The sequence below is a fragment of the Leucogemmata humicola genome (assembly GCF_055379415.1).
In genome coordinates, this window is the sequence record NZ_AP040875.1 from 2185198 (window position 1) to 2300540 (window position 115343).

At 62.7% G+C, this 115343-nt stretch carries 92 protein-coding genes, 9 tRNA genes, 1 rRNA gene, 1 pseudogene and 1 riboswitch (2 of these 104 only partly in view); of the genes and pseudogenes, 61 read left to right on the forward strand and 42 right to left on the reverse strand.

Going from position 1 to position 115343, the window contains the following annotated elements; genetic code table 11:
• From AC6H4Z_RS09025 to AC6H4Z_RS09045, 5 genes are all read left to right on the forward strand, one after another.
• Positions 1 to 255 (forward strand): 16S ribosomal RNA (locus AC6H4Z_RS09025) (it extends 1270 nt beyond the left edge of the window).
• A 254-nt stretch (positions 256 to 509) separates the two neighbouring features.
• Complete coding sequence (locus tag AC6H4Z_RS09030; protein WP_497546426.1) at positions 510 to 1328, forward strand: cupredoxin domain-containing protein; 819 nt, start codon at positions 510 to 512, stop codon at positions 1326 to 1328.
• The gene (locus tag AC6H4Z_RS09035; RefSeq protein WP_497546427.1) at positions 1328 to 3739 is read left to right on the forward strand and encodes a hybrid sensor histidine kinase/response regulator; all 2412 of its coding nucleotides are present in this window, start codon (positions 1328 to 1330) and stop codon (positions 3737 to 3739) included. Before AC6H4Z_RS09030 ends, AC6H4Z_RS09035 begins: the two co-directional genes overlap by 1 nt.
• Positions 3726 to 4853, forward strand: coding sequence for a hypothetical protein (locus tag AC6H4Z_RS09040; protein WP_497546428.1), 1128 nt, complete (start codon positions 3726 to 3728; stop codon positions 4851 to 4853). The genes AC6H4Z_RS09035 and AC6H4Z_RS09040 overlap by 14 nt, the downstream gene beginning before the upstream one ends.
• A 63-nt stretch (positions 4854 to 4916) precedes the next feature.
• Positions 4917 to 4990 (forward strand) — tRNA-Ile (locus AC6H4Z_RS09045).
• Between the two features lie 99 nt (positions 4991 to 5089).
• Here AC6H4Z_RS09045 and AC6H4Z_RS09050 read toward each other — a convergent pair.
• The gene (locus AC6H4Z_RS09050) at positions 5090 to 6355 is read right to left on the reverse strand and encodes a tyrosine-type recombinase/integrase (RefSeq protein ID WP_497546429.1); all 1266 of its coding nucleotides are present in this window, start codon (positions 6353 to 6355) and stop codon (positions 5090 to 5092) included.
• A complete protein-coding gene (locus AC6H4Z_RS09055) occupies positions 6309 to 6539 on the reverse strand; it encodes a hypothetical protein (RefSeq protein ID WP_497546430.1) in 231 nt (76 codons plus the stop codon). The genes AC6H4Z_RS09050 and AC6H4Z_RS09055 overlap by 47 nt, the downstream gene beginning before the upstream one ends.
• A gap of 300 nt (positions 6540 to 6839) precedes the next feature.
• On the opposite strand from AC6H4Z_RS09055, the gene AC6H4Z_RS09060 reads away from it, so the two are divergent.
• Both AC6H4Z_RS09060 and AC6H4Z_RS09065 read left to right on the forward strand, forming a co-directional pair.
• The gene (locus AC6H4Z_RS09060; protein WP_497546431.1) at positions 6840 to 7532 is read left to right on the forward strand and encodes a recombinase family protein; all 693 of its coding nucleotides are present in this window, start codon (positions 6840 to 6842) and stop codon (positions 7530 to 7532) included.
• A 381-nt stretch (positions 7533 to 7913) separates the two neighbouring features.
• The gene (locus AC6H4Z_RS09065; RefSeq protein ID WP_497546432.1) at positions 7914 to 8396 is read left to right on the forward strand and encodes a terminase small subunit-like protein; all 483 of its coding nucleotides are present in this window, start codon (positions 7914 to 7916) and stop codon (positions 8394 to 8396) included.
• 299 nt (positions 8397 to 8695) lie between these two features.
• Here the strand turns inward: AC6H4Z_RS09065 and AC6H4Z_RS09070 are convergent, their stop codons facing one another.
• The 3 genes from AC6H4Z_RS09070 to AC6H4Z_RS09080 form a co-directional block, all read right to left on the reverse strand.
• Positions 8696 to 9442, reverse strand: coding sequence for a hypothetical protein (locus AC6H4Z_RS09070; RefSeq protein ID WP_497546433.1), 747 nt, complete (start codon positions 9440 to 9442; stop codon positions 8696 to 8698).
• A gap of 121 nt (positions 9443 to 9563) precedes the next feature.
• Entirely contained in the window at positions 9564 to 10928 is a 1365-nt protein-coding gene (locus AC6H4Z_RS09075; protein WP_497546434.1) for a hypothetical protein, read from the reverse strand.
• Between the two features lie 128 nt (positions 10929 to 11056).
• The gene (locus AC6H4Z_RS09080; RefSeq protein WP_497546435.1) at positions 11057 to 11707 is read right to left on the reverse strand and encodes a hypothetical protein; all 651 of its coding nucleotides are present in this window, start codon (positions 11705 to 11707) and stop codon (positions 11057 to 11059) included.
• Positions 11708 to 11743: 36 nt separating this feature from the next.
• Positions 11744 to 11863, reverse strand: a riboswitch (SAM riboswitch).
• 182 nt (positions 11864 to 12045) lie between these two features.
• On the opposite strand from AC6H4Z_RS09080, the gene AC6H4Z_RS09085 reads away from it, so the two are divergent.
• Complete coding sequence (locus AC6H4Z_RS09085; protein ID WP_497546436.1) at positions 12046 to 13548, forward strand: serine/threonine-protein kinase; 1503 nt, start codon at positions 12046 to 12048, stop codon at positions 13546 to 13548.
• A gap of 7 nt (positions 13549 to 13555) precedes the next feature.
• On the opposite strand, the gene AC6H4Z_RS09090 is transcribed toward AC6H4Z_RS09085, so the two are convergent.
• Positions 13556 to 14515 (reverse strand): hypothetical protein, encoded by a 960-nt coding sequence (locus AC6H4Z_RS09090; RefSeq protein ID WP_497546437.1) that lies wholly within the window; start codon positions 14513 to 14515, stop codon positions 13556 to 13558.
• Between the two features lie 579 nt (positions 14516 to 15094).
• Between AC6H4Z_RS09090 and AC6H4Z_RS09095 the strand changes: the two genes are divergently transcribed.
• Positions 15095 to 15304, forward strand: coding sequence for a hypothetical protein (locus AC6H4Z_RS09095; protein ID WP_497546438.1), 210 nt, complete (start codon positions 15095 to 15097; stop codon positions 15302 to 15304).
• A gap of 784 nt (positions 15305 to 16088) precedes the next feature.
• On the opposite strand, the gene AC6H4Z_RS09100 is transcribed toward AC6H4Z_RS09095, so the two are convergent.
• Complete coding sequence (locus AC6H4Z_RS09100) at positions 16089 to 16616, reverse strand: hypothetical protein (RefSeq protein ID WP_497546439.1); 528 nt, start codon at positions 16614 to 16616, stop codon at positions 16089 to 16091.
• A 396-nt stretch (positions 16617 to 17012) separates the two neighbouring features.
• Here AC6H4Z_RS09100 and AC6H4Z_RS09105 point away from each other — a divergent pair, with 396 nt between their 5' ends.
• Positions 17013 to 17699, forward strand: coding sequence for a class I SAM-dependent methyltransferase (locus tag AC6H4Z_RS09105; protein WP_497546440.1), 687 nt, complete (start codon positions 17013 to 17015; stop codon positions 17697 to 17699).
• Between the two features lie 24 nt (positions 17700 to 17723).
• On the opposite strand, the gene AC6H4Z_RS09110 is transcribed toward AC6H4Z_RS09105, so the two are convergent.
• Positions 17724 to 17924 carry a hypothetical protein gene (locus tag AC6H4Z_RS09110; protein ID WP_497546441.1) on the reverse strand — a complete coding sequence of 67 codons (201 nt, stop codon included), beginning with the start codon at positions 17922 to 17924 and terminating at the stop codon, positions 17724 to 17726.
• Positions 17925 to 18124: 200 nt separating this feature from the next.
• Here AC6H4Z_RS09110 and AC6H4Z_RS09115 point away from each other — a divergent pair, with 200 nt between their 5' ends.
• The 4 genes from AC6H4Z_RS09115 to AC6H4Z_RS09130 all read left to right on the forward strand — a co-directional run bounded on the left by AC6H4Z_RS09115 (position 18125) and on the right by AC6H4Z_RS09130 (position 21234).
• A complete protein-coding gene (locus AC6H4Z_RS09115) occupies positions 18125 to 18580 on the forward strand; it encodes an SRPBCC family protein (RefSeq protein ID WP_497546442.1) in 456 nt (151 codons plus the stop codon).
• Positions 18581 to 18611: 31 nt separating this feature from the next.
• Complete coding sequence (locus AC6H4Z_RS09120; protein WP_497546443.1) at positions 18612 to 18956, forward strand: ArsR/SmtB family transcription factor; 345 nt, start codon at positions 18612 to 18614, stop codon at positions 18954 to 18956.
• Positions 18934 to 19416, forward strand: coding sequence for an SRPBCC family protein (locus AC6H4Z_RS09125; RefSeq protein ID WP_497546444.1), 483 nt, complete (start codon positions 18934 to 18936; stop codon positions 19414 to 19416). Before AC6H4Z_RS09120 ends, AC6H4Z_RS09125 begins: the two co-directional genes overlap by 23 nt.
• Before the next feature lie 156 nt (positions 19417 to 19572).
• Positions 19573 to 21234: a serine hydrolase domain-containing protein gene (locus AC6H4Z_RS09130; protein WP_497546445.1), complete on the forward strand. Its 1662-nt coding sequence runs from the start codon at positions 19573 to 19575 to the stop codon at positions 21232 to 21234.
• Here the strand turns inward: AC6H4Z_RS09130 and AC6H4Z_RS09135 are convergent, their stop codons facing one another.
• The 5 genes from AC6H4Z_RS09135 to AC6H4Z_RS09155 all read right to left on the reverse strand — a co-directional run bounded on the left by AC6H4Z_RS09135 (position 21235) and on the right by AC6H4Z_RS09155 (position 30029).
• Positions 21235 to 21615, reverse strand: coding sequence for a response regulator (locus tag AC6H4Z_RS09135; RefSeq protein ID WP_497546446.1), 381 nt, complete (start codon positions 21613 to 21615; stop codon positions 21235 to 21237). It lies immediately after the preceding gene.
• 15 nt (positions 21616 to 21630) lie between these two features.
• Positions 21631 to 23025, reverse strand: a complete 1395-nt coding sequence (locus tag AC6H4Z_RS09140) for a sensor histidine kinase (RefSeq protein ID WP_497546447.1) — start codon at positions 23023 to 23025, stop codon at positions 21631 to 21633.
• A gap of 193 nt (positions 23026 to 23218) precedes the next feature.
• Positions 23219 to 24625, reverse strand: coding sequence for a RagB/SusD family nutrient uptake outer membrane protein (locus AC6H4Z_RS09145; protein WP_497546448.1), 1407 nt, complete (start codon positions 24623 to 24625; stop codon positions 23219 to 23221).
• A 6-nt stretch (positions 24626 to 24631) separates the two neighbouring features.
• Positions 24632 to 27742 (reverse strand): SusC/RagA family TonB-linked outer membrane protein, encoded by a 3111-nt coding sequence (locus AC6H4Z_RS09150; protein ID WP_497546449.1) that lies wholly within the window; start codon positions 27740 to 27742, stop codon positions 24632 to 24634.
• A gap of 67 nt (positions 27743 to 27809) precedes the next feature.
• A complete protein-coding gene (locus tag AC6H4Z_RS09155; protein WP_497546450.1) occupies positions 27810 to 30029 on the reverse strand; it encodes a penicillin acylase family protein in 2220 nt (739 codons plus the stop codon).
• A gap of 113 nt (positions 30030 to 30142) precedes the next feature.
• On the opposite strand from AC6H4Z_RS09155, the gene AC6H4Z_RS09160 reads away from it, so the two are divergent.
• The 3 genes from AC6H4Z_RS09160 to AC6H4Z_RS09170 all read left to right on the forward strand — a co-directional run bounded on the left by AC6H4Z_RS09160 (position 30143) and on the right by AC6H4Z_RS09170 (position 32658).
• The gene (locus AC6H4Z_RS09160; protein WP_497546451.1) at positions 30143 to 30895 is read left to right on the forward strand and encodes an IclR family transcriptional regulator; all 753 of its coding nucleotides are present in this window, start codon (positions 30143 to 30145) and stop codon (positions 30893 to 30895) included.
• A gap of 65 nt (positions 30896 to 30960) precedes the next feature.
• Complete coding sequence (locus tag AC6H4Z_RS09165; protein WP_497546452.1) at positions 30961 to 31872, forward strand: hypothetical protein; 912 nt, start codon at positions 30961 to 30963, stop codon at positions 31870 to 31872.
• Between the two features lie 162 nt (positions 31873 to 32034).
• On the forward strand, positions 32035 to 32658 hold the full coding sequence (locus AC6H4Z_RS09170) for a hypothetical protein (protein ID WP_497546453.1): 624 nt from the start codon (positions 32035 to 32037) through the stop codon (positions 32656 to 32658).
• A gap of 105 nt (positions 32659 to 32763) precedes the next feature.
• Here AC6H4Z_RS09170 and AC6H4Z_RS09175 read toward each other — a convergent pair whose 3' ends face one another.
• Complete coding sequence (locus tag AC6H4Z_RS09175) at positions 32764 to 33045, reverse strand: hypothetical protein (RefSeq protein WP_497546454.1); 282 nt, start codon at positions 33043 to 33045, stop codon at positions 32764 to 32766.
• A gap of 242 nt (positions 33046 to 33287) precedes the next feature.
• Here AC6H4Z_RS09175 and AC6H4Z_RS09180 point away from each other — a divergent pair, with 242 nt between their 5' ends.
• The 11 genes from AC6H4Z_RS09180 to AC6H4Z_RS09230 all read left to right on the forward strand — a co-directional run bounded on the left by AC6H4Z_RS09180 (position 33288) and on the right by AC6H4Z_RS09230 (position 50779).
• Entirely contained in the window at positions 33288 to 34820 is a 1533-nt protein-coding gene (locus AC6H4Z_RS09180) for an efflux RND transporter periplasmic adaptor subunit (RefSeq protein WP_497546455.1), read from the forward strand.
• On the forward strand, positions 34817 to 37915 hold the full coding sequence (locus AC6H4Z_RS09185; RefSeq protein ID WP_497546456.1) for an efflux RND transporter permease subunit: 3099 nt from the start codon (positions 34817 to 34819) through the stop codon (positions 37913 to 37915). Before AC6H4Z_RS09180 ends, AC6H4Z_RS09185 begins: the two co-directional genes overlap by 4 nt.
• Before the next feature lie 86 nt (positions 37916 to 38001).
• The gene (locus AC6H4Z_RS09190) at positions 38002 to 41139 is read left to right on the forward strand and encodes an efflux RND transporter permease subunit (RefSeq protein WP_497546457.1); all 3138 of its coding nucleotides are present in this window, start codon (positions 38002 to 38004) and stop codon (positions 41137 to 41139) included.
• Positions 41140 to 41257: 118 nt separating this feature from the next.
• A complete protein-coding gene (locus AC6H4Z_RS09195; RefSeq protein ID WP_497546458.1) occupies positions 41258 to 41638 on the forward strand; it encodes a PepSY domain-containing protein in 381 nt (126 codons plus the stop codon).
• A gap of 68 nt (positions 41639 to 41706) precedes the next feature.
• Complete coding sequence (locus AC6H4Z_RS09200) at positions 41707 to 42375, forward strand: response regulator (RefSeq protein WP_497546459.1); 669 nt, start codon at positions 41707 to 41709, stop codon at positions 42373 to 42375.
• Positions 42372 to 43724, forward strand: a complete 1353-nt coding sequence (locus tag AC6H4Z_RS09205; protein WP_497546460.1) for a sensor histidine kinase — start codon at positions 42372 to 42374, stop codon at positions 43722 to 43724. Before AC6H4Z_RS09200 ends, AC6H4Z_RS09205 begins: the two co-directional genes overlap by 4 nt.
• Positions 43725 to 43770: 46 nt before the next feature.
• Positions 43771 to 44967, forward strand: coding sequence for a TolC family protein (locus tag AC6H4Z_RS09210; protein WP_497546461.1), 1197 nt, complete (start codon positions 43771 to 43773; stop codon positions 44965 to 44967).
• Positions 44964 to 46046, forward strand: coding sequence for an efflux RND transporter periplasmic adaptor subunit (locus AC6H4Z_RS09215; RefSeq protein WP_497546462.1), 1083 nt, complete (start codon positions 44964 to 44966; stop codon positions 46044 to 46046). The genes AC6H4Z_RS09210 and AC6H4Z_RS09215 overlap by 4 nt, the downstream gene beginning before the upstream one ends.
• Positions 46043 to 49138 carry an efflux RND transporter permease subunit gene (locus AC6H4Z_RS09220; RefSeq protein ID WP_497546463.1) on the forward strand — a complete coding sequence of 1032 codons (3096 nt, stop codon included), beginning with the start codon at positions 46043 to 46045 and terminating at the stop codon, positions 49136 to 49138. Before AC6H4Z_RS09215 ends, AC6H4Z_RS09220 begins: the two co-directional genes overlap by 4 nt.
• Positions 49139 to 49164: 26 nt before the next feature.
• The gene (locus AC6H4Z_RS09225) at positions 49165 to 50190 is read left to right on the forward strand and encodes a YncE family protein (RefSeq protein WP_497546464.1); all 1026 of its coding nucleotides are present in this window, start codon (positions 49165 to 49167) and stop codon (positions 50188 to 50190) included.
• 133 nt (positions 50191 to 50323) lie between these two features.
• Positions 50324 to 50779 carry a nuclear transport factor 2 family protein gene (locus tag AC6H4Z_RS09230; protein ID WP_497546465.1) on the forward strand — a complete coding sequence of 152 codons (456 nt, stop codon included), beginning with the start codon at positions 50324 to 50326 and terminating at the stop codon, positions 50777 to 50779.
• A 9-nt stretch (positions 50780 to 50788) separates the two neighbouring features.
• On the opposite strand, the gene AC6H4Z_RS09235 is transcribed toward AC6H4Z_RS09230, so the two are convergent.
• Positions 50789 to 51868, reverse strand: coding sequence for an alpha-hydroxy acid oxidase (locus tag AC6H4Z_RS09235; RefSeq protein WP_497546466.1), 1080 nt, complete (start codon positions 51866 to 51868; stop codon positions 50789 to 50791).
• A 175-nt stretch (positions 51869 to 52043) separates the two neighbouring features.
• Between AC6H4Z_RS09235 and AC6H4Z_RS09240 the strand changes: the two genes are divergently transcribed.
• Complete coding sequence (locus AC6H4Z_RS09240; RefSeq protein ID WP_497546467.1) at positions 52044 to 53405, forward strand: bifunctional DedA family/phosphatase PAP2 family protein; 1362 nt, start codon at positions 52044 to 52046, stop codon at positions 53403 to 53405.
• On the opposite strand, the gene AC6H4Z_RS09245 is transcribed toward AC6H4Z_RS09240, so the two are convergent.
• The 3 genes from AC6H4Z_RS09245 to AC6H4Z_RS09255 all read right to left on the reverse strand — a co-directional run bounded on the left by AC6H4Z_RS09245 (position 53402) and on the right by AC6H4Z_RS09255 (position 57709).
• Positions 53402 to 55279: a chloride channel protein gene (locus AC6H4Z_RS09245; protein ID WP_497546468.1), complete on the reverse strand. Its 1878-nt coding sequence runs from the start codon at positions 55277 to 55279 to the stop codon at positions 53402 to 53404. The genes AC6H4Z_RS09240 and AC6H4Z_RS09245 overlap by 4 nt on opposite strands.
• Positions 55272 to 55733, reverse strand: coding sequence for a MarR family winged helix-turn-helix transcriptional regulator (locus AC6H4Z_RS09250; protein ID WP_497546469.1), 462 nt, complete (start codon positions 55731 to 55733; stop codon positions 55272 to 55274). Before AC6H4Z_RS09250 ends, AC6H4Z_RS09245 begins: the two co-directional genes overlap by 8 nt.
• 257 nt (positions 55734 to 55990) lie before the next feature.
• The gene (locus tag AC6H4Z_RS09255; protein WP_497546470.1) at positions 55991 to 57709 is read right to left on the reverse strand and encodes a hypothetical protein; all 1719 of its coding nucleotides are present in this window, start codon (positions 57707 to 57709) and stop codon (positions 55991 to 55993) included.
• Between the two features lie 122 nt (positions 57710 to 57831).
• Here AC6H4Z_RS09255 and AC6H4Z_RS09260 point away from each other — a divergent pair, with 122 nt between their 5' ends.
• Complete coding sequence (locus AC6H4Z_RS09260; RefSeq protein WP_497546471.1) at positions 57832 to 60156, forward strand: PAS domain-containing hybrid sensor histidine kinase/response regulator family protein; 2325 nt, start codon at positions 57832 to 57834, stop codon at positions 60154 to 60156.
• A gap of 43 nt (positions 60157 to 60199) precedes the next feature.
• Here AC6H4Z_RS09260 and AC6H4Z_RS09265 read toward each other — a convergent pair whose 3' ends face one another.
• The 4 genes from AC6H4Z_RS09265 to AC6H4Z_RS09280 form a co-directional block, all read right to left on the reverse strand.
• On the reverse strand, positions 60200 to 62143 hold the full coding sequence (locus tag AC6H4Z_RS09265; protein WP_497546472.1) for an alpha/beta hydrolase family protein: 1944 nt from the start codon (positions 62141 to 62143) through the stop codon (positions 60200 to 60202).
• On the reverse strand, positions 62144 to 63127 hold the full coding sequence (locus AC6H4Z_RS09270) for a PorV/PorQ family protein (protein WP_497546473.1): 984 nt from the start codon (positions 63125 to 63127) through the stop codon (positions 62144 to 62146).
• A gap of 24 nt (positions 63128 to 63151) precedes the next feature.
• Positions 63152 to 64237: an alpha/beta fold hydrolase gene (locus AC6H4Z_RS09275; RefSeq protein ID WP_497546474.1), complete on the reverse strand. Its 1086-nt coding sequence runs from the start codon at positions 64235 to 64237 to the stop codon at positions 63152 to 63154.
• 291 nt (positions 64238 to 64528) lie between these two features.
• Complete coding sequence (locus AC6H4Z_RS09280; protein WP_497546475.1) at positions 64529 to 65770, reverse strand: EAL and HDOD domain-containing protein; 1242 nt, start codon at positions 65768 to 65770, stop codon at positions 64529 to 64531.
• 227 nt (positions 65771 to 65997) lie between these two features.
• Here AC6H4Z_RS09280 and AC6H4Z_RS09285 point away from each other — a divergent pair, with 227 nt between their 5' ends.
• Both AC6H4Z_RS09285 and AC6H4Z_RS09290 read left to right on the forward strand, forming a co-directional pair.
• Positions 65998 to 67260, forward strand: coding sequence for an RCC1 domain-containing protein (locus AC6H4Z_RS09285; RefSeq protein ID WP_497546476.1), 1263 nt, complete (start codon positions 65998 to 66000; stop codon positions 67258 to 67260).
• Positions 67261 to 67461: 201 nt separating this feature from the next.
• Positions 67462 to 67596, forward strand: a complete 135-nt coding sequence (locus AC6H4Z_RS09290) for a hypothetical protein (protein ID WP_497546477.1) — start codon at positions 67462 to 67464, stop codon at positions 67594 to 67596.
• Here AC6H4Z_RS09290 and AC6H4Z_RS09295 read toward each other — a convergent pair.
• Together AC6H4Z_RS09295 and AC6H4Z_RS09300 are read right to left on the reverse strand one after the other, a co-directional pair.
• On the reverse strand, positions 67593 to 70199 hold the full coding sequence (locus tag AC6H4Z_RS09295; RefSeq protein ID WP_497546478.1) for an ABC transporter permease: 2607 nt from the start codon (positions 70197 to 70199) through the stop codon (positions 67593 to 67595). The two genes, AC6H4Z_RS09290 and AC6H4Z_RS09295, sit on opposite strands and share 4 nt — an antisense overlap.
• On the reverse strand, positions 70199 to 70882 hold the full coding sequence (locus tag AC6H4Z_RS09300; protein WP_497546479.1) for an ABC transporter ATP-binding protein: 684 nt from the start codon (positions 70880 to 70882) through the stop codon (positions 70199 to 70201). Before AC6H4Z_RS09300 ends, AC6H4Z_RS09295 begins: the two co-directional genes overlap by 1 nt.
• Between AC6H4Z_RS09300 and AC6H4Z_RS09305 the strand changes: the two genes are divergently transcribed.
• The 9 genes from AC6H4Z_RS09305 (at position 70881) to AC6H4Z_RS09345 (ending at position 73363) form a co-directional block, all read left to right on the forward strand.
• Positions 70881 to 71645, forward strand: coding sequence for an arylesterase (locus tag AC6H4Z_RS09305; RefSeq protein ID WP_497546480.1), 765 nt, complete (start codon positions 70881 to 70883; stop codon positions 71643 to 71645). The two genes, AC6H4Z_RS09300 and AC6H4Z_RS09305, sit on opposite strands and share 2 nt — an antisense overlap.
• Before the next feature lie 90 nt (positions 71646 to 71735).
• Entirely contained in the window at positions 71736 to 72302 is a 567-nt protein-coding gene (efp, locus tag AC6H4Z_RS09310; RefSeq protein ID WP_497546481.1) for an elongation factor P, read from the forward strand.
• A 108-nt stretch (positions 72303 to 72410) separates the two neighbouring features.
• Positions 72411 to 72484: transfer RNA gene (locus tag AC6H4Z_RS09315), tRNA-His, on the forward strand.
• 18 nt (positions 72485 to 72502) lie between these two features.
• Positions 72503 to 72575, forward strand: a tRNA-Trp gene (locus AC6H4Z_RS09320).
• Positions 72576 to 72727: 152 nt separating this feature from the next.
• Positions 72728 to 72800: transfer RNA gene (locus AC6H4Z_RS09325), tRNA-Glu, on the forward strand.
• A gap of 27 nt (positions 72801 to 72827) precedes the next feature.
• Positions 72828 to 72899: transfer RNA gene (locus tag AC6H4Z_RS09330), tRNA-Glu, on the forward strand.
• A 132-nt stretch (positions 72900 to 73031) separates the two neighbouring features.
• Positions 73032 to 73106 (forward strand) — tRNA-Asp (locus AC6H4Z_RS09335).
• Between the two features lie 87 nt (positions 73107 to 73193).
• Positions 73194 to 73275, forward strand: a tRNA-Leu gene (locus AC6H4Z_RS09340).
• A 16-nt stretch (positions 73276 to 73291) separates the two neighbouring features.
• A tRNA-Thr gene (locus AC6H4Z_RS09345) sits at positions 73292 to 73363 on the forward strand.
• 54 nt (positions 73364 to 73417) lie between these two features.
• On the opposite strand, the gene AC6H4Z_RS09350 is transcribed toward AC6H4Z_RS09345, so the two are convergent.
• From AC6H4Z_RS09350 to AC6H4Z_RS09360, 3 genes are read right to left on the reverse strand one after another with little or no spacing between them, the layout of a single operon-like run.
• Complete coding sequence (locus AC6H4Z_RS09350; RefSeq protein ID WP_497546482.1) at positions 73418 to 73810, reverse strand: VOC family protein; 393 nt, start codon at positions 73808 to 73810, stop codon at positions 73418 to 73420.
• 30 nt (positions 73811 to 73840) lie between these two features.
• Positions 73841 to 76507, reverse strand: a complete 2667-nt coding sequence (locus AC6H4Z_RS09355; protein WP_497546483.1) for an ABC transporter permease — start codon at positions 76505 to 76507, stop codon at positions 73841 to 73843.
• A gap of 5 nt (positions 76508 to 76512) precedes the next feature.
• On the reverse strand, positions 76513 to 76848 hold the full coding sequence (locus tag AC6H4Z_RS09360; protein WP_497546484.1) for a PadR family transcriptional regulator: 336 nt from the start codon (positions 76846 to 76848) through the stop codon (positions 76513 to 76515).
• A gap of 137 nt (positions 76849 to 76985) precedes the next feature.
• On the opposite strand from AC6H4Z_RS09360, the gene AC6H4Z_RS09365 reads away from it, so the two are divergent.
• A tRNA-Gly gene (locus AC6H4Z_RS09365) sits at positions 76986 to 77058 on the forward strand.
• A gap of 183 nt (positions 77059 to 77241) precedes the next feature.
• Positions 77242 to 78105: a hypothetical protein gene (locus AC6H4Z_RS09370; RefSeq protein WP_497546485.1), complete on the forward strand. Its 864-nt coding sequence runs from the start codon at positions 77242 to 77244 to the stop codon at positions 78103 to 78105.
• Positions 78106 to 78432: 327 nt separating this feature from the next.
• Here the strand turns inward: AC6H4Z_RS09370 and AC6H4Z_RS09375 are convergent, their stop codons facing one another.
• From AC6H4Z_RS09375 to AC6H4Z_RS09385, 3 genes are all read right to left on the reverse strand, one after another.
• On the reverse strand, positions 78433 to 80874 hold the full coding sequence (locus tag AC6H4Z_RS09375) for an ABC transporter permease (RefSeq protein WP_497546486.1): 2442 nt from the start codon (positions 80872 to 80874) through the stop codon (positions 78433 to 78435).
• Positions 80875 to 81368: 494 nt separating this feature from the next.
• Positions 81369 to 81866, reverse strand: coding sequence for an SRPBCC family protein (locus tag AC6H4Z_RS09380; RefSeq protein ID WP_497546487.1), 498 nt, complete (start codon positions 81864 to 81866; stop codon positions 81369 to 81371).
• Between the two features lie 4 nt (positions 81867 to 81870).
• Positions 81871 to 82245: an ArsR/SmtB family transcription factor gene (locus AC6H4Z_RS09385; RefSeq protein WP_497546488.1), complete on the reverse strand. Its 375-nt coding sequence runs from the start codon at positions 82243 to 82245 to the stop codon at positions 81871 to 81873.
• A gap of 1588 nt (positions 82246 to 83833) precedes the next feature.
• Here AC6H4Z_RS09385 and AC6H4Z_RS09390 point away from each other — a divergent pair.
• Positions 83834 to 86530, forward strand: a complete 2697-nt coding sequence (locus tag AC6H4Z_RS09390) for a protein kinase domain-containing protein (protein ID WP_497546489.1) — start codon at positions 83834 to 83836, stop codon at positions 86528 to 86530.
• Between the two features lie 25 nt (positions 86531 to 86555).
• On the opposite strand, the gene AC6H4Z_RS09395 is transcribed toward AC6H4Z_RS09390, so the two are convergent.
• The 4 genes from AC6H4Z_RS09395 to AC6H4Z_RS09410 are packed head-to-tail and all read right to left on the reverse strand — an operon-like array spanning position 86556 to position 90434.
• A complete protein-coding gene (locus tag AC6H4Z_RS09395; RefSeq protein ID WP_497546490.1) occupies positions 86556 to 87143 on the reverse strand; it encodes a YdeI/OmpD-associated family protein in 588 nt (195 codons plus the stop codon).
• Positions 87140 to 88081 (reverse strand): 2-hydroxyacid dehydrogenase, encoded by a 942-nt coding sequence (locus AC6H4Z_RS09400; RefSeq protein WP_497546491.1) that lies wholly within the window; start codon positions 88079 to 88081, stop codon positions 87140 to 87142. The genes AC6H4Z_RS09395 and AC6H4Z_RS09400 overlap by 4 nt, the downstream gene beginning before the upstream one ends.
• A complete protein-coding gene (locus AC6H4Z_RS09405) occupies positions 88078 to 89337 on the reverse strand; it encodes an MFS transporter (RefSeq protein ID WP_497546492.1) in 1260 nt (419 codons plus the stop codon). Before AC6H4Z_RS09405 ends, AC6H4Z_RS09400 begins: the two co-directional genes overlap by 4 nt.
• 56 nt (positions 89338 to 89393) lie before the next feature.
• The gene (locus tag AC6H4Z_RS09410) at positions 89394 to 90434 is read right to left on the reverse strand and encodes an alpha/beta hydrolase family protein (RefSeq protein ID WP_497546493.1); all 1041 of its coding nucleotides are present in this window, start codon (positions 90432 to 90434) and stop codon (positions 89394 to 89396) included.
• 158 nt (positions 90435 to 90592) lie between these two features.
• Between AC6H4Z_RS09410 and AC6H4Z_RS09415 the strand changes: the two genes are divergently transcribed.
• A complete protein-coding gene (locus AC6H4Z_RS09415) occupies positions 90593 to 91711 on the forward strand; it encodes a hypothetical protein (protein ID WP_497546494.1) in 1119 nt (372 codons plus the stop codon).
• A gap of 24 nt (positions 91712 to 91735) precedes the next feature.
• Here the strand turns inward: AC6H4Z_RS09415 and AC6H4Z_RS09420 are convergent, their stop codons facing one another.
• Positions 91736 to 92752: an LLM class flavin-dependent oxidoreductase gene (locus AC6H4Z_RS09420; RefSeq protein ID WP_497546495.1), complete on the reverse strand. Its 1017-nt coding sequence runs from the start codon at positions 92750 to 92752 to the stop codon at positions 91736 to 91738.
• Between the two features lie 70 nt (positions 92753 to 92822).
• Entirely contained in the window at positions 92823 to 93773 is a 951-nt protein-coding gene (locus AC6H4Z_RS09425) for a SphA family protein (protein WP_497546496.1), read from the reverse strand.
• 258 nt (positions 93774 to 94031) lie between these two features.
• Here AC6H4Z_RS09425 and AC6H4Z_RS09430 point away from each other — a divergent pair, with 258 nt between their 5' ends.
• A complete protein-coding gene (locus tag AC6H4Z_RS09430) occupies positions 94032 to 95450 on the forward strand; it encodes an amidohydrolase family protein (protein ID WP_497546497.1) in 1419 nt (472 codons plus the stop codon).
• On the opposite strand, the gene AC6H4Z_RS09435 is transcribed toward AC6H4Z_RS09430, so the two are convergent.
• Complete coding sequence (locus tag AC6H4Z_RS09435) at positions 95403 to 95909, reverse strand: Rid family hydrolase (protein ID WP_497546498.1); 507 nt, start codon at positions 95907 to 95909, stop codon at positions 95403 to 95405. The genes AC6H4Z_RS09430 and AC6H4Z_RS09435 overlap by 48 nt on opposite strands.
• Before the next feature lie 134 nt (positions 95910 to 96043).
• On the opposite strand from AC6H4Z_RS09435, the gene AC6H4Z_RS09440 reads away from it, so the two are divergent.
• The gene (locus AC6H4Z_RS09440; protein ID WP_497546499.1) at positions 96044 to 97573 is read left to right on the forward strand and encodes an FAD-dependent monooxygenase; all 1530 of its coding nucleotides are present in this window, start codon (positions 96044 to 96046) and stop codon (positions 97571 to 97573) included.
• A gap of 92 nt (positions 97574 to 97665) precedes the next feature.
• Positions 97666 to 98283 (forward strand): hypothetical protein, encoded by a 618-nt coding sequence (locus AC6H4Z_RS09445; RefSeq protein ID WP_497546500.1) that lies wholly within the window; start codon positions 97666 to 97668, stop codon positions 98281 to 98283.
• Positions 98284 to 98325: 42 nt separating this feature from the next.
• Here the strand turns inward: AC6H4Z_RS09445 and AC6H4Z_RS09450 are convergent, their stop codons facing one another.
• Entirely contained in the window at positions 98326 to 98658 is a 333-nt protein-coding gene (locus tag AC6H4Z_RS09450; RefSeq protein WP_497546501.1) for a PadR family transcriptional regulator, read from the reverse strand.
• A 153-nt stretch (positions 98659 to 98811) separates the two neighbouring features.
• Here AC6H4Z_RS09450 and AC6H4Z_RS09455 point away from each other — a divergent pair, with 153 nt between their 5' ends.
• From AC6H4Z_RS09455 to AC6H4Z_RS09475, 5 genes are all read left to right on the forward strand, one after another.
• The gene (locus AC6H4Z_RS09455; protein ID WP_497546502.1) at positions 98812 to 99822 is read left to right on the forward strand and encodes a class I SAM-dependent methyltransferase; all 1011 of its coding nucleotides are present in this window, start codon (positions 98812 to 98814) and stop codon (positions 99820 to 99822) included.
• Between the two features lie 35 nt (positions 99823 to 99857).
• The gene (locus AC6H4Z_RS09460) at positions 99858 to 101267 is read left to right on the forward strand and encodes a serine hydrolase domain-containing protein (RefSeq protein ID WP_497546503.1); all 1410 of its coding nucleotides are present in this window, start codon (positions 99858 to 99860) and stop codon (positions 101265 to 101267) included.
• A gap of 101 nt (positions 101268 to 101368) precedes the next feature.
• Complete coding sequence (locus tag AC6H4Z_RS09465; protein WP_497546504.1) at positions 101369 to 102319, forward strand: DoxX family protein; 951 nt, start codon at positions 101369 to 101371, stop codon at positions 102317 to 102319.
• A 122-nt stretch (positions 102320 to 102441) separates the two neighbouring features.
• Positions 102442 to 102786: a PadR family transcriptional regulator gene (locus AC6H4Z_RS09470; protein ID WP_497546505.1), complete on the forward strand. Its 345-nt coding sequence runs from the start codon at positions 102442 to 102444 to the stop codon at positions 102784 to 102786.
• Positions 102779 to 105475, forward strand: a complete 2697-nt coding sequence (locus tag AC6H4Z_RS09475; RefSeq protein ID WP_497546506.1) for an ABC transporter permease — start codon at positions 102779 to 102781, stop codon at positions 105473 to 105475. Before AC6H4Z_RS09470 ends, AC6H4Z_RS09475 begins: the two co-directional genes overlap by 8 nt.
• 175 nt (positions 105476 to 105650) lie before the next feature.
• Here AC6H4Z_RS09475 and AC6H4Z_RS09480 read toward each other — a convergent pair whose 3' ends face one another.
• Together AC6H4Z_RS09480 and AC6H4Z_RS09485 are read right to left on the reverse strand one after the other, a co-directional pair.
• Positions 105651 to 107114, reverse strand: coding sequence for a DUF1254 domain-containing protein (locus AC6H4Z_RS09480; RefSeq protein ID WP_497546507.1), 1464 nt, complete (start codon positions 107112 to 107114; stop codon positions 105651 to 105653).
• Between the two features lie 152 nt (positions 107115 to 107266).
• Positions 107267 to 107569, reverse strand: a complete 303-nt coding sequence (locus tag AC6H4Z_RS09485) for a hypothetical protein (RefSeq protein WP_497546508.1) — start codon at positions 107567 to 107569, stop codon at positions 107267 to 107269.
• Between the two features lie 206 nt (positions 107570 to 107775).
• Here AC6H4Z_RS09485 and AC6H4Z_RS09490 point away from each other — a divergent pair, with 206 nt between their 5' ends.
• The 6 genes from AC6H4Z_RS09490 to AC6H4Z_RS09515 all read left to right on the forward strand — a co-directional run bounded on the left by AC6H4Z_RS09490 (position 107776) and on the right by AC6H4Z_RS09515 (position 111814).
• Complete coding sequence (locus AC6H4Z_RS09490) at positions 107776 to 108111, forward strand: ArsR/SmtB family transcription factor (protein WP_497546509.1); 336 nt, start codon at positions 107776 to 107778, stop codon at positions 108109 to 108111.
• Entirely contained in the window at positions 108108 to 108662 is a 555-nt protein-coding gene (locus AC6H4Z_RS09495; protein ID WP_497546510.1) for an SRPBCC family protein, read from the forward strand. The genes AC6H4Z_RS09490 and AC6H4Z_RS09495 overlap by 4 nt, the downstream gene beginning before the upstream one ends.
• Positions 108663 to 108676: 14 nt before the next feature.
• Positions 108677 to 109075 carry a VOC family protein gene (locus tag AC6H4Z_RS09500; protein WP_497546511.1) on the forward strand — a complete coding sequence of 133 codons (399 nt, stop codon included), beginning with the start codon at positions 108677 to 108679 and terminating at the stop codon, positions 109073 to 109075.
• A 1-nt stretch (position 109076) separates the two neighbouring features.
• On the forward strand, positions 109077 to 109508 hold the full coding sequence (locus AC6H4Z_RS09505) for a DUF1801 domain-containing protein (protein WP_497546512.1): 432 nt from the start codon (positions 109077 to 109079) through the stop codon (positions 109506 to 109508).
• A 195-nt stretch (positions 109509 to 109703) separates the two neighbouring features.
• On the forward strand, positions 109704 to 111056 hold the full coding sequence (locus AC6H4Z_RS09510) for an epoxide hydrolase family protein (RefSeq protein ID WP_497546513.1): 1353 nt from the start codon (positions 109704 to 109706) through the stop codon (positions 111054 to 111056).
• Entirely contained in the window at positions 111056 to 111814 is a 759-nt protein-coding gene (locus AC6H4Z_RS09515; protein WP_497546514.1) for an SDR family oxidoreductase, read from the forward strand. The genes AC6H4Z_RS09510 and AC6H4Z_RS09515 overlap by 1 nt, the downstream gene beginning before the upstream one ends.
• Before the next feature lies 1 nt (position 111815).
• Here the strand turns inward: AC6H4Z_RS09515 and AC6H4Z_RS09520 are convergent, their stop codons facing one another.
• Positions 111816 to 113546, reverse strand: a complete 1731-nt coding sequence (locus AC6H4Z_RS09520) for a cytochrome c biogenesis protein DipZ (RefSeq protein WP_497546515.1) — start codon at positions 113544 to 113546, stop codon at positions 111816 to 111818.
• A gap of 125 nt (positions 113547 to 113671) precedes the next feature.
• Between AC6H4Z_RS09520 and AC6H4Z_RS09525 the strand changes: the two genes are divergently transcribed.
• Positions 113672 to 114295 (forward strand): class I SAM-dependent methyltransferase, encoded by a 624-nt coding sequence (locus AC6H4Z_RS09525; protein WP_497546516.1) that lies wholly within the window; start codon positions 113672 to 113674, stop codon positions 114293 to 114295.
• A 9-nt stretch (positions 114296 to 114304) separates the two neighbouring features.
• Here the strand turns inward: AC6H4Z_RS09525 and AC6H4Z_RS09530 are convergent, their stop codons facing one another.
• The gene (locus AC6H4Z_RS09530) at positions 114305 to 114907 is read right to left on the reverse strand and encodes a hypothetical protein (RefSeq protein ID WP_497546517.1); all 603 of its coding nucleotides are present in this window, start codon (positions 114905 to 114907) and stop codon (positions 114305 to 114307) included.
• A gap of 220 nt (positions 114908 to 115127) precedes the next feature.
• Between AC6H4Z_RS09530 and AC6H4Z_RS09535 the strand changes: the two are divergent.
• Positions 115128 to 115343: pseudogene (locus AC6H4Z_RS09535) on the forward strand (cupin domain-containing protein) (its annotated part continues 63 nt past the right edge of the window); the annotation flags it as partial.

Genomic DNA, 115343 nt, shown 5'->3' on the forward strand with positions numbered 1-115343 from the left:
CCGATCTCAGTGCGGATTGGAGGCTGCAACTCGCCTCCATGAAGCTGGAATCGCTAGTAATCGTGGATCAGCTACGCCACGGTGAATACGTTCCCGGGCCTTGTACACACCGCCCGTCACGCCATGGAAGCTGTGAGCGCCCGAAGTCCGTGTCGAAACCCGCAAGGGATCAAGCGGCCGAAGGCGAGCGCAGTGACTGGGGCGAAGTCGTAACAAGGTAGCCGTAGGGGAACCTGCGGCTGGATCACCTCCTTAACGGATCGCGAGTAAGCTCCAAGACTTCGGTCTCCGTGAGCGGAAAGCGTTCGTAAGTCGCAGCCACTACGCGGACACACACTCGATTGCTCTTTTTCGCAGGCCCGGCGCGCTCACGCGTGCCGGGCCTGCGTTGCATTTACCCGGTGCATGCGTCAAAGTCCTTGTAAGGCCAACTCCTCCACCACGACCTCGCCCCGGCCCAGCCCACACTCCCACACCACGACCTCACTCGTGAGTCTGTGAGTCCCGACGTGCCCCGCTTGCCCCGTCTGCGCCGACCGCCCGTCGTCTCCCTCTTCGCCGCCCTCTCCATCGCAGCCGTCGGCTTCGCCGCGACGACTGCCAACGCCGGCGCACGACTCGCCGCCGATCAGCCTCCCGCGCCAGCCGCACCCGCAACCCGCCGGCAGGCCACGGGACGCATCGAAGGCATGGTCGAGATCTCCAGCGCGCTCACCGCACGACGACCGCAATTCCGGCCGTACTCCGACCCAGGCTCAGGAGTCACACCCGGCGCAACTCCACGCGATCCGGTCGCCGAGGAGGCGCGCAACGTCATCCTCTATCTCGAGGGTGATACCACACGCCTCCCAGGTTCGCCCGCTCGCGTCGAGACCCGCCGACACGGTTCGATCACCCAGCGCGACCAACGATTCGTCCCACACGTTCTCGCAGTCATGCAGGGCGCGACGGTCGAATTCCCGAATCAAGACGACATTTTTCACAACGTCTTTTCGCTGTCGGTGGCCGCAGGCTCGGGCGGATTCGACCTTGGACGCTATCCCAAAGGCTCCTCACGCACGTGGACCTTTCCGCGGCCGGGAACCGTTCAGGTGTTCTGCCACATTCATTCTGACATGAGTGCCATCGTGCTCGTGTTGGCGAATCCGTTCTTCGCGTCTCCCGACGAGGGGCACCGCTTCGTCATCGACGACGTGCCCGAAGGCGACTACACGATCGTCGGCTGGCACGAACGCATCAAACCAATTTCCCGCCGTGTGCATGTCGGCGCCGGGCAAACGACCGTCGTCGACTTCAACATCCCGCTGCCTCAGGGCGGCCCGCGCTAATGCCCGCGCTCGCGCCGCTGTCCACGCGGCTGCGTCGTAGCTCGCTCGGCGTAAAGCTCGCCGCGCTCGGCGCCGCGGTTACCGCGGCCGTAGTCGTCGTCACGTTCTGGGGACTCAGCCTGGAGACGCGCCGAAACACCGAACTCGTGTTCGCTCGGCAACTCGAACGCAATCAGCGCACGTTGCACCAGCTCCAGGATAGAAGCGCGCGCGAGATGCTCATCACGGCGCGGCTCATCTCCAAGGCGCCCAATTTTCAGTATTCTCTAAAAACTTTCCAGCTCGAAGCGAATCGCGGACAGGCACCGTCGGCCGCTTACGTGCGCGAGATCCAGGACCAGCTCGGCCAACTCGCACTAGACGTCGATGCCGACCTGTTGGTGGCTACCGATGATTCCGGTCGAGTGGTCGCCACCGTTGGTCCGCGCGCGCCGGCCGTGCCGCGTGGAACACGACTCGGCGCGCTACGCGCCATGCAGCGCGCGCTCGATCCGAATGTGCCGGCCGACTCCGGCGGCCTGGCGGTGCTGCGCATCGCGTCAGGCTACCTGCAGGTCGCGGTGTACCCGCTCGTGCAAGACGGATTCACGATTGGAGCGCTCGTGATGGGCGAGCCGCTCGATTCTGTCGTTGCTCGCGCCCGCGCGTCGTCCGACGCCGATGTATTGCTCGTCGCGGGAAATACTGCAGTGGCGTTCAATGACAGCACGCTCGCGCGTCCGGAGGTCGCGGCGTATCTCGCCCCGCACGCCAAGGATGCTCGTGCGTCGACCGTGCGGTTGGGGAACGAAGACTTCGTCGCCATGGCGCTGCCGCTGGGTGAGACGCAGAACGGCGAGCCCGTCAGGCTCTGGATGCTGCAACCGCTCACGCAACGCGTGGCCGCGCTCGTCGAGCCGCTTCGGCGCGAGTTCGTGATCTTTGGTGCGTTGGCGATGCTGATCGCCGCGCTTGGATCCGCGCTCGTTGCGCGTACGGTGCTGGGGCCATTCACCCGCTTCGTTCGATACATGCGATCGGGCGCCGCTACCGAACAGCGGCAGGATCCATTCAACGCCGAGAATGAAGCGGCTGAAGTGCGAACGCTCAATGCGTCGTTCAACCAGCTCATGGATTCGTTGGCGGTCAAGCGGCGCGCGATCGAAGAGCGCACGGCAGCGTTAGCGGCCGCGAACGTGGTGCTCACCGATGAGATCAGCGAGCGCACGCGCGTCGAGGCGGCGTTGCGCGAGAGCGAAGCGCAACTCCGTCAGTCGCAGAAGCTCGAGGCGATCGGAACGCTCGCCGGAGGCATTGCCCACGATTTCAATAATCTCATCACGGTCATTTCTGGCTACACGCAGTTGGCGTTGATGCGTGCCGACAAGAACAGTCCGGCCGCCGACGACCTTCGTCAGGTGATCGACGCGTCCGATCGTGCGGCGAACCTCACGCATCAACTCCTTGCGTTCAGTCGCAAGCAGGTCCTGCAGCCGACAGTCCTCGACCTTGGCGACGTGGTGAGCGGCATCAGCCCGATGCTGCGCCGCATCATTGGCGAGCACATTCAGCTCGATATCGAAAGCGACGAGGCACTCTCGCGCGTGCGCGCCGACCGCGGGCAGATCGAGCAGGTGCTGCTCAATCTCGCCGTGAATGCGCGCGATGCGATGACCGGCGGTGGATCGTTGACCATCGCCACGGCGAACATCGGTGTGAATGCCGGTGACGCTTCTGACCGCGGTGCGATGCCTGGTGTCTCACTCGTGGTTCGCGACACCGGTACGGGAATGTCGGACGAAGTGAAGGAGCGCATCTTCGAACCGTTCTTCACGACCAAGGAAGTCGGGAAGGGAACAGGACTCGGACTGTCGATGGTGTACGGCATCGTGAACCAGTCGGGCGGTACGATCGCGGTCGATAGCGCGGTCGGACAGGGTACGACATTCACAATCACGCTTCCGGCAGCGGAAACTGCGGCTGGCGTGGCGACAGATTCCATCGGCGACACCGAGCTTCCGAACGGCACAGAAACGATCCTGCTCGTCGAGGATGCTGAAGATGTACGCATTCTCGCGCGTCGCACGCTCGAGGAACGCGGCTACAATGTGCTGGCCGCGCGCAACGCGGCCGAGGCGTTGGAGATTTCCGCAGTCGGCGACATCGACCTGTTGCTCACCGACATCGTCATGCCGCAGATGAGCGGACCAGAACTCGTCGCCGAGTATCTCGCGACGCGTCCATCGACGCTGGTGATATACATGTCGGGATACGCCGACGATGCGCTCGCGCGATACGAGCTCGATCCGTCGAGCGTGTTTCTTCGCAAGCCATTCTCGCCGGCGTTGCTTGCGCGCACCGTGCGCGGCGCGCTCGACGCGTGGCAAGCTGCCTCCACACAAACCACAGGGTCGAGCCATGCGGCTGACTAATCGCGCTGCGAGAGTTCTCGCAACACTTGCTGTGGCTGCCGGCGCGTCGGTCGCCGGTGTGCGGCAAGCCGCCGCTCAGTTCCCCGTTCCCGTGCTCGTGGAAGGGCTGACCGACTGGGAGTTCTGGTCAACGACGGCGAAGTCGAACCTGCTGACGCGAAATGCCGGGAAGTGGGAAGGGATTGCGAGTGCACAGCTCTGGGGCGCGATCGAACCGCTGCCCGGCCTCGTGTTCTACGGACAGGGGGAGTTCGCGGGGGCGGGCATCAATTCGGCGACGCGCTCCTTCGATGCCTATGCCGACCAGTTCGGCGCTCGATACATCTTTGGACAGGCCTTCGTGGTCGACGCGGGAAAACTTCAGCCCATCGTCGGCACGTTCGCGGCGCGTCGCTTTTCCAATCGCAATCCGCTCATCGGCGCGCCCGACGGCTACTCGCTCGAGTACCCACTCGGTGTCGAGCTGTCGGGCGAGTTGCAGCATGTCGACTATCGTGCGGCGCTCGTGAGTCTGCCGTCGTCGCACGAGGGCTACGTTCCCGCGGCGACGCCACGACTTCGTCCGGCAATCGGCCTTGGTGTGACGCCGTTCGTCGGCTTTCGCATTGGCGGTTCGTTCACGGCGGGCTCGTATCTCAACAACAGCTATACGCCGGCACAGCTGCAGAACAAACCGTGGTCGGACTACAACCAACGCGTCATCGCGCTCGATGTGTCGTTCGCGCGCGGGTATCTGGAGACACACGCAGAGGCGGCGCGTGGATCGTACGACGTGCCAGGTCGCGCGCACGAGGTGATGGGCTACACGTACTATGGCGAAGCCAAGTATACGCTGACGCCTCGATTCTTCGTGGCCACGCGAGTGGAGCGGAACAAGTATCCGTTCATTCGCGCGTTCGGCGCGAACTGGGTGGGTCGGTTAACGGACTTCGTAGACGGCGAGTTTGGCGTGGGGTACCGATTGGGGCAGACAACGCTGCTCAAGGCGTCGCTACGGGCGGATCAGTGGTGGATTGCGCCTGGGTCGACGTTCGCGGGGGATGGCGGTCCGGCGTTCGCGATGCAGGTATCGAAGTCGTTCGATGCGCTGAGCTGGTTTACTCGCGCGAAGTGAAGGGCGTCGATTGACCGAGCGGCGGGGTCTGGTTAACTTTTCAGACTCTGAAGGAGCCCGTAAGGGCCTGTAGCTCAGGTGGTTAGAGCGCACGCCTGATAAGCGTGAGGTCGGAGGTTCAACTCCTCCCAGGCCCACTTTCGCAAGTATAAACCCCGCTTGAGGCTACGGCCTTAAGCGGGGTTTTCCTTTGCCAGCTGGCGGGCAGGTGTGTCCGTTCAGTGTGTCCGTTGCGACTAGCCTGCCGCCGTCCGTCCCTCTGTGCGCGCCGCGAGCGCAGATCGCATCGTCGCCTCGTCAGGCCGCATGTAGCACTTCAGGATCGTGTTGTGATCCTTCCACCCGCCGAGACTGCACAAGTCGGCGAGCGGCGTTCGCTTCAGGTCGGTCGCGAATTTTCGTCGCAGGGAATGCCAGCCCCGGCCTGGAATGCGCTGCAGCTTTGCGAGCTTCTCCAACTTCTGCCAGGCGTCTCGTAGTACGTCCCGCCGAACGGGTCGCTCTGCATCCGTCGGTGAAGGGAAAACCCAGCCGTCTCCGATGCGGCCAGCATCTTTCTGTGCTGCTCGGAACTCCTCGCCCGCGTCCTTGAGTGCCTTCGAAGCCGCCTGCGAGAGGGGAACGGTGTGCTCAACGCCGATCTTGTCGAACTCCGCTCGCCACGTCATCAGTCCCTTCTCTACGTCGACATCACTCCATCGGAGCCGACCAACAGCCGAACAACGGTGGCCGGTTTCGTGCGCGAGGAGCAAGTACAGCTCGACGTCCTTCCACGGCTTGTTTTGGTTCTCCTTCCCGTCCTTCGTCGGGGCCTTCGCGACTGCCGCTAACTGCTTCGCTGCGACAGTGAGACGGCCGAACTCGTCGTCAGTGACGACGGGACGCCTCGGATTGGCTTCGACGGGAATCGGGAAGCCCCTGAACGGGTTGCGTTCTAGCATTGGAACGCCCTTCACTCGAACCGTCTCGGCCCAGTTGCAGACGGCGAGGAGAAAGCGAAGGTCGTACTCAATCTGTCGATTCTTTACGCCAGCTTCGCCTTTGTCTTTTGCCTTGGCTGCTCTGCCGTCCGGTCTCACCGCACCACTTCGACGTCGTGAGATGTAACGGTCCCAATCGCGTCGGTCCAAGTCCTTCACGATGGCGCTCGTTCCCCAACATTTCTCGAAGAGCTTTCGTGTTCGCCGATCGTGTGCCTGCGTCGTCATCGCCTTCGTCGGCGTGACCTCACGTTCGTAGTTGTCAAACAGCGCACGCAGCGTGAGTTCCTCTGTGCGTCGCGGACTCTCGTTCTTCAGTAGCGCCGCCGCGAGTTCATTTGCTGCGATTTTGCCCTTCGTCAGGTCGTCGTGCCCCAGCGCAATGCGCTTCTTCGCGCCGACCTCGTCGCGGTACTCGACGTACAGAGTACCGTATTGCGGATGCGGGTAGAGCCGCACTCGATTGCGACCCTTCTCACCAGCGACATACGACTGTCGCTTCCGCTGTTTTGGGCTGTTCATCGTTCGCCTCCTGCTTGGCGGTTGATGACAGCTCGCGCAACCCGAGGATGGCATGTGCGAGCGCCAGCGTCCATTTGAGTAACGACGCCCCGGCGCGCAATTCCCTCACGGTATTCGTCGCCGCCGCCGGGTCGAACTGGATGGTCGGCGTCATAGCGGCTGGTGTTGCGGGTGTTGGCGTCATGGCGGGATTCCGGTGGTCTCGGAGGACGGGCGGTTGTTGATGTTGCAAGGGGACGTCGAGAAGGGCTGCCTACTGTCCGACGAAACGCGCGCGTGCGAGACACGCTCGTTCCAACGCGATGTAGGGCACGGTGGCATCAGATACCTCCGCCAATCGATAATGCAGGCGCCCTATCCTCGCGCCAGAACGTATCTGGAGCAACAGCCTCCGCAAGCGTCACCTGAAGACGCACTGGCGGGCCGCGCACCGATGTTGTAACGTTAAGCCCGACGTTCGATGGGCTTACTGTTACGGAGTCATATGCCGACGGGCTCGTATGTGGCGTACTTTCGCGTCTCGACGGCGCGGCAGGGCAGGAGCGGGCTGGGGCTCGAAGCCCAGCGTGCTTCCGTTCTCGACTACCTGAACGGCGGCAGATGGACCCTCAAAGCCGAGTTCACCGAGGTCGAGAGCGGCGGAAACGATGCGAGGCCGGAGTTGGCGAAGGCGCTCAAGGCGTGCCGCATCTACGGCGCTCGGCTCATCGTCGCGAAGCTCGATCGGTTGTCGCGCGACGCTCGCTTCCTGATGAACCTCAAGGCCGAAGGCGTCCGCTTCGTAATTGCAGAGATGCCGGAGGCGAACGAGCTCACGGTCGATCTGTTCGCCGTGCTCGCCGAACACGAACGCCGCGTGATCTCGGAGCGAACGAGGGCCGCGCTAACTGCGGCCAAGCGCCGCGGCGTCCAGCTTGGTGGCCATCGGGAGCGAATCAGCGCCGCGGCAGCAAAGCGTGGCTCGGCCCAGAGTGCGCGACTGCGCTCCGAGCGCGCGCAGCTCGATGCCGAAGCGTTCGCCGATACGATCCGTGATCTGCGCGACGACATGGTGACGACGCTGCGAGGGATAGCGAGGGCACTGAACGACCGCGGGATGCCTGCGCCGCGGGGAGGGGAATGGACGGCGATGCAGGTCTCGCGACTTCTCGGGCGACTCGACCAAAAGCCGCAATAGATCCCGACGGTTCGAGACCATCCCCAATCCCGTGCCCAGGGAAGAGCCCCCCCTTATTTCTGACGCCCCGCCTCGCAGTGCGACGGTACCGGACGAAGGCGTCGCCGCTCATCGGTCCAACCCGTCTATTGTCCCCGCGATCACGCACCGCGTGTATGGACAAATAAGCGTTCTCTAACTATATTTAATGCATGCTACGAGAAAGTTGCGCTGCGGCGCGCCCGCGGTTCTCACCCCGCGTCGGTTTCTCGTCGGCCATCCACCGGCAGTACTCGGATCTCACAATGCTCAGCGTAATCCGCTTCGTGGGGCGAGCCGCGCGCGTCCCCTTTTTTTTCACCGGCGGTCTTGTCGCTCTGTCGTAGGATGCCGGGCGCACCCATGCGCGCGCGCGTCTTGCGAGCTCTCGCCGCCCGTGCCGAACGCGAACTCGGTCCTACCGCAACGATCGTCGACTACGCCTGCTCGTTCGTCGCTGCAGGTGGACGGATAGGACAACTGGCTCTGCTCATTTCTCAGGACCTCGGAGAGCCGGTCAGCCGCCCGTTCGTGAGCGGCATCCTTAACAACGACAGCGATGACGCGAAGGGTCGGATCGCAACAGCGCGCCGTGAGAGCGCCATTGCTCTCGTCGAAGAGGCCGCGCAGATCGCTGACGATGTCGAACCGAGTACCGCCGCAGTTCAAAAGGCGCGACTCCAAGTGGGCACGCGTCAATGGATGGCCGAGCGGTTCGCCCCCGACCAATTCGGGGCGAAGCCGGGAGTATCCATCGATCTCGGACAACTGATGCTGGAGGCCCTTCGCCAGCCTCCGCCGCCACGCCCGCCAGAACTTGATCGCGAGTCCCCTCTCCATCCCTAGGTTCACTTCGGCTCAGGATTGCGGAGATCGCGGTGGGTTGGTCACGAGACGAGGCTGTGCTGACTTCTAGTCGTTCTAGCTAGCCAGTACGATCACGACGTGATCGCCTGATAGGCAGCCTCGTCGACAGAACTGGACCAACGCTCGACGCTCTCGCTCATGAACACGCTATGCGTGATCGGTTTCCTCGCCGTGGTGGGCGGTTCTCGTTACACATCTAAAACGCACCGCCGAATACTCGGGTGGTGGCGAGCAGGGTCTCGAATTGTTCGGCGCAATCGGCGTCGAGGCGCTTCGACTTATGGAGCGTCCTGGCTGTTCTCGATGACTCCATTCCAGTCGAAGGGGACATGAACCAGTCCACTTCGCTCATCTACAAGGACACCCGGCGAAGGTGGTGGCACCGTTGGATCGAAAAGAAGCCTGACCTCCTCTTCGTCCATGTGTTTTGCATTCACGGTAGCCGCGCTGCGCGCCAGCCGCAGCCCCCGTGACTCAAGTCGGCTGAACACTCCATCAGGTGATTGCATCTCTGCGATGCGTTTCGCACTCACATAGTCAACCTCGAACAACCACGTTCGATGCATATACACCGGATCAGAAGGATTCATCAGGCGATCCAGCAGTTTTCCAACGCTTGTGGTAATCCGGACCGGTTCTCGTCCGTGCGCGAACGTGGACCAATCCTCGGGTTTCGCCCTAGAGCGGCGCGTCCAGCAAAGTGCGTGGAATCCTCGAACCAGGTTACCGAGATCAATTCGCAAACCAGTAACCGGGTCTGTTTCTGAGACGCCGGAGAGGGGATTCTCAAGGGGGTCTTTCCACATACCGGCGCTCGCCAACGGGAACGTCAAAACGTTGTCTGCAATGTCCCTGTCCAGAAACTCACGCTGAAAGATTCTGTGAATCTTCTTCTCAGGTTGTAGGTCGCAGGAGTTCCGCCTCCTGTATTCGCGGACCATGAGCTCCGAAGAGAAAGGGCAATCATTCGAGAAGAGCCGTTCGATTTGCTTTTCTGCACTAGCGAACGCTTCCCAATCGGGCACGTGTTATCTCCAGTTCAATGTTCGCGGCCACCGTCGCGCGGTGATTGGCTGCAGCATCGCATGCAGCTACTTGAGCGTTCTCTCGGGATCGCACGATTTCACGGCAATCCGCTTCCGGCACTCACTTCACAGCTTTCAGAGCTGTGAGCACCGCCGCTTTTGGTAGCCCTTTTAAGGCGTTTGCGACGTCGGGGTCGCTTAACAGGCTTTCAAGCCCCGTAGCGACGGCTTGCGCGTGCTCATCTTCAGCGAAGTACCGATCAGCGATTCGCGTACGAATCTCATGCTGCTCTCCCTCTGGGAGTGGGGCGAGATAGGGACCGAGAGCCGAGAGGTCCATCTCACGCCGCCGGTTCTTCCGAACCGTGTCTCTCGCGATCTTGGCTTGAGCCCCCGTATAACTGGCTAAGAGCGTGGCGATGACGGCGACCATCATTCTCGCACCGCCTATTCCCCAGTTCCATCCGTCCTTCAAGGCGGGAACGAACTCGAAGATCGCGCCGAAGAGCAGGGTGCTCATGACAACTACCGTCATCCCTTGCCAAATCCACATCTCAGATCTCGCTTCGTTCGCCGTCTTCTGGTATGACGACGTGACGCCGCGCTCGCCGATAAGACCTACTAGCTTATCGGCCTCTTTTCGTTGAGCCTCCAAAGCGGCAACTAATGCATTGGCGGTCTGTCGGAACTCCGAGTCAAGCATGAGCACCGTCGTGCGTGCCGCATCCTTGGCGCCGTTGACGGCTACATCCAGTGCCGCGAGCGCGTCGTTACCCTGCGTGGCGTTGCGCTCAAGGAGCGCCGTCGCGCTCTCTTTCAAACTCGCCACTTCGGTTGATAGAGCGGCTCTGGTGGCCGTGAATTCGGCGTCGAACATCTGCTGACGCTGTACCTGCATGGAATCGAACGTCTGCTGACGCTGCGCTTGCGACGTTTCAAACGTCTGCTGGTATTGGCCGATGACCCCATCGATACGCGCATCTGTGCTAGTGGCGCGCTGCTCCAAATTCGCCATTGCCGATGAGAACTGCTCGGCGCGCGTTTGGAACGTCGATAGCTGGTGCTGTGCGCTAACCGCTGACTTCTCGACTATTCGATGATAATCCTTGAATGCTCGACTCAGGGCCTGCGGGTTCGCTGCGAAAGGCTGCGGTATCTTGGCTAGCGTTGAAAGCACCGCATCCGCTTCGACGGCCGCGTTGCTCAGATACCCACCTCCGGCCCCGGCTGCGAAACTCGCTACGTGACTCGCGAGGTTATTCAGCTGCCCATACAGAATGTCGAGCGTCTGGTCCGATATCAACGCGGGGGGCGCGTCAGTAAGGACTTCCAGGGCGTACGCGCGGACAGCCGCAACGTGCGCGAGCTGCGAAACAGACGATGGATCGATGTCCGCTCGCGCGCTGGCTTGATCTAGCGGCGCTTGTAGAGACTCTAAAATCTGCAGAGCGGAGTGCTGTTGTACGCGTAGCGCCTGGTCTGTCATGTGCCGAATGAAGAGAATGGTGCAAGCCTTGGTCTGGGCGGCGTGCCAAACATACGGCCTCCTTGCTAGTCGCACTACTGAAACGCGGATAACGCGAGTTAGCGTCCGCGCCCGCAAGTGGCGTCGTATCAACTAGCCGCGATCAGGTCGTCGAAGTCGACCAACAAATCCGTGGTGTGGTACGCGGGGCACGGAATCCAATGGAGGCCGCGGGGCAGGGCAGCATGTCTGATCACGTAACCGCAGACGTAGTTCGTCAGCGCATCGACCGCTCCGACAGACTTGAGCTGGGCGTTCAGCCCACGCGCTGGATTCCGCCGACGCCACGCGGCACCGATTGCACGGATCTTCGCACCCAAGGGCCCAGCGAGAACGTGCGCATACTGCAGCGATAGTGTGGGCTTCAGGATCTCATCGCGTTCACGCAGGACGCGAAGGCCGCGGTACTCGCCGTGTCGCTGTACGTAGGCTGGCAGCTCGCGCTCAACGATCGCGCGGCCGCGAGGCAGGAGCGTCGCGGTGATGCGGTGCCGCGTTGGCTCTTGTGCTACCCAAGCGGCAGGAACGCGCAGTGCAGCCTGGCGAAGCGCATCGGCGCTGCCCATCACGCGGAACAGATCAGCGTAGGGCGTGGCAGCTCGAACCCAATCGGCAATCGAAACGGCGTGGCCGTTGGGTCGATCATAGAGCCCATGCAGCAGGGCGAGCTGCGAGTGGCCTAGAACGATCTGCCCGAACCGATTGACCGACTCCGGCCAAGCGCGTGCCTTGTGTCGCATAGCGCACCTTTCGCGTGTGAGAATCCCGTCTCATCGCGCACATGGGTCCAACGACATCCATCGCCGTTGGTCGGCTGGGCCACCGTTCTCCGATCTGGAGGTGACGGATTGGCGGGCGGTCGTCGAGCCGGTTCTCTCGCGCCCTCTTCATGTTGGCCGCCGAGACGGAGGCGGCCGACTACAGCGTCAATCTACGGCTTTCGCCCGGTGTCGCTACTCTTCGTCGTGAGGGTCGCAGCTCGTGAGGCGCGGAGACGCGCACAGAAGTCTCATCGGAGTTCTTCGACAGCTGGGCAGTGCAGCTCTATGTTTATGGTGTGCCCCTACCCAGCGAAACCATGGATATACGTCTTGGCAGCACCGTCGACGGCCCGGACGGCGGGAAGATCACCATCGATCGGTGGATCGGTGCTGGTGGATTCGGCGATGTCTTCGTCGGGATTGCATCTGACGGCACGCGCGTCGCGATCAAGACGATCTCCACAGGTGCGCTGAACGCCGATGCGTTGCGTACGTTGCAGAACGAGGCGAAACACGCGGTGGAGGTAGTGCACGGCAACGTCGTTCGTGTCCTCCACGCGAACGACGGTGAGGCCACGCCCGGGCAGCCACCGTATCTGGTGATGGAATTCGTGGACGGCGGGACTCTGAGGGACATGATCGCGAACCAGCGGACGGCCGCAAAGCAGTTCGAGCCGAACGAACTCCGCGCAATCTTCACGCAGGTCGCCGATGGCATGGCTGCGGTCAACGAGAAGCTGGTGCATCGCGATCTCAAGCCAGCCAACGTACTCGTCGCGAGCGGCGGCGCGTTGAAGATCACCGACTTTGGTCTGGCGAAGTTGGCCGATGCGGCAACGCGAACGGATACATTCAAGGGTTGGGGCACACGTGCGTATCAAGCCCCAGAGGCTTTCGAAGGCGGGCCCAATACTCCCGCGATGGATGTGTACGCGGGCGGCGTCATGTTCTTCGAGCTGGCGACGCTGGTGCTCCCAATCGAGCCAAAGGTTACCGACGTCGGGTCGATGGCGTGGCGCAACGCGCATTTGCTTACCGCGCCGAAAGACATTCGACGACTGCGACCCGATCTACCATCGGAAACCGTCCAGCTCATCCTCCAGATGCTGCAAAAGGACCCGGCGAGACGGCCGCGCTCCTTCGCTGAGATCTCCGAACGTCTGAGGAATGATGTTCCTGCCGGTCCCGGCCCAGACGTGCGTGCGCTTGTCAGCAAAGCCACCGCGACGCTCGTCGAGCGAACGGAGGCGGAGGCACGGGCCCGAGAGGAGCGCGAGCGCCGTCAGGAACGACTGGCGCTCTTGGAGATGGCTTTCAAGGAGCCGGTCGACGTGCTCACGTCGGTAGTCGATGCGTTCAACTCTGCGTCGGCGGTTGGCAAGCTCACCGTTCAGAGCTCTGCGCCCATGCGCGTCGAAGTACGGTCGCAACACTCGGCAATGCGACTCATTCTCGCTGGTTCGATTTGCGACGACATTGCGGCGCCACCGTTGGGTACTGCGCGCATCATCGCTGTAGCGGATCTGGTGCCCAACCCCAAGCCAGCGACGCGCGACGACTTCTTCCGACAGGACACGTTCGGAAGCTTCAACATGATCTACCGAGTGCAACGCGCTGAGGAGCGTTTTGGATCGTGGGAGCAGATCCGGTTCGAAATGAATCCATTTGTCCAGGAGACGGCATTCCCGCACTGGTTCGGACTCGAACTTCAAGACCTGCCGCGTCAACTCCAGGTTCTTCAGGCAATGGGACGTTTCCAGCACCGGCATCTGCCGCTCGACGACGGGTGGTTCAAGGCGTTGTTGGAGCAGATACTTTAGGCTCCCGTCACAGGCGCTCGACACGCCGCGCGGCCTGCCTGGGATCGCCGAAACCCAGCCCATTCAGTCCCGTTTCCAGCTTTGCGCGTAGCCAGTGCGCGCGCAGCGAATCCAGCGTTCCGCGGGCCGTGCCAAATGCTGCGATGCATGACGTGCTGTGGATATGAACGTAGCCAGCGTTTTCGCCGGTGCTTTGGAACCGCCATGCAGGGCGGGCGATTACGGCGACAATCAGTACGTGAGAGCAGCCAGGGTGCCAGCCTTGACCCTCGAGAAAGAACTCCCTGCCGATCGTTTCCGCTTGGCGTATGACTTCGGCATCGGCGGCATCCGGATTCGAGTCATGCAGGCAGTCGGTGATGTCAATCACCAAGCCGCCCGTGAGTCCCGCGCCTTTCAACTGGTCGGCTGCGTCCTTCGCTCTCGGCAGGCCGTTTTTGCTCGCAGTTGGCCGTTTGACTTCAAGCGCATGTGTTGTCGCACCATTCTCCAGCAAAATGTCTGGCTTCTTGCCCCCTTTAGAGCCGGAGTGCGTCGGCTGATACGGCTCGACCCCTGCTCGAAATAGTGCCGCTCTGACAACAAGCTGCGTCTGTGCCTGCAGAGGTTGGAAGTCATCTCCCGCCGACGCGATATGTCCGTTGCCGCAGAGTTCCAGGTCGCGTCGCAGGTCCGCGATCCGAGTGGCGGGGAGTGATTCCGCGATGGCGATCGTATCTAGGGCAAGCTCAATCGCCCTCATTGTCTGCAACTCGTCCGCGCCGTCCGGGGCGAACAGTCCCGAGCCGCCGACCAGCTCGAGAATTGAAGCGGCCTGATGGTAACGGGAGTCAGCTGGTAGTGGACGGTTCATCCACGCCACGAGCCCTGTAATCGCACGCCGCAACCGCGCCGCAAGGTCCACCGCGAATCGTCCGATAGGCTCAGGTTGACGAACGATCTTCTCCGTCTCGACTCGTCGCTCCATTGAACGGCCAGAAAAGGTGGAAGGCCAGTCGGCCCAGCACACCTGCGGGCGGCGGGGCGAACCGTCGAAAGAAACGTATCGCTGTGACCGCGACTTCGGCTCGTCGAGTGCGGTAGCGAGCCCATCCTGCGCCCCATATAATTGCGATCGAGACTCGCCGCCCAGGGCGACGCTGTCCGATGGGTTCAGGCGAAGACCTCCCCTGGTGATCCCACAGGGTTAGCTGTGTCCGTTACTGTGTCCGTTGGTTGCGGCAAAGTCCGTCATCCGGGGTAGGGAATCCCGGCAGAGTGCGTGAGCTGCCAGAGGGAAAAATGGCTTTTCTCGGTTTTCCCCGCCCGGTGCGGACTGCCTGATAAGCGTGAGGTCGGAGGTTCAACTCCTCCCAGGCCCACTGATTCATACGAAGGCCCCGCATCGACTTAGTCGATTGCGGGGCCTTTCTCTTGTCACTGTGGCCGGAGGTCAGTGTCCCCGCCAGTGCCAACGATCTGAGCCGGCTAATCGCTGTACTCGTATTCGTCCTCGCGAGCTGGACGGAAGCGACCGTTGCCCGGCTCAAGAACGCGACAGAACCCCATGCGCCGCCTAGACCCGTCTCAGGCGGTGGAGCGTGAGAGCGATACGCTCATGGTGGCGTTCGCCGTGAAGAACTTTTCGGGATCGCCGATCGCGGACAACATCGCGTTCGAGATCCCGTATGCGGCGGTCGACAACTTCGTCGAGCTGTTTCGACGAGTGATCGTGCGAGCGCGAAAGAATGGCCTTCTGCCGGAGCGGGAACGATGAGCAACCACGGGGGCGATGCCTTGGCTAAGACGGTGGTCAGTATAGCTCGTGGCTCAATCAAGTCGAGCTGTGGTTTGCGAAGATCGAACGGGACATGATCGCCCGCGGCATCTTCACCTCCACTGCGGATCTGCGCCGCAAACTGCTGCAGTACATCTGCGCGCACAACAAGGCGTGCCAACCCATTCAGTGGTCGTACTCGAACGTGAAGCATCGCATTCGTGCACCACGAACTTCAGTTACAAGCCCCTTAGGCCAGGGTAACGCTATGGCTCAAGGCTGAATCACGAAGCTGAGCAGATATCCTAGTAGGGTCATCATTGTTGTAAAAATGGCTGCGTTTCCCAGCCGAACATGTGGGGGGCCACCCTGGACCAAGGCATTGGCGGCGAAGTAGACGCCAGCGGATACAAGAACTAGCACTAGACTATGCCCGGCGAAGCCAACAACCTGCAGCAACAAGCAAAGCGCCAGCAAGCTACTGACATAGACTACCCATTCGTCGCTGGCGCGCCGGTCAGACGGTGAACTCAAGCGTAGAGCCTCGCTGAGGGTTGGAGTTCAGGACTCGCACGGGGGGCCGAGGACCTTCAGCCGACAAAAATGTAGCTTGTGCTCGCCTAGCGCGCTCGGTGGCCCGCACGAACGATGCTCCTGTTACTTCGTTAACAGTCCAGTAGGGTCCTATCAATCCAGAAAAAAGAAGACCCGGCCCCGAGACCATCCGGGGCCGTCGACGTTGTGGGACCGGCGATTCTGGTGCAGCGCGCGGTGCTCCTCCAACTCAAGTAGCGTCGTTGTAGCGGTCGAGCATCCGAAACCGAAAGATCCCCTCCGCCGCGATCGGGTCGCCCTCGACCAACAATTCGGCCGCGAACGTTGTCTTGTGTCGCGGCGTCTTGGGCGAGAACACGTCGTCATACTCGAAGCATCCCCAAACGAATGCGCGCATCTTCTTGTCGTGAGCGAGCAGCATTGCTTCGCCAACGTCGAGATAGTACGGCGATCCGGAAACCCTCGTTCGGCGCCCAGGAGGACCGATGCTCGCATGCGTATCGGTCGACACTGGGGCGAAGTCGTAGTCTGCCGGGAGATCGGCAGGCTGCCGAAGGTAGTTGACCGTTAACCGAGTGTTCCGGGCTGGTGTGTTGCCGGTGTTTTCGAACCGAGGCGCGATGAGCCAGCCGACGTTTGCGTTCCCTGGTTGCGGCTCGGGGTGCGGATCCGCTCGGAAGTTGCGAACGGAGACATATGCTCGCAGCTGTCGCCGAGCTGATTCGCGTGCGTCCGTCGCGAGGTCTCTCGTCGCCAAAACAGACCAATCGTAAAGAGCGCGAGAATACCGGTTGCAGCTCCGGTGATTTTGATCCAGAGCAACGTCGATTCGGCGTCGCGGTGCTCCGCGCTAGCCGTCGCGGCGAACGAGCTAAGTCGTTGAAAATCATCATTGGAAGAACCAACTGACGCTATTGAGGTCGTCTGATAAGCGGAGGTCGGAGGTTCAACTCCTCCGAGGCCCACTTTTCAAAGCCATTGCCCTGCGACGGTTAGCCCGTTGTGGGGCTTTTGCTTTTGTGGCTTCCGGGCTCTGCTGTCCGCTCGTGCCGACCACCGTGCGTCCAATCGCTGGGGTGAACTCTCCCTTTCACCGGCACAAAATTTGGTGGATGCGCCCGGCACCTCTTTACTCGGTGCGACGATGCGCTTGGTGACCCGAACTGTTGAACTCGTCCGGACCGAAGGTGTTCGGTCAACGGCGAAACGCGTTGAGACCTACCTCCACCGGCAGTACGTGGTGTATCGCGACCATCTCTCGTTCGACCGGAAGTACGGAACAGAGACAGCTCTCAACGAGATGGCGTACCTCGCGGATGTTCAGTCGTCACATGCGTCGCACTCGCCCGGATACGAGGCAAGCACGTGGCGCGATTTCTCGCGCATCATGAAGGCGATTCCCGTCGATCCGCGCGAGTACGCGTTCATCGATGTCGGGTGCGGGAAGGGCCGGGCATTGTTCTTCGCTGATCTCGTCGGCTACCAACGGATTGTCGGAATCGAGTTTTCGGAACGGCTCGCAGGCATCGCGCATCAGAACATCGAGCGATTTCGCGAGCGACGGCGATCGACGTCTGCAATCCAGCTGCTCTGCCAGGACGCGCTGACGTATGAGTTCCCTGATGCACCGACGGTGCTTTACCTCTACAACCCGTTTGGTCCCGACGTGATGCGGCCGTTCATCGAGAATGTTCGGCGATCGTTCGACTACGGCCATCACGATTTGTATATCGCGTATCGCGCAACGGCCTGCGGCCGGCTATTTGAGGAGCAGTCGTTTCTCGACGTTGTCGAGAAAACGCGCGCGCATGCGATCTATCACGCGCGTCGTAGCGGTTGAGCAGGGGCAATTTGGGCGGCAGGCTTACTGTCGAGGCCCTTTCGTGTTCGCGCGCCGGCTTGCCCAGAAGATCGCGGCACCCGCTGCGATCGCGATCGCGCCGTAGATCGCCCAGATCCTTTGACCTGTCATGAAGCTGCCGGGCAGTACGCCGATGCCCTGAAGTAGCCAGACACAACCGGCCAGAGCCACCAGAATTCCGAACACAGTGCCGACGGTCTTCATCGTTTGCTCGCTTCGCAGGTGAGCTGAAGATCGCGTGCGTGTGCCGATCTGTCTATTGACATGCAGGTAAATACTTGCCTATTATCCATGCACGATCTGGAGACAACGGCAAAGGTCCCAAATCGCTGGCTGGCCAGCCGAGTTGCTTTTGCCAAACACAACCGCACGCGCTCGTCGAACCACCAGAAGGAGGATCGCACATGCCGGACATTCTGCATCAAGTCGGAATCAAGGGCTCCATGAACACGGTCTACAACGCGCTGGCGACGCTCGAGGGCGTCTCCGGGTGGTGGAGCAGAGAAACGAAGGGCAGCGACAAAGTCGGAGGAGTGATCAGCTTCCGTTTCACGAACGGCGGCGTCGAAGTTGGCATCATCGACGTGAAGGTTCTCGAACTCCATCCCGGCAAGAGTGTGCTGTGGGAGGTCGTTGCAGGACCGGCCGAGTGGATCGGCACGACGATCGGGTTTGACCTGCGACAGGAGGACGACTACTCCATCCTCCTCTTCAAGCACCAGGGTTGGAAGGAACCCGTGGAGTTCATGCACCACTGCACTACCAAGTGGGGGACCTTCCTGATGAGTTTGAAATCGCTCGTCGAAACCGGGAAGGGTGCTCCGAGTCCCGACGACGTGAAGGTCACCAACTGGAACTGATGCGCTGCTGATTTCGCGCTGGTAAACACCATTGTCCACCGGTCTTTCGCACATCGACAAAGTCTTCAAAGCGCTGGCTGACCCAACGCGCAGGCGCCTCCTCGACCTGCTGCATCGGGACAACGGCCAAACGCTCACGGCACTGTGCGGGCACATGGACATGACACGCCAAGCCGTGACGCAGCACCTACAACAACTCGAGGAAGCAAACCTCGTCGCCATCGTCTGGCACGGGCGCGAGAAGCTTCACTACCTGAACCCTGTGCCGCTGCACGAGATCTACGAGCGCTGGATCGAGAAATTCGAGCGCACGCGTCTCGATGCGTTGGGCGACCTCAAGAGGAAACTCGAAAGTGACGACGACGACAAAACCTAGTTTCGTGTACGTGACGTACATCGCCACGACGCCAGAGAAGGTGTTTCGCGCGTTGGTCGATACAGACGTGACACAGCAGTATTGGGTCGGCGTGAGCGAGAAGAGTCCGGCTCACGTGAACGTGTCGGATTGGAACGCTGGCTCTCGATGGGAACACCAACGCGTTGACGACGCGCGCACGGTCGACGTCGCCGGCACGGTCGTCGAGAACGTGCCTCCCCGTCGCCTGGTTCTCACCTGGGCGCGACCGACAGAATTCGAGGATCAGTCGAAGCACTCACGCGTGTCGTTCGACGTCGAGCCGCTCGCCGCGGGGCTCGTTCGCCTGACGGTCACGCATGAAGATCTCGAGAAGGATCCCAAGATGCTTGCAGGTATCTCGGGCGGCTGGCCGATGGTTCTCGCCAACCTCAAGACGCTGCTCGAGACCGGAACTGTGCTACCGCGCACACCGGCCTGACGGACAATCAATGCCAACGCCCCGCTCCAGTCGCTTCGACCGGACGGGGCGTTGTGCAAGGGCGCTATCGATTGGCGCCCGTCGTTCCATAGACGTGGCCATTGGACGCCGAGCGATGCGCGAGATAGAATCCGCCATCTTCGTCGAGAGGCCTCTGTGCATCAGCGTGCATCGATTGTCGCGCTCACCATGATGTTGGGCGTCGCCGCCTCCTCCGGCGCGCAAATGCGAACGCCGCAGGATTCCGTGGCGCGGGCCGTCGATCGTGTCTTCGACGCCTGGCGCGGCACACAGGGGCCGGGCTGCGCGGTTGGCGTCGGACGCAATGGCAAATCCGTCTTCGAGCGCGGCTACGGTATGGCGAACCTCGAGACAGACACGCCGATCGGGCCGTTGTCGATTTTCCACGTCGCGTCAGTCTCGAAGCAGTTCACCGCGATGTCGATCATGCTTCTCGAACGCGACGGTAAACTCTCGGTCGATGACAACATCCGAAAATACCTGCCCGAGATTCCGGACTACGGCACGCCGATCACGGTTCGCAACCTGTTGAACCACACCAGCGGGCTTCGCGATCAGTGGAGCCTGATCGGTCTGGCGCGCGGGCGTTTCGAAGAGGACCGCATCACCGAAGCCGACGTGATGGACATCGTCCCTCGGCAGAAGGCGCTGAATTTCACGCCGGGCGCGGAATACATCTATAGCAATACTGGCTTTACGCTGCTTGCGGTCATCGTGAAGCGGGTCAGCGGCAAGTCTCTGCGCGATTTCGCCGATGAGAGAATCTTCAAGCCTCTCGGTATGACGAACACGCACTTCCACGACGACTACACGATGCTCGTCCGCGGGCGGACGTCGGCGTATTCGCCGCGCGGCAACACGTGGTCGGTGAGCATTCCGAACTTCGATACCTACGGGGCGACGAGCCTGTTCACGACCGTTGGCGATCTGCTCAAGTGGGAAGCGAACTTCGACGCTCCAACGGTGGGCGACCGCGCGCTGTTCACGCGCATGGAGACGCCAACGATCCTGACGAACGGCGACACGTCGACGTACGGTTTCGGTCTGGTCAGCGGGCGGTATCGCGGCGCGAAGATCGTCGAACACAACGGCGCCGACGCTGGCTACCGAAGCTACGTGGGACGTTTTCCCGATCAGGGGCTTTCCATCGCCGTGTTGTGCAACGCCGCGACGAGCAACACCACGGCGTTGGCGCGGGGTGTCGCCGACGCGTTCCTCGGCTCGTCGCTCGCACGCGTCGAGCCGCCGGTCGTGCCGCAGGGAATCGCGCTGGGTGCCGATGCAGTCCAGCGGCGAGCCGGCGTGTACATCCAGCCGACGACGCTCCAAGTGATTGAGCTCACCGCCCGCGATGGAAAGCTCGTCGTCGGTCGCGACCTGGGTCCAGCCCTCATTCCCGTGGCCGATGGACGCTTCCGATTGCCGAACGCGCCGGCGGAATTCGTGTTTGCTAATGGCGACCACGCTGGCTTTGAACGCCGCGCACTTGCCGGCGGACGCCCGGTGCCGTTCGAGTGGCGCCAACCGTTGGTCGCGACGCGTGCGTTGCTCGCCGAGTACGCTGGCCGATACGTGAGCGACGAACTCGGTGGGTCGATCTATACGGTCAGTTCCGCGGATACCACGATCGCACTACGAACCGGCACCGAGGATCCGACCAACGGAAGGCTGATCTTTGCCGACACGTTCCTTGCCGATGGATACACGATTCAGTTCATCCGAACCCGAGGCAAGGTGACTGGCTTCGATGTGACGGACGGTCGAATGCGCCACGTTCGCTTCGAGCGACGGCAGTAACTACTCTGCGCGTGGTTGGATGATCGGGAACAGCGCGCGTGCGACGTCGTCCGGCCCAAACGGTTTCTGAAGCAGGCCAACGCTTCGGTACTTCTCGGGTATCGTTGGGTCGCTGTAGCCGGTCGCAAACACGACCGGCACCCCGCGCGCGAGTAGCTCGTCAGCGACGAGGTACGCATGGACGCCGCGCAGGTTGATGTCCAAGAGCGCGCCATCGATCCGTGGCGTCGACCGGCAAATCGTCAGCGCCGCTTCGATCGTTGCGGCCGGACCAACGACCGTTGCACCCCACACGCGGAGCATCCGGCTCATCGCTTCCGCCACGATGTGCTCGTCTTCGATGATCAGTATGTGCCGTCCAGCCAGATCTGGCTCGATCATCGGACCCCCGCCTGTTTAGTCGATCGCCATCGTGACGATGCAGCGCACGTCGTTCGGACCGATGTCGAGCCGAGTGTGCGCGTCGAGTTGAAAGGGCAGGGACTGTTCGATCAACGTGCGACCCAACCCAACGCGATTCGGCGTTGCCGGTGTACGACTCCAGTCGATCCCGCGCTCGAGCCAATCGAGCGTGAGTTCATCGCAACCGTTCGTTTGCGTCAGCTTCCAGGTCACCGTGAGTTGTCCGTCTCGAGAGCCGAGGGCACCGTGCTTTCGCGCATTCGTCGCAAGCTCGTGGAGTCCAAGAGCGAGTATCTGCACCGAGCGGTTGGGCAAAGCAACTTCGGGTCCGTTCACGATGACACGTCGACCATCCGGCTCCGCGCCGAGCGCACGCAACTCGAGATCGACCAATTCTCCGAGCATGACTGGACTCGACTCACCGCGCGAGAGGAGTCCCTGCACGCGTGATAGCGTCGCGAGACGTTCGCGAAACGGTTCCACGAAGTCCTGCAGCGATTCGCACGACGCGAGCGTCTGCTCCGCCAGCGCGCTGACGACAGCGAGCAAATTCCGCGTGCGATGCTCCAGCTCGGCAATCAACACAAGGTTCGTTTGCTCGGCTCGCTTTCGTTCGGAGATATCGAGCACCACGCCGTGAAAACTCGCTGGCTGCCCATTCTCGAAGAGCGTCTTGCCGCGCGTCGTTACCCAACGCAATGAGCCGCCATGCACGCCGATGACGCGATACTCGATGTCGCAGATGCCGTCGCCTTCGGGGTCCACGCTCGCGCCGAGCGCAGCTTGGACGCGCTCGCGGTCCTCGGGATGAATGCCGCTAACGAACACACCGAGGTCGACAGGCGCCGATGCCGGCAGTCCCCAAATGGCCTTGAGACGCGGATCCCACTCGATCGCCTGATTGCGACGGTCGGAGTGATACCGTCCCAAGCCGATGAGATCCACCGCGGCACGCAGTCCAGTCTCCGACTCACGCAGCTGCTCGAGCTCACGCGCGCGCGTTTCCGCGAAGGTGCAGAACACGCCTACGACGGTCCGGTCGTCGTCCCCGAAAATCGGCGTACACGAAACGTCAGCAGTCACCTCGCCGGCCGGTGCCTTCGGGCTGGAAAGCACGACGTGCGGACTGAACGTGGCGCGACCGCCGAGCGCGTCGGTTGCCATCGGGCTGATCGAATCCCAGAGCTTGCCGAGTGACGACGGCAAAGCGCCGTGCTGGACCGCGGGCGAGCCCTCGTGGACGAGCCGTGCGAAGGCGTCGTTGTACAGAACGCGGCAGTCCGCGCCGACGGCCAGCAGGACCGGACTCGGCGAGTGAAGGCAAAGCCGAATGACCGCCCGCAGGCTCGGCGACTCCGTGGCGCCGTTCAGATCGAACCCAACAGTCATGCGTGGTAAGATAGCGCCTATGCGCGGCAATTCTATTGCTTGCGCGACAGAGACTCATGGCAACCAACAGAGGGGCGATGGTGGCGGCCTGGTGGCGTATCCCGGCGATATTTGAGAACAGGCATTATGAAACAATAAAAACGGGGCTCGGCACTCACCGAGCCCCGCCTTCACGCGTTCGTGTTACGGATGGCTACGCACTACGGTCGGTACACGACTGCGTCGCCGACACATTCGGGTTGTTTGCCTCGGCTTGCGGAACTGGGAAATTGATGTCCGCGTTGTAGTTGCCGCCTTTGTGCCACGCGCCCGTGGGGAAAACCGTTTCAGCCGGACGTTGATACTGGCGGATCAGACGACGCATGTCGCCCAAGCGTGAGCCGCGACCGAACAGCCAGAACGCGCGCTCGCGGAAGAGCAGGTTTTCACGCGCGGTGTTCGTGCCGGGATCCGTGAGGTTCGCCGCCAATCCCGCGACGCCGCCTTCGGTGCGCGCCTGGTTCAACTTCTGGACGTATAGCGAGTAGTTACCAGCTTTGTACGCTGCCTCGGCTTCGATCATGCGCGCCTCGACGCCACCAGCGATTGTGACCGATGCGTCGCGCGTCGGCCAGATGAGCTGCGTATAGACCGGCGTGCCGAGATCATCGCGCGTCTTGAGCGCAAACCCTGCGGCGGTGCAGGCCGCGTCCCCGCCTTGGCAGACCGGAATGCGAGGATCGGCGGCTGTGGCGAAGTTGATGCCGTTCGTCCCTTCGCCGATGCTCACGCTGTAGCGACGCTGGATGTTGTTGTAGTTCCAGATCGCGTTGTCGCTCACGGTCTGCGCGTGAAGGTTCTGATACTTGTAGCTCGTGGGCACAGCTGCAACCGCCGCCGCTGCGTCTGCCTGGCGATTGAGGTTCGTGAGGATACGCCCGCGAATCACTGCCAATGCGTTCTTGACCTTGACGTCGGCCGTTGACGATCCGGTGACCAGTGCGAGGCCGGAATCTGCGTGCGCGAGCGCAAGCTGGTACGCTGTCGTCGTCGTGACCGGTGCGCCGTACTTCTCCGCGCCATTCACGACGTCGCTGAACACGAGACCGTTGCAGTAATCCTCGGCCATGACGTTTTCGATGTACGCCTCGACGAAGTACATCTCGGCAACGTCGGCCGCCGGGCCAGTGGGTATGTACTGCTTGAGCAGCTGCGTCGCCTGTTCGGCCGAGATGCGTGCGCGATGCAGCATTCGGTCGACATCTGTGAGGAAGCTGTTCGCCGTCGTGATAACGCGCTGATCCACTTCCTGACGCGCGATGAACGAATCGCCATTGATCCATTCGTCGGCGAGTAGTCCGCTGAGCAGGAAGAGCCCTTCCGAGTTGCTGCTACCGCCGGTCGTAGCGGCGGTCAGTCGCGCAATGGCGCCGATACGAACGGCGCTCGCTCCGGCAGCAGACTGCACATCAGTCGGATTGATGATGTCCGGGTCAGTGACGGTGAGGACGTCAGACGGCGTGCACGCGATTGCCACGCCGGCGAGCCCGAACGCCACGGTCGTCGCAGCGCGACGCAGGCGTGATTTCCCTGGAGCTCCGATGTATGAAGTCATTCTCATGATATCCTAGAAGCCGAGGGAGAGACGAAGGACGTAGTACGTCGTCGGCGCGAACGCCTGAAATTCGGACGGAGCGTCGCCCGTGGTGCCGAACGCTTCGGGGTCCACACCGTCGTACTTGGTCCAGAGAATTCCGAGGTTGCGCGCTGCGAGCGTCGCCGAGAGTGTGCGACCGCGGAGCAGCGTGTTCACGAAGTGCTGCGGCGCCGTGTAAGTGACATTCAGTTCGCGGAAGCGAATGAAGTCGCCGTCGCCGATGAAGCCAGCAACCGTCTTTGCGGGGTGATCGCGAACAGCGGCGGTCCGCGCCTGCTCGAACGCGGAGGCTTTCGGATTCAAGAGCCCCGAGCAGTTGTTGCGGCTGGCGCAACGAATACGCTCGGTGTTGTTGTACATCTTGAAGTCGCCCTTGTAGTCGACCATGCCGCTCACGCGCAGGGCGTGATGGAACAGCTCGATGCCGTTGGTGATGTTGAGCTCATACTTCGGCAGTGGGTTGCCGAGGTACACGGCGGTATCCGAGACGACGATCTCGCTCACGTTCGGATCGGTCGCGTACGCGATCAAACCGTCGCCGTTCTTGTCGCCATAGCTCGTGAGGCCGCGCGACCACCAGCCATTGAGCGGATAGCCCTCGCGCTGCTGCTGCGTGCTGCTCGAGACGATCGTCGGAACGCCGCCGAGCGTGACGAGCTTGTTGGCGTTCGTCGAGCCATTGAAGCTGACGTCCCAGCCGAACGCGTTGCGGTCGATCACCCTGGCGGTGATCAGCGCTTCGACACCCTTGTTCGTGACCTCGCCGAGGTTTTCGAGACGCGCGGTGGCGCCGATGCCGAGCGACGGCGGCAGCACACGGCTGATGAGTGCATCCTTCGATGTCTTGTTGTAGTACGTGATCTCGGTGGTGATACGGTTGCTGAAGAACGTTCCGTCAACGCCGAGTTCGAGTTCGGTGGAGCGCTCGGGCTTGAGATTGCGGTTGCCGAGCGTGGTGAAGACGACCGCCGGAGCGTCGCCGCTCTCCAAGCGTGCGGTGGAAGACGAGAAGTACTGCACGGCGTCGATCGTGCCAGGCTGGACGCCGGATGCGCCGTACGCCGTGCGAAGACGGAACTGATTCAACCAGCTGTAATGCGGAAAGAAGCTTTCGTCGGAGGCAACCCACGACGCGGCAATCTTCGGGTAGAACACCGTCTTGAAGTTGGCGCCGAACGCGCTGTTGCGATCGGAGCGTAGGCCGCCCGTGAGATAGAAGCGATCTCTAAACGCGACATTCTCCTCGACAAAGCCGCCGAGCGTTCGGGTGTCGCTCGTGGATTCGTCCGCGGCCTTCACCGCGCCGGATGTGACAGTAGTGGCTCCGGGCGGAAGAATTGTTCCAGAGGCGCCATTGCGATCGAAAAAGCTGCGGTTGAACTGTACGCCCGCCGACGTCTTCGACTGGATCGTCGCGGTCAGCTGTCGAGACGCCGTGGCACTCGCATCAGCCGCGTACGTGAAGAAGTTCGAACGATTGTCGATCTTGTAGCCCTTGCGGCTGTCGCCGCCGAGGTCCGGGCAAGCGCCGAAGCGACAAAGCTGCGTATCGAGACGGCCTGCGTAATCGAGTCCGGCGTTTGCGCGCGCCGACAGCCATTCCGTCGGGCGCCAGTTGCCATTCGTCGACGTGATGAGGCGATTGATGTTCTGGTTCGTGTACTGCTGGTAGATGTCGCGTGGCGTGATCTGGCGCCAACCAAACAGCGTGTCGCCAGTCGCCGAGAGATTGTATTTGAAGCCAGGACCGCCGTAGGTGTTGGCCGCGACACCGAGCACACCGGAATCGTCGCTCATCGGAAGCCGCGTGTCCTGAGCAGTGTACCCCGCGTTGATTGCGAGGTCGATCTTTGGATTCACCGCGACGTTGAAGTTTGCGCGCGTCGTGATGCGGCCCATGTGGTTCGGGCTGAGCTCTTCCGGGCGGAGCGTTGCGCCGTGCGAAGAGAGATACCGCTTGTCGAAATCGGGCACCTTGAGCACGCCGTTTTCGCCTTCCCATTCGCCGTGTAGGAAGTAGCGGAGCGCATCGGTGCCGCCGCCAACCTGTAGGCTGTGCTGTTGACGATAGCCAATACCGTTGGGCGTCGCTTCTGGATCGTTGTACAGGTTGTAGCTCGTGACGCTATCCACCGCGCAGGCCTTCGCGACCACCTGCGAGATGAAGCATTGGACTGTGTTGGCCGCCGTCGAGTTGGTGGCAGCAGTCGAGCCCGAACGCCACGCGCGATACGCAGTCGGGTACGTGTTGTTGTCGACGTGCGCGCCTTGCTCGGTCGTGTAAGTCAGCTGCGGGCGACCGGCGACGCCGCGTTTCGTCGTGATGACGATGACGCCATTCGCGGCGTCGGTTCCGTATAGCGTTGCCGCGGATGGGCCGCGCACGACTTCGATCGATTCGATCTCTTCGGGATTGAGATCGTTGATGCGTGCGGGCGTCGTTCCGCCGACGCTCAGCGTCGACGAACCCGTAGTTCCTTCCACGCGTGTACCGTCGACGATGTAGATCGGATTGTTCGCGAGTGAAAGAGAGCTCGTGCCGCGAATGCGAACGCGTGTGCCAGCGCCCGTTTGCGTTCCAGGAATGACGAGTACACCGGGCGCGCGCGCGGTGAGCATGTCGGCGACGTTTGCTACCGCGGTGCCAGCGACGGCCTTCGCTGCATCGATCTGCGCAATGGAGTTGCCAACTTCCACTCGGCGCTGATCGCCAGTCGCCGTCGTGACGACGGGATTCAACGTGAGACCGACAGGAGCCATCTTGATGTCGAGCGACGCCGTCTGTCCCGCGGCGATTGTGACCGCCAACCGTTGCTCGGCGTAGCCCACGCGGAGCACTCGCACTTCGACTGAACCAGTGTGCACGCCGCGCAGCGTGTATTGACCCTGATCGTTCGTTTGCGTCACGCTCGTTGTGCCAATGACGCTCACTGCCACCGACGGTACGGCGAGTCCAGTCGTCGCGTCAGTAACGCGACCGCTGACGGAGCCTTGCTGTCCTTGTGCACTCAGCCGACCTGACAGGCTCGTACAGACGAGCGCAGCCAGCATGAGTGTGTGGCGTACTCTTCGAAATTGCATGAGACCTCAGTTGCGAACGGGTGGGGAACTGAGAGGAACTGAAAAGCGAAGTTGGGCAGGTGGTTGGCTACTTTTTCTCTCCTGGTCGATAGCGTACGACGGTTTGCTTCACGATGTCGGCTTCGCTCCACGCGACTGGCTTGAGCTCACCGCGCGCGAACATCGCCGCTTGGTCGCTGAAGAAGGGCGACTGCGGATCCGGACTCTCGCCATACGCGAGCACCGAGTACGCTTTAGGCTGATCGCCGAACTCCACGGCGAGGACCCAACCATCGCCGCCGACGGCTTGGCGCTTACCATCTGGATCGTCGCGATACTGCAGCACGCGAAAGCAGCCGATGTCGCCGCTGCATCCGCCGACGGGAACGTCGACATCGCCGCGGCGCACGCGATGCACATCGCCCCAGGCGACGTCCACGCGTCCGTATCGTCGCGCGGTTTCCGTCGTTGCCCACGCAAAGGCGTCGACGGCGCGCGCGGGCGACTTGATGCCGCGCGGCGTTTTGACTGGAGACTTCGGATCCCACTGTACCGCGTACATCGTGTCGGCACGCGTTCCGGCGATGTACCGGCGCCACCAGAGCTCGAACAGCACGCCGCCACGGCTCGTCGGCGCCACCGTCTTGTCCCATTTGGCGATTACGTCGATGGCTTTCGTCACGTCTGCCGACGGATGCGACGCCCGCACCGCGGTGACGAGATCGTCGCGCACGCGATCGCCCAGCAACATTCGATATGAATGCTTGAGCGCAATGACGTCGGTGAGTGAGAGCTTGTTCGGCGTGTCGATCAGCGTAATGGCGAGCTGACTGCGCAGGCCGAGCTTCGCTTCGGGGAAATAGGCGGGGAAGGATGCGGGGTCGAGCTGCGCGTGCAGATTCGTGTAATACGGCGGATCGTTCTCGTTGTGGACATATCCGCCCTTGGGGTTGAGCACCTGCGGCAGCGAGTCGAACGGGACGTAGTGCGTCCAGATGTCGGCGACGCCGCGAGCCGGAACCGCGACCGTGTCCGAGCTCGGGCGGTTTGGCAGCGACGGCGTCGCCGCGTTCCATACATATAGAATGTTTCCGGCGCGATCGGCGTACGTGAAGCTCGAGTTCAATCGCGCCTGCATACGCATCGCATCCTTCCACTCGGCGAGCGAGTGCGCGCGCATCATCCGAAGGAATTGTTCGCCGGCGCGGAAATCTCCGTCCATCGCGGTGCGCAGCACGTACACGGTGTTGCTATCGCGATAGATCACCGGACCAAAGGGCGTGCGCGGCACTTCGCGTGACTCGCTCGACAGTCCGCTGCCGTCGCGATACTCGACGCGCACGGTCTGCTTCTGTATCGGATACGATACGCCGTCGAGCAGATAGTGTTCGGCGTGCGCGCGATCCGCGTCGAGCGCGTAAATCTGCGTGAGAAGTGGATCGTTGTTGGTTGTCGACCAACCGAGATCGCGATTGAACCCGCCAATGACGCTGAACGGTCCGCCAATGCGGAAGTCGCCGTAGTAGTCGACGACGCCGGGAACCGTCATGTGAGCTTCGTAATAGCCCGCGTTCCACTGGAGGTGCGGATTGCGCAGCAGAATAGCGCGCTTGGATTTCGTTCGACTCGGCGAGAATGCCCACGCGTTCGAACCTTCGTCCGGCGGATCTATCCATTCGCCCGGCGGAACTTCACCCTCGGCGGGACTTGGCGTAGCTGTCGCGCCGCGTCCACGACCGCGATAACTCGGATCGTTTCGCGCGAGAAAGCGCGCCGCTTGTGCGGCGGTGGCCATGCTCACGTCGTGCGCGAGCACGTCGTAGCCAGTAAAGTGCGGCGCGAACCCAGCGGGGAACTCGTCCGCATGCAGTTCGACGTAGCGATTGGCGCCGGCGGCAAAACCCTCGTACACCTCGCGCGTGTCGCCAGCGAGGAATGGGTACGTCTCGACCGCGCGGTTGTATGCGAGCTTCGCGGCGAAGTCGCGTTCCATACTGTCGCGGCCGAACCATCGGCCCATCTCACCTCGTGCGCGCAACAGGTCGAGCGGTACGCGAGCGCCGTAGTCTTCCGACTGTACGTACGCGAGCGCGAACTCCGCGGCGCCGAGGTTGTCTGCTTTGATGTGCGGGACGCCATGCGTCGTACGGCGCACCTCGACGTGCGCGATGTATTCGGACGCGGGCTTGGTCGTTCGCCTGACCCCGCTGTCGTACGCCATGAGCGGAGTGAACAGCAGCGCGCCCATGACGATGCGAGCGCGGCGTGGCGAGCGATGGTGTGATGCCCTAGCCGAAGATTGCTGCATGAACGCTCCGTAAAGCCGCGAAGGGTCTGGCGGCGGGCCTGGGCCGGCCTCTAGCCGGTTCCATATAATGGAACTAGGTTCCGTAATCGCGCCAAAGTATGTGAGGAGGCCGTATGCTGCGCAAGGCAATGGATGTACTCGCTCTGTTCACGATCGAGCGGCGAGAGCTCGGCGTACTCGAAGTTGCCGACGTGCTCGGTCGTCCCAAGAGCACCGTGTCGCGGTGGCTTTCGGCGATGGAGGACGCGGATTTTCTGGATCGCGATCCAGAGACATCGCGGTACAGACTTTCGCTGCGGCTCACCGCACTCGGCGACGTCGCCCGACATTCCACTACGCTGCAGCGCTCGGCGCGTTCGTCGCTGAATTGGCTCGCGCAGCGAACTGGCGAAACAGCGAACCTCACACTGCTCGTCGGTCTCGAAGCGGTGAACGTGGAAGTTGCCGACAGTCCGCGGCCGGTGATGCACGTTGGCTGGGTGGGTCGTCGGCTCCCCGTGCATGCGACTGCATCGGGCAAGGTGCTGATCGCGCATGCCGATGATTCGACCGTTGCCGCAGTACTCGGTGCACCATTGCAGCGGTACACGCACGAGACCATTACCACCGCTGCCGCGTTCGATCAGGAATTGGAATCAGTTCGCAAGCGCGGCTATGCGACCGTGTGGGCAGAGCTCGAGTCGGATCTCGCTGCCGTCGCGGCACCAGTGCGAGATTTTTCTGGCGCCGTTGTGGCTGCCATCGCGATTGGCGGGCCCGTGTCACGCTGCGCGCGATCAAAGCTGCACGCGTTGGCGATCGATGTCGTGAGTGCTGCGACCGCTGTGTCGGAACGGATGGGGTATCGGGCGGCTGGCGACGCCTGAGCGCGAGCCGGTTGCGGAGTGCGATGCGACTGGTCAGATCTCAACAGCCGCCGTGGAGCGTTGAGATGCGATTCAAGATGATTTCGTTGAGCGTTGTTGCCTGCGCCGCAATCGCCTGCTCGCGCGACCAGACGGCGACCGAGGCGGGTAATATCGCCGGCAGCGTTACGGAAATCGTCGCGACTGGTGAGTGCGCGACGCCGCGCGCTGGCTGGATCTTCTGCGACGACTTCGAGAGCGATCGTACATCGAAGTACTTCGAGTACGACAACGCTGGCGGGAAGTTCGTACGCGCGACCGGAACTGGTGTTGGCGGTTCGGTCGGCATGCGCGCGACATACACAAAGGGCAGCGCGGCTGCGGGCAGTCTGAAGCTCGCGTTTGGGAAGACGCCGAGTGCGTCGTTCCGGCCGGTGGATGCGGGGACGGCGAACTATCGTGAGATCTACTGGCGCTTCTATGTGAAGCGCGAAGCTGGTTGGGTGGGGGACGGACCCGGCAAGCTGACGCGCGCGACCGTGTTCACGAAGTCTGATTGGAGTCAGGCGATGATCGCGCACGGTTGGTCGGACGAGACCGATATGCGGTATCTGCTGCTCGATCCTGCGTCGGGCGTCGACGCGGCGGGCGCGACGGTGACTGTCGGCTACAACGACTTCAACAATCTCAAATGGCTCGGCGGCGTCCGCTCTGCCGCGATGGAGAATGACCAGGCGCACGTGGGGCAGTGGTCCTGCTATGAGTTCCACGTCAAGCTGAACGACGCCGGGCAGTCGAATGGCGTATTCGAGCTACTGGTGAACGGTCAGCCCTCGGCCAAGAAGACGGGGCTCAACTGGGTGGGCTCATACAATGCGTACGGGCTGAATTCCGTGCTCCTCGAGCAATATCAGAATGAGGGAGCGCCTGCAGCGAATGTTCGTACACTCGACAACTTCGTGGTGAGCACGCAACCGATCGGGTGCGGCGCGAAGTAGATCGCAAATAGCACATTCTCATTGGAAGGAATCCCCGTCTCGGCGAGTACTGCGACGGGGATTTTGCTGTCGAGCCTGCGTACTCACCGGGTCGTCACAGGGCCCGGCGTGGTCGGGCGTGCGACTTGCTTTTTTAGGCACTGCCTCAAGCAGGGAGCTGCAATGATCCGAAAACTTACAATGATCGCGACCGCGGTTGCCGCGCTCGGCGGATGCGCACGTACGAACGTGCAATCAGCGAGCGGCGAACTCGGAAGCGCGGTACCGCCGAACGCTCGGCGGCTTACGGTTGGTACGATGATCGAAGTGAAAACGAACTCGAAGATGGGTTCGAAGCAGAACAAGGTCGGTGATACCTTCACGGCGACGGTATCCGACGCGGTAAAGGCACAGAACGGTCAGACCGTCGTGCCGGAAGGCTCGATGGTGTACGGCCATATCACCGGGCTTCAGAATGCGCCGCATACTGGCGACCCGTCCGTGATTCGCGTGGACTTCGATCGCATTGCGATCAATGGCCACACCTATCCGTACAACGCCAGCGTGTCAGAGGTTCGTCCGCCTAGCGCCAGCAACGAGACGCTGAAGAAGGCGGGCATTGGTGCGGCGGTTGGTGGGGCGCTCGGTGCAATCGTCAGCGGTGGAGATCTCGACAAGCTGCTCGTTGGTGGCGCGCTTGGCGCGGCCGCTGGAACCGTGATTTCGTTGGGCACGGATCGCGAGCCAGAACTGCCGTCGGGTACGAAGCTCATGCTCCGCACTTCGCAGAACATCGCGCTGAAGTAGCACAGGCGACTGAGTTTTAAGGAAAGAGGCGGCGCCGGACCTTGGTCCGGCGCCGCCTCTCGTTTGTACGGATTTGGTATTGGTTGCGCCCGCTGTTGCGCGTTTCTAGGGCTTCGATTCAGTCCGATCTGCGCTGGACGCTGGCTCGGGCCGCTGATTACGGATGCGGCCGGCCCACCACTCGGTGATCTGGTGTTGGACCGCTTCGACCGAATGATCGGGCATGACCGGCGGTCCGAGGAACTGTTGAGCGTGTTCGTCCATGAGCGCCCAATGCGGCTGACTCTCGTTTCCTGTCGAGACGATGGAGCAGCGGAAGGTCTTTCCGTCGTCCGTTCTGACGATGATGGTTTCGGCGGTCTGATCGGACTTTCTACGACGTCGCATTGGCGGCCTCCGGACTAAGAAAAGGCAAGGACCGGACCGGACCGTCAGGGGCGATCTTAACGATTGAAGTGCCCCGCGTTAGCTTTGGCGGGGCGCTGAAGACTTCGGTCGATCTCAGCCGAACACATTGCCCCATCTGCACGTACTACCAATGATCGCTCGCCCGGCCTAGTCAGGTTGCGGACGAGCCCGCCGTACTGCGCCCCCGTCGCGCCCTCGCACTCAACCACTGATTTGCTCTGATGACCGGATTGCGACTCGACCATCGTCGCGCATCGTTGCTGTCTTTCGCTGCTGCGCTGCTCGTCCCCGTTGCATTCACCGCCTGCAAAAAGGCGCCGCCGCCTCAACAGCGACAGGCCGCCAGTGTGTCCGTTGCGGCGGCTCGACGTGCGACGGTGCCATACGTTATTGAAGCGAACGGCGTCGTGACGCCAATGCAGAGCGTTTCCGTCACGCCGCAGGTCGACGGAATCATTCTGTCGGTGGACTTTCAGGAGGGCGACGAGGTCCGCACGGGCCAGCCGCTCTTCCATATTGATTCGCGTCCATACCAGAACGCGTACGATCAGGCGCTTGCCGTCCTCGCGCGTGACAGCGCGAACTTCACACAGGCGGCGGGTGAAGCGGACCGGTATAAGAAGCTGCTCGCGCAGCGCGTGATCACGCCTCAGGAAGCGGGCGTCCAGTTCAATACTGCGGCGACCACGCAGGCAACGATGAACGCCGATCGCGCCGCGGTTGCCAACGCCAAGTTCAATCTCGACAACGCGATCATTCGCGCGCCGATCTCGGGAAAGACCGGTGGCCTATTGGTGAAGCGCGGTAACCTGGTTCGATCGGGCGGAGCGTCGCCGTTGGTCGTGATCAATCAGGTGCGTCCGATTTACGTGCGCTTCGCGGTTCCGTCGTCGCAGCTTCCGCTCGTGCTCCAATACGGCGCCAAGGGCGGTCTTCCGGTGGCGGCGGTGCCGGGCGGGATCGCTCCGCCGACTCCGTCGATCGATTCGCTCGCAGCGGAAGCGATGGCGCAGCCGGCCGACCCGACGGGCCAGCAGGGCAACGGCGGCAACGGCGGCAACGGTGCTGGTCGTCGCGGACGCCGCGATGCCAATGCCGCCGGTGGGGCCGGTGGCCCATCTGACGCGGCGAGCAACGGCGGAGCAGGCGGACGTCGCGGCGGTCGTGGTCCGGGCGCTGCGGGCAACGGTGGCGGCAATGGCGGCGGTGGTCAGCGCGCGGCCGCGCAGAGTGGCGCCGCCCCGGTGCAGCAGGCCGCACCGGTCAACGAGTCGATGGCGGGCAAGCTGTCGTTCATCGACAACGCGGTTGATACCGCGACTGGCACCGTGCAGCTCAAGGCGACGTTCGACAACTCGACTGGCCGCCTCTGGGCTGGACAGTTCGCTACGACGTCGCTGCATCTCTACGATCAGGAAAACGCGCTCGTCGTACCGCAGCAGGCGATCGTCACAGGCCAGCGCGGCTCGTATGTATACGTCGTCGATCAGGCGGACACGGCGCGTCAGCGCGCCGTGGTCGTTGAGCGCACGGCGGGTGGTCTTGCCATCATCTCCAGCGGCATTCACGAGGGCGATCGTGTCGTGACGGAAGGCCAGTCGCGCCTCACGCCCGACGCGCCCGTGCGCCTTCGCGGCGCGGGCGATGCGAATGGCCGTGGCGGCAATGGTAATGGTGGTGGACGCAAGGGTGGCGGCCGCGGTGGCAAGCGCGGTGGCGGCAACGGCGGCGGCGGTAGCGGCGGCGGGGAATGAGCCTCACTGGGCCGTTCGTGCGGCGCCCGGTCATGACGACGTTGCTCATGATCGGCATCCTGGTGTTTGGCATCGCGTCGTACCGGAAGCTGCCGGTCAGCGATCTGCCGGCCATCGACTATCCAACGTTGAACGTGAACGCCAATCTCCCGGGCGCGAGCCCGGAGACGATGGCGGCCACGGTCGCGACGCCGCTCGAGAAGGCATTCTCGGCGATCGCCGGCATCGATGAGATCACGTCGAGCAGCAACACCGGCGGCACGAACATCACGCTGCAGTTCGGGCTTGATCGCGATATCGAGGTAGCGGCGCAGGACGTGAACGCGGCGATCGGCAAAACACTGCCGTTCCTTCCGTCGACGATTCTCCCGCCGAACTACCGTAAGAACAATCCGAACGCGTCGCCGGTCATGACGATCGCGCTGACGTCGAACGTCCTCCCGATGACTCAGGTGGACGAGTACGCGCAGACGATGATCGCGCAGCGCCTGTCGATGATCGAAGGTGTTGCGTCGGTCAACGTGTTCGGCTCGGCGAAGTACGCGGTGCGCGTGCAGCTCGATCCCAAACAGCTCTCGGCGCGCAATATCGGCGTGTCGCAGGTCGCGAACGCAATCCGTCTGAACAACGTCATGCTTCCGACGGGCGTGCTATATGGAAAGGACCAGACGCTGACGATCAACGCGACTGGTCAGATGAACAACGCGTCGGAGTTCCGCCAGCTGATCATCTCGTATCGCAATGGCGCGGCAGTCCGGCTCGGCGATGTCGCCAACGTGCTCGACGACATCCAGAACAACAAGTCGGTCAGCTATTTCAATCGCGAGCGTTCCATCAACCTGTTCGTGCAGCGGCAGCCCGGCACGAATACGATGGAAATTGCGCAGCGGGTGAAGGAGAAGCTCGACGAGATCAAGCTGGGCCTCCCGCCGACCCTGAACGTCTACGTTCAGTACGACAAATCGATCATGATCGGCCACTCTGTGGCGGACGTGAAGGAGTCCCTGGTCATCGCGCTCGTGCTCGTCGTGGTCGTCATCTTCCTGTTTCTGCGAAGCGCGATCGCCACGCTGATCCCGAGTCTAACGCTGCCGCTAGCTGTCATAGGCACGTTCTCGGCGATGTACGCGCTCGACTTCAGTATCGACAACCTGTCGCTCATGGCGCTCACGCTCGCCGTGGGCTTCATCGTCGACGACGCGATCGTGATGCTCGAGAACATCGTGCGCCACATCGAGATGGGAAAAACCCCGATGCAGGCGGCGCTCGAGGGCTCCGAGGAAGTCGGGTTTACAGTTCTCTCGATGTGTCTCTCGCTCTCAGCGGTGTTCATTCCGCTGATGTTCATGGGCGGCATCATCGGGCGTCTGTTCCGCGAGTTTGCCGTAACGATCAGCGTGTCTGTGCTGATCTCGGGCTTCATCGCGTTGACGCTCACGCCGATGCTCTGCAGCCGCTTGCTGAAGACGCACTCGAAGGACGAGAAGCACGGCACCCTCTACAACATCACCGAGCGCGGTTTCCAGACGATTCTCGGCTGGTATGAGCGCAGTCTCAACTGGGTGATGGAGCGCCGGCCTTTCACGCTTCTCTTCTCGGCGGCGGTGCTGGTCGCGACGTACTTCGTGTGGACGAACATTCCGAAGGGATTGTTCCCGCCCGACGATACCGGCACGCTGAACGCGAACGCCGAGGCGCCGCAGGGAACGCCGTTCACCGAGATGATGCGCCTGGGCCAGCTAGTGAGCACCAAGCTGGCGACGGATACGAACGTCGCGTCGTATACGATGAACATCGGCAGCATGGGGCCGTCGAATCAGATCCAGTTCAACGTCACGCTCAAGCCGGCGGGCACGCGTCCGCCTGCGGATGCCATGGTGTTCGAACTGCGACGTCTGATGTCAACGCCAGGTGTGGACGTGTCGGTCACGAATCCGCCGAGCATTCAGATCGGCGGCCGTGGTGGCCGGTCGTCGTACCAGTACACGTTGCGCGGGCCGGACATTCAGGATCTCTACGCGCAGGGCGAGAAGTTGCTCAATCGCCTGCAGGACAACCCGATGCTCAGCAGCGTCAATTCGAACCTGCTGAATCGTAGTCCGATCGTGAAGGTGAAGATCGACCGCCAGAAAGCGCTTCGCATGGGCACGACGCCGTCGGGAATCGAGCAGGCGCTGGCGAATGCGTACAACCAGCAGCAGGTGTCGACGATCTTCATGCCGACCAATCAGTACACGGTCGTGATGGAGACGGTGCCGAGCGCGCAGGTGGATGCGTCGGTTCTCGAGCACTTCTATGTGCCAGCGTCGGGCGGACGACAGGTTCCGTTGCCCGAAGTGGCAGACTTCGAGCTGACCACCGGTCCGCTCAGCGTGGCGCACTCCGGTCAGATGGCGTCGATGACGATCTCGTTCAACCTGGCGCAGGGCGTCTCGCTCGGTGACGCCACGGCCGAGGTCGAGCGAGTCGCGAAGGAAGTATTGCCGGCGCAGATCACCGGCGGATTCTCGGGCACCGCGCAAGCATTCCAGGATTCTCAGAAGGGCATGGGCGTCCTGTTGTTGATCACGGTCTTCATCATCTATCTCATTCTCGGCGTTCTCTACGAGAGCTTCATCCACCCGATCACGATTCTCACGGGCTTACCGTTCGCGGCGTTCGGCGCGCTGTTCGCGCTGTACATCACGCACGTGGAGCTCGGCGTGTACGGCTATGTCGGCATCGTCATGCTGATCGGCATCGTGGAGAAGAACGCGATCATGATGATCGACTTCGCATTGGAGCGTCAGCGCAGCGGCAACATCAGCCCAACGCGTGCGATCGTCGAAGCGGCGAGTGTGCGCTTCCGACCGATCATGATGACGACGGTTTCGGCAATCGTTGGTACGCTACCGATTGCAATCGGTGTGGGTACGTCGGCGGCGTCGCGGCGTCCGCTGGGTATCGCGGTCGTGGGTGGTCTCGCGTTTTCGCAGGTCGTCACGCTGTACGTGACGCCTGTGTTCTACTCGTATTTCGACGAGCTGCAGTCCTGGATTGGCCGTCGCGCTCATGCCGCGATTCCGGTCGAGCCAAGTCCTGTGGCTGGCGATTAGTGGTCATCCCGAGCGAAGCGAAGATCTACTAGAACGTCACAGTAGGTTCTTCGGTCGCTCTGCTCCCTCAGAATGACAAGCAGTCAATGAATTTTACCACGCTGTTCATCAAACGCCCCGTCATGACGACGCTCGTCATGATCGGCATCCTCGTATTTGGCATCGTCGCCTACCGTCAGTTGCCGGTGAGCGACTTGCCGAACGTCGACTTCCCGACGGTGACGGTGAGCGCCACGCTGCCGGGCACCAGTCCGCAGACGATGGCTGCCACGGTGGCGACGCCGCTCGAGAAACAATTCTCGACGATCGCCGGCATCGACAACATGACATCGACGTCGAGCCTCGGGCAGACGCAGATCGTCATTCAGTTCGCGCTCGACCGGAACATCGATGCCGCTGCGCAGGACGTGCAGGCTGCGATCGCGCAGACAGCACGTCAGCTGCCACAGGGAATCATTCCGCCGGCGTATCAGAAGACCAACCCCGCTGACGCGCCGATCCTGACGCTCGCGCTCACGTCCACCGAGATCTCGCTGTCGCAGCTCGACGAGATCGGCGAGACGTCGATCGCGCAGCGCCTATCGATGGTCGCTGGCGTGGCGCAGGTGCTCGTGTACGGCGCGCAGAAATACGCCGTTCGTCTCCAGCTCGATCCGGGACAGCTCGCCACGCGCGGCATCGCGCTCGAGGACGTGGCGCAGGCGATCACGCAGCAGAACGTGAACATGCCCACGGGCGTCCTCAATGGTCCGCGTACGGCGCTCACGGTGCAGGCGACTGGTCAGCTCGAGAACGCCAATCAGTTCAGCGACGTGATCGTGGCGTATCGCAACGGCGCGCCCGTGCACCTCGACGAGATTGGGCGCATCACCGACGACGTGCAGAACAACAAGACGGCCAGCTGGTACAACGGCGCGCGGTCGATCGTGTTGGCGATTCAGCGCCAGCCGGGCACGAACACGGTGGACGTGGCCAACCGCGTGAAGGCGTCACTTGGCAAGATCGGCCAGGAGATTCCGCCGTCGGTCGCGATGAACATCCTGTACGACCGTTCGGAGACGATCAAGGCGTCGGTAGATGACGTCACCTTCACGCTCGAGCTGACGCTGTTCCTCGTCGTGGCGGTGATCTTCCTCTTCCTGCGCAACTGGTCGGCGACGATCATCCCGAGCCTCGCGCTGCCGATGTCGATCATCGGCACGTTCTCGGTGATGTATCTCCTGCATTACTCGCTCGACAATCTTTCGCTGATGGCGCTCACACTCGCCGTCGGTTTCGTCGTGGACGACGCCATCGTGATGCTCGAGAACATCGTCCGACACATGGAGATGGGAAAACCAAGGATGCAGGCCGCGATCGACGGCGCATCCGAGGTTGGGTTCACCATCTTGTCGATGACGTTCTCGCTGGCGGCGGTGTTCATCCCGTTCTTGTTCATGGGCGGCATCATCGGCAAGCTGTTCCATGAGTTCGCGGTCACGATCGGCGTGGCGATTCTCGTGTCCGGCTTCGTGTCGCTGACGCTCACGCCGATGTTGTCGAGTCGTTTCCTCAAGTCGGATCATGGCAAGAAGCACGGTCGCTTCTACGAAGTCACCGAAAACTTCTACAACGCCTGGCTGGGCGTGTACGAACGCTCGCTCGCCTGGGTCATGGCGCGCCGGCCGCTCACGCTCGTGTTCTCGGCGGTAATCCTCTTCGTCACCGCGTACCTGTTCTGGTCCACGCCCAAGGGACTCTTCCCGACGGACGATACCGGCCAGCTCCTCGTGACGACGGAAGCACAGGAAGGCGTGTCGTTCGACGCGCTCACTCGCCAGCAACAGGAAGTGGCCGAAGTGATCCGGAAGCATCCGGACGTTCGTTCGGTGACGTCGTCGGTCGGTACGACTGCGGCCGCGAACCAGGGCCAGATGACGATCGATCTCAAGCCGATCGACGAGCGTAAGCGCAGCGCGGAGCTGATCGCGCGCGACCTGATGGTGTCGACCGCCAGCGTGTCTGGCATCACGACGTTCATTCAGAATCCGCCGGCGATCTCGATCGGTGGACTCGCGTCAAAGTCACTCTATCAGTACACGCTGCAGAGCGGCGACATGGCGGCGCTCAATACCGCCGCGCGCACGATCGAAACGCGCATGCGCGCGATTCCCGGTCTCATCGACGTGACGAGTGACCTGCTGATCGAGAATCCGCAGGTGACCATCGACATCGATCGTGAGCAGGCGGGCCAACTCGGCGTGTCGGCCAGCGAGATCGAAAACACCCTCTACGACGCGTTCGGCCAGCGCCAGGTGTCGACGATCTATACAGCGACTAACGAGTACTGGGTCGTGATGGAACTGCTCCCCGAGTATCAGCAAGACGTCGATGCGCTCGGCAAGCTCTGGGTGCGGTCGTCGCGCGGACCGCTCGTGCCGCTCAACACCGTGGCGAAGTTCAAGTTCTCGGTCGGCCCGGTGACGGTGAATCACTCGGGCCAGTTGCCGGCCGTGACGGTGTCGTTCAACCTCGCGCCGGGCATGTCCATCGGCACGGCGGTCAAGCAGGTCGAGGCGGTCGCGAAGGAAGTGCTTCCGTCGCAGGTCGGCGCGAGCTTCTCTGGAATGGCCGAGGCGTTCGTCACGACACAGCAAGGCCTGCTCGTCCTGATGCTCCTCGCGGTGTTCGTGATCTACGTAATCCTCGGGGTGTTGTACGAGAGCTTCATCCATCCGATCACGATTCTCACCGGTTTGCCGTTCGCTGCGTTCGGCGCGCTGGTGACGCTGCTTCTCTGCGGCCTCGATCTCGATATCTACGGCTTCGTGGGCATCATCATGCTCATCGGCATCGTCGAGAAGAACGCGATCATGATGATCGACTTCGCGATCGAGAAGCAGCGCGACAGCAATAGCTCGCCTGCCGAGGCAATCCTCGAAGCGGCGAGCGTTCGTTTCCGTCCGATCATGATGACGACGATGGCCGCGCTCATGGGCGCGATTCCGATCGCCGTCGGTTGGGGCGCGGGCGCGTCGACGCGTCGTCCGCTGGGTGTTGCCGTCGTTGGCGGTCTGGCCTTCTCGCAGCTCGTGACACTCTACGTCACGCCGGTGTTCTACACGTACCTCGACGAGTGGCAACAGCGCTTCTCGCGTCGCCGCGCGAAGCAAGCGGGTGGTGTAACGCCGCCAGCGGACGCAAAGCTTCCGACGGCGCACCGACCGGAACCAGCCGCCACCTGAACTGCATTTACGACTCGAACGGGCGCCCTGAACAGGGCGCCCGTTTGTTTGGCCTGTCATCGTCGCGACAGGTGCTCAGGGGTAACCTCCGGCACCATCCCAACCGCCAGGAGTCTTCATGAAATACGCTTCTTTCGCCGGCGCGCTCGTCATCGCGGCGCTCGCCACCCCCGTGGTTCACGCGCAGGCTACCTACAAGCGCGAGTTGCCGGATTCGCTCGTCAAGCAGGCCAAGATTACCGAGGATGTCGCCTCTGCAGCCGCTCAGAAGCGCGTTCCCAAGGGCAAGATCGAAGGTGTTGAACTCGAGAAGGAAGGCGGAAAGCTGATCTACTCGTACGACATCAAGACCGCCGGTAAGAGCGGCATCGATGAGGTGCAGGTGAGCGCGATCACCGGCAAGGTCGTGTCGTTCGAGCACGAGACGCCGGCGGACGAGAAGAAGGAAGCCGCCGAGGATGCCAAGGCAAAGGCTGCGGCCAAGCCGAAAAAGCCGTAGTGTCGACGTGACCGCCGCGTTGCGAGTAGTTTGATCGAAGGAACCCCTCATTCAATTCCTGCGCGGCGATGCGTGTCCTGTTGGTCGAGGATGATCCGGAGCTTTCCGAGGTCATCGAGAGCGGATTAGGCGAACATGGCTTCCAGGTCGTGCGGGAATCGACCCTGGAGGGCGGACGACTGCGCGCCGTGCTCGCCGCGTATGACGTCATTATCCTCGACGTGATGCTTCCCGGCGGCAGTGGTTTCGATCTCTGCCGATCGCTTCGTCAACGCGGTGTCGGTGCGCCGGTGCTCATGCTCACGGCGCGCGACGCCGTCGACGATCGCGTGCGCGGTCTCGACGCCGGTGCCGACGACTATCTCACCAAACCCTTCGCCTTCCGCGAACTCGTTGCTCGTCTGCGCGCGCTAGCGCGGCGACGCCCAACCCCGCTGCCCGAGACGCTGACGATCGCCGATCTCGAGGTCGATCTGCGCTCGCACCGCGTGCGCCGCGGTGGACGTCCCATCGAGCTCACGGCCAAGGAGTTCGCGCTGCTCGAGTTTCTCGTTCGTCATCACGATCAGGTCGTGGACCGTGCGGCGATTACCGCGCATGTGTGGGACGAGAATCACGATCCGTTCACCAACGTGCTCGAAGTTCTGGTCCGCCGACTCCGACTCAAGATCGACGAAGGTTTTTCGGTCAAGCTCATTCACACGCTCCGGGGCGCGGGATACCGGCTCGGGGAATGAGCACAAGCCAGAACGGAAGACGTTCGGCCGTTGCGGTTCCGAGTTCGCTCGGTCGTTTGCGCCTTCGCCTTACGGCGTGGTACGTCGGGACATTCTTCGTCATTCTCGCCCTGCTCGGCGGCGGAATATTCGCCACCATCACTCGGCGCTTCGACCACGAGCTCGATGAGTCGCTGCGCGACGCGACACATGAACTCGCGCGCCTGGCGCGTTTGCGCGTCGCTGCGTCACACGGCGACGTGACTCGACTCTTCGATCCGTCGGCGGATTTTCGTATTCCTGAGCGTACGCTCGTGCTTCTCGACACCACCGGCCACGCGTTGAGCGGTAACGAGCCGGCGTCGTGGGTACGGTCGCTGGCGCGTGATGCAGCCAAGTCGCACACAAAGGCGCGTACGCACAGCGATCATGACGATGGAATTCTTCGCGCCTACGCCGAACGTGTCGACCTGCCCGATGGCCCGCCTGTCGTCGCCGTTGCCATTGCCAACGAAATCGAGCTCGAGGATCGGTACGCGTCGCTGATCGCCTCGTTCGGTGCCGCTGCGATCGTCGCGCTGATATTGGTCGCCGCCGGCGGTTGGATTCTCGCGCGCCAATCGACTGTTCCCGTGGAACGTGCCATCACGCAGATGCGCCAGTTCATGGCGGATGCGGCCCACGAACTGCGAACGCCGATTGCCGTCGTGCGAAGCCGCGCCGAAGTTGCGATGCAACGCCCTCGCGGACCGGATGAATATCTGATCGCGCTGCGCAGCATCGAACGCGAAAGCGAGCGGCTCGGTGGGATCGTTGAGGATTTGCTCATGCTGGCGCGCGCGGACGCCGGGGAACGCACCGTCGCGCGCAGTCGCGTGTTCTTCGACGACCTCACCCTCGATGCAGCGGAAGCCGTGCGCGTTATCGCCGACCGAAAGTCTGTCCGCCTCGAGGTGGACGATTTCGAGGAGGCTCCTGTCTACGGAGATCCGACCCTGCTGCGACAGTTGGTCGTGATTCTGCTCGACAACGCGATCAAGTTCACTCCGGCCGGGGGAATGGTTCGGATTGGAGTGCGCGCTACACCCGCCACCGCCGAACTCACCGTGTCCGATACCGGAGTCGGGATCGAACCGGACAAACTTCCTTTCGTTTTCGATCGCTTTTTCCGCGCAGACACGTCGAGAACCCGCGCGGCGTCGGAAACGACGGCCACGTCGGAGGGCGTCGGACTCGGTCTGGCGATCGCTCGATGGATCGTCGACGAACATGCGGGGACCATCGCGATTCAGTCGGACGTAGGGCGGGGAACGCGCGTAGTCGTTCAGTTGCCGCGAGACTTGTCCGCTACGCCGGTGTCATCTTCCTGACAGGTCCAGGCCGCTAGCCTTCAGCATCCAGCTAAATACCGAGGTCATGCGCGTTCGCATCGCCCTGCTCGTGGCCTGCGCGGCCTATGCTGCGCCAGTCCAATCACAGACAACTCCGCTTTCGCGCGCCGGCGCCATTCAGACCGCCCTCGAGCGCGGCGCCCGGCTCGGCGTAGCCCGGGCCGATACCTCGGTTGCCGGCGCAGCGGTCATCGCAGCGCGAGCGCTGCCGAATCCGGCGCTGACCGCGAGCTACAGCCGCTCCGTTCCAAAATATCATTTCAGTGTCGACGTTCCGATCGACTTTCCCATGCTCCGCCAACTGCGAATTCGCTCGGCGGGCCTTGGGTTGGACGCGGCACGGCTTCGCTATCAGTTTGCGCGGGCGACCATCGCTCTCGACGCCGATACTACGTACACTCGCGCGCTCGCGGCGCGAGAGCGACTCGCACTGTCGCAACGCAATGCGCTCGACGCCGACAGCGTGTTGCACATGGTGCAGCGTCGCCGAGATGCGGGCGATGCGAGCGAGATGGACGTCGAGCTCGCGCGCGTCAACGCGGGCCAGCAGACGAACCTCGCCACCGGTGATTCGCTCACGTTGGTCTCGACACTGCTCGACCTTCAGGCCGTTCTCGGCATGACGACCGAACGGTTGGAGATTCTCGCGACCGATTCACTCGCTCTTCCGCCAGGAGCCGCTACACCCGCCACCACGCTCAGCGAAAAGGCTGCGGCCATCTCGCTCGAGTCGGCGACCGCGGCGGCGCGCCTGCAGCATCGCTCCATCTGGTCGCTACCGAGTATCTCGTTCGGTTTCGAGGCGGGAGATCCTGACGTTCCTGGCTTCCTTCCCACGTTTGGCGTGGGAATAGGCTTGCCTCTTTTCGATCGGAATCGCGGCGCGATCGCGCAGGCGGAAGCAGAACGCGTTCGAGCAGCGGCGGAACTCACGCTCGCTCAAGTCGAAGCAAAGAATCAGATCGCTCACGCGACGCGCGAACGCCAGGTGGCGCTCGCGCGCGTCGAGCGGGATCGCGCGCTCATCACGAGCGCCGAGCGCGTGTCAGCCATGGCGCTCACAGCCTATCGCGAGGGCGCATCGACTCTCGCGAACATTCTCGAAGCACGGCGCACCGCGCGCGAACTCTTGGCGCAATACGTCGACGATCTCGCAGCCGCGTGGATTGCGACCGCCGAGTTGCGTGCGCTTGCGTTCTCCACTGCGGATTCCCAGCCATGAGGCATTCCTACCATCGGGCGATCGTCGTTGCCCCGTTGATCCTTCTCGTCGCGGCCTGTCACAAGGCGGAGGCACCCGCGGCCGAGAAGCAACCGAGCGTCAGCGCCAAGACCGCCGTCGTCGCAGCCGAGCCATTTACCGAAACGCTCGGTGCGATCGGGACAGTGACCGCGCGCGTCGGACACGTTGCGAGTCTCAGCGCGCCTGCCCCTGGGCGAGTCGGTCAGGTTCTCGTGGCGATGGGTCGAGCTGTGCGCGCCGGCGATCCGTTGATCGAGCTGGATCAGGCGCCATTCCGTGCGTCGCTAGAGGCCGCGCAGGCGAGCTATGACGCCGCACAGAAGGCGAACGAGCGACAGCAGCGCTTGGCGCAGGAAGGCATCACGCCGCGAAAGGACGCCGAGCAAGCTGCTGCCGATTTCGCGCGCGCGCGCAACGAACTCGATGTCGCGCGCCGCGCTGAGAACCTCTCTATCATCAAGGCGCCGATCTCCGGCGTCGTTACTCGAGTGGTCGCGACGATTGGATCGTCGGTCGATCCGTCGCAGCCGCTGATTGAGATTTCGGATCCGAGCGCGCTCGACGTCGTGTTGAGCGTCACCCCGTCGGACGCGGGTCGCGTTCGTCCGGGCGCCAAGACGATTCTCACGGCCGGTCAATCGCAGGGCGGTGAGCAGCTCGGCGTTGGCACCGTGATCGACATTGCGAGTACGATCGATTCGACGACGCGAAGCGTACCGGTGCGGGTGCAAGCGCCGACCACGAAAAGACCGCTGCGAATTGGTGAGACCATTTTTGGCGCGATCGCCCTGCTGACGCACACTGGCGCGATCGTCGTTCCAATCGACGCGCTCGTTCCGGACGGCGACTCGTTCAAGGTGTTTGTCGTGGATGCAGACAACGTCGCGCACGCACAACCGGTCACCGTCGGCGGTAAGACCGCCACGACTGCGCAAATCACCGACGGACTCAAGGTCGGAGAACGTATCGTGACGTTCGGCGCGTACGGCATGCAGGATGGTGCCAAGGTGGTTCCACTCGCGCCGCTCAACGACTCGGCCAAAGCGGAAAAGCCGTGACCGAGCAGCGCTCGTTATTCGGGCTTCTCGCGCAGCAGCGACGCTTCGTCTATCTCGCGATCGCTGTTCTCAGCGGCGCGGGAATCTGGGCGGCCGTGCGGCTGCCGTCGGCGATCTACCCTGAGCTCACCTTCTCGCGCGTCACCGTCGTCGTGAATGGCAGTTCGCTCGGCGCTCGGCAGGTGCTGTTCAGCATCACGCGCCCGATCGAGGAAGCGATCAGTATCATTCCGGGCGTAACGAGGGTGCAGTCGCGCTCGATTCGCGGCGGAAGCGAGACGAACGTCACCTTCTCGCCGTCGACGGACATGGTCGTGGCGCTGCAGCAGGTGCAGGCCCGCGTCAATCAGGCGCGCAACGACCTGCCGGCCAACCTCGACATCGAAATCGAACGGCTCACGCCGTCGGTCTTTCCAATTCTCTCGTACAACCTCGAGGGCGGTGATCCGGCAACGCTGTACGACATTGCCCGGTATCAGGTCAAACCGCTGATCTCACGCGTGCCAGGTGTTGGCCGCGTGGATGTGCAGGGAAGCGATGTGCGCGAGATCGAGGTCGTGGCTGATCCGGCGCGCCTGGCGATGCAGCAGATGACCTTCGCCGACGTCGCGAATGCGATTCAAGCGGCGACGACGGTAAGCGCCGTCGGTCGCATGCCGCAGGACTACAAGCAGTACTTGATCGTGACGACCAGCGAGGCGCGGTCCACCGACGACATCGCGAACATTGTGATTGCCCACGGTCTGCGCGTCGGTGACGTGGCGACCGTGAAGAGCGGCACCGAGGATCACGTCCGCATCGTGGCGGGCGACGGCAAGCCGGCCGCACTGATCAACATCACGCGACAGATCGGCGGCAATACGCTCGGGATCGCCGACAGCGTTGCCCAGATTGCCGCCAGCCTGCAGAAGACACTCCCGCAAGGTTTGGTGCTCAAGCCGCTGTACGATCAGGCCTCGCTCGTGCGCGACGCCGTAAAGTCGGTGCGCGACGCGATGCTGGTCGGAGCGTTGCTCGCCGTGATCGTGCTTCTGATCTTCCTGCGTCACGCGCGCGTGACCGCGATCAGCGCATCGTCGATCCCAATCACGATGGCGATCACGGTGTTCATCATGTCGCTCGTCGGCCAGACGTTCAACCTGATGACGCTCGGCGCCATGGCCATCGCGATTGGCATCGTCATCGACGACGCCGTCGTGATCACGGAGAACATCGTTCGACACGTCGCGCTCCAGCCTGATCGTACGCTTGCGATTCGCGACGCGGTTCAGGAGCTGATCTGGCCTGTCACTTCGTCGACGATCACCACCGTCGTCGTATTCCTGCCGCTCGGGCTGCTCACTGGCGTTGAAGGACAGTTCTTTCACGCACTGTCGGTCACGCTCACGATTGCCGTTCTCGTGTCGCTCGTCGTAGCCCTGACGATCATTCCGTTGCTCAGTGAGCGCTATCTCACCGTGGCAGACAGCGATTCGGAAGCCAAGAACGCGAAACCATCGCGCGGTCCGCTCGCCTGGATCGGTCGCGGTGTCGACGCGCTCTCCGATCGCTACGAACGTGCCCTGGGCGCCGCGCTCCGACACGCGCGTTGGATCGTACCTGCCGCGGCTCTTCTCGTGGTCGCCGGTTTCCTCGTCCAACGCGTAGCATCCACCGGCTTCCTTCCTGAAATCGACGAGGGCGCGTTCGTCCTCGACTACTTCAGCCCAGGCGGTACTGCGCTCGCCGAGACGGATCGACAGGTACATCAGATCGAGCAAATCCTCATGAGCACGCCTGAGATCACGGGAACATCCCGTCGACTCGGCGCGGAGCTCGGCCTCTTCGCGACAGAGCAGAATCGCGGCGATATCGTCGTGCGTCTCAAGCCGGAACGCGAACGCGATCGTTCGACGCAAGAGGTGATTGACGAGGTGCGCGGCAAGGTCGAAGCCGCAGTCCCTCGAGTACGCGTCGAGTTCGTGCAGATTCTCTCCGACGTGATCAACGATCTCGCCGGAGCCGCCCGTCCGGTCGAGATCAAGATGTACGGCGCTGACCTCAATGGCCTCGAGGCATACGCCAGACGGCTCGAGCCCGGGCTGTCGAAGGTCGACGGCGTCGAAGATTTCTTCAACGGCGTCAGTGAGCCGAGCGCGGAGCTCGATATGACCGTGCACCAGGCTGAGGCCAATCGGATCGGGCTAACGCCGGTGCAGGTGGCCGATCAGGTGAGCGGTGCACTGCTCGGGCAGCAGGCTGGCGAAATTCGCCTCGACGACCGCTCGGTTGGTGTGCGCGTTCGCGCGCCGGATTCCGTCCGCTTCAATCCGCAGCAGCTTGGCGCGATTCCCGTGTTCTCGGCGCAGACGCGCGCCACGGCGCCGCTTGCGTCGCTTGCGTCGTTCCAGCCGACTGAGGCCCGCGGTGAACTGCTGCGCGAGAACCAGCAGCAGATGATCGCTGCGCACAGCGATTTGGCGGGTCGCGCGCTCGGTGACGTCATGACCGACGTGAAGGCGGTGTTGGCCGAGAAGCCGCCGCCGGCCGGAGTGCGCGTGGAATTGGCTGGCCAGTACGCCGGCCAGCAGCAGGCCTTTCGCGCGCTACTGCTCGTTCTTGCTCTTGCCGCGGCGAGTGTCGTTGCTGTGATGGTGCTGCAATTCCGTTCGTTCGTCGAGCCAATCGTCATTCTGCTCGCTGCACCCCTGTCGTTCGTCGGTGCGGTTGGCCTCCTCGTGATCATGGGTGTGCCGCTGAACGTCTCGTCGTTCATGGGGCTGATTCTGCTCGTTGGACTCATCGTGAAGAACGGCATCATCCTGCTCGACTTCACGCGGCACCTCATGCGTTACGACGGTCTGTCGCTCGAACCGGCGCTACGTCAGGCCGCGCGCATTCGGCTTCGTCCAATTCTCATGACGACGCTGTGCACGCTGTTCGGACTACTGCCGCTCGCGCTGGGCATTGGGGCGGGGAGCGACATGCAGAAGCCGCTCGCACTCGCCGTCATCGGCGGTCTCGCACTTTCGACGCCGATCACACTGTTCGTCGTTCCAACGTTGCTCGTCGCGGTGCGTGGGCGTGGCTTCACGCTCGCCGCGCGAGACTAGCACTTCCACTTTCTCGAGGTCGAACCATGCGCGTTCATTCAGTTGCGACAGCCGCGGCGTTCGCGGTAGCAGCATTCTCCGCCAGCGCGTCGGCGCAGAAGTACAAGGTCGAGAAGTACAACATCGGTGGCGACGGCGCGTTCGACTATCTGACGGCCGAACCGCTGTCGGGTCGCGTGTTCATCTCGCGCAGCAATCACGTTATGGTCATCGACGGCGCCAATGGCAAAGTCGTTGGCGATATCATGGACACGCCGCGTGTGCACGGCATTGCGTTCGCGCCAAAGGCGGGGTTGGGCTTCACGACCAACGGTGGCGATTCCAGCTCGTCGATGTTCGACATGAAGACCCTCGGCGTGAAGAAGAAGGTCAAGGCCGGAAAGGACGGACTCGATGGCATCATGTACGATGATGCGACCGACAAGATCCTCACGATCAATCACAGCAAGCCGTCGGGCACGGCGGTGGTGATCGATGTAAAGACCGGTGAAGCTGTCGCGACCATCCCGCTCAGCGGAACGGCGCCGGAAGGCGGCGTGAGCGACGGCAAGGGCCGCATCTTTATCAACCTCGAAGACAAGAACGCCATCGACGTCGTTGATACGAAGACGTGGAAAGTCGTTGCGACGTGGAGCATCGAGCCGTGTGACGGACCGACCGGCATCGCAATGGATCGCACGACCAATCGCATCTTCTCGGGCTGCGGCAAGAAGTCCGTCGTCACCGACGCGACCACCGGCAAGGTCGTCGCCGAGATTGCGAACGGCGACAACGTTGATGCGCTTGGTTGGGATCAATCGCAGAAGCTGATGTACATCCCGTCGGGCACCGGCAACGTGACCATCGTCCACGAGGATTCGCCGGACAAGTACACTGTCGTCGAGACCGTCCCTACGATGCGCGGTGCGCGAACTGTCACGGTTGACGACGTGAAGCACGTCGCCTACGTCTTCACGCCGGAGTATGGCCCGAGCACACCGGCGACGACGCCGGGTGGTCGCGCGACGCGCGGTCCCGTCACCGCCGCTTGGTTGATCGCGATCAGACACTAAAGCGACGCGCAACAAACGCAGAAGAATGTGCCGGCCGGTTCACGTCGTGAACCGGCCGGTTTGTGTCTATGGCGCTTGTGCACGCCGCGGTCCGGCTGGTATGCTAGCCACAGCCCCCACCCGGGACGCACGAATGAGAACTGGCATCCTGTTTCTTGCATTCGCACTCTCTGCGCCGGTTGTCGGTGCGCAGACCGCAGGACGTGCGCGCGATCAGGACAAGACGCTCCTCGAGCTACTCACGATCGAAAAGGACATCGCGAAAGCAAATCGCGACTGCGACTATCGCTACTTCGATCGCATCGAGGCCGACGAGTTCATCTTCACGGACGCCTCCGGTGGCGTGACGACGAAGAAAGAAGATCTCGCCGGCGAAACGAGCTGCAAGAAGTCGTCGAGTATCGAGACTCTCGACGAGCCGCGTCTCCAACTCCACGGCGACGTCGCGATTCTCAACGCGCGAACGACTGTCACAGGCACGAATGGCGCCGGACAGTCGTACACACGGAAGAATCGCTTTACCGACGTGTTCGTGTGGCGCGACGGACGCTGGCAGCTCGTCGTCGGGCATTCGTCGCGCATCCCATAGTGCAGCCTATTAGGAAAGTATCAAGTCGCGAGTCACCTGCTCGAGGGTCGAGCAGCCGCTCAGCGCCATTGCCAAGTCGAACTCCGCCTTGAGTTGCTGCAACACAGCGCGAACCCCGTCGGAGCCGTCGAGCGTCAGGCCCCACAGCACCGGGCGTCCAACGAGTACCGCGCGAGCGCCAAACGCCAACGCCTTGAGGACGTCTGTTCCGCGCCGCACGCCGCCGTCGATCAGTACCTCCACGCGACCGGCCACGGCCTCTACGACGCGCGGAAGCATCGTGATCGGCGCTGGCACTGAGTCGAGCTGCCGGCCGCCGTGGTTCGACACGATGACGCCGGCCGCCCCATGCTCCACGGCGAGGACCGCGTCCTGCGGCGCCAGAATGCCTTTCACGATCACCGGCAGCGGCGAGATCGACTGCAGCCACTCGACGTCGGCCCAGCTGAGCGTCGGGTCCCACATGGCGGCAATGTACTGCGCCAGGGCTGAACCCTTGCCTGCGCCGTGATGATGATGCTCGGTGTGCGACGCCGGGAAATTCCCGAGCTCAAGGTGCGCTGGCATGCGCAGCGAGTTCCTGCGGTCGCGCTCGCGATGGCCGGCCAGGGGCGTGTCGACCGTGAGGCAGAGCGCGGTATAGCCGGCGGCGACCGCACGGTCGACGAGAGCGCGGGTCATGCCGCGGTCGCGATACACGTAGAGCTGAAACCACCGCGGGCCCCCCGACGCCTGAGCAATCGCTTCGAGGCTTTTGTTCGACACCGTGCTCGCACAGAAGATCGTGCCCTCGGCGCTTGTGGCGCGTGCCGTCGCCTCTTCGGCCTCGAGGTGACACAGTCCGTGGAACCCCATCGGCGCGACGAGAGCGGGGAAGGAGACCGGCGTTCCGAGGACTGTCGTCTCGGCCCGTCGGTCGCCGACGCCGCGCAACATTCGCGGCAACAGCTGAATTCGCGACCAGGCCGCTCGGCTCTCCTGGAGTGTCCACTCGTCTCCGGCACCGCCGGCGATATAGTCGAACAGCGAAGGCTCGAGCCGTTCACGGGCCAAGAGCTCGAGGCTGTCCAGGTTCAGAATGTCGATCATCGCGTCTTGGAAATGGGGTGTCCAACAGGTGCACAACGTTCGCGAATCGGCGAGCCCGGTGGAAGACTGGCGCTTGTGGCCCGACGGCGATCCATCGAGCTTTCGACCTTCTCGCGCCGTGGCTTTCCGATCGCCGACACCGACCCCCACCCCCACCCGGGCCTGTGACTAGCGGATGCTCGACGTTGTAAATCAGTGGGTCGGTCAGTACGGGTACGTACTCGTCGCCGTCTTTCTCACGATCGAAGCTGCTGGTGTTCCGGTTCCGGGAGAGACCGCGCTTGTCACGGCGGCCGCACTCGCGGGGCGAGGGACGCTGTCGATCGTCGGCGTTGTCATCGCCGGATGTGTTGGAACGATCCTGGGCGGACACGCTGGCTACTGGCTCGGTGTTCGTGGCGGTCATGCGGCCGCGAAAAAACACGGCAAGTGGATCGGTCTCAACGAGACCCGCCTTGCCAAGACGCACACGTTCTTCCAGCAGTACGGATCGAAGACCGTCGCACTCGGACGCTTCGTGGCGTTCCTGCGCAGCTTCATTGGAATTTTCGCCGGCATCTCGGGCATGCCGCTGCGAACCTTCGCACTCTACAACGCGATCGGCGGCATCATCTGGGTCGGGACATTCAGCGTTCTTGGATATGTCTTTGGCCGCAACCTGCCGCGGCTGATTCATTACATCGGCCGCGTGAGCCTGCTGCTGGCCATTCTCATCGCGCTCGTCGCCGGCCTCGTGTTTCTCTGGCGCTGGTTCGACCGAAACCGTTCGACGGTCGTCGCGTCGCTCGATGAGCGCTACGAGCGTTCGTCGACCACGGCGCGCATGAGCGATCTGCGAACGCATCACCCATTCGCTTGGCGGCTCGTTTCAGGCCGATATGCGCAGAGCCAATACCTTGCGCTGCATCTCTTCATCGGCTTTGCGCTGTGCCTCGCGGTGATCGCAATTTTCGCGTCGATCACCGAAGGTCTCGTCGAGAGCTCGCCGCTGACGCGCTTCGACGTGGTCGTTGCTGGCCGGCTGCGCGACTCGGCAACGCCGGGTGCGCTCGGGCTGTTCGGCTTTCTCAGCAGCCTGGGTGGACGCGGCGCGATGACGTTGCTGCTCATCGGCGGCGGTTTCGTCTTCGCGCTCCGGAGGCGCGGCCTCGAGGCGATCGGGTGGTGCGCCGCGTTCATCGGTGGTTCACTGCTTGACGCCACACTTCGCCTTGTGGTCCGTCGCTCCGAACTTCCGTTCGCCGACATCGTGCTCATCGACTGGGGCACCGGATTGGCGAGCGGGCACGTACTCGGCGTCGTCGTCGGCTACGGAATGCTTGCCTATCTCGTCCTGACGTTCGTTCGCAAGCCGCTGGTTCGCACGCTCGTGCTTACGACCGCCGTCGCGCTCGTGGCGGCAATCACGGTCAGCCGGCTATACCTTGGTCAACACTTCGTGAGCGACGCGAGCGCTGGACTCGCCGCAGGTCTCATCTGGCTCGCGACGTGTGTGTCCGGCATCGAGATCGCGCGCCAGCGCCACTGGAAGCGTTAACGCGCGGCCCGCGCCATGTGGTCGCGTACCCAGCGCCGTCCGATGGGCGGCGTTTCGGTAACCATGGCTGCGTCTAAACGCGGTCCGTGTGCCCCGAGAAGGTCGCTGCGCGAGAGGATTCCGACCACCTGACGCGTTCCGCCTCGGGCGACGACGGGCAGCCGTCCCACGCTGGCGCGTACCATGTGATCGGCTGCTTCGCGCAACGTGTTGTCTTCGTACACGACGACCGGCGCTCGTGTGAGCAGTTCTCGAACTCTCATCGTCGCAGCATGACGCTCCTCGACGAGATCACGACGCGTCAGGACGCCAAGTAGCGCGCCGTCGCCGTCTACCACCGGGAACCCCTGGTGGGTCGTCTCTCGCGCTTTCGTCGACAGCCATGCGCGAATTGCGCCAACCGATTCATCGCCGGCGATCGTCACGACATCGCGCGCCGCGGCATCACGCACGAGTACGCGATCGAGAAAATCTGCGCTGTATTCCGTGCGCACCTGTGTTCCACGCCGCGCCAGCTTTTCCGTCATGATCGAACTGCGTGAAAGGAGCAGAGCGAGCAGGTAGGCGGCGCTACAACCCGCCAACAAGGGAAGAAGGCCCATAGGCTGCCGCGTCGTCTCGAATGCGAACACGATCGACGCGAGCAGCGCGTGCGATGCGCCGGCGAAGATCGACGCCATGCCAACGAGCGCCGCGACGTGCGGATCGACTCCCAGGCCTGGAGCGGTCCGAGAGACCACATCGCCAAAGAGAGCGCCAACGCCGCCACCGATCGTGAACAGGGGCGCAAGTGTGCCGCCGGACGTGCCGCTACCCAAATACACGGACCACGAGATGAACTTGAGAACGATCAGCATCACCAGCGCGCGTCCAACCAGGTTACCGCTGAGAATGTTTCCAATGTTCGCATAGCCCACGCCGAGCGTTCGCTGATCGACTAGCCCAATCAGGCCCACGACGATGGCGCCCAGTGCTGGCCACCACATCCAGTGGATCGGGAGTTCTTCGTAGAGATCTTCGATCCAGTAAACGATGCGAGTGGTAAACGCGGCGAGTACACCAATCAACGCCCCGAGCCCCATGTAAATGAATAGCGCGCCCAACGACGGTTGCGCCAACGCAGGGACGGCAAATGCCGGTTCGGCGCCGACGAACCACGAGCGGAACCCAGTCGCCGCGGCCGATGCAAGCGCGACGGGAATGATCGATCGCGGACGGTATTCGAACAGCAGAAGTTCGACCGCCAGCAGCACCGCGGACACCGGACTGCCGAACGTTGCCGCCATTCCGGCCGCCGCGCCCGCGGCGAGCAACGTCTTTCGTTCGTCGGCGGTGACGTGGATCAATTGCCCGATCAGTGAGCCGAGCGCGCCGCCCGTGGCGATGATCGGGCCTTCTGCGCCAAACGGTCCGCCCGTGCCGATTGCCACCGCGGCCGATAGCGGTTTCAAAAACATGATCTTCGGCGAGATCTTGCTGCGGTTGTACAGCACCCGCTCCATCACCTCGGGGATGCCGTGCCCGCGAATCGCCGCAGCGCCATAGCGCGCCATGATTCCGACGATCACCGCGCCGACCACCGGAATCAGCGCCGAGGCCGCGCCGAGTCGGTCAGTACTCGGCGCGGTGAAATCGGTCGACCAGCGACCGAAGTATGAGATATTTGTAATGAGCCCGATCAGCCGGGCCAGCAGCCCGGCAACGACCGCCGCGCCAGCTCCTACGAGAACTGATATTCCCGAGACCAGCGCGACGCGTGAGTCGACTGGCGAATATTCCGGAGGGACGAGGAATGCGTCGAGCTCGGGTTCAAGCGAGGGCGCAACGGGAATTCCGTGCGCCCGGTCCAACGGAAAACCATCTGCTTCAGGCACTCGCTGAACGAACCTCGGGTTCATCCTCTCCGAGCATCGGCGGCGCCGCGAGATCGATGTTCGCATCGCGAACCCAACGCTCGAGCAGCCGTCCGAGCGTGTCGCGCTCGGGAGAGGTCATTAGTTGAAGTGCGCCGACGAGCTGGTTCGACACGGTGGTCGGAGCTCCGGCGAGCAACAGACGTCCCGACGGGGTCACGGCGATTTCGATTCGTCGCTTGTCGGTCGAGGACGCAGTGCGTGAAACGAATCCACGTTCGACCAGTCGTCGCACCACGACGGACACCGAGCTCTGGTGTGTCGCTGTGCGTTCGGCCAGGTCATTGAGCGAATCAGCAGGGCGTTCGGCGAGCTGTTGGAGTACGAACAGCTGAGCCAGGCTGATGCCCATCTTGAGTTCGATTGCCCGCGTGTTGACGCGGAGCGCTCGGACGATGCTGCGGACAGCGTTCATAGAACGCTCAACGGCCTGTGCGTCTGTCGTCGTCGACTGGATGCTGTGCATTGGTTTGGCGCCCATGTTATAAATCAACGTATGGACCCAAGGTCCCCGAGGCAAGACTCGAGGTTGGGAGTGGGGGGAAGCACGAATGTGCTCCCTCGCACGCGAGCCCGCCAGAGACAAAGAACGGATGTAGCCACTTTTTTCTGGGACGAGTCGCCTGTATACAATACGAGGGCGACGGCGACGAGGGTCTTGTCGCTGCGGCGCTAGCGCACGGTGACGTCGCGACTCGCGACGACCGACGCTCCGTCGTCGGCTGAGACGGCCAGCTGCATTCGATAGCGCCCCGCGCGCAGCCTCGACAGGTCGACACGAACGCCGCGACCAGCGATCCCGTTGTGCTGTAGCGGAACCTCGTCCCATTGCACGCGCAGCGCCGACGTTGGATCGGAGAAGCGCAATCGCTCGGCAACTCGTCGCACGAGTCCGACCTCAATCTCCTCGACCGTCAGCGAAAAGTGGACGGGCTCGCTCTGCGGACGCAGCCCATACGTCTCCCAGAACACACCGATCGCGCGCGACCCGGGAACGACCGTGCTCGCAAGTGCGCTGTCCCGAACGGAACTCAGTTCGGTCGGCGCCGACTCCGACGAGGTGTAGAGCAAGAGATCGGATAGCGCGAGACGTTCGGGCGCGCGGGGAGCGATGCCGATACGCGCGCGACCAGCGCGCCGATCGTCCTTGGCCAGCAATTCGAGACTGACGACTCCGGAGTCAACGATGCCAACCACCGAGAGGTGTCCGATCGCCTTCGCGTCGTCCTGTCGAGCGATCGTGCCGCCCGCGCCGAGTGGTGCGAGAACGAGCGCAGCGTCGAGACGTCGACCGATGAGGGTCGTGTCGCGACGCGCATCCCACGCTGCGACGGCCAGCGTCGAATCGCCGCGGCGAAAGAGTGCGAGCTGGCTCGGCACGTCGTGCATCGAACGGGCGTATTGTGGCGCATAGCCCGTGAGCGCTCGCGGGTCATCGAGCTTCCAATCTTGACCGTTCACCTGGCCGACGTGCTCGATCGCACGGAGCGTTGGCAGGTAGTTGTAGGGCAAGCCTGCGTCATGCCCGGTGATCGACGGCGCGCGTTGCGACCCAAAATCGGGAAGCGTTCGACTATACCATCTGGGCCAACCGTATCGCGTCATCAGCTCGCGCATGTCGTCGCCCCACACTTCGCCGTCGACCGTTGCGGAGTGCTCCGCGATGCGCGCGCGCGTGATGCGCGACAGATGCTCCGTCATGAGATCCGTTGTGCTGACGGAATACAACGGCGCGCCGAGCCAGAATAGCTGCCGCACGAAGCCTTCGCGCGCCGCGCAGTCGAGTCGATCGAATCGTTTGGCGAGATCGCCGTCCATCATGTTGGACGGATCGAGCCATCGGCAACGCTCGGCCGTATCCATCGCGGCCAGAGCGAGTGTGAATGCCGAGTCTGCGGCGGCGAATCGCTGCCCGCTGTGTGCCGCGTATCCGGCGAGCGCCGCGCACCATGTCGCGCTGCTTCTGCAGTCGGTTGTTGCAAATCGCCAGGCGTCGTCCGTGCGATTCGCCTCGACGAGATACCGGACCAACTGACCGGCGACCCACGCGTCACCTGCGAGGAGACGTGCGGTTGTGTCGAGCCCTTTGAGCATCTCGTCGCGACGTGCGCGGATCTCCGGCGCTTCGATCGGCGGCGGTTTGTCGTCGTCATCATCGCCGCGCCAATAGCAGTAGCGCCCGATCCGAACCTCGCAGGGTCCGCTCGTGTGTCCGCCAACGGGCAGGCGGTTTCTCCGATACGACTCGAATGATGTCTGCGCAGATCGCGCCGCCCTGACGAGCCGAGTCGAGTCCACCGCGGACACCGGTGGCATGCGCCGCGCCGCATCCGTCGACGACGTCTGCGTCAGGGTTTGCACGACAAGGGTGCTCAGTGCGAACAGGAGCATTTGGAGTCGACCGGGATACCTAGCTTACAGCGCGGTCATATTCTCGCAACTCCAAGACCGTGCGAGCAAGTCACGCGATCAGACTGTTGCGCGTTGCTGAACCGTGTCCGAGATTCCCTGCCGTGACGCCCCCTTCCGGTACCCGTGACGTAGAGTCGCTCAGCCAGGTGGAGAGCCGGTATCGGGGTGCGATCGCGGCGAGCCTCGACGCCTTCTTCTTCTGCGAGAGTATCCGCGGCTCCGCGAACGAGATCATCGATTTCCGAATCGTCGAGCTGAATGAACGCGCCGAGCTGATGCTTGGTCGCGATCGCATCGATCTCGTCAATCACACAGTGTGCGAGATCCTTCCCTCGGTGCGCGAGACTGGACTGTTCGATCAGCTCGTTCAGGTAGTCGAAACGGGGGATTCCTTCGAGGACGAACTCCGCCTCGAAGATGATGACGGCGACGTGCGGTGGATTCGGCATCAGGTAGTGCGTGTCAACGACGGCATTGCCATCACGTCGCGCGACATCACCAAGCGTCGGCTTGTCGACGACACACTCGCACAAGGCGAGACGCGGTTCCATCAACTCGTCGAAAGCGCGAGCGATGCGATCTATCGCATCGATACGCACGGCGTCTTCCTCTACGCGAATCCGATCGCGTCTCGGTTGATGGGCTTCGAGGACGAAGCCGGAATCACCGGCCGTATGTATCTCGAGTTCGTTCGACGCGATCATCACGAGCAAGGCATCGCGCTCTACAAACGACAGGTGCTCGAGCGTATTCCCGTCACGTACTGGGAATATCCGGTTCTCACACTCGACGGTCGCGAGCTGTGGATCGGACAGAACGTGCACATCGAACAGCGGAACGGCGCGGTCACATCGCTGTTCGCCGTGGCCCGCGATATCACGGAACGAAAGACGGCCGAGATCGCGCTGCGGGAGAGTGAGGAGCGATACCGCTTCCTGACCGATCATTCAACGGACTTGTTGTGCCGGCAGACGTCGTCGGGGACCATCCTCTACGCGTCGCAGGTCAGCATGGCGATGCTCGGCTACTCGCCCGACGATCTCGTTGGCATGTCGATATTCGAGTTCTGTCATCATGACGATCTCGAGTCCGTACGCGCCGCGACCGCTCGCCTCGCCGGTCACCAGAGCACGGAGACGATGACGTTCCGGGCGCGGCGGCGCGACGGTCAGTATATCTGGCTCGAAACGACAAGCCAGGCGGTTCGCGATCCCGTATCGGGAATGATCGGCGAAGTCTTGTCGGTGTCGCGCGACGTGACGCAGCGCCGCCGGCTCGAGGAGGATCTCCGGCAAGCTCAGAAGATGGACGCCGTGGGACAGCTGGCCGGCGGTGTCGCGCATGATTTCAACAACCTGCTCACGGCCATTCGCGGGTTCACCGATCTGCTCGCGCGGAGCCTCGAACCCGGCGACGCACGGCGCCGGGACATTGCGGAAATTCTCAAGGCCACCGAGCGCGCGGCGTCGTTGACCCGGCAGCTCCTTGCCTTCAGCAAGCGCCAAGTACTGCGCGCCGAATCGTTGAGCGTGAACGCGATCGTCACGGACATGTCGAAGATCATTCGACGTCTGCTGGGCGACGGCATTCGCGTCGACACATCGCTTGACCCAGATGTCTGGACGATCCGTGCAGATCCTGGTCAGCTCGAACAGGTGTTACTCAACCTGTCGTTGAACGCCCGCGATGCAATGAAGCAGGGTGGCACGTTGCAGATCAGCACGCGCAACGTCGAAGTGGCACCGACCAGCGCGCCGGAGGCGGTGCTTCCCGCAGGGCAGTACGTCGTGCTCGAAGTCCGCGATACCGGAATTGGAATGTCCGAGGAAACACGCTCGCGCATCTTCGAACCGTTCTTCACGACGAAGGATCCTGACGGTCGGACTGGTCTCGGCTTGGCCACCGTCTACGGTATCGTCGCCCAAAGCGGTGGCCATGTCTCGGTGGCGAGTGATCTCGGGGAAGGGGCAACGTTCACGATTCACCTTCCCGTTGCCGACGGCCCGAACACGGGTGGCATCCGCAACTCGGCCGACGTGCTCCGCTCCAGTGCCGGCAACACCATTCTCATTGCCGAAGACAACGAGGGCGTGCGCGCGCTGACCGTGCGAATTCTCGCCAGCGCTGGCTACAGAGTCTTCGAGGGATGCGATGGCGTCGACGCAATCGAAACGCTGCGCTCGCTCCCAGAGCCGATCGACCTGCTGATCAGCGACATCATGATGCCGCGCATGAACGGGAGTGAGTTGACCGCGCACTTCCAACGCATTCAGCCCGGTACGCCGATCCTCCTGATCTCCGGATACGTCGACGAGGATCACGTCCGCCGCGCCTTCAGCGCGCCCGACGCGATCCTCGCGAAGCCATTCACTCCCGACGCGCTCCTTGCACGCGTTGCCGAGTTGATCGGAGTTCCGACGCGATAAAGAAAAGGGTGAAGCGGGAGCGCTTCACCCTTTCTCCTTCTTTCTACTTTTCGAACCGTCCGGCGGTTGCCGAGATGCCGATGTCGTCTACGACGACGGTTCCCGCGACGAGCCGATCGAAGACTAGTCGAACCGATCGAAGGTGCGTCGGGTCGAAGCCGGGCGACGCTTGCACAAAGTCCGATAGCGGCATGACGTAGGTCTGTAGCACCAACTCGAACTGCGTCGGATAGCGCTGCTGCTCTTCATCTCGGCGCCGCAGGATGTGTACGTCCAGCGGACGACGCGGAACGCCGTATTTGGTGATCGGGAGTCTCGCCGTGTGGCCGCCCGCATCCACGACCTCGATCGTGAGATCGACCGGAGTGGAATCCTTCGCCGGCTTTGCGTCGGCCTTCTTAGCCGGCGGTTTTGCCTTGTCGTCCTTCTTCGTGCTGTCGGCCTTCTTCGTCGTATCTCGTGCCGGTGCGCGCGGACCAGGCTTGGCGTCTGTCGGGGCGAGTGACAGATAGATCGACGAGCCGCGCGTCACGTCGAGTGCCTGCGTCAACGAGTCGCTGAGCGTGATGGTGTACGACGCGGGACGACCGAGTTTTGTGGTGTCGTCGCCGCGAATGTGATTGTTCCAGCCCAACGTGACGGCCTGCGTATTGAGCGGATCGTTTCCGGTGCGCAGCGAGAGGGGATTTTCCTTCCACGTTGCAAGGCTGTCGCCGCTCAACGTCACGCCCTTTACCGATCCCGTCGTCACGTCCACGTCTTCGTCGAACGTCGCGAGCGGCTTGAATCCGCTTTCCTGAAAGCGCGTGATGTACATCGTCTTCGGCAGCCATGCCCCAGCTGCGCGATGATCGCGGAACATCGGCAAGTACTCTGACTTGCCGTGGAGCGTCGCTTCCATGAACGCGCCGATCGTCACCTTGCTGAACTGCCGCTGATCCTCTTCGCTGATCAAACCGCGAAGGTCGAGGTACCGGCCGCTGCGTGGCCCGTTGTCCTTGTTGCCCCACACGGTGTTCCACTGACCGTGGTTGGCGCGGTACACGTACCACGCGGTCTTGAACCACGGCTTGCCGTCGGTGAAGCGAATGCGCTGATAGGCGCGCAGTCCGTTGAACGACGAGACGTCGCCGTCGTGCGAACCGTGAATCACCATGTAGTTCACATTCTCGATTGGCGTGAATACGCCAGCCGGCTTGTACTGACCATCCACGGGCGCGATCGCGAAGACAGCCTTGATGTTGAAATTGAAGTTGAACTTCACATTCGCATCATCGGGATAGTGGCTCAGGCGATTGAACGCCGCGGCGATTCCAACCGCTTCGCCGCCGCGTGAGTGCCCCATGATGCCGATGTTGTTCATGTCGACTTTATGGTAGAACAGACCGCCGGTGCTGTCGTTCAACGCCTTCCAGACTTCGAGGTGTTTGAGAAGCATCCAGGCGCGGCCGTCGCTCTCGCCTCGCAGTCCGCCGTTGATGAAATTCTCATCGACCGACACGAGGATGAATCCGCGCGACGCGAGCAGCTCGCCCAGATAGCCGTAGCCCGGGTCGGAGTAGTCGAGCGGATCGTGGTTGCCGTGAACGATCAGAATCAGCGGAAACGGACCCTCACCCGCCGGATACCAGACGCGCCCATTGAGCGGGAACTTGCTCGTGCCGAAGCCCCAATCCTTCTCGCGCGATTTCGCGACGGCCGGTTCCATCGATACGAAGGGCGACGCGTCAACCGTCTTCGTCTTGATCGTGACCGAGTCTCGGAATTCGGCGCGACGCTTGTCAGTGCCACTGCCGTAGAACATCGTCTTCACGGCGAAGCTGCCTCGCTCGCCGGGATTCGGTGCGCTGATTGTTTGATGCGAGAGAACCGTCGGAGAGTCGTCGGTGGTCAGCTTGAGCGCCTGTGTGCAGCTGACGACTACTACGGCGAGCCCGAGAGTGATCGCGGGCAGTGCGCGTCGGAAAGTGGGAAGCGATTTCGGCATCTATCGGATCCTCAGGCCAACGCGGTGACCGATGTGGGAGTTCGACAACGTTTCGAGTGCGTAGTCGATGGTCAGTCGGTCCATGGAGAAGCCGGCGCCTGCGGTAAATCCACCTTCGCCGGGGATTGGACGCCGTCCGCCAGCGCGCACCGCGATCGCGTAGCCATCGAGCCAGCTGTAGCTCGCCTCGGCGCCGCCGCTCGGGATGAAGAAGTTCGTTCGAAGCAATGACACCGCGGCTGTTGCGGAAACATCGAACTCGCCGAGCTGTCGACCGGTGCTCGCCCCGAGCGTCGTGCGGAGCGGTAGCCGAGCCGTCGTCGTTTGTGTAAGCGCCGCCGTAGTGCCCGGCGGTCCTGGGGGCGGCACGCATTCACCGTCACGCGCCGACGTCGCGATGGTGCAGGGAACTGCCATCGAGCTGCCGATGTTTTGCACGACCAGTCCCACGGTGTAGAACCGCAGGAAATCACGCGACAATCCCACATCGAACGCCGCACGGCCAACGCGTTCGGCTGGGACGTTGTCTTCGACGTACTTCGCCACACCGCCAATGCGCACGCCTTTGATCAGCTGCCCGATTCCAATCGACGCTTCCACCGACGTTCCGCCGGCAGGCGCGGAGTTCAGCAGCGTTGCGCGGTCGGCGGGGAACGCGTTGTTGGGCGCGTCGTAGTCCACCAGCTTCATGCCGATCGCCACTGCGCCCGTGCTGAATGGTGTGATGCTCGACATCGATCCGCCGGCTGACGACGACGAGTACCGTTCGACCGATGCTGTCACGCCGCGTCCGACGACCAACTGCGCGGGGTTGTAGAAGAGTGGGTCGTCGCGGCCTGCGACGCCCGTGTTGCCCATTCCAAGCGCTCGCGTATTCGCTGGGAGCAGCAGCACGACGGGAGCGTACGGACCGCCGGGGAGCTGCGCGGTCGAAACGATCGGAGCGAGGAGCGCCACAGCGAGGGCGGCTCGGCGAAGATTCATGAGTCTGGCTTTGAGAGAGTAGGGCTACTGCTGCGGGAGGGTCTTGAGGAATTCGCCCAGATAGCCTTTCCAGATCGCCGGGAGGGAATGCGTCCCGTGACCGCGAGTCTGGTCGGTGATTGGGAGGAGCACGAACTTGGCATTCTTCACGCGCGCAATGAGCGGCTCGACGACGCCCAGTTCGGGCGGATTCACGAAATCGTCGGCCGAGTTTATCGCCAGCACGCGGGCGGTGATCTTCTCGAGTTCGCGCGAAGGGTCGTAGCTCCGCGACGCGTCGAACTGGTAGATGACGTCATTGCCGTCACGCGTGCGGGTGTTCTGGTCCATGTACGCGCGGATCGACGAATCGGCCGCGTCGCGGGTCGGGGCCGCGCGGAGTTGAACCTTGGGCGCCGACGTCATGATGAAGAGCATTCCCATCGCTTGGCGAAGGCCGGCAGGCTGGATGGTATAGTTGCCGGCGAAGTAGCCTGGATCGTCGCGGATGAAATCCATGATCATCGTGCGGATCATGCGATTGCGGCCAACGATTGCTGCAGGCGCACACGCCAGGGGAACGAGTCCGTCAACGAAATCGGGGAAGCGCTCACCCCAGACCCAGGCATGCATGCACCCCATCGACGTGCCCATCACCAACCGCAGATGATTGATGCCCAGGCCCTTGGTCAGCATCTCATGCTGGGCGTCGACCATGTCGTTGTACGTGTACTTCGGGAATTTGGCGCGAAGTCCGTCGCTCGGCTTACTCGACTTTCCGTGACCAATGCCATCGGGGAGCACCACGAAATACTTACTGGTGTCGAGCATCTGACCTGGCCCAAACAGCTCGCCGGCAAAGTTCCGGCTGATGAACGCGCCGCCCGTTCCGCCGGTGCCATGCAGCACCATGACCGCATTGCGAACGACTCCGGCCGAGTCGCGCGTGGGCTTGCCTAGAGTGACGTAATGCAGCCGCAGTTCCGGCAACGACTCGCCCGTTTCGAACTTGAAGTCCTTGGCGATGTAGTCATTTCCGGCTGGCCCCTGCGCCTCGGCGCGCCCGGCGGTGAGGTTGGGAGCCGTGAGGCTGGCGAAGACAATCGCGGCAGCGGCGAACGAGCGATTCATCGTTGTGATCGGCCGGAAAGAGTGTGACCGACGTTAGTCGCTCATCGGCGAGTTCGACAGTGCAATCGCCGTAAGGGTTGGCTTCGAGCTGCAGCCCAACAGCGCGACGCCGAATCATCGGCCATACCGTATCGAGAGAATAGTTTAACTGCCAACGAGTAAGGCGTTGGCAGATAAGACTATGCTAAATCGGTTGATGTGCCGAAATATCGACCAATTCGTGAATGGCCGGCCGGTACGCCGACGGGCGATCTCGCATTGCGTCGACGTCAGCCGACGCATTCAGATTGGCTAATGTCCGCCGGCAGCCGCGCGCGGCGGTGGGGCGTCGTCTGATCGACGCTGGTGTTCAGCGGCCCAGGCGAGTGCCTCTCGATAAAGCGGCGACAACGCTTCGGGGCTGACCCCAACCTCGCCACTCAGCAACTCGACCTGATTCCACCAGCCCTGCTCATAGGCTTCGACTAGTCCGAGCACCGCGCCGTAGAAATCACCGCGGTGGAGAAGGGCATCGCGCACGTCGGTCGCCAGCTCCATCGAGTCCGCGAGTGACTCCATCGGCGACTCGAGCAGTTGGTCGAGTGCGGAGAGCATCCCAACGAGAAACAGTGGGCCACGAGCCCGCGGAATTCCCGATGCTTCGGCGAGGAGTTCGCACAGTCTCGCACGAACGAGCGACAGGTTCATCAGCTCCGCGCGGACGCCATTCTTGGCGCCATCGGTGACCAGCAGTAGGCCGAGCCAGCGCGCAACTTGCTCGCGGCCAAGGAGCCGGAGTGCATGGCCAATCGACCAAATGTCGCGTCCACCGGTCGCCGCCGAGTTGACCATTCGGAGAAGCTTGTACGACAGAGCAACGTCCCGGCGAAGCACCTCCTCGATCTCGGCGTCCCCAGAGTTTGGGTCCCGAACGAGCTTGAGAAGGCGAAAGGTGTGGACGTGCGCAACCGGCAAGTCGCGTCGAACGAGGGTCTCGGGGGCGTTGAAGCGGTAGCCCTCGAACAGTTCGAAGCCGAGCTCGGAGCAGCCGTCGCGCTCGACCCGATGGCGCACTCCCATGGCCAACAACCGCACGTGGTAGGTCCGCAGCCAAGCGGCGAGATCGGGCAACATCTCGCTGTCGGTCACGGACATATCGACCTTCACAATCTCCGCGAGGCGAAGCAGCTCATCTTGAAGCTCTGCATGGTTTTGGCTGGTTATCGCAAAACGATAGCCGGCCCAAACCAACTGACTGCAGGCCTCGAGCAGCTCTCCATCCGGAGCGAGGGCGCCGTCGATCTGAAGCACCACGCGGTCAGCCGGAAGCAAGCGCACAGCCCCGCCAACGAGCATGTCCCGGTCGACCGGAAGGAAGGCCCGGCGGCCCGCCGCGACCTGATCGAGCCCAATCCCCAGCAAGGTGTCGGCGACCAGCTGCTCTGGGAACGCCTGGTCGGCGCCTAGCCCACCGGGCCGGCGCAGGACCAGGTCATAGCCATACAACTCCTCGCGCCGATCGAAGATCGGCTGCCTCGCGACCAGGATTTCCATACACCCGAGTATCGACCGCCAGGCCCCTGGGCTGAAACGAAACGTTGCAAAAGCGTGACTTCGTCCGTCCCATGTGTAAATTGGGTCTTGTGACGGGGCTCACCAAAATCGTGCGACCCGGATCTCAACAGTACATCATCCACAGCACGACCCCGAATTCCAGAGTCGCCGCCACGATCCCGAAAACCAGCGCTCCTCGAAAGATTCTCTTGCCTCTTTCTTCGATCATGACCAATAGGGTTCGCTCACTCGGTTTTTCACTGCTAGCTGGTATCGGTGCAGCAGCACTGATCGGCTGCTCTGAAACTACCGCGCCCGCGCGCCGCTTTCCGGTCCTGGCCGATGTTGGTGAGAGTCAGTGGTCCACGGTGACGGTTGGAACCGACCACACGTGCGGTCTGCGCGTGAGCGGTGCGGCGTTCTGTTGGGGCAGCAATCGTTCGTACCAGCTCGGCGTCGCACACGTCGATACGAGCTGCGGCGCCACCACCTCGGCGTATGACTGCGCGCTCACGCCGCAGGCCGTGCAGCCGGGTACGAAGTTCGTCTCGATCAGCGCCGGCGCAAAACATACCTGCGCCATCAGCACTTCGCGCGAAGCGTATTGCTGGGGTGCCAACGACGTTGGTCAGGTTGGCGATTTCGGCGTGAGCTCGCCGACGCTCGTGCGAGTTCCTGGAAGCCTCGGCTGGACGCAGATCAGCGCCGGCTACTCGCACACCTGCGCGGTGCGCACCGACGGCGCGCTCTTTTGCTGGGGCGCAAACGATCGTGGTCAGCTCGGCATCGGCTCGTTGACGGGAAGCGCCAGCATCTCGCGCGTTCCGCTCAGCGTTCCGATCGCATCGGTGAGCACGGGGCAGCAGCGCACCTGCGCACGCTCGACGCTCGGCGCCGTCTACTGCTGGGGCGCCATCTGGACGGAAAGCTCCGGTGGACTCGAGATGACGCGGTCGCAGAGCACGCCGCTGCTCGTTCCCAGTTCGCCGGCCATGTCGTGGGTGAGCGTCGGATCGTTCACCACGTGCGGCGCCGACGTCTCGGGCTTCGCGTACTGCTGGGAAGGCAACCCGCGCGGCCAGATGGGCAACGGTACGCAAGACGGCAGCACGGTTCCGAAACGCGTCGTTTCTGATCTCGAATTCGTCCAGGTCAGCGCCGGCATCGTTCAGAGCTGCGGCGTCACCACGAGCGGAGCCGGATACTGCTGGGGCGACGACACCTTTGGCCAGTTGGGTGTCTCTCCGTCGGCGCTCGTCGAGCGTTGCGGCGCACAGAACCTTCCGTGTGCAACCGTTCCGACGCAGGTCTTCGGCGCGCAGAAGTTCACGGAAATCAGCGCCGGCTTCGGCAGCCACGTCTGCGGCGTCACGGTGAAGGGCAACCTCTATTGCTGGGGCCTCGGCGTCTCCGGTCAGCGCGGCGACGGTACGACGGCCTACGCCACGTCGACGCCTATCCAGGCTCTCGAGCCGGGCGCAAAGCCGTAACTCGCAAGCTCATCCGCAGCGCAAACGAACAGAGCCGGAGCAAAATGCTCCGGCTCTTCGCTTTTACGGCCCTGCGCGCGCGCTAAGTTGGAATGACGAAACACTTTGCCACGTCGTCGGTACTACGACCTTCCGGCCTTGACGCTCTCCCGCTCGTGCGTCGTTTCGCCGTGCTCCTGCTTACCGCCTCTCCCTTCCCGTATGCGCCTCGACAAGAAGTTCCTCCAGCGCGCCTTTCTGGCGTTCACGACCGGCCTGTTCCTCGCCTGCGCCGCGCGCGTGTCCGCTGCCTCCGGTGCGACGCTCACCGACGTTTCGTCGATCTCTAGCCGCTAGCCCTCGCGCAGCGCCGCCATTGGCGTCTCGGCGAATACGTCGCGACCCGTGAGTAGTCCAATGGCGATTGCGAGTGCGATCATTGCACCCGCCACGATCGCTGCTGGAACCAAGGCCGGCACGAAGGCCGAGCGGAAGATGAAGTGCACGAGCGCCCATCCCGCGAGCGTCGATAGCAGAACTCCCGTCATTGCCCCGAGCGTTCCAAGCAGTGTGTACTCGGCGAGCATTATGCGAATGATCTGACGGCGAGTAGCGCCGAGGGTCTTCAAGAGCACTCCTTCGCGCAAGCGCTCACGCCGCGTTGCCGCGACCGCGCTGAACAGCACAGGAACGCCGAGCGCGAGACTGATCAGCGCCAAGAAGCGAACGGCCATGGTGACTTTCCCAAGCACGTTCGCCACCGTTTGCTGAACGAGCGACAAGTCTAGGCTCGATACACTCGGGAAGCGTGCGACGACGTCGCGCTGTAGATGCGCGATCGCTGTTGCATCTGCGGCATGCGCGAGAATCGCAAACTGCTTCGGCGCCTTCTCGAGCGACTTCGAATCGAATACGGCAAAGAAGTTCGGTGAGAAGCTCTGCCACTTCACCGAGCGCATGCTCGTGACGACCGTGGGAATCAGAACGCCTTGAACGTTCCACGTAATCGTATCGCGGAGCTTCACGCCCAGCTCACCGGCCGCGATGGTGTCGAGCGATACCTCGCCGAGTGTGTCGCGGCCCGTTCGCGAGAACCAATGGCCCTCGACGATGTTCTCCGACTCCGTCAGCGTGTCGCGATAGGTTGACCGGAATTCTCGGCGCAGCGTACCGATTCCGCGTCGCTCGCCGTTCCCGCGGCCGCGCCCGCCGCCGCGCCCTGTTTCGCGCGCCGCGCGTCGAGCGCGTTCGAGATCGGCGATGATATCACTCACCGGTCGTCCGTTGATCGACGCGATGCGCATGGGAACGATCGGCGTCTCGTCGATCAGCTCCACGTGACTGGTGTGAATGATCGAATCGATGCCTGGTCGCTGCGACTCCTGGACGTCGAAGAACACGACGTTCGCGCGCGCCTGACCGAGTCTCGTGTCGAGTGTGCGAAGAATGTTGTACTGCAGCTGATACAGTGTGCCCATCAGGAACACGCCAAAGCCCAGCGCGAGCACGACTGCGCGCGTCTGATTGCCTGGGCGGTAGAGGCTCGCAATGCCCTGGCGAAGCGGAAACGGCCACGACGGTCGCAGCGCTTTTCGCGCGACCCACGACAGCAGAATCGCGCTCAGATATAGAATGCCAATCGCGCCGCCGATCGCCGCGGTGAAGCCGAGGCCGCGCTGCACGGTGTTCGCGCGCATCAATCCGAGTTCCAGCACGCTTGCGACGATGGCGATAGACAGGAAGATGCGGAGCGGATCCCAACGCGCGCGCCGCAGTGCTTCGGCGTCGGGACTGCGTCGCAGTGCCTGCAGCGGCGACACACGTCGAAGCGCCACGAGCGGGCGCATCGCAAACAGCAGCGCGACCCACACACCGATCCCGAGGCCAAGGAGCATCGCCTGCGGCGCGAGCTTGACGTCGACGTCGACCGGCAGGAAGTCTTTCAATACTTGCGGGAACATGAACTGAATCACGACGCCGAGCACCACACCGCCAGCGGCGCCAATGAGCCCCATGATCGCGGCCTGCACGGCATAGATCGCGAGTACCTGCCAACTCGTGGCGCCGAGGCAGCGCAGAATCGCGACGGGATCGATTTTGCGCATGGCGAAGGCGTGCATGCCACTCGCGACTCCGATTCCGCCGAGTAGCAGCGCGACGAGGCCGACGACGGCGAGATAGTCGTGTAGCTGATCGATCGCGCTGGCCAATCGTGATTCGTTGTAACCGGCCGCGCGCATGCCGCCCGTGGAACCTTGAGACATTCGCCGATTGTATCGCGAGACAAAGAGATCGCGCGACATCGCCTCGGGAAGCTTGTACAGCGTCTCGTACTCAGCGCGGCTGCCGAACACGACGAGGCCCGTCTCATCCACGAACTTCTCGGCGATGTACACGCGCGGCCCAATCGCCGCGGTGATGCCGACGTCGCCAGGAACGCTCTTGAGCGTTCCTGTAACCAGGAATTTTGCGTTGCCGAGCGCGATGCTGTCGCCGATTTGCCCGTCGAGCGAAACGAGCAGAGAAGGGTCGACAATGACGTTGTGCCCCTGCTGCAGCGTACTCCACGAAGCGAGAGGGGCAGTAATGATGTTGCCGTAGAACGGATACGCCGGCGCTACCGCGTGAACTTGTACGAGTCGCGTTCCGCCCGTGCGCGGGATCAGCGCCATCGACGAAAAATTTGTCGCGGTAGTGAACGCGACACCGTGATGCGATAGCGAATCGAGCAGAGAGTCGATCGCCTTCGTGCGCGGCGCTTGACGCGTTGACGCAACATCGCCGCCGAGGAGCGCGCGCGACTGTTCGTGCACCGACCGAATGACATTGTCGGAGAACGAATCGATGGCGACGAGTGCGGCGACACCGAGTGAGATCGACGACATATAAAGAAGGAGTCGTCGCCGTGCCGTTCGACTCTCGCGCCAGGCGAGACCAAAGAGCTGCCGCGTTCCAGCCATTAGGCGGCCTGCTCGCGTTCCGTATCGGAAATGACTCGGCCGTCGCTCAGGCGAATGATGCGCTCGGCCTGATTCGCCAACCCGAGATCGTGCGTCACGAGAATGATGGTCGTCTGCGATTCACGATTCAGCTCTTCGAGCAGCTCGACGATGCGCGCGCCCGTATCGCTATCGAGATTGCCCGTGGGCTCGTCGGCAAAGAGAATCCTCGGGGAGTTTGCGAACGCGCGGGCGATGGCAACGCGCTGCTGTTCGCCGCCGGACAGTTGCGTGGGAAAATGATCGAGACGATCGCCGAGTCCGACGCGCGACAGCAGTTCGCGAGCGCGCTCGCCGGAGCCACTTTCGCCGCGGAGCTCGAGGGGAACCTGTACGTTCTCGAGGGCCGTGAGCGTAGAGATTAGTTGAAAGCTCTGAAAAACGAATCCAACTTTCTGGCCGCGCAGCTGCGCGCGTTGGTCTTCGCTCATCGCCGTCATGTCGGCCCCATCGAGGATGACCTGTCCGCGCGATGGCGTGTCGAGGCCGGCCAGCAGTCCGAGGAGCGTCGTTTTGCCGCTTCCCGACGGACCGACGATCGCGACGAACGCACCCTGCGGAATGGAAAAGTTTACATCGCGGAGAACGGTGAGCTTGTTCTCCCCGCTACGATATTCCTTGGACAGATCACGGGCGACGAGCATGAGGCTAGGGAAACGGGGAAGGGACGGGCAGGCGCTGTTGACGGCGGTATTCGTCGCGGCGGCGTTCGCCTGCTCTAAACCAAACGAGAGTGTGCAGCGCAGGGATTCGGCCACAGCGGCCTCGTCTCGAGAATCTAGCGCGCAGCCGGCGTCGCCCGCTCCGAGCGCGAAGGCGGCGTCCGGTCGGAAGGTGGTGCTGTTCGCCGGGACGAGCCTCACCGCGGGGCTTGGGCTTGACGCTGACAGCGCCTACCCAATGCTCATTCAACGAAAGATCGACTCGGCGGGGCTGGCGTTTGAAGTCGTGAACGCCGGAGTGAGCGGCGAGACGTCGTCGGGGCTGCTCGATCGCCTGGACTGGCTGCAGCGGGGGACCTTTCAGTTCCTGGTGCTCGAGACCGGGGCGAACGATGGTCTACGGGGTATTCCGCCGGCCACGCTGCGAACGAACCTCGAGGCGGCGGTGGATCGGCTCAAAGCCCAGCGCCCCGATGCCCGAGTTCTCTTGGTGCAGATGGAAGCGCTGCCGAATCTCGGCCCCAAATACGCGGCCGATTTTCACGCGGTGTACCCTACCGTGGCAAAGGAGAAAGGCGTGACGCTGCTTCCGTTTTTGCTTGACGGAGTGGCTGGCCGTCGCGAGCTGAATCAGGGCGATGGGGTCCATCCGAACTACGTTGGCGAGCGCATCGTTGCGGCGACGATGTGGAAGGCGTTGAAGCCCATTCTGGACTCGGCGCAGCGGGCTGAGGGCGCTCGGTAACCGTTCAGCTTGACGATCGGCGTCTTTCCATCTAAGTTCAAAGGCTGTCTAGCTTTACCGACCGACTTTTCATTCATCGAGTTGAACGATATGGCAATCCCGGCAACCCAGATCCGTCGCGGCATGGTGATCGTGTTCGAAGGCGAACCCTGCCGCGTGGTCGAGTTCCGTCACCATACGCCGGGCAACCTGCGCGCGATGGTGCAGGCGAAGCTCAAGAACCTGCGCACGGGTTCAGGTTTCGAGCATCGCTTTCGCGCCGCTGACTCGATCGAGCCGGCGTCGATGGAAACGCACGATCTCGAGTTCCTGTATCAGGGTGGCGAGACCTACCACTTCATGAATACCGAGAACTACGATCAGCTCGAGATGGATGAAGAGATGCTGGGTGACAACGCGCAGTGGATGCAGCCGGGAATGAAGATTCAGGCCGAGTACTACGATGGCCGTCCGGTGGGCATCAAGCTGCCTAACTCGCTCGTGCTCGAAGTCGTCGAGACCGCACCGGTCATGAAGACGGCGACGAAGAATGCGTCGGCGAAGCCGGCCAAGCTCGAGAACGGCGTCACGATCAACGTGCCGGAGTTCGTTGGAACTGGTGACAAGGTCAAGGTGAACCCGTCGACTGGCGAATATCAGGAACGCGCGAAGAGCTGAGCGCGCACAGGCGTTCAGCGGTTGATCGAAGCGCGCGGTCCCGTTACTATGCAAGTCTCTATGCCGCAAGGCAGATGAGGGTGTCAGCAGGATCACGGCACCGCCATGGTGGCTGTAGCTCAATCGGTTAGAGCACCGGTCTGTGGCACCGGGGGTTGCGGGTTCAATTCCCGTCAGTCACCCTGCTGGAAATTCGAAATAGGTCGGTAGCTCAATTGGTAGAGCACTGGTCTCCAAAACCAGCGGTTGGGGGTTCAAGTCCCTCCCGGCCTGCGTCTTTGAAAAGTGAAGTGTTGTGCGGGATTTGAGTGCTCGGCGGATTAGTCGCGATCGATGCGACGGCGAGCACTCACGGATTCAGGTCTGAGGTCTCGGGTCTGAGGGGTTGTTCTGAGACCTGTGACCTGAGACCTGTGACCTAGTCTGGCGGTATCGTCTAGGGGACTAGGACGGGGCCCTCTCAAGGCCCAAACACGGGTTCGAATCCCGTTACCGCTATCGATGTCGTTCGTTCATAGATCCTCGGGCCCGTTCGTCTATCGGTTAGGACGGCACCCTTTCACGGTGCAGAGAGGGGTTCGACTCCCCTACGGGCTATCGTGAAGCGTGTACCCGGGTAGCAGCGTCATCCGGATGTGCAACGTGGTTATAGTGTAGGACGCTGGTGTTGGTGTTGGACTCACGGCGCGCTCGCGCATCGTGATCGTGTAGTTGGGGCAGGTATGTGTTGGGGGCGTAGCTCAGTTTGGTTAGAGCACTCGACTGTCACTCGAGAGGTCGCGGGTTCGAGCCCCGTCGCTCCCGTAGTAGGCAGCTCACAGAGAAAGCGACTTTTGAATCGGTCATTCCGATTTTCTAATAGCTGACCTGATGGCTGTGTGAATTAGTTGGGCCCTGGTGGTGAAATTGGTAGACACGCCATCTTGAGGGGGTGGTGCCGCAAGGCGTCGCGGTTCGAGTCCGCGCCAGGGCATGACAACAGATCTTTCGCCACAGTAGCTCAGGGGTAGAGCACTCGATTCGTAATCGAGCGGTCGTCGGTTCAATTCCGACCTGTGGCTCTGAACGCTTAAAGGCGCCTTCTCAGGCGCCTTTTTTTTGTTCCAAAGCCTCGATTATTCTGGCCCGACGAGATCCCACAGGTTGCCATAGAGATCTCTAAATACCGACACCGTACCGTACGGCTCGGTCCTCGGCTCGCGGACGAACGTGACGCCCGCCGCACGATAGCGATCGTAGTCGCGCCGAAAACTGTCGGTGTACAAAAAGAGGAAGACGCGACCGCCGGTCTGGGCACCGATGCGAGACTCCTGTTCCGGTGTCGACGCCCGCGCCAACAGCAGCCGAGCGCCGTCGCCACCCGGAGGGGCAACGACGACCCATCGCTTTCCCTGCTCAGGCACGGGCGAGTCCTCGATGAGAACGAAGCCAAGCGTCCCGACAAAGAATGCAAGCGCCTCGTCGTAATCACGCACGACGAGAGAGACGAGACCAAGCGACTGTTTCACAGATCCTCGGAGTCTGATTGGTCCGGGAATCTACTCCAGCCTGAGCGCTCCTGGTCCCGCCGCCGCTGCCCGGCGCGCCGGAACCCAGCATGCAACCAACGAAACCGTCGCCAGTAGTGCGACCACGGAAACGAGCACCGCTGGATCCACAACGGGAACCTGGAACAACAGTCCCTTCATGGCGCGGCCGAGCAACACCGATACGATCGCGCCGCCGACAATTCCCGTCGCCACGGGTCGCATCGCTTCGCCGAGGACGAGCCGATGTACGTCGATCGGCCGAGCACCGAGCGCCATGCGAATGCCGATCTCGTTCGTCCGTCGCGCCATTGCGTGCGCGATGATACCGTAGATGCCGATCGTCGCGGTGATCAACGCCGTAACCGCAAACAAGCCGATGAGCACGAGCTCGAAGCGCCGCAGCGCGATCGCCGCGGAAAGGACCTCGGCAACCGTGCGGACGTTCGAGATCGGCACGGCGGCCGACACTCTACGAATGGCGCGGCGAGCATCCGCAGCGATGGACGCCGGGTCGCCCGCCGTGCGTACTAGAATGCTCATGAACGGCATTCCGTTCTCCCAATACGGCCGATAGATGGTCAGGCTGCCCTCCTTCTCGACGCCGGTCGACTTGACGTTGGCTGCGATGCCGACCACCTCCGCGTACAGATCGTTGTTGTTGTCGGCGTGCACCAGCTTGCCGATCGGGTTCTCGTTCGGCCACAGCAACTGGGCCGCGCGTTCAGAGAGAATTGCCACGCGACGGCTCCTGTCAGCGTCAACGAACGGTTGGCCGCGTTTGATGGGAACCTCGAGTGTGGAGAAGAAGCTCGGCGAGACAAAGCGAAAGTTCGCGGCGTACGAACGCGCCGCGGGTCCTTCGCCGCGAATGTCGTCGATCCATGACTCGCCCTCGACCGGCAGCTGGCTCGTCGCGCCAACAGCGGTCACGCCCGGTAGTGCGGCCACCGAGCGAAGCGCGTCGTCAAAGAACTGTGATCGACTGGCTCTCGCGCGGAAGGTCGTCATCGGCAGCGCAACGTCGAGTGCCAGCACTCGCTCGGCCGAAAACCCCTTGTCGATGCGCGCTACGTTGACGAAACTCTGAAGGAACAACCCGCCGCCAACGAGTAGCACCGTACTGAGGCCAACCTGTGAAGCAATGAGCAGTGATCGCACGCGAAGGCTACGACGTCCGTCGGTTGCGCTGCGCGTGTTTTCCTTGATCGCCTCGCCCGGCGGTGTGCTCCCAAAGCGAAGCGCGGGTACGAGCCCGAACGCGAGTCCGACGATTGCCGACAAGAGTAGCGAGATGGCAAGGACACGACCGTCGATTCTGATCTCGGACAATCGTGGAAGATTTGCCGGAGCCAGCGCGAGCAGCAGCCTGAGTCCCCAGCGCGACAGAACGACGCCGACTGCGCCGCCCAGCAATCCGAGCGCGAGTGTCTCCGTCAGCGCCTGACGGACAATCCGGCCACGGCCAGCGCCGAGCGCGATGCGCACGGCGGACTCGCGCCGGCGCGTTGCGCTCCGTGCGAGCAGCAGGTTGGCCAGATTGACGCAGACGATCAACAGCACCGCGCCCACAGCGCCGAGAAGGAGCAACAGCGGTTCCTGCGCCGAGCCGACAATCTGTTGCTGCAGCGGAACGATGAGTGTGCGGTCTGCCTTCGATCGCTCCCCGGGCCACGTGAGCTGTTCGACGTTCGCGCGATTGATGCCGTCGAGTTGATTTCGTAGCTCGTCGGGCGTCGCGCCGGGTCGAAGGAGCGCGAGGACGGCGTAGTCGTGTTCTCCCGCCGTCGTGCGTTCATGGTTGTTCAGCGCGAGCGGCGTGAACGCGTCGACACGATTGCGAATCGACAAAAGTGCGCCGAGGTCTTCGCCTTCCGGCGTTCGGAAGTTCGGTGCGAGAATACCGACGACGGTGAAGGGCAGATCGTCGAGCGTGACGGTAGTGCCGACGATGTCGCGTCGGGCCGAGTATCGTTCGCGCCAGATGGCGTCACTGAGCACGACGAGCCGTTCGTTGCCGGGCCGATCGTCGCCAGGAGTGAACAGTCGCCCGAGCTCGGGACGCGCGCCGAGGAGCGTGAAGAAGTTGTCGGAGACGCGGAAGGTCCCGAGGCGAACGGGTTCGCCAGCGACGGTCAGCGTGCGCACGTGCGGACGCAGCGTGAGCATCCCGTCACAGACCGTGCAGCCTTCCTTCCACGCGAGGTAATGCGCCGCGTTCGGCGGGAAGGTCGGTGTGATGCTCGCGAGCTGATCGGTGAGTCCGCGAACGCTCACCAGCCGATCGGCGTTGCGATAGGGCAGCGATCGCAGCACGACGTGATCCGTCACCGAGAAGATGACGGTGGTCGCACCAATTCCGAGTGCGAGCGTCAGTACGACCGTCAATGTGAACGCGGGTGTTCGTCGCAACACGCGCGCGGCGTATCGGAGATCCTGAAGCACTTCTTCAGTGAACCGTCCGCCGAGCTCTTCGCGCGCTTCCTCGCGAAAGCGTTGTCGTCCACCGAACGCCATCGTGGCGAGTCGGCGTGCTTCGTCGGGCGAATGTCCTGCTCGTTCGTTCGCCGAGGCCTCCATGTCGACGTGAAAATCCATCTCGCGATTGAGATCGCGATCGACTCGGCCGCGAAAGAAAAGGGCGCGGAGCGAGGTGCCGATGCGCTTGAGGATTTGCATATGTCCTACTGGTCGGCGACGAGAACGAGATCGACGGCGGAGACGAACTGTCGCCAGTCGCTCATTTCAGTGGCGAGCGCGCGTTTGCCCGCAGTGGAGAGCTCGTAGTACTTGGCTTCGCGGTTGTTTTCCGTCGTGCGCCAGGCGCTCTTCACGAGGCCTTTCTTCTCGAGGCGGTAGAGAGCGGGGTAGAGCGAGCCCTGTCCGATTTGCAGTGCGTCGCGCGAGAGCTGTTGAATGCGCTGGCTGATACCCCAGCCGTGCATGGGTGTCAGCGAGAGCGCTTTGAGAACGAGAAGGTCGAGCGTCCCTTGGAGGACGTCGGAGGATGAAACGGCCACGCGCCAGCTCCTGTCGGGTGATCAAGGGAGAGGATGGCGCACTTCTGTCGAACCGTCAAGGGAGCGGGGGCGAGACGGCTAGGGGGGAGGGGTGAGCGAGTTGATCGAGGTGGGGGCGCGAGCTAGGTTGAGGGGACGCGGGCGTAATTCAGTTGGTAGAATGCCAGCTTCCCAAGCTGGACGTCGCCGGTTCGAGCCCGGTCGCCCGCTCCTAAGCATCTTGTTGAATAACAACACGTTGAGAGCCCCGGTGCACTTGCACCGGGGCTCTTCAGTTTTATCGAGGAAGCTGGGCTAAGCGCCCAAGCTCGCGATTCCAATTAGAGAGTTGACAATCAGCCTATGAGATAAAATATTGTCTCTTATAGATAAGAATTTATCCCAGAGGCCGCCATGGGCCACAATCGCTGTATTGTCCTGAGTGCCGTCTGCCTCATCGCCGGCCCCGCGACTGCACGCGCGCAAGACTCGCTCGCCGGCGCCCCGCGCGCCAAGGCCGCCCTCGCCATGCCCGGTCACCGTTGGCGCTTTCAGCGCACCCCCAACGCGGACATCTACATTCTTGCGGGCTCGGCCGCCGAGTCGCGAAGCAAATGGATTCATGACGCCGTTGAGCGCGACCTCAAGACTGATCTCGACTGGATTCACGAGCCTTCGCTCGGCACTCGCCTTCGCCTGTTCTTCGTCGGCACGCGCGCCCAAATGAAGCCGCTCACCGGAACAACGTACGGTGGCATTCCATTCATCGACGAAGGAAGTGTCTTCTTCGTCGCCGACGACAGCCTCCCGCCTGCGCTCCGGCACGAAATGATGCACGTGGTCTCCTGGCGCGCATGGGGACCTCCGTCAACGGAGTGGCTGTCGGAGGGAATTGCGACGCTGCTCGCCGGTGGCTGTGGAGGCTACTCGATCGATGAGACGGTGGCGACGCTTTACCACGAGAACAGGCTCGTGCCGCTCGAGACCCTCTGGCATCAGTTCGACGTCCACGGCGAGAAGGGCGTTATCTACTACATGCAGGCGGCCAGTCTGTTCGACTTCGTCGATCGTACATTCGGGCGCGCCAAGCTACGCGCATTCTGGCCCATCGGCGCGTACGCAAGCATCCGCCAGCGACTGGGCGTCGATCTGGCGACGCTCGAGAAGCGCTGGCTCGCCGACGTGGCCCGCCAGAAGCCGAGCGATTCGTGGGCCACGATTTGGAGCGCGACAAAATCTCGGGGCTGCGAGGGCGCCACACGTCGGCCGCCATCGTGATTCGCGAGGCCCGGAGTGCGGATCGATCATCGGGGTCCACCGAGGGTCCACCGAGTCCGTTTTCTGAAACGGATCGACCGTTTTGTACCGGTGTTCCGGACGTCCTCCGTTCAAGTACCGTCGTAGAGTCGAAGGTGCGTCCGTAGACCGGTCTCCTTCCCAAGCTGGACGTCGCCGGTTCGAGCCCGGTCGCCCGCTCTGTTAGCTTCTAAATTGATGGATTGATCGACGGCCTGCCCATTTTCGGCAGGCCGTTTTTCGTGGTGCGAGGGTGACCAGCAGGGTCACCGTTGAGCGACGTTGAAATAACGGAGACGGCAGCAGAGATCAGCTCCGCAGCGCCTCCACCGGGTCGATGCGCGCCGCGCGCAGCGCCGGGATCCAACACGCCAGCAGTCCGACGATCGCCATCACCACCGACACGCCGGCGAGCGTCATCGGATCGTGCGGCTGCACGCCGAACAGCAGGCCCTGCATGAGACGCGACAACGACAGCGCGCCGATCACACCGATCACGAGCCCAAGGCCCACGAGCAGCCCGCCCTCGGAGACGATCATCCGCTGCACGCGTCCGCCGTCCGCGCCGAGGCTCATGCGAATGCCGATCTCGTTGGTGCGCGCGCTCACGGAGAACGCGAGCACGCCGGCGATGCCGACCGCCGCGACGATGAGCGCCAGCAAGCCGAACGACGACACGAGCACCGCATTGAGCCGGCGAGGCGCGACGCTCTCGTCGCGAATCTGCGCGACCGTCATCACGTGCTCGAGCGGCTGCTGCGGCGCGATCTCACGCAACGCCTTTGTCGCTGCCGGCGCCAGTGCCGCGGCGTCGCCCTTCGCGCGAATCACGAAGCCGCCGATCGGGAAATCGCCCTGCGCGAACGGCGTGAATACCGCGGGCAACGGCACCGCGTCGAGCCCACCATCCTTCGTGTTGCCGACGACGCCAACGACGGTGCGCCACTCATTCTCCGCCATACCGATGAAGCGCAACACGTCGCCGGTCCACGCGACTCGCTGGCCAATCGGATCCTTGTCGCCGAACAACCGCTCGGCCATGGTCTTGTTGAGAATCACGACCTTTGCCGACGACCCGTCGTCGTTGTCGGTGAACACGCGTCCCTTCAGCAGCGGAATGCCCGACGCTGTGAAGTACTCTGGGTTCGCCGTGCGATACTCGGCGTGCGGCTGGGCTTCACCGGGTGCGAGCGGATGCGTTTCGGCCTTGATGTCGAGCGCGACGCCGCCGGAACGCAACGGCATCGTCGAGCCGAGGCCGACCTGCTGCACACCAGGCAGCGACGCGAGTTGCTGTCGCATGCGCTGGTAGTCGAGGATCATCTCTTCCCGCTTCACGCCGTTGAAGTCCTTCGGGACTTCCATCGTCAGCGTGTTCTCGCTCGTGAGGCCGGTGTTCACGACCGACAATTCCTGCATCGTTCGTGTGAGCAGTCCCGCGCCGGTCAGGAGGATGACGGACGCCGCGACTTGCGCGACGACCAGCGTCTGCTGCAACCGTTGGCGTCGGACGTTCGTCGACCGTCGTGCGCCCGCCGAGAGCGCCGCGCTCAACGACGCCTCGTTTGCCAGGCTCGGCGCGAATGAGAGGACCGTCGACACGATGATCGCCAGCAGCAGCGTGAATGCGAGCACGACGCCGTCGATGCGAATCTCGTCGGCGCGCGGGCTGTAGCGCGCCGCGAGCGCGGTCAGCATGCGCACGCCTCCGAAGGCGATGGCGAGTCCGAGCGTGCTCCCCATCAACGCGAGCAGCAGATTCTCGACGAGAAGCAGTTTGCGCAACCGCGCCACGCCCGCGCCGAGAGCGGCGCGCACCACGAGCTCGTGCTCGCGACGCACGCCGCGCATGAGCGTGAGGTTCGCGACGTTGGCGCATGCAATGATGAGGACGAACGCGGCAGCGCCCATCAACAGCCACAGCGTGAGCTTCGCGTTCTGTCCGAGCACTTCGCGGTACGGCGTCAACGTTACTTGGTAGCCGGAGCCCGCATCGTAGAATTCCGGATATTGCTTGTGCACGCGGCCGGTGATGCCAGCGATTTCGGCGCGCGCCTGTTGGACGCTCGAACTCGGCGCGAGGCGCGCGATCATCTCCGTCATGCGATGACTGCGCCCAGTGACCATCGTCGCGCTCAGGTGATGCTCACTATTCACCATGTTCATGAGCACGTCGATCTTCGCGGGGAAGTACGGCGCGGCCTGCAAAACGCCGACGACGGTGACCGTCTTTCCGCCGACGCGCAGTGTCTTGCCGATGATCGACGGATCGCCGCCGAACTTCTTCTGCCAGTACTCGTGCGTCAGCATCATGACCGGTGCCGCGGCCCGGCCGTCGTCCTGCGGCCCGAATGCGCGGCCGACGACCGGCGACAGTCCCATCACGCTGAAGTAATTTCCCGTCACGAGCCCCGCCGACAGCCGCTCGGCCTCGTGATCGCCAATGAGCGTGAAGGTGATCGGCGAATACTCGGCGATTCCACCGAGCGCCTTCGACGACTCACGGAAGTCGTTGATCTCGGGCACCGAGAACGCGATGTTCTCGCCGCCGGGTCCGTTGTTCGATTGCCGCAGATACACGAGGCGGTCGCCGTCGCGATTCGGCAGCGGGCGAAGCATGACACCGCGCACGACACTGAAGATCGCGGTGTTCGCGCCGATGCCTAGGCCGAGCGTCACGATGACGGTGAGGGCGAAGCCGCGCGAGCGGGCGAGGCTGCGAAGCGCGAAGCGAAGATCCGACATGAGCATTGGATGTCACCTTGGTCTTTCGTCGCGGCATTCCGACCGGAGATGCGCAGCGCACTAAGGAAGAAGCAGTTGCCAACTAGAACTTGATTTTCGCGATTTCTTTATTCGGCGTAAATCCTTTGCCGAAGTCCTCGATCAACACAAATGCGTTGGGCCTTGGCGGAGGACCCTGTTTGCGACTCTTACGTCGCCATGGCCATGACAAGAAACGCATCAGCCCTCCCGAGGTCGGTTAGTCCGGGTCGCCGCGCGCCTCACCAATATGTCGAACGAGAGCGGTCAAAATCGACATGCATGTAAGAAAATCGCAAGCTCTAGTCTTCAAGGGACTTAGCGTCATCTGCCGTAGTAGCCTCGCGGCTTCCCAAGCTGGACGTCGCCGATTTGAGCCCGGTCGCCCGCTTTGGCGAAATCGATGAAGTGAGAAGTAGTGGGCGAACGCCGCATCCGAGAGGATCGCGGCGTTTTGCGTTCGAGGCACTTCGGTATGGCGATCAGCCTTTGAGCGTAGGGAGAAGCGCTGCGAGGTTGGAGAAGCCGGCTTCCATGCCGGTTGTCGCGGGTGACTGCAGGACCGAGTCGCGCACCGCCTGGTTGTCGTATCGGAGGAGCATGGTGAGCGTCGTGATGCCGTCGTTCTCCTCGAGCGTGACAGTCTCGACACACCCGCCCTCATACCATTTCTGGTCGAATGACTCCGACGAGACGATGCGGTGGGGCGGGGTGATCTCGAGGTACGTGCCGCGCATCCCCATCTCGAAGCCGTCGGGGCCACGCCACACGTAACGGAACGTTCCGCCGACGCGGAGGTCGATCTCGCAAACGGCGAAGGTCCAGCCCGGCATGACCCCCATCCATCGGGTGAGGAGCTCCGGTTTCGTGTAGGCATCGAACACCAGCTTGCGCGGCGCATTGAAGACCCGGGTGAGACGGATCTCGCGATCGGACGGTGTCGAGATGTCGAGGGCACCAGCGGTTTTCGTCGGATTCATGTCTCTACTTGCCTCGGGTTCGCCTGCGTTTCGGCGCGTCCGCCGCCTTGAGTTCTTCGAGTAGCGCATCGAGCCGCTCGTAGTTCGCTTCCCAGTATTTCCGGTAGCGCTCCAGCCACTCGTTCGCGACGGCCAGTGGCTTCGCCTCGAGGCGCCGAGGGCGCCGTTGCGCATCTTGTGCGCGCGAAACGAGCCCGGCGCTCTCGAGCACCTTGAGGTGTTTGGAGATCGCCGGCTGGCTCATGTCGAAGGGCTCGGCGAGCTCGTTGACCGACGCGTCGCCAGATGCGAGGCGCGAAAGGATCGCGCGCCGGGTCGGGTCGGCGAGGGCGGCAAAGATCGCGTCGAGCTGTGGGGAGGAAAGGGTCGCGCTATTCATAACTGATTGGTTATATAAGGCGACAATAGAATCTGGGCAAGGGGCAAAAAAGAGCGCCCGGAACCTGTTTCCGGGCGCTCCTTTTTTCAAGCGTGGGCCACTCGACCAGCTCCGATCTACCTCGTCTTCATCACCGAGGCCATGAGCTTCCGCGCGACATTCCGGTCATCACTCGAGAAGAGATCGTGGCCGCGGGCCTGATGATACGAGGCTAGCACTTCGTCGCACAGGTCACGGAGGCGGAGCTTCGTGCGGCGATCAGTGGCAAGATTCGCATGCTCAGTGGAGACGTCGGCGTTTTTCATATCGCTAGATGGAGAATGGGTTGCGCCGTCGATCAGATGTCGATCGCGTTGTGTAGCATCCTTCGTGGTGCTCGTGAAGATCGTCGGCTCGACCACAGTAGGCAGAACTCGGGCCACCCACTTGCATCAATGCGACATTTGTTGATGCCTCACCGCTCACGAGTCCACAGCAACAAAGCACCACATCGAGCGGACGTATGATTGAACTCTATCGGAAGGCGACCGGTACTCGGATACCATTCGACTGCGGCGAGATCGCTGACGTCGAACGCGGAAAGATCGATTGGTGGAGTCGTATTTATTGTGGGTCTATTCCGACCGGATGACGTCGGCATCTCCGTAACCGCGACGCCGTCAACAAAGACGGCGGGAGGACCTGCTTTGGTTCCGTCCATGCATTGCGGCGATTGCATGAGATAAGAATGGTTGCCGCCTGACCGGTTCACCACAACACCGGGAGCAATCGCGGAGAGAACGTTCGCTAGAGGCCGACCGTCGTTCTTTCGAAGCTGATCCTCGGCGATGAAATATCCGGATTCTGTCTTGCGGCGCGTTTCGAACCCGCGGAGTCGAGGCGAGATGTATTTCTCGGCGTCTCCGGTCGTTACGACCTTGGGCAGTTCCTGCACACGCTCCAGAAGGATCGTAATTCCCTCTGTGTCTCTCGGAGATATTTCGACCGGAAACGTTCGAGCTGCGTAGCCGAGTTTCATGACGCGTATGATCGAGGCTCCTTCGGGCAAGAACGAGAGGCGCACTGCGCCACTCGCGCCGGTTTCAACAAACGATCCGGAGAGAACGTCGGTTACTCGAACGCCTACCACAGGCTCGCCAAGGTTTGCGTCGTACACGCCCAGGAGTCGCATGCGGTAAGTGGGAAGACGAACCCCAACCGACGAATTTTGCTGCGAGATTGCGACAATCGGAAACAACGCCGCTAGTGCGACGCCGGCAAATGATTGGGCGAGCCAGTTTCGTTTCATAACTCCCCCGGTGGACCAGGTCGTAGGCACGGATTCTCTCCGTTCGCGACATTCCGCAGCTGACGCGAGTATGCAGCCGGCAGGAGACCCCGTCAACGACCCAAATCCACATGAGAGTTTACGAATACGTGCTCGGGCGCGTGCGTTCGGCTCGATTGTGGCTCGCAAGTGCGCGGAACAGGCGAACTCCCGTCCGTTACGCGCTCTGAAACCCTACGTGGCTCGCTGGCCTGTGAATCATGCGTGCTGTACCGTATAATCACAGCGACCATCATCCGCGCCGACGGAGGTGCCCCGACCATGCTCGCTCAACTCAACGCCGCTCTCGAAGACCGCTACTCCATCGAGCGCGAGATCGGCCGCGGTGGCATGGCTACGGTGTACCTCGCCCGCGACCGTAAGCACGATCGCCGCGTCGCGCTTAAAGTGCTCGATCCGGAGCTCGGCGCCGTGCTTGGCGTCGAGCGCTTTCTCGCCGAGATCAAGGTCACCGCCAATCTGCAGCACCCGAATCTGTTGCCGCTGTTCGATTCTGGCGAAGCAGGCGGCCTGCTGTACTATGTGATGCCGTTCGTCGAGGGTGAGTCGCTCCGCGCCCGGCTCGATCGCGAGAAGCAGCTCCCCGTGGACGAAGCGGTTCGCATCGCGGCGGCGATCGCCAACGCGCTCGAGACGGCGCACGCCCAGGGCGTGGTGCACCGGGATCTCAAGCCGGAGAACGTGCTGCTCCAGGCGGGCGAGCCGATCGTTGCCGACTTCGGCATCGCGCTCGCGGTATCGCGTGCCGGTGGCGCGCGCGTGACCCAAACGGGATTGTCCCTCGGCACGCCGGCGTACATGTCGCCCGAACAGGCAACGGGCGACCGAACGATCGACGCGCGCAGCGACATCTACTCGCTCGGCGCCATGCTTTATGAAATGCTCACGGGCGAGCCGCCGCACACCGGAGCCACGGCCCAGTCGATCATCGCCCGCGTCGTGACCGAGACGCCGCGCCCCATCCGCGCCACGCGGACCACGGTTCCGGAGCACGTCGACGCCGCGGTGCTTCGGGCGCTCGAGAAGCTGCCCGCTGACCGCTGGCCGAGCGCGGCGGCATTCCGCAGCGCGTTGTTGAGCGACGCACCGCTCGCGTCGTCATACGCGACACGTTCGCTCGCGGCAGCGCGCGGATCTCGGCGCACTTCGCGGGCGCTCACGGGCATCGCAGCCGCGGCGAGCCTGGCGTTCATCGGAATGCTCGTCGTCCATCTCCGCGAACCGCGAGTTGCGCCGCAGCGATTGCGCTTCGCGATGCAGGCCAAGGACGTCGTCCCGAGCGACGAAGGCGAATACTCCGACGCGCAATTCGCATTCTCTGATGATGGAACGGTGCTGGCGTTCATTGCGCGCGACACCAGCGGCACGCGGAGCCTGTGGCTCCGCCGCATGGAGGAATCGTCGCCGCACCGTGTCGCCGGTACCGATGGCGCCGCGAGCCCGTTCTGGTCTCCCGACGGGCGGTCGATCGGTTTCTTCGCGCACGGCAAGATCGAGCGATACGACCTGAGCGCTAGCGGACCGAGGACAGTCGCCGACGTTGGCGGCGATCCGAGCGGCGGGGCGTGGATGGCGAATGGAGATTTGATCGTCTCGCGCGGGACTGGACCGCTTCTGAAGGTGTCGTCGAGCGGCGGAGCGATCACGGCGGTCACCCAACTCGACTCGGCGCGCGGCGAATTGCAGCACGTAGTGCCGGTTCGGCTACCCGACGGCCGTCATTTTCTCTACATGGCCTACAGTTACAGCGCGAACTTCACCGGCGGGCTGATGTACGTCGGATCGGCGGACGGAGGAAAGTCGACGTTCGTGAGGCGCGGCCGGGCTGACTATGCGCCACCGAATCACCTGTTGGTGAAGCGGGATGCTGACCTCATCGCCATTCCGTTCAATCCCAGAACGTTCGTGGCGGACACCGCCGAGCAGACGGTAGTCAGCGGAGAAACGGTCGGTCCCCTCACGGCGTCGGCGAGCGGTTCGATCGCGTGGCTGCCAGGGGCCTCGAACGGGCAAAAGTATGCCGCGGGTTGGAACGACCGCACGTCCATCGAGCTCATCGATCGACAGGGCCGTACCGTTCGCGTGATCGGACCCGCGGAGGATGGCGTCAGCCGCGAGTACTATGCGCCGCGTCTCTCGCACGATGGACGCGTTCTGGCCGCCGAGCATCACCTCGGGCAAGGCGGCGGCGACATTTATCTCTTCGACGTCGCGACAGGCACGCAGCGTCGCGAGACCTTCAATCCGACGAACCACAGTGGCTTCGTCGCGTGGTCGCCGGACGACAAGCGCATCATCTTCAATACGACGCGCGGTGGCGGCGGCACGATCTTCACGAAGACGCTAGGCGCGGCCGATGAGAAAACGCTCATCGGGGCCGTGGCGTCGAGCTGGCCGTCGGATTGGTCGCGCGACGGGAAGAACATCCTGTTCGACCGAGTGTCGACGCCGACGCAGAACGACGTCTGGGTGGCGCAGGCCGACGGCAGCGCGCCGAAGGCGATCCTCGCGACGCCGGCGAACGAGATGCAGGCGGTCTTCTCGCCGGATGGGAAGTGGATTGCCTACGCATCCGATGAGGAGAATGGACGATTCAACGTCTACGTACGTCCGTTCCCACTCACGGCGGAGCAATGGAAGGTGTCCGAGAACGGCGGTGAGGCACCGCGGTGGCGAGCCGACGGCAAGGAACTCTTCTTCCTCGTGCGACACGATCACGACGCTTCGATGATGGCCGCGCCGGTGGAGGCGAGCTCCGGCTTTCACGCCGGAAGGGCAGTCGAGCTGTTTCGCCGTCCAGTCGCCCTTCACTCGGACATCCTGCGCTCCGGCGTCTACTACGACGTGACGCCGGACGGTCAGCGATTCGTCGCGACGCTCTTGACGCGCGCACCGGCCCCGAGCGGCGCGGGGTTCCAGGTGTTCGTGAACGCGCTGGCGACCGTCAAGAACCGATAGTTGCTCTCGGACTGCGCGGAGAGTGCTACGAGTGAATCACCTCGTGCCGCTCCAACATGCCGACGAACTGCTCGATCTTCTTCGCCCGCGTCTCGGCTCTTTTCACCGTCTGGATCCGGAACAGGATGGCGTATCGGTTCGCGCTATTCAGGGTTGCAAAAAACGCCTTCGCTTTCGGGTGTGCGTCCAGCGCGAGCTGAAGGTCGTCCGGCACGCCGGCGGTGCGATGCGAGTCGTACGCGGCGTCCCACTGACCGTTCGCCTTCGCGCGGTCCACCGCCTCGAGGCCGGGTGATTGCATGCGGCCGCTCTCGACGAGACGCTGCACTTTCTCGCGATTGATTTTCGACCAGATGCTCCGCTTTCCGCGCGGCGTGAACTTCTGGAGCCAGGTCGCGTCGTCGAACGACTTCTTTTGCCCGTCGATCCAGCCGTAGCAGAGCGCGACGTCGAGCGCCTCGGCGTACGACACCGATTTTATGTTCGACGCCGCCTTGGCGATCCGCAGCCACAAACCGGTGGACTTCGCATGCTGCTTGGCGAGCCACGCCTCCCATGCCGCGTCATCCTTGAACAGGCGCACGGGCAGCTCGGTGGGCTTGGGGCTCTTCATGAGCCGCCCTCGAGAAACCGCTGCACGTTTTCTACCGCCCGACGCAATCCTTCCGCGATCACCTCCGGAGTCACGCCCGCGTTGTGCGGCGTGAGCACGACGTTCGGCAGGGATCGAAGCAGATCTTCCGTCGGCAATGGCTCTTCGTCGAAGACATCAAGCGCTGCGCCGGCGATTCGCTCCTCTCTCAGCGCGTCGAGCAACGCGTCCCGATCGACCAACGCGCCGCGCGCGGTGTTGATCAAATACGCCGTCGGTTTCAGAAGCGCTAACTGTTCGCGTCCGAGAATGCCCCTCGTCTCGTCATTCAAGCGAAGATGAAGGCTGACGACGTCGGACTCTCGAAGGAGCTCATCGAGCGGCACATGACGCGCGCTCAGCGCGGCTGCTCGGCCGCCGTCAGCGCCGGCCGTCGTTACGAGAATACTCATCCCGAATGCGTCCGCGAGCTTCGCGACCCGCGAACCGATCGCGCCCAATCCCACGATCCCAAGGGTCTTTCCTTCGAGCTGCGCCGACAGACCGCGCGGCCATTCTCCCGCGCGCATCCGAGCGTCCATCTGCGGAACCTTGCGCATGATCGACAACATCAGCGCCATCGTATGCTCGGCCACTGCATGTGCGTTCACTCCGGCGGTGGTCGCGACCGCAATCCCTCGTCGCGCACACGCGGTGAGATCGACGTGATCGGTTCCGGTGCCCCACACCGAGATCAATCGCAGCTTCGGGGACGCATCGAGGACTCGCTCACTGAACCGTGCGTGCGCGCGAATGTTGACGACGCACTCGGCGTCGGCGATGCGGCGGATCAGCTCCGATTCGTCATCCGCGCCACGTTCGGTGAAGATCCGAACAGCGCGTCCTAGTGCGTGAAGTCGCGTCTCTACTGGCGTGCCTGTGAGGACGGACGGAAAATCGTCCGGGACGACGATCGTCACGTCAGCTCGCGGCCGCGGGTCTCCGGGATGCCCACCCACGAAATCGCACCAAGAAGAAACGCGGCGCCGCTCACGAGAAAGGCGATACCGAATCCACTGCTGCTGGCCAGGCTGCCAACCGTGAACGGCGCCGCGGCGCTCGCTATTCGGCCGATGTTGTACGTGAACCCCTGTGCCGTCGCGCGGATCGAAGTCGGATAGATCTCTGCGGTCACGGCGCCGAAGCCGCTGAAATAGCCCGTGCCAAAGAACGCGACGAGTGGTCCGAGCAGGAGGAGCGCCGTCGGCCACTTCATGAATCCGTAGAGCGGTAGCAGTATGCTCGCAGCGAGCAGATACACCACGTACACGCGCTTGCGGCCGAACGAATCGCTGATGTATCCGAACGAGACGTATCCGAGCCACATGCCGACCTGCATGGCGACGATGAACCACGACATCGTCGCCGTGCCGAGTCCGATCCCACCCTCGGCGGCCGGCAGCCGGAGATATGCGGGAATCCAGCCGTTGAGCCCCCACCAACCGAAGAGCGCGCACGCATTCATGAACGTGACGACCGCGGTGATCTTGAGCATGCCGCCGCGGAACATGTCTCGGAAGCGTGCCCTTGGCGCGGAGGTGTTTGCACTCGCACGCCAAATCTCGGGTTCCTTCACGCGCCGCTGCACCCAGATCGTGAACAGGGCAGGGAGCACGCCGATGAAGAACACGGCTCGCCACCCGAAGCGCGGGCCGACAATCGCGTTGACGATCGCGGCCGCGGCGAATCCGATCGCCCATGCGCTCTGCATGAAGCCGAGGACACGGCCGCGGAGGTGCGACGGCCACGTCTCGGAGACGAGCGAAGCTCCGGCTGCCCACACGCCGCCCATGCCCAGCCCGAGGAGCGCGCGTAGAACAGCGAACTGCCACAGCGATTGCGAGAGACCGCAAGCGCCGGTGAAGATCGAGTAGATGAGCACCGCGCCCATGAGCGCCTTCGTTCGCCCGAAGCGGTCGGCGACGTGGCCGAAGATCAACCCGCCGACGGCCGCGCCGAGAAGGGTGACGGAGCCGAGGGCGCCGGCTTGTGTCTTCGTGAGACCCAGGTCTCGTATGACGTCCGGCAGCGTCAGCGAAAAAAGCATGACGTCGAACGCATCGAGGCCCCATGCCATGGAAGCCGCGATGAAGGCGCGCTTGCCGTCGAGCGTTCCGGCGCGCCACCAGCCGAGAACGCCGGAATCGTCGAGGTCTATCGCAGCTGCAGTCGTCATATCCGCGGCAGAAAGTAGTGTCGCGAGCGCGGATTAGCGAGACGACAGCTCGCGTCTCACTTCAAGCGAAGCGCCACCCAATCGGCGACGAGCCCCAACACGTGCGAATCGACGCGTATTGGCGCAGGCAGCTTCGCGTAGTTGCCTGGAAATCCGTCGGGATCGACGACGAATAGATGGTTCAGGCCTGGCAGAATCTCACCGGTCACGTCGGTGTTGCCCGCCGCGAGAAATCCTGCCATCCAGTCTGGAATTTGTTTCGCGTCGGCCTGCTGATCGTTCGAGCCGGTCAGGATGAGAACCGACGGCGTTTTGAGCTGGCGCGCCGTGGCCGCTGGATCGTGAACGAGGAAGTACGCCATCCAGGGATCGGCGGCCATCATCTTTTCGATCTGACTTGGAATCGCGGTGATCGCCGAGTCCTTTTGCGTTTGCGAAAGCTTGTCGTTGTGATTGATCAGGTTCTTCATTTGAAACACGAGTACTTCCCGTGCGGGGCGGGCGACACCGGCCAGCAGCACCAACGCGCGGAGCTTCGGTTCCTTCAACGCGGCGATCGGTGCGACGAGCGCACCTTCGCTATGACCGAGCAGGCCAAGGCGGGTGCTGTCGATTTCCGGCCGCGTGCGCAGGTATGCGAGTCCGGCGCGAATGTCCTCCGCGAAGTCGGCGCTCGTCGAGCCTTTGAACGTGCCGCCGGATGCGCTCGTACCGCGATCGTCCATGCGCAGCACGGCAATGCCGCGACGCGCGAGCGTGTCCGCGTACTGGCGGAACGGCCGATAGTCGCCGAAGCCGAGTGATTCGTCGCGGTCTTGCGGTCCTGAGCCCGTGATCGTGACGATCGCGCCGACGGGGTGTGCCTTGCTGGCCGACGAGGGCAGCGTCAGTGTGCCGGCGAGCTTGTGGCCCATCGGTGTCTGCACGACCACCTCGATGGCCGTATACGGTGCGCCAGGAGGCGCGGAATAGTCGGGCTTCGTCGCTCCCGCACGCTGCGCGGCGAGTGGTCGCGAGAGGAGTGGTGCGACGATCGTCGCGATGACGAGCGACGAACCCATGTATGAACGCAGACGCGACGGCAGGTGGCGAAACATGAAGGCCAAGGAGGGGAGAGGATGTTGTATACCGGATAGGTACACAGCGCGAATCTACGGTCGAGGAAGTGGTTGTCAAATTCGTCGCGCGGGTGTCGGCCGGTTCCGGTGTCTCAAGAGTGTCGTCCGAACGATTGACCCAGGGTCTACCACCTACGATGACAGCAAATAGCTACACAAGATTGTGCGCCTTCGCCGCCGCTCTGGTGAGCAGCGGATGCGCGTCGCGCGGACAGCACAGCATCGAGTATGATCCCGCGGCGATCGCGGCGGTGCGCGCCGACCTTCGCATCGTGGCAGGCGAGACCACGTGGGTCACTCGAGGGCAAGGCTACGAGCTGATCGGCCGCTCGAAGGCCGACCTATTCGCGCTCCAGTCGCCGCTGGACCGCGAGGCCGCGATGATTCAGCGCGTGTTCCCCGAGGACACCATCGCCCGACTCGTCGTGACCGTGCGACGCGCCGTCGCCGCAGGGCAGCCTTTCGTATCGACGGCCCCGTACCCGCCAACGACTCACGGACCCGTCGTCGAGGTGGTGTTGCCCGACCCGAAGGCGAAAAGGGACCCGGAAAAAGGAAGTCCAGCCGCTGCACTGGGCATTGGGCTGTTGGCTGAACGAACCCCTACGCTCCCGGTCGTGCGCGCGTGGCTCTCCGCGCATGCAAGCACCGCGATGGGGGCGCCGGCGCGCGCAGCCGAGGCGACGGGCGAGTTCGAAGATCCCAGAATTCCGGCGTGGGCTCAGGAAGTGATACCGTCGCTCACGGCCGACTCACTCGTCGATCGGTTCTTGAAGCTGCTCGCTTTGCATCCGGACGATATGATCCGGATTCCAACGTACTTCGCCATGGAGCGAGCGCCCGCCGGTGATCAGGTGATGGTGCAGCGCGCGGGCGAAGGAGAACGTGGTGGCGGCGCCGGTGGTAGAGGTAGCGGTGGTGGCGGCGGCATGGGTGGGCGCGGCGGAATGGGCGGCGGAGGACGCGGCGGAATGGGTGGTCGCGGTGGCGGGCGAGGAGGCACGCCATCGCGATCACAAGACGATCAATCGCGGGGCCCGCAGGGAGCTGCCCTGTTCGATGCGCAGTCCGTTCTCGTTGGCCGCTACCTCGTCGCTCGGCTCGGATACAACGTCATCGGTGAGATGATCGATGCGCACATCTTCAACCGGCCGCTCGACGAAGTGTTCAAGAGGCACAAGGCGATCACGCTCGCACAGATGGATCTCGACTGGTACGCGTGGTTCTTCGATCGGTCGGCTGCGGTATCGCGGTGAAACAATGGATGATGCGTCGCGCCTCTACCGCCAGCCCAGAGCAGGTGCGACGTGCGTGAGAATTGATTCGATCACGTGCGCATTGTATTCGACGCCGAGTGTGTTGGGCACCGTCAGAAGCAGTGTGTCAGCTTCGGCGATGGCCTCATCACCTCTGAGTTCTTCGACGAGCACGTCTGGCTCAGCGGCGTAGGATCGACCAAACACCGCTCGCATGTTGTCGATCACTCCGATCTGATCACTGCTTTCATCGCGCCCGAAATACAGGCGGTCGCGATCGTTCATCAACGCGAAGATCGATCGCGACACCGACACTCTCGGCACGCGCGTATGTCCGGCGTCGGTCCACGCTTGTCGGAACAGGCGGATCTGGCGAGCCTGCTGGACGTGAAACGGTTCGCCCGATTCATCGGCCTTGAGCGTGGAGCTTTGCAGGTTCATTCCCTGTTGCGCCGCCCAAACCGCAGTCGCGTTGGAGGCTGAGCCCCACCAGATACGGTCGCGCAATCCCTCCGAATGCGGCTCGAGGCGAAGCAGTCCGGGCGGGTTCGGAAACATCGGCCTCGGATTGGGCTTGGCGAATCCGTCTCCTTTCAAGAGCTGGAGAAAGACTTCGGCGTGACGCCGGCCCAGGTCCGCATCGGTTCCGCCTTCCGGCGGTGCGTATCCGAAATGACGCCAACCTTCAATGACCTGCTCGGGCGAGCCGCGGCTGATCCCGAGCTGGAGCCGACCGTTGCTTATCAGGTCGGCCGCGCCCGCATCCTCGGCCATGTAGAACGGGTTTTCATATCGCATGTCGATGACGCCCGTTCCGATCTCGATGCGGCTCGTCCGGGCACCGACTGCTGCGAGGAGCGGGAAGGGGGACGCGAGCTGTTGAGCAAAATGGTGTACGCGAAAGTATGCTCCATCCGCGCCGAGTTCTTCCGCTGCTACAGCGAGTTCAATGGACTGCTGCAGGACGTCGCGCGCCGACCGCGTGGCTGATTGGCGCGAGGCGCTCCAATGTCCAAAGGACAGAAAGCCGATTTTCTTCATCGATGAAGCTTACTAGAGCCGACAAGACCGTCGCCGATACCGCTGAACGCGCAGCGGCGCCTGTCCGCGATCAGTGCGGCGCTGAGGCCGAAGGCGGTAAGTGCAGTTGACCAGCAGTTATGAAAACAATGAATCGCTTTCCCTGAAAGGTCGAGCGTGCATCGAAGTCCCAGAGGTACCGCGCCGTGATCGACGCGACTCCTGGAAGCGCGAGCGGAAGGGCCACAGTCATCTCTGGCCCGGCGGTGAAGATTCTATTCTTCCCGAGCGCCAAGCCGCCGGGGAGCGCGAGTCCGATATGATCATCCGTCACCTTCCACTGCGCGCCGTAGACCGGACCAAGCGTCAACTTCTTTTTGAAGAACGCGCCTCCCGCGCCTCCTTCGATCGTGAGTTGATCGCCAGCGCGAAGATCTGTGTCGCGCTTTTTCGAGTGGATCTCGTTGAATGCAAGCGCGGAGATACTCCACACCTTTGCCGAATCGAAGTAAAACGTTGTACCGGCCGATTGCTCGAACGACCACATCCCAAGTCCCTTGTTGTCGTTGGCTCCTTTCGTGTACCGACCGGTCGGCGTATAAGCGGCGAGGCCCGCTTGAAAATCAGCTCGCGCAGAGTGCCACCCAAGATTGATTGGCTGGATGTACAGATCTCCGAACCCGAGCGACGACGATGTCGAGAAGCCGAGTCGCGGCAGCTCGAGAGAATTCGACATCGTTGGTGCGACAACCATGAAGCCGTAGTTGGCGCCCCAGAGCTTTTTCGGTGTGACTACCCATATGAGCAACGCCGCGGATTTCACGTCGAACCCGCCGATCGGAATCTGCTGGCCAGATCTGCCGCGGATTTCGTGAACGTCCCACTGCACGTACGTGGGTGCCAGCAGCACCGACGGCGGCGGCTGCGTACCAGAGTTGATACCGAAGGCGATGAGAGCGTGCGCACCGGTAAGCTGCGCGTGTGCGCGCGGTGACACGAGCGCGACTAGAGCGGCGAGTATGACGGCGCGGCAGGAGACCATTCGGCGAAATGTCGGCCTCGCACCAATCGTCACCATTGGACGAACTACTCACCCATGCCAGGTCCGGAACACTGTGGAAAGGCAAGCGTGAGAACGCGATAGTATCTTGGCAACGACCTGTCGGGTTCGGCATAGTCACGCGACCGCCAAGTCCGTTGTTGTTCCGATCGAGCGTTTCAAAGGTGTTCTGGACGTAGCCGGTTAGAGTGCCGTTCTATACCGGAGTCTGTGTCCGTCAACCGGTCTCCACTCGCCGATATGTCTACTCTTCGAACGCAGTTCATCTTCGCCGCCCTTATCGTCACGGCGGTACGCGCCAGCGCGCAGCGTTCGCTGACGCCCGGCGTCCAGCCTTTTGTGAGCATCGACGCTCCGATCGTTGCGCTCACGCATGCTCGGCTCGTCGATGGCACCGGCGCGCCCGCACGTGTCGATCAAACAATCATCATCAGTGGCAATCGCATCGACGCCGTCGGGCCATCGAGCACGACGCCGGCGCCGGCCGGCTCACGGGTTATCGATCTCACAGGCCACACCGTGATGCCAGGGCAAGTCGGACTTCACGAACACACGTACTTCGGCGGAGTGCAACGTCTCACCCAGATGAGCACGAGCGGGCCGCTCGCGTATCTCGCGTATGGCGTCACCACGGCGATGACCGCGGGAAGCCAGCTTCCGTATCATGAGCTCAACATGAAAGGTGCGGTCGATGCGGGCGTGCTTCCCGGTCCGAACTTTCTAATCGCGGGCCCATATCTCGACGGAGGCCCGCCACGCAACGGCATGGCGAAGCGAGTCACGTCGCCGGCGGAAGTACAGACTGTCATCGGCTACTGGGCCGGCGAGGGCGCGACGTGGTTCAAGTTCCTCGGATCAGAGACGCGCGAGGTGCTAGGCGCCGCGATCAAGGCGGCTCACGCGCGTGGGCTCAAAGTCACCGGCCATCTGTGTTCGGTCACGTTCGCCGAGGCGTCGGCGCTCGGCATCGATCTTTTGCAGCACGGGTTCATAACGAACAGCGAATACGTCGCGGGCAAGGCGCCAGACCGGTGTCCGCCGGAGAACATGCGCGCACAGGCCGACGTGGACGTCGCGTCGCCCGCAGTGCAGGCGAGCATCAAGCGCATTGTCGCCGCCAAGACGGCGGTGGTCTCGACCTTGGGTGTTTATGAAACGTTCATGCCGACGCGCGCGAAGCTCGACCCGCGAGCGCTCGAACTCCTCGCGCCTGATACGCGCGCCGAGGTCGAGGCCACACACGCAGATCTTGCGCGGAGTGGATTTGTAGTGCCCGATCGCCTGTTGAAGAACATGATGCGCTGGGAGCGCGACTTCGTCGCCGCCGGCGGACTGCTTGGCGCCGGATCCGACCCGTGGGGCACTGGATTTCTTCCCGGCGTTGGCAACCTCCGTAACTACGAACTGCTCGTCGAAGCGGGCTTCACGCCAGAGCAAGCCGTGCAGATCATGACGCTGAACGGCGCGCGCATTCTCGGCCTCGACGCGAAGGTTGGATCGGTCGCAGTGGGTAAGGCGGCGGACCTCATGATCGTGCGCGGTGATCCGATCGCCACGCCGTCGTCGATCTACGACGTGGTGACCGTGTTCAAGGACGGAATCGGATTTGACTCAGCGCGGTTGCGCGCTGCGGCCAAGGGCCGTGTCGGTTTGAACTGAACGCACTGCAACCAAGTCGATTTCTATCAGGGCGCCCGACGAAGCGGCTGGCAGAACGACTTGCACGGTCGTGCGCGCCGGTTTGTTCGGCTGCGCCTCGGTGCCGAAGAACTGGGTATAGCCGCCCATCATTCCGGCAAAATCCATCTTGTTGTCCTTTGCCGGATCGGTTCCCAGGTAGACGTGCATCATCACCACGTCGCCGAGCGTCAGCTTTTGCGTTTCGAGGAATTTTTGAATGTCTTTGATCAGCCCCACCGCCTGCGACTGAGTGTCGGTGTGTGCCTTCCGGTCAGGGTCGAGCCATCCGCTCACGTAGAGCGTGTTTCCTGCCCACACTGCCGCCGACGTTCCGGTTGGGAGCCCGGCATTCTGAAGCGAGATGCGCGTTGTTTGCGCTGAAGCCGGCAGGGCAATGAACAGGGCGACCGCGAAAACACGAAGGTGCGTGATCATCATGGGTCACTCCGGATTGTCTGTTTGGTGAGGCAGAATCTTCAGTGGGCGTGCTGATAATCTATAATCTACGATTCAAGTGAACGGCGCCAGTGTTCGCTGTAGCCAGCTAGGATTTGTCGCTGGAGGATCTGCCCTTGATCTACGATGTCGTGATTGCCGGTGCCGGACCGGTCGGCTTGTTTCTCGCCGTTGAGCTGCGCCTTGCCGGCCTCACCGTGTTGGTGTTGGAGCAAGCCGAGGATCCGCGCTCTCCCTTGAAGCGGCTGCCGTTCGGCATGCGCGGTCTTTCGGTGCCCACCATCGAAGCGCTATACCGCCGCGGGTTGTTGAGCGATATCACGCCGCCGCCCCGCAGACAGGACGATTCGAGTAGCGCTCCTGCGGTGGCCGCGCCGCATTGGATGCAACAGGCGCGTCGCCCGGGCGGCCACTTCGCCGGCATTCAGTTCTACCTCGACAACATCGACTCTGGGCGGTGGCAATACCGCCTGCCAAGTCCGGCCACTTCCACCATGGCAATCGAGATGGAGTATCTCGAATCAGCCTTGGCCGCTCGAGCTATCGCGATGGGAGTTGAGATCAAGCGCGGCGTCGGTGTCGAAGGGTTCGAGCAGTCGGACGACGACGTGACCGTTCGCGCGAATGGTCAGAGTTTTCGCGGACGCTGGCTCGTCGGTTGTGACGGTGGCCGCAGCACCGTTCGCAAAGCTGCTGGCTTTGAGTTCGCCGGCACCGATCCGGAGTTCACCGGCTATTCCGTCGAAGTCGAGATGGTTGATCCGGACGCGCTCCGCTTGGGCCGTCACTACACGCCGACGGGCATGTACACGTATTCACGTCCCGGGACGATCGCGATGGTGGAGTTCGACGCGGGCGCGTTTCATCGCGCGCAGGCAATCACACTCGATCACGTTCAAGGCGTGTTGCGCCGTGTCTCTGGTAGTGATGTCACTCTGACGTCACTTCACATCGCCACGACCTGGACCGATCGCGCGTACCAGGCAACCGCGTACCGAAAAGGGCGGGTGCTTCTCGCCGGCGACGCGGCGCATATCCATTCGCCGCTCGGCGGTCAGGGACTCAATCTCGGGCTCGGCGATGCGATGAACCTCGGATGGAAGCTCGCGGCAACGCTTCGTGGCGACGCGCCGGAAGGTCTGCTCGACACCTATTGGAGTGAACGGTATCCAGTGGGCGCGCAGGTCCTCGATTGGTCGCGCGCGCAGGTTGCGCTCATGCGGCCGAGTCGGAGCTCGCGTGCGCTCGAAGCCATCGTTCGAGATCTCATCGACACACGCGATGGCGCGACATACTTCGCCGAGCGCGTGTGGGGTGTCTCTCTCCGGTATGATCTTGGCGGCGGCCACCCGCTCGTAGGGCGCAGTGCGCCGGACTTCGAACTGATCGACGGGACGAAGCTCGGTGAGCTCCTTCGAAATGGCAAAGGTCTCTTGCTCGACTTCAACGCTGGCGCGCCGCTTCGGTCGATCGCCAGCCGCTCGGGCGATCGAATCACCTACGTCGCGCGAGATGCCAAGAACCGACTGGGCCTGAGCGCAGTGTTGGTGCGCCCCGATGGTTTTGTTGCGTGGGCCGCTGACGCTGCCCCAAACGGGGGCGAAGCTACGCAGGCTGCAATGCGATGGTTTGGCGACTCCGAGTAACCAATATCAAGATCTCTGCGCGTCGGCGAATGAGTCTTGACACGCGTGCCGGTCATGCGGATGCTCTATGACTCTCTCATCGGAGCCGTTCGATGCAAAAACGCTCATCGTTGACGCTCGCTGCACTCGCCGCATCGCTCGTCGTCGCATCCGCCGCTCCGAGCCTGCTCGGCGCTCAAGTAAAGCAGGCCGGCAAGGCTGCGGACAACACAGCCGCAATGAACGCCGTGAAGGCGGCGCTCGATAAGTACAAGGATCCGATTGCGGCGGTGCGGGACGGATATCTGTCAACGCTCGGGTGCGTCGATTTCCCAGCGGGTGGCTCAGAGCACGGTTCCATGGCATACAAGCCGGGCGCCATGGGCGTGCATTTCGTCAACATGGCGCTCGTGGGGCCGAAGCTCGACTCTACCAAACCTCAAGTCCTGTTGTATGAACCTGTCGGCGATAAGCTCGTCCTTACGGGTGCCGAGTGGTTCGTTCCAACGGCCGTCGCAAAGACGCCGCCAACCATCCTCGGCCACCAACTAATGGGTCCGATGGAAGGACACGCTCCGATCATGCCGGCCGATCTACACCATTGGGATCTGCACGTGTGGCTCTGGAAAGCCAATCCGAACGGCATGTTCAGCGCGACGAACTCCGCGGTGCATTGCCCGGCGGCCGCGTACACGTTTGCCGACGGTCCGCCGAAGATGGTGAAGCCGTAGCCTTCGAACTCGGGCTGCTCACGTAAACCTGCTCCGCGAAACTCAGCCGGGTTCGAGAATTCCGGTTACCGTTGCGACGTAGTGTTTCCAGTTCGCGATCTCGGCGCGCAGCATCTGCCGGCCTTTTGTCGAGAGCGAGTAGTACTTCGCTCGGCGATTGTTCTCGGATACGCCCCACTCCGCCTCGACGGCGCCGGAATCTTCGAGGCGGTGTAGGGCCTTGTAGAGCGCCGAGTCAACGATGCCGAGGTCGCCGCCAGTGCGTTGGTCGATCCATTTGCTGAGGGCGAATCCGTGCATTGGGTCGGTCGCCAGCGCGCGGAGAACGAGCAAGTCGAGTGTGCCGTGCAGCAGGTCTTTTGCGTCGTGCGCCATACTCCCTCCACTTAGTGGAATGAAGGTGTCGTGTGAGCTGTGCCGACGTCAAGCGGGTACATGACGAGCGCCGATTGACTGTTGATGAAGAGCAGGCGGGCGGGAGGGGAGCCGTCGTGCCGATGCGGCATCGTCTCTGCACCCCCAGCAGTAGTGCCCGGGCCATCATATGAATTCGCGCATTGCATCGTGTGTGGCCACGCAGACTCCGAGGTTGTGGCCGATCAGGAGGAACTGCGCGCGGAGGTAGAGGCGCTCTGGGCATATCATGAGCGGCGGCTGCGCGTTGGCACGCCACTTGATCGGCTCACGGATCGAGTGGCGTTCTCGCAACACGCGCCGATTCGACTCGTCCGTTGCACGAGCTGCGGGCTGATCTACCGCAATCCTGTCGAACGAACGCACGAGCTCACCGAGATCTACGCGCGCGCCGAACCAACGCCTGCCACCTATCAGTCGCTTCACGACACGCAATTGCCGGCTGTCCGCGCACAGGCGCGTGAACTTCGCCGGCTAATGGGGAGAGGCGGCTCGGTGCTCGAGGTCGGCAGCTACGTGGGGGCATTTCTCACCGCCGCTCGTGAGCTGGGTTTGGCGGCAGAGGGCGTCGACGTCAACGCGCCGGTCAACGGTTTCGCACGCGCGATGGGATTCGCTGTCCACGAGGGTGAACTCGCGAGCATCGACATCGATCGCACGTTCGACGCAGTCGCGATCTGGAGCACGTTCGATCAGCTCGCGGACCCTCGCGCCGTGGTGCATGCAGCATCGAAGTTGCTGCGTCCGCGCGGTCTGTTCGTCGTTCGCGTACCGCATGGCGCGTTTTACGCGCGGCTTCGTCGATCGATGGTCCGCGCGCACGCGATGCAGAGGGCTGCGGCACGCGCGCTCTTGGCGCAGAACAATCTGTTGTCGTTTCCGTATCGATGGGGATTCGGCGTCCTATCACTGCGGCGATTGTTCGATGAGAATGGATTCGAAGTGGCAAGCGTACGGGGCGACGTCCTGGTACCGACCGCCGACGAATGGACGCGGCCCTGGGCGCGAGTCGAGGAGGCGTGGACGAAGGCGCTGATGCGTCTCGCTGCTCGCTCGTCGCGTCGCTATGCCCCATGGATCGAGGTGTACGCGAGGCGGGTGGGTGCGGTCGCGGTGGGGCGGTAACAGACGTACGTTTCGTCACCCCCCTGGAGAATCACATGCTGCGTTCCTCCCGTCTCGCCGGCCTGGCGATGCTCGCCGGCCTTTCGTCGGCCACCGCGCAACGTTCGACCATCACCCGCGACGCCTATCGTTCGCGCGCCGACTCACTCGTCTTTACGTATCTCGCCGAATCGCATGCGCCGAGCGCATCGTTTGCGGTGATTCGCGGGAACGATACGCTCGCGTATGGCGCGCACGGACTTGCCAATGTGGATGCGTGGCGCGCGCCAACCGCCGCGACGATCTACGAGATCGGATCGAACACGAAGCAGTTCACGTCCGCCGCGATCATGAAGCTCGTTGAACAGGGGCGCGTGAAGCTGGACGACGACCTCTCGAAGTACGTCCCACAGCTTCCGCTTCGTGGAAAGAAGGTGTCGATCCGCCAACTGCTCAATCACACGTCGGGTATCCACAGCTACACGTCGTCGCCAGAGTGGTCCAAGACGTGGAACGACGTGCTGTCACCGGACGCGATCATCAAGTTCGTTGCGGCGGACACGTTCGACTTCGCGCCTGGCACCGCATACCGGTACAACAACACCGGGTACGTGCTGCTCGGAATGGTGATCGAAAAGGCGACCGGCCAGAAATACGCGAGCTATCTCGACGCGCAGTTCTTCAAGCCGCTCGGTCTGCGGCAAACGTCGTATTGCCCGTCGAGAACGTCCGATGCCTCATTCGCGTTAGGGTATAGCAAAGGACCAAACGGCATCACACGCGCACAGTTCATGGACCTCTCGCATCCATTCGCCGCTGGCGCACTGTGCTCCACGGTTGGCGACTTTGCGAAGTGGCAGCGCGCCCTCGACGGCGGACGGGTGGTGTCGGCGGCGTCGTACGCCCTCATGTCGACCGCCGATACGCTCAACAGCGGACGTAAGATCAACTACGGTTTCGGTCTCGTCCCCGGAGTGTTCAACGGTCATAAGACGGTCTCGCACACCGGCGGCATTCCCGGGTTCGCATCGGCAGCGACCTACGTGCCCGACGATAGTCTGAGCATCGTGGTATTCACGAACTTTGATGGCGAATCGCCTCAGGCGCTGGTGCAGAATCTTCTTCGCGTGGCGTACGGTGTTGCCCCTGTTGGACGAGGGGCCGGAGCCACCCAAGCCGCCGCGCCGTCGCTTTCGACGGCCGACCGCGATGCGATCGTCGGCAACTACACGTTGCAGTTGCCCGGTGGCCAGGCGTTGCCAATCAAGTTTTTTGTCGACGGCGCGCGCCTCATGGCGCAAGCGCAAGGACAGGACGCAAACGAGATTCGCTACCTCGGCAACTATACGTTCGGCGTTGCGTTCGATCCGGCGTTGCGATTCACGTTCACACTCGACGGTGGCAAAGCAACCAAGTTGACTCTTCTGCAAGGCGGCGGGAGGATCGAAGGACTGAGAGTTCCCTAACGACGGGTCGTCCCTGCGACCCGTGACGCCTGTACGGATCCGGTAAATCGTTTGATTTCATCGGCGCTTCGCGATACCCATTCTGCTCTCGCGAGGTGCCAATGACCGGTTCAGCCGTACTCTGGCCAACGCTGTTGGGGCTTTTCTTTCTCGCCGCCGGAACGATCGCCTATCGGCGCGATCTTCATGCCGGTACGTCGGGCGAAGCGTTCGGACTCGTGGTGCTCGGACCGACCTTCGTCGCCGCCGCGCTCGCGGCGTTTGCCGGTGAGCACTTCACGGCGGCGACGAGTCTCGCGCAGTTGGTGCCGAAGTGGATGCCGGCCCGCGTGTTCATCGCGTACTTCGTGGGCGTTGCTCATCTAGCGGCGGCGTCCAGCTTCGTCGCCAGGCGATACATTCGCTGGTCGTCGGTCTGCCTCGCTGTGATGTTCGGACTGTTCGTGGCGACGATGGATCTTCCGGCTGCGATCGCGCATCCCACCGTTCGGATGGCGTGGAGCTTGGCGGCGCGCCAGACCACGTTTGCCTTGGGCGCGTTGGCGCTCTTCATCACTGCGACGCGCGGCGACCGGCCGGAGTCGGAGAAGATGATGGGGACGATCATCAGGATCTGCACGGCGTGCGTCCTGGTCTTCTACGGGGTCGAGCATTTCATCCGCCCCGATTTTGCGCCGGGCGTGCCGAGCACTGCGCGCACGGCGTCCTGGGTTCCATTTCCGCTAATGCTCGCATACGCGACGGGTGTCCTGCTCGTCGCGTTCGGGGTTGCTATGTGTATCGAGAAGTACGCCGCCGCTGGTGCAGCGCGAGCAGGATTGCTGATGACGGTGCTCACGGTTGGGCTCTACGTGCCGCAATTCTTCCTGGCGACCGACACGGCGGGCCGCGTTACGGCCATCAATTTCATCTTCGATACGTTGCTCTTCGCGGGCATGATGTTCGTCATCAGTACCGCAATCGCGGCCAGGGCCCCGCGGCCAATCGCCGCGCCTCGCAGCCCGATAGAGCCCGGTCCGCTTCCCACGGGTCGGCCGAGGCAACGCGTCTAGCGCGAGAGGCAATGGGGGAGGTGCCGCACACCTTCACGCACTCCGCTAGCGACTCCCGCGCTTGACGGAAGCATAGCCGTCTGTGTATTCATGATCATCACACTCAGACGACTAGGTATCAGATGCCTCCCAACCGCGACACACTTCGCGGCACTCTCGACGCACTCATCCTCAAGACCCTGAGTTCGGGGCCGCGTCACGGCTATGCGATCAGCCGCTGGCTGCGCGACACGAGCGAGGATGCAATCCAGGTCGAAGAAGGATCGCTCTATCCAGCGCTCTACCGTTTGGAGCGGCATGGATGGATCGTCGCCGAGTGGGGCGTGACAGAGTTGGAGCGGCGCGCGCGATTCTACCGGCTGACACCAGCCGGCCGCCGACACCTCGTCGCCGAGGTTGACGGATTCCGCCGCTTCGTTGATACGGTATCCCCAATCTTGCTCGCGAAAAAAGCGGCCAATGCCTGACGAGACGCGCGATCATCGGCTCAACGTCAAACGCATTGCGTCACTGTTCCGTCGCTCCGCGCGCGACGAAGTGAGCGAGGAGCTGGAATTCCACATCGATATGCGCGCGCGCGAATTGATTGCAGAAGGACTGACCCCCGCAGCCGCGCGGGCCGAGGCGTTACGCGCCTTTGGCGATCTTCAAGCAGTCTCCGCCGAGTGCGCGACGCTTGGCAACGCGCGCGACCGTGAACAAGACAGACGCGAATGGCTCGGCGAGCTGCGGCAGGATCTCGCATACGCTATGAGACAACTCGCACGCACGCCGGCATTCACTGCAATCGCGGTGCTCACGCTTGCGCTGGGTATCGGCGCCACGACGGCGATCTTCAGCGCGCTGCGCAGCGTCGTATTGCGGCCGTTTCCGTTTGCGCATCCGGAGCGCGTGGTGATGGTCTCTGAGCTCTGGCAGGGAAACAACGGTTCTGTTTCCGACGGAAATTTCGTCGACTGGTACGCGCGCCAGACGGGGTTCGACGCATTGTCGGCCGAGCAGTTCGCCGAATTCACCCTCGCTGACCGAAGCTCTACCGACCGTCTTTCGGGCGGCAAGGTGACGAAGGACTTCTTCGCCGTGTTCGGTGTCCAACCGGCGTTGGGGCGCACCTTCCGCCCGGAAGAAGACGAGCCGGGGAACGACGCTGTCGTGGTGCTTTCCGACGCGTTGTGGCGCTCGCGTTTCGGCGGCGACGCGAGCGTGGTGGGGCGCGCGGTGGAACTGAACGGCCGCGCGCATACCGTCATCGGTGTGATGCCGCCGACATTCGACCCAACGGCCTCGGGGGAAAACCTGTGGGTGCCGCAGGCATTCACTCCGGAGCGCAGGGCGCAGCACGACCAGCATCATAATATCGTCATTGGATTACTGAAACCGCGCGTGCAGGCGTCGCGCGCACAGGCAGAGCTCACTGCCGTACAAAAGGAACTCGACGATCGCTATCCGAGTGTGAACTTCAACGGCACCGTCGGCGTGCGTCCGTTCGCCGAGGCCATCGTCGGTGATTATCGCGAGCGGTTATTCGTGACGTTGGGCGCCGTGGGATTTGTGCTACTCATCGCCTGCGGCAACGTGGCGAACCTGCTCCTGGCACGTGGTGCTGCGCGAGCGACGGAACTCGCGGTGCGCGCGGCCCTGGGCGCCGGCCGCGCCCGCATCGTGCGGCAACTCCTCACCGAGAGCATGGTGCTCGGGCTGGCGAGTGCGCTTGTTGGCCTGGCACTCGCGTACGGCGGAATCCGAGTGCTGGTTGCGTTGGCGCCGGCGGGAATCCCGCGCTTCAGCGAGACGCGCATCGACGTCGCGGTGTTGGGGTTTGCGGTAGCGATGTCGCTCGCGAGTTCTATGGTGTTCGGACTCGTGCCATCGCTCCGCGCGTCGAAGCAGAACGTGCAGGCCACACTACGCGCGGGGGGACGTGGCGCCGGCGGGGTGAAAGATCGCGTGCGGCAGGCGCTCGTGATCGCGGAGGTCGCGCTGGCATGTACACTCCTTGCTGGCGCTGGGCTACTCGTGCGTACGGCCATCTATCTGCAATATGTGAAGCCCGGCTTCGATCCGGCCGGCGTAGTGACGGCGCGCGTAACGCTACCAGAATTGAAGTACAAAGATCCCGCGAGTGCGCTGCAGGCATTCCACTCCGTCGCCGAGCGACTGACGAATCTGCCCGGCGTGAAGGTGGCATCGCTCAGTTCCCCGGCGCCGCTTGCCGGTGGGGATTTTACCAACGGGATCGCCCCGGAAGGGCAGGTGGTGGGGAAGGAGCACTCCATTCAGGCCGCATCGCGCTTCGTTGTGCCGGGGTACCTCGCGACGATGCGCATTCCACTCCTCCGCGGGCGCGACTTCACTTCGTCGGATATCGAAGGGGCGCAGCGCGTGACGATCGTGAGCGAGATGCTCGCCAAGCGCGCGTGGCCAAACGAGGATCCGATCGGCAAGCGGTTCCTGTGCTGCGACGGTGCCCCCGGTGATCCTCGGTGGAAGACGGTCATCGGCGTCGCTGGCGATGTGCATGCGGACGGCCCAGCCGCTCAGGTGCAGCCGGAGTTCTACATTCCGCTCGACCAGATGCCGACCGACGGGTGGGATTGGACGCGTCGAACCGTGACGGTCGTGGCGCGGGTTGATGGCGAGGACGAGGCGCGAACCGCGAGCGTGACGGCGGCGATCCGCGCGGCCGTCCGGAGCGTGGACCCCATGATCCCGGTCTACCGTGTCCGTCCGATGCGCGAGTTGGTCCGTGGTTCCACCGCGGAGGCGCGCTTCAACACAGTGATGTTGAGCCTCCTCGGCGTGGCGGGACTCCTGCTCGCGGTCGTCGGTATCTATGGCTTGGTAGGCTACTTCGTCACGCAGCGGGCGGCCGAGATCAGTCTGCGCATGGCGCTGGGTGCGTCGCGTGCGGACGTGTTGCGGCTGGTCACGCTCCAAGGAGCGCGGCCCGTCTTATTGGGCGTCGGCGTGGGCGTGGCGCTCGCGTTGGCGGCGATGAGACTGCTGCGCACGGCGGTTGTCGGTGTGAGTCTCAGCGATCCGGCGGCGCTCGCAGCAGCAGCGGCGGTGCTGTGTGTCACGGGATTTCTGGCGACGTTCGTACCGGCGTGGCGGGCAACGCGCGGTGATCCGGCACAGACGATTATGAGAAGTTGAGAACGGCAGCTCGCAGCTTGCTCGACAATACACAAAACACTAAATACTCTCCTGGACGGTTCCGCCCGACCTCGCGCGCTGGGGGCGTGGCTGCGCGACGATTGGGTTCTGGGCGCGACGGACGCTTGGTCTTCCGAAGTCACGCACGCTTCGGTCGTAACAGGTCGGTCACGCTCTATTTGAGTCTCCGAATGACTGGCGGCTGCCACGACTCATCGAGAATGGGCTGTTTGCCCCAGTACGCGCGAATGTAGAGCGAGAAATGCGCGGCCGGCGCAGGCAGCCAATTGGATTCCTTGTCCGAGCCCGGCGACGCCTGGCCGGCGTAAATCGTGAGCGAGCCGTCCGCATTCTTCTCGAGCCCGGCGTTCTTGGTGCCGAGCGAATAGCGCTTCACATCATTCGGGTGGAAGAAATGTTCGCCGTCGTATAGCGTCATCGACCAGAAGCCGCTGACGGGCGGCTCCGCGTCCGGTGGAAACGTTACCGTGTATGCGCCACGGCCGTCGAGTCGCTCGCCGTCGGAGTCCTCGTCCGTGTAGAAATACTGCGTTTCCGTGGGTCTATTCTCGAACATGTTCGACTTCGCCGTTCCGGTGCGATTGAAGTAGTCGTAGCCGAAACGCGCATTGTTGGTCGAGCGGTTCCAACCGTTTCCGGCCGGTCGCCCGTTGTGCTTCCACTCGAAGAACGGGGCGATGACGTCATGCTCAGTCTCGAGTGCCGCTTCGAGGAGCGCGCTCGCGATCGCCGAGTCCTTTGCCGCGGCGTCAAGCATTGCTCGAAATTGCCCGTAAAGTGTTTGTTCGCCAGCGAGTGGCGGAACTGTATCGAGGACGGTGCCAAGCTGCTCGAAGAATTTCTCGGGCACGACCCACTTGGTCTCGCTCGCGCCGCCGGCGGGGCCGGGAATCGTGGGGGCGTGCGCCCAGTCCTTCGTCTTCATCGTTCCGTCGAAGCGCTCGAGCGGGTAGAACACGATCTGGTCAATCGCGGCTTGAATGGCCCGATGATCCTCAGGTGTGTCGTTCATGAACACCCGCGGAATGGCATTCGCCAACGATGTAGAACTTCTAATCACCACTTCGATGCCGTCCGGCCTTTCTCCTTTCCAGTTCGGACCCACGAGCAGGTAGAAACCCGGCTTTGTTTTGTAGGCCTTGCCGAGCTCGCCGAATTGATCCGTGCGTGCGTCGTAGAGGGCGTACATCCAGAAGCGATCACCGAAGTCGGGAACCTGTGCGACGACGGGCTCATCGTCCAACGAGAAGTATCCAAGGCCGTACACCACATCCTGATTCGGGCACGTGACGAAGTTCTGACCGGGATCGGCATAACCGGAGAGCATTGCGATCTCGCCGCGAGGCGCGACCGGTACGGCGCCGTTGAGAAGGCCAGGTTCGGGCGCCGTAGTGATGGACGCGCTGCGGTTCAGCATGTTGACCATCGGCCAACCCCAGATGTACGCGAATCGCCCAATCACCTTGGCGTACTCGGCGTGCATTACGATGCCGGTCGCTGGTTCGGTTACGTCGGCGATTTGGGTCGGACGCGCCCGCCCCGATCCATCGGCAGCACGCGGCTTACTCGCCGGGTGGGCGACCGGACTCCGGGGCAACCTGCGACGGGTTTTGCTCATTGTCTGCTCGCTGTTGGCGTGTCACGACGCCGTTCGCGTCGCAGGGCCGCGATCGGGTCAAGAATGATACGAGCGACGCGCGAAGAAGCCCGGATCCCCCTCGCGGGAGAACCGGGCTTCTGTGCTTCGGCGACGCTCGACGAATCGATTCGCTACCGCGACCGCCCGCCCATCTCGGCGTCGAGGTCGCGCATCGCTGCCTCATAGTAGGGATCGGCGGCGGGAAGCTCACGCAGCGGCGTCGGAGAGGCCTTTGCGGCAGGTGCGAATACAGAGCGCGCTACGCGCAACAGACCGTATCCGACGAACGCGACGCAGGCAAGTTTGAGCGCGACGATGGCCAGGCCTACGAGTGTCCCGACGACGCCCGCCATCAGTGCGAACGCCACGATTCCGAGCGGGATCGCGATCGCGAGGCCAAGAATCACTTTGAAGAGCGTCCAGAGAATACGCATTGAACCTCCCACAGTCGTTGGGCAGGCCGATCCGCGTTGCGGCGTCACGTTCGCGCGCCACCACGCTGCGGCGGCCATACACCAATCCCTACGGATTGAACCACGCTCTGGTTCCAACCGCCCTGTTCGCTGCCGGGCTCACCCATTTGGGGGGGGAAACGGTGCATGGCTTGACAGGTATATACGCGCACGAGTATATACGTAGCGTGGAATCTACCTTTGGTATTATCTCGGAACCGAATCGTCGCGCCATCCTGAGTCTGCTTGCCTCGTCGGAGCGGTCCGTCAGCGAGATCGAAGACACGCTGCGGATGCCGCAGCCGTCGGTCTCCAAGCATCTCCGAGTGCTCCGCGAGGCTGGCTTTGTCGAGGCACGAGTCGACGCACAGCGCCGCGTCTACCGTATCAGACCTGAGCCGCTCATGGAAGTCGAGGAGTGGCTCGCTCCGTTCCGGCGCTTCTGGTCTGCGCACGTCGACGCGCTCGAACGCCATCTCGATCGAATGGAAAAAGCACCTCCACGGAAACGAAAAAAGCGATGATCAGCCGCGAAGCGTATGCGCCGGGCGCAGCAACCGGCGCTACCGTACACAAAGATGGAGACAGGTGGACGCTCGTTCTCGTGCGAGAACTTCGTCACCCGCCATTGAAAGTCTGGCAGGCGCTCACCGAACCGGAACAGCTTCGCCAGTGGGCGCCATTCGACGCCGATCGGAGACTCGACACCACCGGACCTGTGAAGCTGTCGACGATCGGGCCGCGCACGCCACAGGTCTCGGAAATGCGCGTCAAACGCGCCGACGCGCCGAAGGTGCTCGAGTACAGCTGGGGCGAGAATGACATGCGGTGGGAGCTCGAGCCGCTGGGCAACGGAACGCGTCTCACGCTGTGGCACAACATCGGTCGCAAGTTCGTGGCGATGGGCGCCGCTGGATGGCACATCTGCTTCGACGTACTCGACCGATTCCTGGACGGTCACCCCATTGGCCGCATCGTCGGCGGTGATGCGATGAAGTTCGAATGGCAACGGCTGAACGCCGAGTATTCCAAGCAGTTCGGCGTTGAGGCTGCGAATCCACCAACTACCACGTGATAGGAGAGATCGCCTTGAAGATCAAACTCACCAACATCTATGTGAACGACCAGGAAAAGGCGCTGCGCTTCTACACGGAGGTTCTCGGCTTCGTGAAGAAGGCGGACTTCACTAACGGACCCTTCAGGTGGTTGACGGTTGGTTCACCCGAGGAGCCGGACGGCGCTCAGTTGCAACTGGCGGCAAATACCAATCCGGCGGCTCAGGCGTATCAGCAGGCCATGTTCGAGCAGAATCAGCCGGCCGCTCTTTTCTACGTGGACGACGTGCAGCGCGAGTACGACCGCATGAAACCGCTCGGCGCAGAATTCACGATGCCGCCGACCAAGGTGACCGGCTCGACGATCGCGATGCTCAACGACACGTGCGGCAATCGAATTCAGATCGTCGCGCTCGAGCGCTGGCAGGGCTGACATGAAAAAGTCGATCGCGAGTGAAGATCAATCGGCATCGGCGCAAATCTCGAAGAGAATTGCCGACCTCGGGGACTGGCGCGGCGAAACGCTCGCGCGGATGCGCGAGCTCATCAAGCAAGCAGTCCCTGATGTCGTCGAGGAGTGGAAGTGGGTCAAGGCGACGAAACCCGGCACGCCGGTTTGGTCGCACGACGGCATCATCTGCACTGGCGAGTCTTACAAGAAGGTTGTGAAGCTCACCTTCGCCAAGGGCGCGTCGCTGAAGGATCCGGCCCATCTCTTCAACTCGAGTCTCGATGGTAACGTGCGTCGTGCGATCGACATCCCGGAAGGAGAGGAAGTCGACGAGTCCGCCTTCAAGGCACTCGTTCGCCAGGCTGCGGCTCTTAACAGTTCTGGAAAGGCGAAAGCAAAGAAAGCGAAGTCATAAACGATTCTGAACGGACCGATGCACAAATGGCCTGCCGACTTCGGCAGGCCATTTTTCGTTCCTTCCGGTGCGGATTCGATGGGTACCATCGTCCAATGCGGCGCGTATCGCGCGCTTGAAAGATTGACTCCACTGGATCAGTGAATCGCGTGGCGCCATCGCCCAAATGCTGTACTGCAGCCTGGGAGCCGCTGGATGTCTAAAACGCCCGATCTCGATCGCCGTCGTTTTTGCGGCGTTGCAATGGCAACCGTCGCTGCAGGTCCGCAGGGCCTTCTCGGTATCCTCAGGAGCGCGAATGGTATGACTGACGTCATGACTGAAGTAGAGACGAGCAGTGAAAGCGCTGAGGTTCGTCCATTTCACGTGAACATTCCTGACGCCGACCTCGCTGAAATGCGCCGGCGCATCAACGCGACGAGATGGCCTGATCGCGAATTGGTCGCGGATGATACGCAGGGTGTACGTCTCGAAATGATGCAGGGACTCGCGCGGCACTGGGGAACGAACTACGACTGGCGAAAGGTCGAGGCTCGGCTGAACGCGCTACCGCAGTTCATCACCGAGATCGACGGGCTCGACATCCACTTCATTCACGTGCGGTCGAAGCATGAGAAGGCGCTGCCGCTCATCGTGACACACGGATGGCCGGGATCGATCATCGAGCAGATGAAGATCATCGATCCGCTCACGAATCCCACGGCACACGGCGCGAGTGCGTCCGACGCGTTCCATCTGGTGATTCCATCGCTGCCTGGCCACGGATTCTCCGCCAGACCAACGGCAGTCGGCTGGAATCCTGCGCGCGTCGCACGAAGCTGGGCCGTATTGATGAACCGTCTTGGCTACACGAAATACGTGGCGCAGGGTGGCGACTGGGGCTCGATGGTGACGGACCTGATGGCAGCACAGGCGCCTCCGGGATTGCTTGGTGTTCACAACAGCATGCCGGGGGCGGTTCCGACAGAAATCGCGAAGGCACTCCAGTGTGGTGACCCGGCGCCGTCTGGCCTTTCGGCAGACGAGAAGGTTGCCTATGAGCAATTAAAGAACTTCTATGCGACGGGCGTCGCGTACGCGCTCGAAATGGCGACGCGTCCGCAGACGCTTTATGGAATCGTCGACTCGCCCGTAGGCCTTGCGGCTTGGTTGCTCGACCACGGCGACGGTTACGCCCAGCCTGCGGCGTCGTTCACGTCCGCGGTGTTCGGGCGCACGGTCAACGGGCATCCAGCGGGCGCACTCACTCGAGATGATGTACTCGACAACATCACGCTCTACTGGGTCACAAACACGGCAACGTCCGCGTCGCGCTTCTATTGGGAAAACAAGCTCGGCTTTTTTGCTCCGAAGGGCGTCAAAATTCCGGTGGCCGTGACCGTTTTTCCGGGCGAGCTGTATCAAGCTCCGCGCAGTTGGGCACAGCAAGCCTACCCGAAACTCATTCACTACAACAGAGTCGACAAAGGCGGTCACTTTGCGGCCTGGGAACAACCGGAGTTGTTCTCACAGGAAGTGCGCGCTGGTTTCAGATCACTGCGCACATAGTGCCGGCTCCTGGCACCGGCGCCTTCACCGAGCGCACACCAGAACTGCTCGGCCAGACGGTCGTCGTCATTGGCGGTAGCGCGGGCATCGGGCTCGAAACGGCCCGACGAGCCCGCGCCGAGGGAGCCAGCGTCATTCTCACTGGGCGCAATGCTGAGCGGCTCGCGTACGCAGCCCGCGAGCTCGGTGCGCGTGACACCGCGGTGTTCGATGCGAACGACCCGGCAGCGGTGGAATCGTTCTTTGAGGATCTCTCATCACCGGTCGACCATGTAATGGTGACCGCCGGAGCGCCCAAGTACGACTCTCCACTCGAGATGCCGCTCGATGACGTACGTCGGGGGCTCACCGAGCATTTGATGCTTGCACTCGAAGTCGCACGCGGTGCCGCGGACAAGGTCATGCCGCCTGGCTCCCTGATTTTTATGGGCGGCACCGGCGCACGTCATCCGCGGCCCGGACTCGCGATTGCCTCGACGGTCACTGTCGCGCTGCCGGCTCTCATTGCCAATCTGGCGCTCGACCTCGCACCGATCCGGGTCAACCTGATCGCCGCCGGCTTCGTGGAAACGTCGCTTTCGGCGTCACTGCTGGGCGACAATCTCGATAAGCGACGCGAGGAACTCCGGACGAAGCTCCCCATTCGACGCGTTGTTGGGCCGGCCGATGTCGCTGCGCTGGCCGTTCACATCATGAGCAACACTGCACTCACCGGCGCAACGTACGATATCGACGGCGGCCAACAGCTCATCTCATGACTCAGCCGAAGGTGAAGGCGAACGCTCGAACGCCGGGATCGAGAAACTCGATCTCGAACGTGTGATCGGATAGATCGCCCGATTGGCGAATGAGTTGATAGAGCCGTTGCTCTGTCACAACGCCTTCGCCGCGATCATTCGTGTCCGCGCCGTGAGCGTTCCCCGGCGCAACGCCGTCGATCGTTACGCGAAAGCGTACCTGCGGTTGGCCCGCGATCGGTCCGAGAACGAGGTGTACGTCGCGCGCGTGGAATCGGAACGCGATGCGACCCGGCGCGGCGTTCAGCGCGGCGTCTTCGCGGCCGATTGACCAGTCGCCGCTCAACCCCCACTGATTCAGCTGCAAGCTGGTGGGCAGCGTATAGACGTGAGACGCGTCCTTCACAAACGGGCCCGACGCAAATCGGTCGCCGCGCGCATATCCCACATACGTCTCGGGCGACTGGACGTCCCGTCGATTCGAGGCCGCCATGGCGCCGCGCGCATTCGGAGTGACCAATCCGCCTGGGACATCGCGATTGCCGGCCTCCATGAGCAGACTCTGAATGATTCTCTCCGCCGTATCGTACTTGCCTTCGCCGAAGTGATGGTGGCGAATGCGACCCTGGGCATCGATAAAGAAGTGCGCAGGCCAGAATTGATTGTTGAACGCACGCCATACCGCGAGCGTGCTGTCGACCGCGACTGGATACGTGATGCCGAGGTCTTGGACGGCGCGGCGCACGTTGTCCACGCTCTTCTCGAATGCAAACTCGGGCGAGTGGACGCCGATGACCACGAGCCCGTGGTCCTTGTACTTGTCGTACCACGCCTGCACGTAGGGCAGGGCGCGCAGGCAGTTGATGCACGAGTACGTCCAGAAGTCGACGACAACCACCTTGCCGCGTAAGCCTTCGGTGGTGAGCGGCGGCGAGTTGATCCACGCATTCGCGCCGGCAAGCGACGGCATCTGCCCTTCGACGGGAATCGTGCTTCCGGCGACTGAGTACGTTTTCGTGGTGTCTGCAGGGCGCGCACGGCGCAGCAGCGCTTCCTCGAACCCCGTCGTGCCGCCGAGCGACAGCTTCGTGAGGAGTCCGGTATCGAGTCCCGTCGCAATAGCGACTACACCGAGAAGCACGGCGACGCCGAGACCGCGGCGGATCCATTCGCCGGCGCCGAGCGAACGCTTCATCGCGGCGAAGACGCGTCCACCGGCGAGCAGCGCGACGGCAAGGGACGTCGTTGCGCCGAGCGCGTAGGCGAGCAGGAGGAACGTGGTGTTGGCACTCGCCCCCTGAATTGCCGCGCCGGTAAGGACGAGGCCGAGGATTGGTCCGGCGCACGGCGCCCAGAGCATTCCGACCGCGATCCCCAGAAGGAAAGACGAAGCGACCACGGCACCCGACCCACGCTCTCGATCCGATGTTTGCGAAAGGCGATTGCCGAATCCAACCAACGGTCGCGTGAGTCGCTCGGCGATCGACGGGAAGAGCAACGTGATGCCGAAGATCGTCAGCAGTACCATCGCCGTGATGCGTCCGTACTGATTGGCGTGCACGGCCCATCCGCCACCGAGTGCGGCGAGCGTTGCGACTGCGGCGAATGTTGTCGCCATCCCGACGAGCATCGGAAGGTGACTCTTCACGAACGGCTGTTCGGCGCGCGCGAACACGAACGGCAGCACTGGGAGAATGCACGGGCTGAGGATCGTGAGGACGCCGCCGAAGTACGAAAGCAGGAGAAGAAGCATGGCCGGTGCGAAGAGTCAGGACGATATGCCCAGTGCGGTACATCGAATATCTAACACGAGTAGGCCAGCTTTCGCCGCCTTCTTCTGCTGCGTATGATTGTCCGCCCTCGCCCAGTGGAGTCGAAGTGAGCGGATCCATAGCGGAAAGGCTGCAAGACCAATTTGGAGAGATCGACGTCTACCTGTTCGATCAGTTGCTACGTGGTCGGATCGTCGAGGGCATGAAGGTTCTCGATGCCGGATGTGGCGGGGGGCGCAACCTCATTTTCCTCCTGCGCGCCGGCTTCGATGTGTACGCGGTCGACGAGAGTCCGCAGGCGGTCGCTCATGTGCGAGCGGTAGCCGCCGCAATTGCGCCCAAAATCGCCGCCGAGAATTTCCGCGTCGAGCATGTCGACGCACTTTCGTTCGCCGACGCGTCGATGAACGCGGTGATCTCGAGCGCAGTTCTCCATTTTGCTCGCGACGATGCTCACTGGCTGGCCATGGTCCGCGAAATGTGGCGCGTGTTAGCGCCGGGAGGAGTGTTGTTCGCGCGACTCGCCACGACGGTGTGTCAGCCGAAGCTGAAGCCACTGGGCGGAGGCCGGTACGTCATTCCGGATGGCCAAACACGATATGTCGTCGACCACGAACGGTTGATCGCCGTCACCAGTGAACTTGGCGGCTCGCTCATCGATCCGATGAAGAGTACCGTCGTGCACGATCAGCGTTCCATGGGGACGTGGGTCGTCAGGAAGAACGGTTGACGATCGACCCTATCGACCCGCTCGGGCATTGGGTTTTCTCTTCGCCTTCGTCTGCACTGGCTTCGGGGCCTCAGCCGCGGGTGCCTCCGCCTTTTGGCCGGCGACGAGATACACCACGGTATCCCACGCGTTATGAATTGCGATGAACAAGAGACCCAACGCCGCGGCGGCGACTCCGAACAGCGCGTGCTGCGTATCGGCCAGTAGCAGCAGCGCGGCGATTGCCAATACGGCGTAGGCGCTGAATGGCAGGATGGAATGCCACAGCCAATCCTCCCAGACGGGAGCGTAGTCGGTTTGACGCCGCGCTCGGTAGATCACGCTCGCGGTGTACAGGGCTCCGCCGATTCCAGAAACTCCTATCGCTACCGCGACCGCGAAGAGCGATGGCCACGGGGAACTCATGATCGCCGAAACGAGCAACGCGCCTGAGAGGTGCGCGACCGTCGGCGTTCCGAACGCGCTGATCGTTCCCGTGTTCGTCGCGGCTCGCGTGTCCTTGATCAGCGCGATCACGACGAACTGCAGCCCGATGAGTGCAGCGCCCGATGATCCTACGATCACATAGAAGCTTTCCCAGCCAGCAAGCGCGGCATGCGCACCTTCGATCATCGGCGTTCCTCGAGGTGAGACCAGCTGAGTTCGCCGACGGTTGCGCTGCTGCTGCAGCCTGGACGTCCCCCAGCGCCCGGCGGACGGCACTGTGGAGTAACACTTAACGGCTCCTGAGCCTTCGTCAAGTAGATCGGCCGACCAAAGGGGGCTTCATTACATGAGCGACAGTCGAAGAGCGAAATTCACACGGTGCGAAGAGTACTCAGCGTTCCAGTTCTCTAACGAGCGACAACGATCATGGACATCAAGCGTGCCGGCTCACAGCCATCGACGAAGGGCCGGGCAAACGCTCATTGTCACGTCGGGCTCCGGCCTCGCTCAGCGCGAAGGTGGTGCGATCGAGGAGATTCGCCCGGGAGACGTGATCTGGTTCGCGCCCGGTGAAAGACACTGGCATGGCGCGTCGCCGGCAACAGCGATGACGCATATCGCC

Excerpts from the sequence above, each read along its gene's own strand:
- AC6H4Z_RS09035 (WP_497546427.1), top strand. The coding sequence starts at position 1,328 with ATGCCCGCGCTCGCGCCGCTGTCCACGCGGCTGCGTCGTAGCTCGCTC.
- AC6H4Z_RS09040 (WP_497546428.1), top strand. The coding sequence starts at position 3,726 with ATGCGGCTGACTAATCGCGCTGCGAGAGTTCTCGCAACACTTGCTGTG.
- AC6H4Z_RS09050 (WP_497546429.1), bottom strand. The coding sequence starts at position 6,355 with ATGAACAGCCCAAAACAGCGGAAGCGACAGTCGTATGTCGCTGGTGAG.
- AC6H4Z_RS09055 (WP_497546430.1), bottom strand. The coding sequence starts at position 6,539 with ATGACGCCAACACCCGCAACACCAGCCGCTATGACGCCGACCATCCAG.
- AC6H4Z_RS09060 (WP_497546431.1), top strand. The coding sequence starts at position 6,840 with ATGCCGACGGGCTCGTATGTGGCGTACTTTCGCGTCTCGACGGCGCGG.
- AC6H4Z_RS09065 (WP_497546432.1), top strand. The coding sequence starts at position 7,914 with ATGCGCGCGCGCGTCTTGCGAGCTCTCGCCGCCCGTGCCGAACGCGAA.
- AC6H4Z_RS09075 (WP_497546434.1), bottom strand. The coding sequence starts at position 10,928 with ATGACAGACCAGGCGCTACGCGTACAACAGCACTCCGCTCTGCAGATT.
- AC6H4Z_RS09080 (WP_497546435.1), bottom strand. The coding sequence starts at position 11,707 with ATGCGACACAAGGCACGCGCTTGGCCGGAGTCGGTCAATCGGTTCGGG.
- AC6H4Z_RS09085 (WP_497546436.1), top strand. The coding sequence starts at position 12,046 with ATGGATATACGTCTTGGCAGCACCGTCGACGGCCCGGACGGCGGGAAG.
- AC6H4Z_RS09090 (WP_497546437.1), bottom strand. The coding sequence starts at position 14,515 with ATGGAGCGACGAGTCGAGACGGAGAAGATCGTTCGTCAACCTGAGCCT.
- AC6H4Z_RS09095 (WP_497546438.1), top strand. The coding sequence starts at position 15,095 with ATGCGCCGCCTAGACCCGTCTCAGGCGGTGGAGCGTGAGAGCGATACG.
- AC6H4Z_RS09110 (WP_497546441.1), bottom strand. The coding sequence starts at position 17,924 with ATGAAGACCGTCGGCACTGTGTTCGGAATTCTGGTGGCTCTGGCCGGT.
- AC6H4Z_RS09115 (WP_497546442.1), top strand. The coding sequence starts at position 18,125 with ATGCCGGACATTCTGCATCAAGTCGGAATCAAGGGCTCCATGAACACG.
- AC6H4Z_RS09135 (WP_497546446.1), bottom strand. The coding sequence starts at position 21,615 with ATGATCGAGCCAGATCTGGCTGGACGGCACATACTGATCATCGAAGAC.
- AC6H4Z_RS09140 (WP_497546447.1), bottom strand. The coding sequence starts at position 23,025 with ATGACTGTTGGGTTCGATCTGAACGGCGCCACGGAGTCGCCGAGCCTG.
- AC6H4Z_RS09145 (WP_497546448.1), bottom strand. The coding sequence starts at position 24,625 with ATGAGAATGACTTCATACATCGGAGCTCCAGGGAAATCACGCCTGCGT.
- AC6H4Z_RS09150 (WP_497546449.1), bottom strand. The coding sequence starts at position 27,742 with ATGCAATTTCGAAGAGTACGCCACACACTCATGCTGGCTGCGCTCGTC.
- AC6H4Z_RS09155 (WP_497546450.1), bottom strand. The coding sequence starts at position 30,029 with ATGCAGCAATCTTCGGCTAGGGCATCACACCATCGCTCGCCACGCCGC.
- AC6H4Z_RS09160 (WP_497546451.1), top strand. The coding sequence starts at position 30,143 with ATGCTGCGCAAGGCAATGGATGTACTCGCTCTGTTCACGATCGAGCGG.
- AC6H4Z_RS09165 (WP_497546452.1), top strand. The coding sequence starts at position 30,961 with ATGCGATTCAAGATGATTTCGTTGAGCGTTGTTGCCTGCGCCGCAATC.
- AC6H4Z_RS09170 (WP_497546453.1), top strand. The coding sequence starts at position 32,035 with ATGATCCGAAAACTTACAATGATCGCGACCGCGGTTGCCGCGCTCGGC.
- AC6H4Z_RS09175 (WP_497546454.1), bottom strand. The coding sequence starts at position 33,045 with ATGCGACGTCGTAGAAAGTCCGATCAGACCGCCGAAACCATCATCGTC.
- AC6H4Z_RS09180 (WP_497546455.1), top strand. The coding sequence starts at position 33,288 with ATGACCGGATTGCGACTCGACCATCGTCGCGCATCGTTGCTGTCTTTC.
- AC6H4Z_RS09185 (WP_497546456.1), top strand. The coding sequence starts at position 34,817 with ATGAGCCTCACTGGGCCGTTCGTGCGGCGCCCGGTCATGACGACGTTG.
- AC6H4Z_RS09190 (WP_497546457.1), top strand. The coding sequence starts at position 38,002 with ATGAATTTTACCACGCTGTTCATCAAACGCCCCGTCATGACGACGCTC.
- AC6H4Z_RS09195 (WP_497546458.1), top strand. The coding sequence starts at position 41,258 with ATGAAATACGCTTCTTTCGCCGGCGCGCTCGTCATCGCGGCGCTCGCC.
- AC6H4Z_RS09200 (WP_497546459.1), top strand. The coding sequence starts at position 41,707 with ATGCGTGTCCTGTTGGTCGAGGATGATCCGGAGCTTTCCGAGGTCATC.
- AC6H4Z_RS09205 (WP_497546460.1), top strand. The coding sequence starts at position 42,372 with ATGAGCACAAGCCAGAACGGAAGACGTTCGGCCGTTGCGGTTCCGAGT.
- AC6H4Z_RS09210 (WP_497546461.1), top strand. The coding sequence starts at position 43,771 with ATGCGCGTTCGCATCGCCCTGCTCGTGGCCTGCGCGGCCTATGCTGCG.
- AC6H4Z_RS09215 (WP_497546462.1), top strand. The coding sequence starts at position 44,964 with ATGAGGCATTCCTACCATCGGGCGATCGTCGTTGCCCCGTTGATCCTT.
- AC6H4Z_RS09225 (WP_497546464.1), top strand. The coding sequence starts at position 49,165 with ATGCGCGTTCATTCAGTTGCGACAGCCGCGGCGTTCGCGGTAGCAGCA.
- AC6H4Z_RS09230 (WP_497546465.1), top strand. The coding sequence starts at position 50,324 with ATGAGAACTGGCATCCTGTTTCTTGCATTCGCACTCTCTGCGCCGGTT.
- AC6H4Z_RS09235 (WP_497546466.1), bottom strand. The coding sequence starts at position 51,868 with ATGATCGACATTCTGAACCTGGACAGCCTCGAGCTCTTGGCCCGTGAA.
- AC6H4Z_RS09240 (WP_497546467.1), top strand. The coding sequence starts at position 52,044 with ATGCTCGACGTTGTAAATCAGTGGGTCGGTCAGTACGGGTACGTACTC.
- AC6H4Z_RS09250 (WP_497546469.1), bottom strand. The coding sequence starts at position 55,733 with ATGAACGCTGTCCGCAGCATCGTCCGAGCGCTCCGCGTCAACACGCGG.
- AC6H4Z_RS09255 (WP_497546470.1), bottom strand. The coding sequence starts at position 57,709 with ATGCTCCTGTTCGCACTGAGCACCCTTGTCGTGCAAACCCTGACGCAG.
- AC6H4Z_RS09265 (WP_497546472.1), bottom strand. The coding sequence starts at position 62,143 with ATGCCGAAATCGCTTCCCACTTTCCGACGCGCACTGCCCGCGATCACT.
- AC6H4Z_RS09270 (WP_497546473.1), bottom strand. The coding sequence starts at position 63,127 with ATGAATCTTCGCCGAGCCGCCCTCGCTGTGGCGCTCCTCGCTCCGATC.
- AC6H4Z_RS09275 (WP_497546474.1), bottom strand. The coding sequence starts at position 64,237 with ATGAATCGCTCGTTCGCCGCTGCCGCGATTGTCTTCGCCAGCCTCACG.
- AC6H4Z_RS09280 (WP_497546475.1), bottom strand. The coding sequence starts at position 65,770 with ATGGAAATCCTGGTCGCGAGGCAGCCGATCTTCGATCGGCGCGAGGAG.
- AC6H4Z_RS09285 (WP_497546476.1), top strand. The coding sequence starts at position 65,998 with ATGACCAATAGGGTTCGCTCACTCGGTTTTTCACTGCTAGCTGGTATC.
- AC6H4Z_RS09290 (WP_497546477.1), top strand. The coding sequence starts at position 67,462 with ATGCGCCTCGACAAGAAGTTCCTCCAGCGCGCCTTTCTGGCGTTCACG.
- AC6H4Z_RS09295 (WP_497546478.1), bottom strand. The coding sequence starts at position 70,199 with ATGGCTGGAACGCGGCAGCTCTTTGGTCTCGCCTGGCGCGAGAGTCGA.
- AC6H4Z_RS09305 (WP_497546480.1), top strand. The coding sequence starts at position 70,881 with ATGAGGCTAGGGAAACGGGGAAGGGACGGGCAGGCGCTGTTGACGGCG.
- AC6H4Z_RS09300 (WP_497546479.1), bottom strand. The coding sequence starts at position 70,882 with ATGCTCGTCGCCCGTGATCTGTCCAAGGAATATCGTAGCGGGGAGAAC.
- efp (WP_497546481.1), top strand. The coding sequence starts at position 71,736 with ATGGCAATCCCGGCAACCCAGATCCGTCGCGGCATGGTGATCGTGTTC.
- AC6H4Z_RS09355 (WP_497546483.1), bottom strand. The coding sequence starts at position 76,507 with ATGCAAATCCTCAAGCGCATCGGCACCTCGCTCCGCGCCCTTTTCTTT.
- AC6H4Z_RS09370 (WP_497546485.1), top strand. The coding sequence starts at position 77,242 with ATGGGCCACAATCGCTGTATTGTCCTGAGTGCCGTCTGCCTCATCGCC.
- AC6H4Z_RS09375 (WP_497546486.1), bottom strand. The coding sequence starts at position 80,874 with ATGCTCATGTCGGATCTTCGCTTCGCGCTTCGCAGCCTCGCCCGCTCG.
- AC6H4Z_RS09380 (WP_497546487.1), bottom strand. The coding sequence starts at position 81,866 with ATGAATCCGACGAAAACCGCTGGTGCCCTCGACATCTCGACACCGTCC.
- AC6H4Z_RS09385 (WP_497546488.1), bottom strand. The coding sequence starts at position 82,245 with ATGAATAGCGCGACCCTTTCCTCCCCACAGCTCGACGCGATCTTTGCC.
- AC6H4Z_RS09390 (WP_497546489.1), top strand. The coding sequence starts at position 83,834 with ATGCTCGCTCAACTCAACGCCGCTCTCGAAGACCGCTACTCCATCGAG.
- AC6H4Z_RS09395 (WP_497546490.1), bottom strand. The coding sequence starts at position 87,143 with ATGAAGAGCCCCAAGCCCACCGAGCTGCCCGTGCGCCTGTTCAAGGAT.
- AC6H4Z_RS09405 (WP_497546492.1), bottom strand. The coding sequence starts at position 89,337 with ATGACGACTGCAGCTGCGATAGACCTCGACGATTCCGGCGTTCTCGGC.
- AC6H4Z_RS09410 (WP_497546493.1), bottom strand. The coding sequence starts at position 90,434 with ATGTTTCGCCACCTGCCGTCGCGTCTGCGTTCATACATGGGTTCGTCG.
- AC6H4Z_RS09415 (WP_497546494.1), top strand. The coding sequence starts at position 90,593 with ATGACAGCAAATAGCTACACAAGATTGTGCGCCTTCGCCGCCGCTCTG.
- AC6H4Z_RS09420 (WP_497546495.1), bottom strand. The coding sequence starts at position 92,752 with ATGAAGAAAATCGGCTTTCTGTCCTTTGGACATTGGAGCGCCTCGCGC.
- AC6H4Z_RS09425 (WP_497546496.1), bottom strand. The coding sequence starts at position 93,773 with ATGGTCTCCTGCCGCGCCGTCATACTCGCCGCTCTAGTCGCGCTCGTG.
- AC6H4Z_RS09430 (WP_497546497.1), top strand. The coding sequence starts at position 94,032 with ATGTCTACTCTTCGAACGCAGTTCATCTTCGCCGCCCTTATCGTCACG.
- AC6H4Z_RS09435 (WP_497546498.1), bottom strand. The coding sequence starts at position 95,909 with ATGATGATCACGCACCTTCGTGTTTTCGCGGTCGCCCTGTTCATTGCC.
- AC6H4Z_RS09445 (WP_497546500.1), top strand. The coding sequence starts at position 97,666 with ATGCAAAAACGCTCATCGTTGACGCTCGCTGCACTCGCCGCATCGCTC.
- AC6H4Z_RS09450 (WP_497546501.1), bottom strand. The coding sequence starts at position 98,658 with ATGGCGCACGACGCAAAAGACCTGCTGCACGGCACACTCGACTTGCTC.
- AC6H4Z_RS09460 (WP_497546503.1), top strand. The coding sequence starts at position 99,858 with ATGCTGCGTTCCTCCCGTCTCGCCGGCCTGGCGATGCTCGCCGGCCTT.
- AC6H4Z_RS09465 (WP_497546504.1), top strand. The coding sequence starts at position 101,369 with ATGACCGGTTCAGCCGTACTCTGGCCAACGCTGTTGGGGCTTTTCTTT.
- AC6H4Z_RS09470 (WP_497546505.1), top strand. The coding sequence starts at position 102,442 with ATGCCTCCCAACCGCGACACACTTCGCGGCACTCTCGACGCACTCATC.
- AC6H4Z_RS09475 (WP_497546506.1), top strand. The coding sequence starts at position 102,779 with ATGCCTGACGAGACGCGCGATCATCGGCTCAACGTCAAACGCATTGCG.
- AC6H4Z_RS09480 (WP_497546507.1), bottom strand. The coding sequence starts at position 107,114 with ATGAGCAAAACCCGTCGCAGGTTGCCCCGGAGTCCGGTCGCCCACCCG.
- AC6H4Z_RS09485 (WP_497546508.1), bottom strand. The coding sequence starts at position 107,569 with ATGCGTATTCTCTGGACGCTCTTCAAAGTGATTCTTGGCCTCGCGATC.
- AC6H4Z_RS09495 (WP_497546510.1), top strand. The coding sequence starts at position 108,108 with ATGATCAGCCGCGAAGCGTATGCGCCGGGCGCAGCAACCGGCGCTACC.
- AC6H4Z_RS09505 (WP_497546512.1), top strand. The coding sequence starts at position 109,077 with ATGAAAAAGTCGATCGCGAGTGAAGATCAATCGGCATCGGCGCAAATC.
- AC6H4Z_RS09510 (WP_497546513.1), top strand. The coding sequence starts at position 109,704 with ATGTCTAAAACGCCCGATCTCGATCGCCGTCGTTTTTGCGGCGTTGCA.
- AC6H4Z_RS09520 (WP_497546515.1), bottom strand. The coding sequence starts at position 113,546 with ATGCTTCTTCTCCTGCTTTCGTACTTCGGCGGCGTCCTCACGATCCTC.
- AC6H4Z_RS09530 (WP_497546517.1), bottom strand. The coding sequence starts at position 114,907 with ATGATCGAAGGTGCGCATGCCGCGCTTGCTGGCTGGGAAAGCTTCTAT.